Genomic DNA, 104315 nt, shown 5'->3' on the forward strand with positions numbered 1-104315 from the left:
TTGCTGGCCGGGGGCGGGATGGCCGAGGAGGTAGTTGTCGACGGACGGCATGTGTTGCCGGTTCCCGAAGGTTTGTCCCTGGCTGAGGCGGCAGCGTTGCCAGAAGTGTATGCAACCGTTTGGCTGAATTTGTTTCAATTGGCTGCGCTCAAGCCGGGTGAGAAAGTTCTGTTGCACGCCGGAGCAAGTGGAATCGGTTCAGCTGCCATTCAGCTGTGCAAGGCGTTTGGTAACCCGTGCTGGGTCAGCGTCGGCTCTGCCGAGCGTCTGGCTTACTGCGAAGCGCTGGGGGCGCAAGGTGGGGTCGTGCGCAACAGGGATCTGGACAGCTTGAGTGACCTGGGGCCGTTCGATGTGATTCTCGACCCGGTGGGCGGCAACTACGCCGCGCTGAATCTGAAACTGATGGCGCTCGATGGCCGTTGGGTGCTGATCGGCCTGATGGGCGGTCGTGAGGCGCAGCTGGATCTGGCGCAGGTGCTGGCCAAGCGTGTGCAACTGCTGGGTTCGACTTTGCGCAGTCGCGACGAGCAGTTCAAGGCGGATCTGTTCAGTGATCTCAGCCAGCATGTCTGGCCGCTGTTTGCCGAAGGGCGTTTGAGCCCGCAATTGGCCAAGACCTTCCCGATCAAGGACGCCGAAGCGGCGTTTGCGGAGTTGGCGACTAATAAGGTGTCGGGAAAGTTGGTGTTGGTAATCGACGAAAGCCTGAGCTGAAATCGGGTTGGCTGTCAAAAGATCGCAGCCTCGCTTCGCTCGACAGCTCCTACAGGTGTAAGTAATCCATTTGTAGGAGCTGTCGAGCGAAGCGAGGCTGCGATCTTTTGCTTTTACTTCCAGAGATGGATCGGCCAGCCGGATTTTTCGGCGTGTTCGAGCAGCACCGGATCCGGGTTCACCACATGCGGGAAATCCACCTTCAGCAGCAACGGCAAATCATTGCGTGAGTCGGAGTAGAAACTGGCGCCCTCGAGGTTTTCCTCTTCCGCATCCAGCCACTCCAGCAAACGCGTGATCTTGCCTTCGCGGTAGGTCAGCGTGCCAACGGTGTTGCCGCTATACACCCCGTGTGCAACTTCCAGCTCGATGCCGAGAATCTTGTCAATGCCCAAACGATCGGCAATCGGCCTCACCAGGTGCGTGCCCGACGCTGAAATCACCAAAATCCGGTCGCCAGCCTTGCGATGGGCCGCAATGGCTTTGGTGGCGTCACTGAAAATGATCGGCTCGATGAAGTCTTCCACCCAAGGCCCCACCAAATGGTCGACCTCTTCGGGTGTGCGCCCGATCATCGGCTCCAGACTGAAGGTCATGTACTCCTCCATCCGTAGTTTGCCGTGGCTGTAGGCGTCCATCAGTTCATTGTTCTGACGCATGAACGACTCGGGATCGACCCAACCCAGGCGGCCCATTTGCTCGCTCCAGAGGGTGGCGCAGTCGCCATGGATCAGGGTTTCGTCCAAATCAAAAATTGCCAGGGCCATCAGTGCGGTTCTCTCTTCAACATCAGCAAAGTCATCAGGCTACCTCACACAGAGCCGTCGGATCGATGGAAAGCGCCAGACGCTGACCATCGGGATGCAAATCGGCCGCCGAGCGGTTCAGCACATCCACCACCAATTCCACGCCCCGGGCTTCGACCCGGTAGCGAATCACGTTGCCCAACAGGCTATGGCTGCGGATTTGCGCGTCGAGTTCGCCGTTCAGGCTCAGCTCGATGGCTTCCGGGCGAATCGCGATGCGGTGGGTAATCGGTCGCTGCAGCAGCTTTGTGGCGCTGTCGGCGTCCAGCAGGTTGTAGTTGCCGATGAAACCTGCGGCAAAGAAGTCGATGGGCGCAGTGTAAAGGGTCTGGGCGTCACCGCTTTGTACGATCTTTCCCTGATTCATCAAGAAAATCCGGTCGGACATGGTCAGGGCTTCTTCCTGATCGTGAGTGACGAAGATCGTAGTCAAGCCGAGTTCGCGCTGGATTTGACGGATCTGTTCGCGCAAGTGCTTGCGAATCCGCGCATCCAGGGCCGACAGCGGTTCATCCAGCAACAACAGACGAGGCCGGGTCACCAACGAGCGGGCGAGGGCGACTCGTTGGCATTGGCCGCCGGACAGTTGATGCGGATAACGCGCGGCAAAGTCGTTGAGCTCCACCAGTTTCAGTACTTCGGCAACACGCTTGTGGCTATCGTCGGCATTGACCTTCTGCATGCGCAATCCAAAGGCGACGTTCTGTTCAACGGTCATGTTTGGAAACAGTGCGTAGCTCTGGAACACCATGCCGATCCCGCGCTTCTGCGGGCTCAACGGCACGAGGTCGACGCCATCGAGCAGGATTTTGCCGCCATCCACCGAGGTCAGTCCGGCGATGCAACGTAGCAGTGTGGACTTGCCGCAACCGGACGGGCCGAGGAGAGTGACGAACTCGCCCTTATGGATTTCACAGTTGATGTCGCTGAATACAGTGGTGCCTGAATAGTTTTTTTGCAGGTGTTGGACGCTGACATAGCTCATTCGCTTTTGTCCTTGTTCAAGATATTGGCAGCCCAGGTCAGAACCAGCACAAAGAAGAAGTAGGAAATCACCACCGCACTGGTGAAGTGGCCGCTGCTGTTGCGCATGTTGTTGAGGTAGACCTGCAGGGTTTCGTAGCGGGTGCCGACGAGGATGTTGGCGAACACGAACTCACCGAACAGGAACGAGAACGACAGCAGCAACGCCACCATCAAACCTTTGCGCAAGTTTGGCAGCACCACCAGGAACGCCGCTTGCCAGGTGCTGGCACCGAGCAGTTGGGCGGAGTCCATCAGGTCGCGCAGGTTGATCGCTTGCAGGTTGTTGGTGATTGCCCGGTACATGAACGGCAGCGCCACGGTGAAGTAGCAACCGATCAGAATCCACGGCGTCCCGACCATCGCGAACGGACCGGAACCGTAAAGCTGCAACAGACCCACCGACGACACCACCGGCGGCACCGCGAAGGGCAACAGGATCAGGATGTTCATCAGCGCATCGAGTTTCGGGAAGTGGTAATGCACCACAAACAGCAACGGCAGAATCAGCACCACCGACAGAATCAGCGCGCCGATGCAGACCAGCAGCGATTGGCCGAACGAATGGAGAAACCGCGGATCGCTCCACAGCTCCACGTACCATTTAACGGTGAAGCCGCTGGGCAAAATGGTCGCTGACCAACTGCTGGCGATCGAGTAGATCAGCGTCCCGAGCAACGGCAGCAACAGTATGGCAAACAACAAATACACCACCACCCGGTGGTAGATGCCGACGGGGCCCAGTTCAGCGCGAGACATGGTAGCTCCTCTTCAACAGCAGCTGATGCACGATGGTCACCAGGGTCATCAACGCCACCAGCACCACAGCCAGGGCACTGGCGAGGTTCGGGTCAAGGGAAATGTCGCCGGAAACCATCGCCGCAATGCGGATTGTCAGCACGTTGAAGTTGCCGGTGGTCAGGGCATATACCGTGGCGTACGCGCCCAGGGCGTTGGCCAGCAGGATCACAAAGGTACCGAGCAGCGCCGGGGTCAGCACTGGCAAACCGATGTACCGCCAGTACTGCCAGCCGTTGGCGCCGAGCAGCGCGGCGGATTCACGCCAGTCTTCGCGCAGGGCATCAAAGGCCGGGTAGAGCAGCAACACGCCGAGCGGAATCTGGAAGTAGGTGTAGAGAATGATCAGCCCGGTTTTCGAATACAGGTTGAAGTCCTGAATGATCCCGGCCTGCTTGAGCATGATGGTGAAGCTGCCATTGAAGCCCAGCAGAATGATGAACGCGAAGGCCAAAGGCACGCCGGCAAAGTTGCTGGTCATGTTGGCGAAGGCGTTGACGAAGTTGCGCAGTTTCGAGTCGACCCGGCGCAGGGAGTAGGCACCGAGCACCGCGATGATGATCCCGAACACGCTGGACCAGAAACTGATCTCGAGGCTGAACTGGATCGCTTGCAGATAGAACTTCGAATTGAAGATCCTGGTGAAGTTGGCGATGCCCCAGCCGAACTCTTCCGATTGCAGGCTGTTGATCATCACCCAGGACAGCGGGGCGATCTGGAACACGATAAAGAACAGTGCGAAAGGCACCAGGCACAAGGCTGCCAGCCATTTGCCGCGCGTCATGGTGTTCACTTGAGCAGCTCCCGGCACACAGGTTTGTCGTGGGCCACGCCCAGCAGTTCGCAGACGGTGCCGCAGATTTCAGTTTGTTTCGGTGCTGCGTTGGCATTGAAGCTGAAAGCGTCGCCGAGGACGAACAGCGGTACTTCGCGTTCTTCCTGCAGCAGGCCGTTGTGGGAGCGGTCGTTGTTCATGCCATGGTCGGCGGTCACCAGCACCTGATACCCGGCGTCGAGCCAGGTGTGCAGGTAGTCGGCCAGAATAATGTCGGCCGAGCGGGCGCTGTTGCGGTATTGCGGAGTGTCGAGGCCGTGCTTGTGCCCGGCGTCGTCGATGTTCATGGGGTGGACCAGTAAAAAGTTCGGCGCATGACGCAGACGCAGGTTTTCGGCGTCGGCGAACAGGTGCGAGTCCGGGTAGTGATCGCTCCAGTAGAAATGACCGTGCTGGATTGGCAGGTCCGGGGCGTCGGTGTGACGATCCCGCGCGGCCACAAACGGCGAACGGTTATACAACTCACTGACCCAGTGATAGGCCGCGGCCGCGGTTACAAGGCCGGCATCGCTGGCGTAGTGATAGATGCTGCGCTGGTTGGACAGGCGCGAGACGTTGTTGTGAACGATGCCACTGTCGATCGGCGTGACGCCGGTCAGGATGCACTCGTAAAGCGGTCGGGACAGGGCCGGCAGTTCGCACTCCAGTTTGTAGAGCGCCGCGCGTCCTGCGCCAACGTAAGCCTGCAGGTGCCCCATGGCGTGACGGGCGACCTCGTAATTGAGGCCGTCGAGCACGACAAGGATGACGTTGTGCTTCATAGGGCGATGACTCCGCAAACAGATGATTCAAGAACGCAACCAACCCCCTGTGGGAGCGGGCTTGCTCGCGAAGGCGTTGCAACAGTCACCACGGATGGTGAATGTTATGGCCCCTTCGCGAGCAAGCCCGCTCCCACATTGGATCTCCATCAGATCTCCAAATGGGATCTACCGCATTACTGCTTCATATTGACGATGACTTCTTCCTGCCACTTCTGAGGAAGGGCTTTGGAGGTCTTTTCCCATGCGTCGGCGTCTTTGATCGGCGTGACCTTTTTGTACTGCTCGTTAGGCAGCAACTGGGCCTGAACCTCAGGCGGCAGTGTCAGATGCTCGGCGCGGATCGGACGGGCGTTGCCGCGTGCCAGATTGGTCTGGCCGGCGTCGCTGAAGATGTATTCGCGGGCCAGTTTGGCGGCATTCGGGTGCTTGGCGTACTTGTTGATGATGGTGGTGTAACCGGAGATCACCGAGCCATCGGATGGAATCAGCACGGTGTAGTCATCCGGGTTGACCATTTTGGCCTTGTAGCTCAGACCGTTGAAGTCCCAGACCACGCCGACTTCGATTTCACCCTTTTCCATGGTGGCAATTGTCGGGTTGGCCATCGACAGGCGGCCTTGCTTGGCGATCTCGGAAAACAGATCCAGCGCCGGTTGGAGGTTTTTCTCATTGCCACCATTGGCAAGCGCGGCAGCCAGAACGCCATTGGCCGCTTGGGCCGCGGTACTTACATCACCGATGGAAACTTTGTATTTGCCGTCCTTGAGGTCAGCCCATTTGGTCGGAGCGTCGGAGCCGTGCAGCAACTTTTTGTTGACGATGAACGCGATGGTGCCGGTGTAGGCGAGCGCCCAGTTGCCGTCCTTATCCTTTGCCCAGCTCGGGATCTGATCCCAGGTGCTTGGCTTGTAAGGTTGTACAACGCCTTGTTTCACCGAGATCGGACCGAACGCGGCACCGACATCACCGATATCGGCAGTGGCGTTGTCTTTTTCAGCGGCGAACTTGGCGATTTCCTGGGCCGAGCTCATGTCGGTGTCAATGTGTTTCAGGCCGTAGTTCTTGGCCAGGTCATCCCAGGTGCCTTTCCAGTTGGCCCAGTTGTCGGGCATGCCGACGCTGTTGACCTCACCTTCCGCTTTCGCCGCGGCTTCCAGGGTTTTCAAATCGGTATCAGCCGCCATCGCGGCGGTGCACATGGCAATGGTCGAGCCTAACAGTGAGGCCAGGAAAAGCTGTTTCATCCGAAGCTCCTTTGGGCGTTTTCAACGCTGCGATTGCGGTTGTGTTGGTCTAGGTCAGCAATACCTGAGCCAATTTAGGCGCCCCTGATGACATTTTGATGTCGACGACTGGTCGGCCTATATTTTTTGAGCTGCAATGCTCAGGCTTCGGAGTAAGCGTAGACCATGGCTAATAGGCTGATATAAAAGGACTTGGCCGTGAAATTGCAGGCGTCTGGATCAACCGTTCGGCGGCTTTGTCATCTGTCAGTCATGTGCAGTGCCTAGGCTTGTCGGGAGTTGAGGGAACCGATTTGAATCGCGGTTCCGCCCCGAAACAGTGCTGGTCTAGTCCAGATAGGTAACGTTGATGCGCATCGAGACAACCAAAGCGGTGACAGCCATCGGGCAGGTTCTGCAGGAACAGCTCGACCATGGCCTGTTGGCGCCCGGGAGCAAACTGCCGGCCGAGCGCAAACTCAGTGAGTTGTTCGGGACCACGCGCATCACCGTGCGTGAAGCGTTGTTGCAGCTGGAAGCCCAGGGGCAGATCTATCGGGAGGAGCGCCGTGGCTGGTTCGTGTCGCCACCGCGCCTGGCCTACAACCTGATGCAGCGCAGTCACTTTCACGCGATGGTCAGTGCACAGGGGCGGGTGCCATCCACCGAGGTGATTTCAGCGCGGTTGCAACCGGCGTCGGCGTCGGTCTGTGCCTGGTTGCAGTTGCCGGCGTTGTCGAGCGTGATTCAGATTTGCCGGGCACGGCGGATTGATGAGCGGCTGGTGTTGTATGTGGAGCACTATTTGAATCCGCAGTTTTTTCCGGGGATTCTGGATTTCGATTTGAATCAGTCGATTACCGAACTGTATGCGCGGCATTACGATTTGCATTACGGGCGGGTGCGTTTCGAGATTGTGCCGACGGCGTTGTCGGTGGATGCGGCGGCGGCTTTACGGGTGTCGGTGGGGAGTCCGGGGTTGCGCATTGCTCGGGTCAATTACGATCAGCATGAGCGGTTGATCGATTGTGATCTGGAGTTTTGGCGGCACGACGCGATTCATGTCGGGGTTGATGTCGTCTGAACCTGGCCGCCACACACTGTGATTTTTTACGTTATCCGAAGCGGTAGATGTCCATGCCCAAGGCCCCCATGGTGAATCCCTTGTGGGCCACGCTGAAATGTCCTCCGGCGCCGCGGGCAAAATACAAAGGCAACAAATGTTCATCACTCGGATGGTTGCGCACGGCATTCGGTGCTTGCTGACGGTAATCGTGCAACGCGGTTTCGTCGTTGGCAGCGAGTTTTTCGATCATCCAGTCACGAAATGTCTGGGCCCAGGGTTCGACGCTTTCTGTGCCGGCGTGCCAGTCCAGTTCACGCAAGTTGTGGGTGATGCTCCCGGAACCGATCAGCAGCACGCCGTGTTCGCGCAGACTGGCCAGGGCATGACCGACTCGGGTCTGCAGGGCCGGGCCGCCGCGAGTGGGCAGCGAAACTTGCACCACGGGGATATCGGCTTGTGGATACATCAATGACAAGGGCACCCAGACACCATGGTCGAACGGCCGTTCGGCGTCGATGCGTGCAGGCAGGCCATCGCTCTTCAGCAGTTCGACAACCTCTGCGGCCAATTGTGGATTGCCGGGCGCCGGGTATTGCACGTCGAATAACGCCTGCGGAAAGCCGCCGAAGTCATGCCAGGTTTCAGGCTGGGGATTGCCGCTGACCAGCAACTCATTGCTTTCCCAATGTGCAGAAACAATTACGATGGCTTTGGGTTTCGGCAATTCTGCGGCCAGGCGAGCGAGGGCTGGCCCGCTGGCGCCCGGTTCCAGTGCCAACATGGGCGAGCCATGGGATATGTACAGGCTGGGGAACATGAATGAGCTCCTGAGGGGTAAGATGGCCTCATCTTCAGTCAGATCATTGATCTAAATCTAATATAAGTTTTAGGGTCTTTTGATCGAATTTTCGGGATTAATTATGCAGCCGGAGTTTTGGCACAAGCGGTGGACGTCGAATCAGATCGGCTTTCACCTGCCGGAAGTGAATCCATATCTGCAACGGTACTGGCCGCAGCTGGGCCTGGAAGAGGGCGCGCGCGTCCTGGTGCCGCTATGTGGCAAAAGCCTGGATCTGCTGTGGCTGGCGAAATGCGGTCACGAGGTGCTGGGCGTCGAGTTGTCGGAAAAAGCGGTGGAAGACTTTTTCCACGAGCATCAATTTGATCCGGACGTCAGCGACCAAGGCCCCTTCACCGTCTATCGGGCGGGCTCGATCGAGATCTGGTGTGGTGATTTCTTCGCGTTGACGGCCGGCGATGTCGCCGATTGCAGTGCGCTGTACGACCGCGCTGCGTTGATCGCCTTGCCACCGAAGATGCGCGAGCAATACGCCGAGCATCTGAAGCGGATTGTGCCGAAGGATTCGCTGGGGCTGCTGATTACCCTGGATTACGACCAGGCACAAATGGAGGGGCCGCCCTTTGCAGTGCTGGATGACGAAGTGCAACGGTTGTTCGGTGCGTCGTGGGAGTTGAAGACTCTGGAGGACCAGGACGTTCTGGGCGAAAGCTGGAAGTTCCTGGAAAACGGTGTTACGCGGCTTGAAGAGCGGGTTTATCGGGTTTCCAGCCGGTAAAAGGTGTTGTTTGTGCTGGCCCCTTCGCGAGCAAGCCCGCTCCCACATTGGAGAGCATTCCCCCTGTGGGAGCGGGCTTGCTCGCGAAGAGGCCCTGAAGCACACCGCAATAATCAGCAGACAAAAAAAGGCCCGCATCACTGCGGGCCTTTTCTTTTAGTGCGGGACCTATCAGCCCCGACGACGCAGTGCGTCGATGCGCTCTTCCAGCGGCGGGTGGCTCATGAACATGCGGGCGAACCCCTGTTTGATGCCACCGTTAATGCCGAAAGCCGTCAGGGTGTCCGGCATGTGCACCGGCAGCCCCTGTTCGGCACGCAGGCGTTGCAGGGCACCGATCATTGCGGCGGTACCGGCCAGGCGTGCACCGGCTTCGTCTGCACGGAATTCGCGTTTACGCGAGAACCACATGACGATGGCGCTGGCCAGAATGCCCAGAACCAGTTCGGCGAAGATGGTTGCCACGTAGTAGGCGATGCCCTGGCCTTCTTCGTTCTTGAAGATCACCTTGTCGACAAAGTTGCCGATGATCCGTGCGAAGAACATCACGAAGGTGTTCACCACGCCCTGGACCAATGCCAGGGTGACCATGTCGCCATTGGCGACGTGGCCGATTTCGTGGGCCAGAACGGCCTTCACTTCATCTGGCGAGAAACGCTCGAGCAGCCCTTGGCTGACCGCTACCAACGCGTCGTTCTTGTTCCAGCCGGTGGCAAAGGCGTTCGCCTCGTAGGCCGGGAAAATACCGACTTCGGGCATCTTGATCCCGGCTTCGCGGGATAATTGCTCGACGGTTTGCAGCAGCCATTGCTCGTGACGTGTGCGCGGCTGGCTGATGATTTGGGTGCTGGTGCTCATCTTCGCCATCCACTTGGAGATGAACAGCGAGAACAGCGAACCGGCGAAACCAAAGACCGCACAGAAAATCAGCAGCTGATTGAGGTTGAGATCAACCCCGTTGGCCGCCATGAACCCGTTGAAGCCGAAAAGGCTCAGGGTGATGCTGGCAATCAGCACGACCGCCAGGTTAGTGGCCAAAAACAGCAGGATGCGCATCATGGTTGTAGAAATCTCCTCATGCTAAAGATGTAGCGTACTGCGGGGTATATAAGGTGCTGACCCGGGCTATTCAACCGGGTGACTATTTCAAACTGTGTCCTACGGCAACAGTCTAGCTGTTTGAAGGGCATTTCCGACGTTGATGCGGGAAGCGTTTGTCAGGCAATTAGCGTCATAAGCCCCGCCATTGTTAGACGCGAGCACTCAACGGTCATCAGTCAGCGATTGAAGAAGCGATGTTCGGTAGGGCGCAAAGAAATGTTGCTGAATCAATCACCGTGCGACTTGCGCAAGCGTCGCACGGTGACAGGCAGGTTACTGGCGATAGGTCTTGAGGAAATTGCCGATACGTCCGATGGCCATGTCCAGGTCGTCCACGCGCGGCAGGGTCACCACACGGAAGTGGTCCGGCCATGGCCAGTTGAAGGCGGTGCCTTGAACCACCAGCAGCTTCTCCGACAGCAGCAGGTCGAGCACGAATTTCTCGTCGTTATGGATCGGGCAGACTTTCGGGTCGATCCGTGGGAACGCATACAGCGCGCCCATTGGCTTGACGCAGCTCACGCCGGGAATGTCGTTGAGCAGTTCCCAGGTGCGATTGCGCTGTTCCAACAGTCGTCCGTTGGGCAATACCAGATCATTGATGCTCTGGTAGCCGCCGAGGGCGGTCTGGATCGCATGCTGGCTCGGCACGTTGGCACACAGACGCATGTTGGCCAGCATGTCGATGCCTTCGATGTAGCTCTGGGCGTGGTGTTTCGGGCCGGAAATGGCGATCCAGCCGGAACGGAAACCCGCCACGCGATAAGACTTGGACAGACCGTTGAACGTCAGGCACAGCAGATCTGGCGCCAGGGAAGCCGTGCAGATGTGCACGGCATCGTCGTACAGAATCTTGTCGTAGATCTCGTCGGAAAAAACCACCAGGTTGTGCTGACGGGCCAGTTCCAGCATGCCCAGCAGGACTTCTTTCGAATACACCGCGCCCGTCGGGTTGTTCGGGTTGATGATCACCAGTGCTTTGGTGTTCGGGGTGATCTTGGCCTTGATGTCGGCCAGGTCCGGCCACCAGTTGGCCTGCTCGTCGCACAGGTAATGCACCGGGTTGCCGCCCGACAGGCTCACCGCGGCGGTCCACAGTGGGTAGTCCGGGGCCGGCACCAGCACTTCGTCGCCGTTGTTGAGCAAGGCCTGCATCGACATCACGATCAGCTCGGAAACGCCGTTGCCCAAATAGATGTCTTCAATGCCGACGCCTTCTACCTGCTTTTGCTGGTAGTACTGCATCACGGCCTTGCGGGCGCTGAACAGACCTTTGGAATCGCTGTAGCCCTGAGCAGTCGGCAGGTTGCGGATGACGTCCTGAAGGATTTCATCCGGCGCTTCGAAACCAAAAGGCGCCGGGTTGCCGATGTTCAGCTTGAGGATGCGATGGCCTTCCTCTTCCAGGCGTTTGGCGTGCTTGAGCACTGGGCCGCGAATGTCGTAGCAGACGTTGGCGAGCTTGTTCGATTTGCTGACCTGCATGGCGATGTGTTCCCGAAAATGAACGATCCAGGCGGCGTATGAACGACCGTGCTGGGAATCCTGCGTATTCACACAGGCCTGGCGCCTTGAGAGGCAGCACCCATAATCCGTTTGAATGCGCGTGGTCTGGCTGCCAGACTGGCGTTTGACGAGGCGCAATCATACGTGCCGCCCGATCCGTGGAAAAGGTACAGATCGGGCTTTTTCAGCTGCTGAGGTGTGATGATGGAAAAGTTGGAAAAAACCCTGGAAGAATGGCGGGCGATGCTCGATCCGGAGCAGTACAACGTTTGCCGCCTCAAAGGCACCGAACGGCCGTTCTCCGGCAAATACAACGACAGCAAGGTCGATGGCATTTACCACTGCATCTGCTGCAACGAGCCGCTGTTCGACTCCAAAACCAAATTCGACTCCGGCTGCGGCTGGCCGAGCTTCTATGCTCCGATCGGCGACAGCGCCATGGTCGAGATTCGTGACGTCAGCCACGGCATGATCCGCACCGAAGTGGTCTGTGCCAAATGCGATGCGCACCTGGGGCACGTGTTCCCGGACGGCCCGCCGCCGACCGGCCTGCGTTATTGCATCAACTCGGTGTGCCTGGACCTGGTACCCCGCGGGAAATAAACCAGAGGGCGATCCGATGATCGCCCTTCGGATATTTAAATTGCACACAATTCAATTGCTCGCTATGTTTGTCTTGTCTTCCCTCATTTAGAGTCCGAACCATGAGCGACAACCTGCTGAGCATCCCTTGCACCACCATCAAGGGTGAGCAAAAGACCCTGGCGGATTTCGCCGGCAAGGCCGTGTTGGTGGTCAATACCGCGAGCAAATGCGGCTTCACTCCGCAATACAAAGGCCTTGAAGAGTTGTGGCAGACCTACAAGGATCAAGGTCTGGTGGTGCTGGGTTTTCCGTGTAACCAGTTTGGCAAGCAAGAGCCGGGTAACGAAGGGGCGATTTCCGAGTTCTGCGAGTTGAACTTCGGCGTCAGTTTTCCGCTGTTCAAAAAGATTGAAGTCAATGGCGCCGGTGCCCATCCGCTGTTCGTTCAACTGAAAAAACGCGCGCCGGGTGTGCTGGGTTCCCAGGGCATCAAGTGGAACTTCACCAAGTTTCTGATCGGCAAGGATGGCCAGCTGGTCAAGCGCTTCGCCCCCGCGACCAAGCCGCAGGACCTGACCCGCGAGATCGAAGCCCTGCTCAAATGAACACCTTGTCAGTCGATTCCCTGAAGCTTGACAGCCAGCTGTGCTTCAAGCTGTACGCCGCTTCCCGGGCGGTGATCCGCGCCTACAAGCCGATGCTCGATCAGCTCGGCCTGACCTACCCGCAATACCTGGCGATGCTGGTGTTGTGGGAATGGCAGGAGGCAGCCCCGGAGCAGCCGACGGTCAAGGCGTTGGGCGAACGCCTGGCGCTGGATTCCGGCACGTTGACACCGTTGCTCAAACGTCTTGAGCAGCTGCAATTGGTTCAGCGTCAGCGCTCGGCGCGGGATGAACGTGAAGTGCATTTGAGCCTGTCGCCAACCGGCAAGGCCTTGCGCGATCAGGTCGGGCCGCTCAAGGCCCGTCTGTTATGCGACAGCGGTGTGGATCTGGATCGCCTGAATGATCTGCGCGATGGTCTTGATCATCTTTTGGGGCAAATCAAAGCGCTGTCGTAGTAGGGACCCACAAGTCCAGCAGGGCAGCCAACTCTTCCCGGCGGAAGGGTTTTGCCAGGTAATCGCTCATGCCTGCCGCACGACAGCGTTCGCGCTCTTCGGACATGGCGTTGGCGGTCAGGGCGACGATGGGCAGCTGTGGCCAGCGTCCGCTACGACGGATTTGCCGACTGGCCTCGTAGCCGTCCATCACCGGCATGTTGCAGTCCATCAGCACCAGATCGAATTCGCTCTGCTCCAGCTGATCCAGCGCCTCACCACCGTGACCGGCGACAATCACCTCGCAACCGAGTTTTCCGAGCATCCCCTTGGCCACCAGTTGGTTGACCGGATTGTCCTCCACCAGCAGCACGCGTCCGCGTCGTTGTGGGGAGAGGGCGTCGAGTCGGGCACCGTTGATCGTGTTGAGTTCCGGCTGCAGGGTTCGCCGTAGCGTCTGGTACAGCGCGTTGCGTGCCAGAGGCCGCGCCTGTTGCTGTAAGGGGGCGAGGGCAAGTGCTTGTTCGCTGGGCATGAAACTGCCATAAGCGGTGACCAGCAGAATGGGCGCTGTACACGAAGGACGCAGGCCAAACAGGCATTCGGGGCAATCGGTAATCAGTACATCCGGGTTCAGGCCCAGCAACGAGTCATCGAGGGAACGCTGCTCATAGTCGAGCCCCCAGCCGGGTAACACACTTTTCAACAGTTCTGCCAGACCGCTGCGGGCGGCGGTGATTGCGATGACCTTGCCCTGTAAAGAGGCCGGGGGAAGGGCGCGAGTGTGGCTGGGCAGCGGCAGATCCGCACAGAACTGGCTGCCGAAGCCTGCTTCCGAGCTGATGGTGAGGCGCCCTTGCATGGCTTCGCAGAGGTTGTAGGTCAGTGCCAGGCCCAACCCGGTCCCGCCGAATTGTCGGGTAATGCCGGCACCCGCCTGCGTGAATGGCTGGAAGATCTTGACCTGGGCGTCCTGGGCGATACCGATGCCGGTGTCGCAGACTTCGATTCTGACGCCGTCCTCGAACGTCGACAGGCGCACATCGACGCGACCGAAACGGGTGAACTTGAGGGCGTTGGACAAGAGGTTGCTGACGATCTGTCGGACCCGCGTCGGATCCCCAAGCACCAGGGCCGGAAAGTGCGGGTCGATCAGGCAGCTCAGCTCGACACTCGGCGCGGCGTTTTGCGATAGCAGGTTAGCGGTGTCCTCGATCAGCGAACCGAGGTCGAACGGAATATGTTCGAGCTCAAGTTGGCCGGCATCGAACTTCGACAAATCGAGAATATCGTTGAGCAGTTCCACCAGTACTTTGCCCGAGTCATGGGCGATGGACAGCTGTTGCTGTTGCTCGGCATTGAGCGGGCCGTCCAGGGAAAGCGCGATCATCCCCAGCAGGCCATTGAGCGGCGTGCGGATCTCGTGGCTCATGTTGGCCAGGAACACCGAGCGCGCTTCGGCCATGTCCAGGGCGGTTCTGCGGGCGACTTCCAGTTCCTGATTGGATTGGCTGAGCCGCGAGTTGATCGCCTTGAGCTCCGCTGTGCGGGCCGAGACGATGTTCTCCAGTTGCTCGAGGTAGTCGGTCAGGCGGTTTTCGGCGTTGCGTCGTTGCTGGATTTCGGTGGCGATGTTTTCGAATTGTTGATTGGCAACCTTGACCAGTACACCGATTTCATCGTTTTCATGGTCCGTCGGACACTCCAGCGACGTCGACTCCGTGCTGCGCGGGTCGCGACTGCTGAGTTCACGGATGACCCGCACCAACGGCTTGGTCAGCATCACATAGAACAGCGCCAGCAGGATGCCGGTCAGCAGCAGGCTGCGAGCGAAGCCGTTGAGCAGGGTCACCTCGGCCCGGCGCAGGAACCGGTTGCCGAATGAATAAGTGTCGACGTCCAGACGCAGGGTGCCGAGGGATTCGGTCGGCAAGTGATCCAGGTAGAGACGGTCTTCGAACTGCCGGTTGGCGCCGAACAGGAAGTCACTGATCACCCTGTAACCGCTTTGCACGCCCGGGCGTTTGACGCTGGCCAGCACGGTACTGTTGTTGTCGATCAACTGCGCGCCGATGATCGCAGGTGAGCGCAACAGGCCCAGGGTCAGTTCCTGAGCGAGTTCGGCGTCGATGTTGTAGGCGATGCGGGACGCGGGGTTGTGGCTGATTTCCAGCAAAGACAGGATTTCGCGGTTGATGGAGGCGTCTTCACTGGCATAATCGATGCCGATTTGCAGCAGACTGAGCAGCGTGCCCAGAATGAAACCGACCAGCACGGTAAGCCTGGCTTGCTTGTAGGACAGCCGGTTGGTGAACTTGATATCCATGGGGTGTCGAACCACTTCCGTTTCCCTTCGCTGCTCAAGCATAGTCGATCATGCATGGATACCGATGTTCTCGCGAGCCCTTGTGCAAAGGGATGAACCGGACACCGAACGCTGTGTTTTGTCGCTGTATCGCCATCATTACTGTGAACGTGCCCGAGGAGAAGACGTGGATTCCCGATTAAATGCTTTTCTTGAACGCGCCGATGCCGTTTTGGCCCGTATCGAACCGCTGCTGCCTGCCCCTCGGCAAGCTATCGACTGGAATCATTGCCTTGCCGCGCGCTGGCAACGCGAGGGGCGCAGCGGGTTTCTGTTGCCGCTGGAAGTCAGCCTCGACATGCGTTTGTCCGACCTGATCGGTGTCGACCGGCAACTGGAGCAACTGGGGCGAAATACCCAGCAGTTCCTCGATGGCATGCCGGCCAACCACGCGTTGCTCTGGGGCTCGCGCGGCACCGGCAAATCGTCGTTGATTCGTGCCTTGCTGGCCGAACACGCCAAGGCCGGATTGCGGCTGATCGAGATCGAACGCGATCACCTGGCGGACTTGCCCCGAGTGGTCGAGCAGATCGCCAAGCTGCCCCAGCGTTTCGTGCTGTTCTGCGATGACCTGTCATTCGAGTCGGGCGAGGGCGATTATCGCGTACTCAAAAGCGTGCTCGACGGCTCTCTCGAACAGGCCCCGGATAACGTTTTGCTGTACGCCACGTCCAACCGTCGCCACCTGGTGCCGGAAAAGGAAAGCGATAACGAAAACTGGAAACGCGTTGACGGCGAACTCCATCCCAGCGAGGCGGTGGAAGACAAGATTGCGCTGTCGGACCGTTTCGGATTGTGGCTGTCGTTCTATCCGTTTACTCAGGAACACTTTCTCAACGTCGTCGAACACTGGATCGGTCAACTCGCCGACAAGGCCGGCCTTGAGTGGCAGCGAGACGAAGCATTGGACATCCTCGCGGTGCGCTGGGCCACGGGCCGCGGTAATCGCAACGGACGTTGCGCGTATCAATTCGCTCGCTATTGGGTCGGGCTGAAGCTGTTGGAGCACAAGGCATGATCGATTTACAAAAGAGCGGCCAGGGCCTCGAAGGCTACGGCATGCTGTGGGCGCAATTGGAGTCACTGCTGGCGGACGAGCGGGATTTCATTGCCAACGCCGCGCAGTTCTCGGCGTTCCTTTATAACCAGCTCGATGACCTGAACTGGGCCGGGTTCTACCTCAATCGCAATGAAGAACTGGTGCTTGGCCCGTTTCAAGGGCAGATCGCCTGCGTGCGGATTCCGTTCGGTCGGGGTGTGTGCGGCGCGGCGGCGGCCACCTTGCAGACCCAGTTGGTCGAGGACGTGCATGCGTTCCCCGGTCACATCGCTTGCGACAGCGCGTCGAACAGCGAGCTGGTGGTGCCACTGGTCAAGGACGGTCGCCTGATCGGCGTGCTGGACCTCGATAGCCCGAAACTGGCGCGTTTTACCGCTGAAGATCAGGCCGGTATCGAGCAATTGGCGGCGATTTTTTTGCGCCTGACCGACTGCTGATCATGCCCTCAAGCCTGCCTTGACCAGCAGGCTTGCCGGATCAACCGCATCGATCTGTTGGGGATCGAGGAATCGATCGGCGTACTTCAAGTAGATTTGCGCGTTGATGAACAGCCCGAACAACTCAGGATCGATGTGGGCATCCCGGCACATGGTGGCCATGATGCCCAGCGCTTCGCTCAACGACTTGGCTTTCTTGTAGGGGCGATCGGCGGCGGTCAGTGCTTCGAAAATATCGGCAATCGCCATCATCCGCGCCGGCAGGCTCATTTCTTCGCGCTTCAACTGTTTGGGATATCCGGTGCCGTCCATTTTCTCGTGGTGCCCGCCGGCGATCTCCGCGACGTTGGTGAGGTGGCCGGGGAAGGGCAGATGGCTGAGCATCAGAATCGTCTGCACCATGTGGTGATTGATGATGTAGCGCTCCTCGCGGGTCAGGGTGCCTCGAGCAACGCTCAGGTTGTAGAGCTCGCCCCGGTTGTACTTGTAGCGCGGCACATCGAGCTTGAACCCCCACGGATTATCCTCCGGAATCAGTTCGTCTTCGGGCCGTTCGAACAGGTGCTCGGGTTTGTCCGCCAGCAATGGCTCGCTGACCGGCAGTGTCGGTGCCGGGGTCCGCGCCTGACGCCGGTTCTCTTCCCAGGAAACGCCCAGCCGGTCATCCAGGGTTCGGGTCCAGGTGCGTTGGGCGATGCTGCGCAGGCGTTGCAGGTCGGGTTCGGCCATCGCCTCGCCACCCAGGTTGCAGCGGGCAATGAACGCGAAATCATCGTCCAGCCCCGCCAGCGTGGCGTTGCGCAGTTCGGCCAGGTGTTGCTCGTCACCGCCCAGGGCCATGGCTTGCCAATAGCTGATCCAGGCATCGCGCTTGAGTACTTCGAATCGGGTGCGGATTTCGTGAATACGGTCGTTAAGGGTTTCCAGCTTCGTGGCTTTATCGACCACATATTCCGGAGTGGTGATCTTGCCGCAGTCGTGCAGCCAGGCGGCGATGTGCAGCGCTTCCCATTCATCGTCGGTGGGTTGATAGCCACTGAAGGCCGGGTCCTGGCTGGCAGCGGCGGCTTGGGCGAGCATCAGGGTCAGCGCCGGCACTCGCTGGCAGTGACCACCGGTATAAGGGCTTTTGGCGTCAATCGCACCCGCCAGCAGTTGAATGAAGGAATCCAGCAGTTGTTTTTGTTTGGCTTGCAGACGCTGGCTTTCAATACTCACGGCGGCCGCGCCGGACACCGCCTGGAGAAACGCGATGCGGTCCGGACGAAGTTTTTCCAGATCGCTCTGGTTGCCGGTGTCGGCCAACAGCAGGATCAGCAAGCCCACGGTTTCGTTATGGCGATTGTGCAGCCGAATGCCGATCAGATGAACGCGGGGACACTCCAGCGCAAGCAACACTTTCTGCAAATCCCCGGCCTGTTCAAAACCAAGCGTGGTGACGACGTTGTCGGCATTCGACAGCTGCTGTAGCCATGCAGGGCTTTGCGGAGCCTGGAGTTCGTGCCCTCGAAGATCAAATGACGGCAACGCCTGTGCGGTGCCGTTGACGACCAGACCATGGGGCTCCATGCGATCGCCATCACTTTCGCGCAGGTAGATCAGGCCGGCCTGGGCCTGGCCGATTTTCACGGTTTCAAACAACACCCGTTCCAGCAAGGGGGCGAAGCGGGTCTCGGCACTCAGGCTGTCGGTGATCTGGAAAAAACTCGCCAGGGTGTCTTTCATACGCGTCATCGACACGCTTAGTTGGTCGACTTCGAGCACGGGCGAGCGACGTGAGGCCGGAAAGTTAAAGTCGAAACTGCGAACCGCATCGGCCTCCCGCACCAGCGCGCGCAGGGGTTTGACCAGAACTCGCGAGGTCAGCCAGCCCAGCGGCAGGCACAGCAACAGCGTGGCCAGGGTAATCAGCGCGCCTTGCCAGCGCATGCGGTAGGCATCGACGAGTAACTCATCTTCCGGCACCAGCAGCGCCAGTTGCAGTCCCTGGGGGCCGCCCTCCTGCATGCGGCTGCGGGCAACGATCCACTGACGACCGGCGACATCCAGGCGATTACCTGCGGGGGGATTGTTGAGCAATGCGCCGAGGCCGGGGCTCAGGTCGGCGGCTTTGATCAGGCGGGCAGTCTGATCGTCGATGATCAGTTTGCTGCTGTCGGGATACGCGATGGCATTCCCTTGCGCATCGAACAGCACGATTTCGGTACTGGGCGTCACGACATGTTTGGCCAGGGTTGCGGAGAGTTCCGCCAGGGTCAGATCGGCACCCATGATGGCCTGTTCGCCACTGCGCCGGGCCAGGGTAGTGCCGACATTGTGGGTGGAGAAAAAGATGTAGGGTTCGGTAGTGATCTGATCGCTATCGCTGCGGGCGTTGGCATACCAGGCGCGGGTTCGCGGATCGTAGGTTTCGTCGGGGTTGTCCTGGCGGCTGATGAGGGTCAGATCCTGATCGAAAAACAATGATTGGGAGTGGACCTGACCGCTGTTGCCTGTTCGCTCAATGCTCCACACCTGATAAGCCGCAGTATCCGGTGCCTTGAGGAGCGTTTTCAGGTCGCGGGTTCGCAAGGGCCGAACCATGAAGAAATCACCGTTGCCATAGCCCAGATACAACGAGGCCAGGTTGGGGTTGTCCTTGAGCGACTGGCTGAAGGGTTTGAGCAGCGCCAGGCGTTGCTCCAGGTCAGGTGCCTGGGTCGCCGGGTATTCCGCCAGCAGGGTCAGCAGATGGCGAATCGGTTCATAAGTGGCGTGCAGGTCGAGACGCACGTCCTGCTCGATGCGGTTGAAGAGCTTTTCACTGCTGGAAAGAATGATCTGCGTGGTTTGCTGGTAGTTGAAAAGGCCCAGCACCACGCCAGTCAGCAACAGCAGGAAAGTGAACATCACGCTGATATGGACGTGCAGGGGAAACCGCCGTTGATCCGGGCGCAGTGGGCTGGGCATTGCAGGTCTCTCCATGATGGTTAACACACTGCTCAGCGTCCAAGCATAGTTAAGGCTCTGTCATTCTGCTTTTGTCGTTTTGGCCGATCTGTTGCTGCAATGCTTGCTCCAGTTCGAGCATGGCGCGCTCTATAGCCTTGCTGCAATCGGCCACTTCGTCGTGATGAAATACTTCATGGCAGGCCTTTTCCAGCGCCTCGCAGCTGTCGATCACCCGGGACGCCTGGACGATTCGGGCGGCGCCCTTGATTTTGTGGGCGACGTCGAGAAATGGCTGAGGTTCTTTGGAGGGGGACAGCGCCAGCAATTCTTGTCGGTCCAGACGGTTGCTGTTCAACAGTTCGGTTAACAGTCGCTGGTCCAATACCGGATCTGCGCCGGTCAAAAGACGCAGTCCTTGCAGGCTGAATGCCGGATCGCGGACGGTTGGCCTGATACCTTCAACCCACTGACTCAAGGCTGTCAGGGTAAGGGGCTTGAACAGGCAATCGTCCATCCCGGCTTGTTTGCAGCGTTGTATTTCTTCCGGTTGTGCGTTGGCGGTAAAACCCAGGACGGTACAGGGCGGGCGATGGGTTTTTTGTTCATGTCGGCGAATGGCGCGGGCCAGTTCGTATCCGTTCATGATCGGCATGTTGCAATCGACAATCACCAGATCGAACGGCTCGGCTTCCCATGCCTGAAATCCTGCCTGGCCATCCGGTGCGACGCTGAATCGGTGGCCCAGAAACTCCAGTTGCTGACACATGAGCAAGCGATTGGCGGGGTGATCGTCGACCACCAAAACATTCAAGGGGGGCGTCGTGGTGTGGATTTGCGCTTCAACAGTCTCTGGCTTCTGCTCGAGTGGCAGTGTTGCCAGGTGCAACGTCACCTCGACTTGAGTCCCGACACCCGGCTGGCTGCTCAATTGCAGGCTGCCGCCCATCATTTCGCACAGGCTGCGGCTGATTACCAGTCCAAGCCCCGCACCGCCTCTGGCTGACTGCCCGGAGTGATCGGCCTGGGCGAAAGGTTCGAACAGCCGCCGCTGATCCTGTTCGTTGATCCCTATGCCGCTGTCGTGAACCTGCAACAGCATCCGGACCCGCTCAGGCTCGGCGGTCGAGTGCAAGTCGACGATGATCCTGACTTGGCCTTGCTCCGTAAACTTGATGGCATTGCTGACCAGATTGGACAAGACCTGCTTGAACCGCATCGGGTCCAACAGGACATCAAACCCCGGATTGGCAGGGCGGAATTCCAGCAGCAACTGGAGGCTTTTCTGGCGCGCCAGTCCATCGAAGACCCGCACCACCGAGGCCACGATTTCACTTGGATTGACCCGTTCAGGGCTCATGCTCAAGCGTCCGGATTCAATCCGGGCAATGTCGAGAATGTCCCCGATCAGCTCCAGCAGGTCCTTCGCCGAGTTGTACGCCACATCGATGGCCGGGCGATCCGGGTGCTCATGATCGATGCGTTTCAGCGTGAGTTCGAGCATTCCGATGACCGCATTCATCGGGGTGCGGATCTCATGGCTCATGGTCGCCAGAAAAGTGGTTTTGGCTCGGTTGGCTTCATCGGCGCACTCTTTGGCATAGCGCAGATCATCGAACAGTTGCCGCCGTTCGCTGATGTCGATCCAGCCGCCGATGATGCCTTGCACTTCACCGCTCGAATCACGGTAGGGAAGAATCCAGTGGTAAATCGTCAGTCTGCGGCCGCCGATGTGCAACGCGCGATCGAGAATCAACGGTATCCCCTCGGCCATGACGCGCTGGTAATCGGCCTGATATTCCCGGGCTTCGAACGCATTGCTCATGTTTGCTTGCATGACGCCTTTGCCGATGACGTCTTCACGTTTTGCGCAGAAGGCTTCCAGGTAACTGTCGTTGCAGCTTTGCAGAAGTCCCTGACGATCTCGGACGTAGATGGGATGAGGCGTCCCGTTGACCAGTGATCGCATGAATTCGAATTGATCGTTCAACGCGCGCTCGGCCGCCTGACGCTGCTTTATCTGGCGACGCATGTAAGCGTTCCAGGCAACGGAAATCAGCAGCAGCACCCCGGCACCGATAACGATTTGGTAGAACAGTCGGTGATAGTTGCGCCAGGTACTTTGCGAGGACGCCGAATAGCCGCGCCAGCGGCTGTTGATGATGCCCAGTTCTTCCGGCGCAATACTCAGCAGCGCCTTGTTGAGGATGGCGTTCAGCTCTTTGGCTTCCCGGCCTGTGGCCAGGGAGAACGCGGCCTGCCGGGTACCGATGGTGGTACTGATTTGAAGGGTTTGCTCGAAGAGTTGCGATGAGATGAAGTAGCTGGCAATCACCAGTGAGTTCACCGCACCTTCTGCCTTGCCCTCGGCCAGCAACTCCACGGCGCTGAACGTGTCCGGGGTTTCAATCAGCCTGATCCGCGGGAACTCGCTGCGCAGGTAATCCACCAGGGGATTGCCTTGGGCGATTGCCAGGCGTTTGTCCCGCAACTGCAAAAGGCTTGTCGGGCTGTCGGCGGCTTTGCGAGTCAACAGGACAAAGGAGTTTTGCAGGTAGGGGCGGGTGAAGTTCAACGTCGTTTCACGTTGGGCGCTGGGGAGCAGGGCGGCGATCAAGTCGGCCTTATGGTCCCTGATCTGCTCGATCATCTCGTCATCGCTGCGGCTGCGATGGACGTCGAAGCGCAAACCGGTGCGCAATCTGATCAGCTCGAGCAAGTCCGCGGTAACCCCACGAAAGTTGCCATCACTGTCGAAAAACGTCAGCGGCGCAAAAGCCTCATTGACCACCACACGCACTACCGGGTGTTGCGCCAGCCAGCGTTCTTCGTTGTGGGTGAGCTGCAGTTTTTGATCGGTGAGCAGCATGTCACTGCCGGCACTCCAGCGCTTGGCAATGTTGTCTCGTTCGCTGGTGGGGATGGCCATCAGCATTGCGTTGATGATCCCGAGCAGTTGCGGGTTGTCCTTGTGCACGGCAAAGCTGAAACCATGGGCTTCGTGTTTGCCGAAGTTGGCCATGCGGATGTTGTTCAGATACCCCTTGTTGATCATGTAATGGGTAGAAATGGTGTCACCCAGAAAAACGTCAGCCTGGTCGAAGGCAACGGCATTGATCGCATTCTGGTAGGACGGAAAGGACGTGATGTTCGCCCCCGGATACATGGCCTTAACCTCCTCCAGCGGCAAATAGTGATACACCATGCTCAGCCGTAGACCGGTCAGGCCATCGGTCAAGGATCTGGTTTCTCCTTCGCGTGTCACCAGAACCGGCTGGTCTACGGCGTAGGGTGTGGAAAGTACGATGTCAGCGTTGTGAGCTTCGAATCCATTGGCGGTACCCAGCAAATCGATCTCGCCGTTTTCGAGTGCCTCGATCGCGTCCTCCCGGGACGCAAAGCGCAGAACCTTGATTGGCAAACCGGTTGTTTTGCCAAGGATACCCGCGTAATCGGCGGTAAAGCCTTCGTAGTCGTGACCACTGAGGGTCAGGTCGAAAGGGGGGTAGTCCGGGGCTGAAGTGCCAAGGATCAGTTCCCGTTTATTCTCGATCCATTGTCGTTGTGATTTATCCAGTTGGACTTCCTGGTGTCCGGCCATCGAGCGACTCATCAGGGTGTAGTTCTCGCTGACGGTCTGCGCAGCGGCCACTGAGGCGGTCAGGCATAAACCTGCGGCCATGAGTGTCAGATAATCCTTTATACGACTGGGCATCCTGTCTCTCACACTAACGCGTTACGTTTTGCCATATCGATGAGTTCAACCAGGGATTTGGCTTTGAGTTTCTGCATGAGGCGTTTTTTATAAGTGCTGACAGTCTTGTTGCTCAGAAACATGCCTTTGGCTATTTCCTTGTTGGTGCGGCCTTGGGCAAAGAGTTGCAATACCATCAGTTCCCGGTCATTGACTGATTTGAACAGTTCCAGGTCGGCGAAACGCGCGTCATCACCGCGAACAGGATTCAAAGCCTGGCTTGGGAAGTAGTTGTAACCTGACAATACCGCTTTTATAGCACTGACCAGTTCACTCAGGTCTTCCTGTTTGCACACATATCCCGATGCGCCGGATTGCATGCAGCGAATACCGAAAAGTGTCGGGCATTGTGCTGTTAACACCAATGTTTTCAGGCGGGTACTCATTGCGTTGAAACGGGCGAGAACTTCCAGCCCATCCAGTTTGGGAATACTGATGTCGAGAATGACCAGGTCAGGCATGCATTCGCGAACCATCTGCATGGCGTCGACCCCATTATCAGTTTCGCCGACGACTTTGTAACCTTCATGTTCAAGCAACATTCTGACGGCAAGGCGGATAACCGGGTGATCATCGACAATAAAAACGGAGTTCATAATCAAATCCCATGCGAGCTCAAATAAAGCGCGCACCTTAGCTCAGATAGTTGAGGCGACGCATGAGCTGACGGACCTGCAGCGGCAATATAGGAATAATCCTACAGCTGAAGAAGAATGGGACTACGTATCAACTAGGTTTTTTATGAAGAAGGGTGAAGATTGTTGATGATTAGTCGAGAGGCTGGAAGTATTTAATTATAAGTTGTGAGTGGTGTTTTGCCTGGATTTTTAGTGTGTTTGGTGTGCCATTTTTTACAATGAGGCCAAGGTCAACAAGTTTCTAAATTCGGATTGTTTCAGCGGTTTGATCAAGTATCCCAATAATGGCAGTCCGTGTTCGTTGGCCTTTTTTTCAAGTTTATCCAGTTCAGCGGATGTCAGGCTACTTAACAGTATGGCCTGTCTAATCATCCCCCGGTGGCTGGCGAATTCGACCAGATCAAGACCGCAGAGGTCGGGCAGACATTGATCGCACAAAAGAATATCAAATGGTTGTACAGCCTTGAGCATTTGTTGCAAGGCGCCATCGGCACTGTCGGTGGTGGTCAGTTGGGTGAAACCGTAACTCTCAAGCAAGTATTGAGTCGCCCGGAGTTGGAAGGGGTGATCTTCCACCAGCAAGATGCGCAGATCGTCTTTGAACATAGGAGTATTCACGCTTCTTCTGTCGAGCTGAAGGAAGCGAGATTATTTCGTGAAGTTACCGAATAATCGATCAGTTAGCTCAGCGCATGTTGTAGGGGAATTCGGCGAACGTTGAGTGCACTTGGATTTTGAGAGGCAAATCAACCATTGCAGGCGGCAATGGTTGATCACCCAGGTCTCATCAGTGGCTCGAACGACCGGTCATCTCCAGCGCCATTTCGCTTGCATAGCTGTCGGTCATGCCGGCGATGAAATCAATCATCCGTAGAAACGAGGCGTGCAATGAGCCGTGAGGATCGGGCGCATTGTTACCCAGCAGGTCGAGGACTCGGCGACTCTTGAAGGACGGCGTTCGACCGTTGTGCTGTTCCAGTGCCGCGCCGCAGAAGGCGTTGAGCAGGATTTCCAGCGTGGTGTAGGCGCCGATTTCATGCAGGGTCTTGCGCTTGTCCTGGAAGATTTTCTTCCGCGCCATGTCCTTGGCATTCAGGACGCAACGCTTGGCAGGGCCGTGCATGTGCTCCACCAGATCACCGGGCAGCGTGCCGGCCAGCAACGCGTCCTGTTGCTCGACAAAGGCCCGGGCTGCGGCGTTGGTCAGGTGTTCAATGGCTTTGCCTCGCAGGATCGCCAGTTTGCGCCGGCGCGAATCCTGTGGACCGAGCTGGCGATAGGTTTCCGGCAGATCGTCACCCACAAGGTCCAGCAACAGGGACTCGACCTCGGCGTACTCCAGCAACTCCATTTCCAGACCGTCTTCCAGATCGATCAGCGCGTAGCAGATGTCATCGGCAGCCTCCATCAGATACACCAGCGGATGGCGCGCCCAACGCTGTTCCTCGAGTTGCGGCAGGCCGAGTTTATGGGCGATTTGTTCCAGAAGCGGCAATTCGCTCTGATAGCAGCCGAACTTGTGTTTTTTGTAGCCCAGAGAATCCGCGTGTTTTGCCGTCCATGGGTACTTCAGATAAGTACCCAGCGTGGCGTAGGTCAGCCGGGTGCCGCCGTCGAACTGGTGATATTCCAGCTGGGTGAGTACCCGGAAGCCTTGGGCATTGCCTTCGAAATTGAGGAAGTCATTGCGTTCGACTTCGCTCATTGCATCCAGCCAGCCACGGCCGGCGGCTTGCTGGAACCAGTGGCGAATCGCGTCTTCGCCGGAATGGCCGAAGGGTGGATTGCCGATGTCATGGGCCAGGCAAGCCGATTGCACCACCATGCCCAGGTCGCTGGGCTCGCACCAGTCAGGCAGGGCGCTGCGGATGGTTTCGCCGACGCGCATGCCCAGCGAACGGCCGACGCAGCTGACTTCCAGCGAGTGGGTCAGGCGCGTGTGGATATGATCGTTGCTGGTGACCGGATGGACCTGGGTCTTACGCCCGAGACGGCGAAACGCGCCCGAGAAAATGATCCGGTCGTGGTCTTTGTGAAAAGGGCTGCGGCCGAGTTCTTCCGGGCTGTGCAGAGGCTTTCCGAGGCGTTCGCGGGTAAGCAGGGTTTGCCAATCCAAGGCGGGTTCTCTCCGTCAGGTGTTTGATTGCTTAAGCTTCCGGGTTCGCGTCCGGACCTGCAAGCGGAACTACAGCCCGGCGGCGTCGATATCGATGAGCAGCAGTCGCTCGCCGTTGTCGAAAAATTGCCCTGCGGTGAGGCAATACTGGTTGCTGGTGGCATCGCGGTAAGTATTGGAGAGCGTCAGTCTTCGCTCATCCCAGCCTTCGGCAAGCAGATGATAGAAGTAGGGACGCCATGACCAGTTGTGGCCCAGGTAGCGATTGTCGGCCTCCCAACCGTTGTTGCGCCACTCAAGGTTGGGCGTCAGCTGCGTGCCGTGGCGGTCGCATTGGTAGAAGCGCAGCAGCCAGGGAAATGCATCCAGTTGTGGCAAGGCGCTGAGCGGCGCGCGGGCCTGAGCCCATGCTTGCAGGATGGTCATCAGCTCGCTGAGTTGCTGGCGCATGATCATCAGGCGACCGCGCTCGTCCAGCTTCTGCTGGACATAGCGCTGACGCAGTTGCGCGAAGCGCTCGACAAAGGCGTCCGAGGCAAAGAAACCGGCTTGTGCCCGGGCGAACAGAAAACCCTGAACGTAGCGCGAACCGCACTCCAGGGCAAAACTCAGTTGAGCCTCGGTTTCCACCCCTTCGGCGATGATCCAGCAACCGGTTTTCTCCGCCATTTGCGCCAGAGCCTTGACCACGTCGCTGCTCGGTCCACCTAACGCAGCGGCCTGGAACAAGCGCATGTCGAGTTTGAGGATGTCCGGTTGCAGCGCGAGTACGCGATCAAGCTGAGAGTATCCGGCACCGAAATCATCGATGGCGATCCGCGCGCCGGCCTGTCGGTAGCGCGCCACGACGTCGGTCAGGCGCTGAATATCGCCCCCCAATTCGGTGATCTCGAAGACAATGCGTTGTGGATCGACGTTGTGCCTGATCAATTGCTTGAGGCTCGGTAGAGCCTGGTCCTGTCGCAAGCGGTTGATCCAGCGTGGCGATATGTTCAGGCTCAGAAACCAGTCCGAGGGCGCTTCATGCAGACGGCTCAGCGCGTTATCGCGGATCTGGCGATCCAGACGACGCAGCGCGATGGCGGGCGTTCGCGGGTCGGCGAACAGTGGCCCCACCGAGGTCATTTGACCGTCGGCCTGGAGCAATCTTCCCAGTGCCTCGACGCCAGCGATACGGCCGGTGGCGGTATCGATGAAGGGTTGAAAACAGGCGAGCGGTTGCCCGTCGATCACGAGGCCTCCTTGGTCAGGTCTTGTTATTGGATAAAACCTGTTCACCGGGTAGGCACGCAGGATTGAACCCCTCGATAAAGAGATTCAATCCCGATGTTGCAAGAATGCAGCCAGATAACGGCCTTAGTGGTTACGCGAAGAGCCTTGCATGACCAGCTTGATCAATGGCCCCAGCGTGGTGCCCAGACGAACCAGTCGAGTCAGGCTGCTGACGCCACCGCTCTTGGCGCCCTTGCCCGTCAGAAAGCCCAGCAAGGTGACGGCGGCCACGCCCCAGAGTGGAGCGTGTTTGATGCCGAAGCCATCCTGCAGGTTTTGCGTCATCCCGCGCACACGCTGCAAGGGTTGCAGCAGTTGCGCGGATTCATGGCGGATTTCCTGACGATGCATTTCCATGCGCAGGCGGATCAGCGCCTTACGCATTTCGGTGCGCGAGCTGTTGTGAGGCAGTTCAGGCAGGTTCATGGCAGCAGGCGCTCCCGATCGTTGGCCAACTCTTCCAGGGTGCCGTGGAAGGGCGACGATTCATCGAAAATCGCCGCTCTCAAGCGCATCGCACAGAAAATGGCCGCAAGGGTGTAGAAAACACAGAGCCCGATGATGGCCGCCAGTCGATAGGTGTCCCAAAACAGGATCAACACCAGCGTCGACAACCCCACCAGCAACAGCAAGGCAAAAACCAGCGTCAGGCCTGCGAATAGCAACAGGCTTACCGTGCGGGCTTTTTGCTCCTGCAATTCGATGCCGAACAGTTCGACATGGCTATGCAGCAGTCCAAGAAAAGCGGCACCCAGGCGCCGCGGTGAGGAGCTTGGGCCCGTCGCGGACGAGCCGGATTCGCCGATCGCCATATCAGCGCCGAGTAGCCAGCAAGCCAAGCAGGAAACCCACGCCGGCCGCGATCCCGACCGATTGCCATGGGTTGGCCTGGACATAGTCTTCGGTGGCGGTAACGGCGGCCTGGCTGCGTTCGCGCAGGGAGTCTTCGGTCAGTTTCAAGGTTTCGCGCGCACGCAGCAGACTGTCGTGGATTTGCTCGCGCAGTTCATCAGCCTGATCGCCGGCCAGCGTTGCGGTGTGTTCCAGCAACCGTTCGGTGTCGCTGACCAGAGTCTGAAAATCGTTCATCAGGATTTCTTGAGCAGTCTTTGCCTTGATGCTGGCCATGGGTGGATCTCCGTAAGTGACTTCTGAAACGTTCGAGTATGAGCCTTGCGCGAAGGTTCAGTACAAATGACTGGTACAACTTTTGCTACGTCGTGGTGCGTCTGCCTGCGCCGTTGCGCTGTTGCTGGGCAGGATTCGAGCAAAACCTTATCTCAAATAATGAAAACTCGCGCAAAGGTTCCAACCTTGTGCGCCAAAGTGGCTCATCGGGATCAATCTGCTGATCCCGGCAAGTCGCAACTTGGTGCATGAATTGTCTGCGCGAACTGCTTTGGTGCTTTTTTAGCCTTCAGGTCTGCCAACCCCATGGAAAATCTGCAAAGCGCTGTGGACAGTCTGGTCCATAGCTCCAATACGTTGTTCATTCTGATCGGCGCGGTCATGGTGCTGGCGATGCACGCCGGTTTCGCCTTTCTTGAAGTCGGCACGGTTCGACAAAAGAACCAGGTCAACGCCTTGTCGAAGATCCTCAGCGATTTCGCCATTTCGACCCTGGCCTACTTCTTTATAGGCTATTGGATTTCCTATGGGGTGACCTTCATGCAACCGGCGGCTGTGATCAATGCGGATCATGGCTATGGGCTGGTGAAGTTTTTCTTCCTGCTGACCTTTGCTGCGGCGATACCCGCGATCATTTCCGGCGGCATCGCCGAGCGTGCCCGCTTCGTTCCGCAGTTGTGCGCAACGGCACTGATCGTGGCGTTCATCTATCCGTTCTTCGAGGGCATGATCTGGAACGGCAACTTTGGCTTGCAAGCCTGGTTGCTGGAGCGCTTTGGCGCCAGCTTCCATGATTTCGCCGGCTCGGTGGTGGTCCACGCCATGGGTGGTTGGCTGGCTCTGGCGGCGGTGTTGTTGCTCGGGCCGCGCAATGGTCGTTATCGCGAAGGGCGATTGGTGGCGTTCGCGCCCTCGAGCATTCCCTTTTTGGCGTTGGGGTCGTGGATCCTGATCGTTGGCTGGTTCGGTTTCAACGTGATGAGCGCGCAAACCCTGCAAGGTGTCAGCGGACTGGTGGCGGTGAACTCGCTGATGGCCATGGTCGGCGGTACCGTGGCGGCGCTGATCGTCGGGCGCAATGACCCGGGTTTTCTGCATAACGGCCCGCTGGCCGGACTGGTGGCGATCTGTGCCGGTTCCGATCTGATGCACCCGGTGGGCGCGCTGATCACGGGCGTCATCGCCGGCGCATTGTTTGTCTGGTGCTTCACTGCGGCTCAAGTCAAATGGCGCATCGACGATGTGTTGGGCGTTTGGCCGTTGCATGGTTTGTGCGGCGTCTGGGGCGGGATCGCCTGCGGCATCTTCGGCCAGAGCGCATTGGGTGGGCTGGGCGGCGTGAGTCTGATCAGCCAGTTGATCGGCACCGCGCTGGGGGTGGTCGTGGCGCTGGCCGGTGGCTTTGCCGTGTATGGCGCGATCAAGGCGTTCCATGGTCTGCGCCTGAGTCAGGAAGAAGAGTATTACGGCGCGGACTTGTCGGTGCACAAGATCGGCGCCGTCAGTCAGGACTAGGTCTCTTCGTCGTCAGCGCCTGGATAGAAACCGTGCAGCAGGCGATAGCGGTCGTGCCGAATCTGGTCGGCCCGCTCCTGTACCTGATACGCGGGTAATCCCAGCATGATCAGCGCGTGGGAGGCGAGCATCAGGCTCGACTCCAGCAGTTCGGGCACGACTTCGCTGGCGCCGGCTGCCTTCAACTCGGCCAGTTGGCTGTCGTCGCGCGTGCGCACCAGAATCGGCACGGTCGCGTTGAGTCGCCGCGCTTCCTTGAGGATCAGCAATGCGATGTCACTCTGATCCACGGCGATCACCAGCAGCCTGGCGCGCTCCAGCCCTATCGCGACCAGCAGTTCACCGCGGCGTGAGTCGCCATAATGCACGCAGGTTTCACCGACGGCGGCTTCCTGGACACGCACCGGATCAGTATCCAGTGCGATGTAGGGTTGCTGCGCGTTGCGTAGCGCGCGTCCGATTGACTGACCTACACGACCGTAGCCACATATAACGACATGGTTGTGTAACCCGGCATTGAGCGCGCTGATTTCTTCAAGTTTTGCTTCTTCGTTGGGTTTGCGGTGCAGGCGTGTGGCGATGTGGGGGGCGGCGCGCAGCAACAACGGCGTGACGAGCATCGAACAGAAGGTCGCCGCCAGCAGCAGGCCGCCAAAATCAGCGGGCATCAATTTGTTCTGCTGCATCTGTGCCATCAGTGCAAAGCAGAACTCGCCGCCCTGGGCCAATGCCAGGCCGCTGCGCCAGGCGGTTTCGCCATCGCTGCCACGCCATTTGACCAGCAGCGCAACGACGCTGCCCTTGAGCAGCAACAACCCCAGGGTCAGGCCGAGAATAAGCAGGCCGTGGCTGGCGAACAACTGCAAGTCGATCAGCATGCCGATACTGACGAAGAACAGCCCGAGCAGAATGTCGCGGAACGGACGGATGTCGGCCTCGATCTGATGCCGGTAATGGCTTTCCCCCAGCAGCATGCCGGCGAGAAATGCACCCAGGGCAGGGGAGAGACCGAGCAGGTGCGTCAGCCACGCCGTCAGCAGAACAATCACCAGCGCCAGTAGCACGAACAGTTCCGGGGAACGGGCAGCCGCCACTTCATGGAACAGCCGCGGCAGCAACCAGCGACTGGCCAGCAGCAGGCCGACGAACAATACGACGGTTTTACCCAGCGTCAGTGGCAGCGCCCAATACCAGGCCTGATCGCTGCTGCCAGCGAACACGGGCACCAGGGTCAGCAGCAACACAGCCACGACGTCCTGGAACAGCAATACGGCAATGGCATTCTGGCCGTGACTGCTGAAAATCTCGCCGAGACTGCTCAGCTCTTTACTGACAATGGCCGTGGAAGACAGCGACAGGCCGGCGCCGAGTAACAGCGCAGGCGTGATCGACACGCCGAGCAGCATCAGCAAACCACCTAGCAGCATCCCGGAACACAGCACCTGCAGACTGCCAAGCCCGAACACCACTCGGCGCAACACGAGCATTTTCGACAGGGAGAACTCCAGACCAAGGGAGAACAGCAGAAACACCACGCCCAACTCGGCGAGGTCCGGCAGTTCTTCGCTTTCATTCACCCAGTTGAATGCAGTTGGCCCGACGATCAGCCCCACGCACAAGTAGCCCAGCACCGGTGGCAATCGCAGGCGCTGGAACAGTGCAATCACCACCAGGGAGGAGGCGAGGATGATCAACAGGTTAGCGAACACAAAAAACTCCGGTGGTGGGCGCTGGCAATTCAAGCGTAGAGGCAAATAGTCTGTGAGCATCGCGCAAAGGATATTGAAAGCGACTGATGTGCGTCAGCGTATTGCCGCGATCCATTGCGGTTATGGCCCAAGGGTAGAGTATTCAATGGCTCGACGGCTTTTCGGGGCGGGCCTAGAATGATGACTTAATTTTTTCGGTTGAGCGCTCATGCTTCCTGAATGTCAGCTGTTCGGCACCCTTGGGTGTCATCTCTGTGAAGTCGCCGAAGCCATGCTGATGGAATTTGTCGAGCGCGGTCTGCTGGTGGAACTGGTGGATATTGCGGACGACGAAACATGGTTCGAAGCTTACAGTCTGCGTATTCCGATATTACGGCGGGTCGATACTGGCGCTGAGTTGGGCTGGCCGTTCAGTGCCGATCAGGTAGTGGCGTTCCTGCGTTAAGCGGTTGCTGCGGTGGCGTTGTTCCGGCTGTCGAACTTTGCGATGGATCCCCTTGGCTTTACCGGTACTGATCGGATACTGTATGCGCATACAGTTATTCGTGATGCCTGCCTTGTACCTCTGGTTTTCGGGTTTGGGCAGGCGGTCCGGGCGTAAGAGGGATGAATCGTGGTCAATGTCGAACAATTGAAGAACAGCGTGAACCGGATGTCGGCAGACGTGGTGCGCGAGGCAGTCCTCGAATTGCGTCTGGATGGCTTGGTGACAGAAGGAAAAACTCCCTTCAATAAACTGCATTTCAATACCTGTTTCGCCGAAATCGAAGCCTTGTTCCAGCGCGCGGGTTATCACCGGCAGCTGGATGTCGTGGGCTATCAGGGCTTGTTGTATGCGCTTTATGATCCTGGTCGCTGGGAGGCAGTCGATGTGCTGCGCTGGCTCAAGGAGTTCACCGAAGCGGCAGCGCGCGCGCAGATACCGGCATGAGGATTCTCTTCTAGGTTCGTTCCGGCCGCTGTTGGATAATGCCGCCCTGTATTGAGGGTTAGAACTTTCGTATGTCCACTTCAACTTTTTCTGCTGCACACAACCAGGCCAGCACGCTCTACTTGCCGCCTGGTCCGTGGCAGACCGTACTCGATTGTCTGTGCGAACACTTCAGCGCCATCGGTCGTGAACAATGGCTGGACAGAATCGCTCGCGGTCGTGTCCTCGACGGTCACGGAATGCCGATCGCCCTTGATCTGCCTTACAAGGAAGGCTTGCGGATTCATTATTTCCGTGAGGTGCCGGACGAAAAGCCGATCCCGGTGGTTGAGTCGATTCTGTACGCGGATGAGCATCTGGTCGTGGCGGACAAGCCGCATTTTCTGCCAGTGACTCCGGCGGGTGAATACGTGGAGCAGACCCTGTTGCGACGACTGATCCGTCGACTCGATAACCCGCATCTGGTGCCTTTGCATCGCATTGACCGGCATACGGCGGGGCTGGTGCTGTTTTCCGCCAACCCTCAGAGCCGTTCTGCCTATCAGTCGTTGTTTCCTACGCGGCAAATCGAAAAGCGCTACGAGGCAATTGCCCGAGCGTTGCCCGAACTCTCATTTCCATTGGTCCATAAGAGCCGGCTCATTGATGGCGAGCCTTTTTTCCGCATGCAGGAAGGTCCGGGCGTCAGCAATACCGAGACGGCTGTCGAAGTCAGGGAGAAGAACGGTGATCTCTGGCGTTATGCGCTTTACCCGGTGACTGGCAAGAAGCATCAGTTACGGGTGCACATGACAGCCTTGGGCGCCAGCATCTGCAACGACCCGTTTTATCCGCAGGTACTCAAGGATGTTGAGGATGACTATGCCAATCCTTTGAAACTGCTCGCTCAGGGGCTACGGTTTGTGGACCCGGTCACCGGCCAGGAAAGAGCATTCGAAAGCACCATCACCCTGCAGTGGTGATCACGAAGTTCAGCGAGTCTGTTGATCTTCAGCCACGAAAAAGCCCGCATAAAGCGGGCTTTTCCATATCCGGTTGTTACCGCAAAAATTACAGCTCTTTAACGGTACGAACCTGATCCTTGTTGATGCGGGTCTGCTTGCCATCCAGTTGTTCGAATTCGTAGAAACCCGAATCCTTATCGTACTTTGGCGCGTCGACAGCCTGGATTTCTCGACCGTCATTCAAGGTGATCACTGTAGGCGATGCGCAACCGGCGAGGGTAGCGAGACCCAGTGCGAGCATGAAAGTGGCGAGGGGCCGTTGAGTCATGAGTGTGTCTCCGAATATGAATTCTTTTGGTTACCGAGCTTGAGACGTGTACAGCGAGCGCAAGTTCCTTCTCCTGTCAGTCTGACACAGTGTTGTGGACACTTAATAGTTCTGGTGTGTTGAGGTTGGCCAGGCGTGGGTCATTGTCGGGGCATTGCAGGGCGGTAGCGCCCAGTTTGCGCATCAGGCGACCCGGGCTGCGTTCGCCGTCGTTCCAGGCACTGTCGAAATCGGCCGAGAGTGCCACGGGGATGATGCACAGCAGAGGCTCCCAATGTTCGCCATGGCGCAGCATCAGCGGTTGGTCCGGGTGCTGGCTGGCGGCGTCGCGCATGCTATTGAGCAGCGCGGCGTCGATGCGTGGTACGTCACACGGCAGTACCAGCAGATGCGTATGGCGGGCGGCCTTCAGGCCTGCGCGAATACCGGCCAGGGGGCCAGGAAAGTCGCCTTCATCGTCATGAACCAGCTGGTCGGCGTAGGGCGCGTACTTTTCCAGGTTTCTGTTGCAGGAGATGATCAGGTCATCGCTCAGTGAACGGGTCTTGCGGTGCAAGTGGGCAATCAATGGCTCGCCGTGCCATTCCAGCAGCCCTTTGTCCTGACCGCCCATGCGTTGGCCACGACCACCTGCCAGGAGCAGAATGGAACAGGGCGGCAAATGTGTATTCGAGGTCATGGCAGGTCTCCATGGGGGCGGCGAAAAAATGAGGCGCTGTGATATAACACCGGGCTGTTTCTCCTACAACTGGATGAGCCTATGAAAGCCAAGGCTGATGTACCTTTCGCACCGCTCAACATCGCGGTGCTGACGGTCAGCGATACCCGTACCCTGGAAACCGATACCTCCGGCCAGGTCTTCGTCGACGGTTTGAGTGCTGCCGGGCATAACCTGGCGGCCCGGGTTCTACTCAAAGATGATCTCTACAAAATTCGCGCGCAAGTCGCCAACTGGATTGCCGACGATGTCGTGCAGGTGGTGCTGATCACTGGCGGTACCGGTTTTACGGGACGCGACAGCACCCCGGAAGCGGTAAGTTGCCTGCTCGACAAACAGGTCGACGGTTTTGGTGAGCTGTTCAGGCAGATATCGGTGGCGGATATTGGCACCTCTACCGTTCAGTCCCGTGCCTTGGCCGGCCTGGCTAATGGCACGCTGGTCTGCTGCCTGCCAGGTTCGACAAATGCCGTACGCACCGGTTGGGATGGCATTCTTGCCGAGCAACTGGATTCGCGGCACCGCCCGTGCAATTTCGTCGCTCATCTCAAACAGGCGGCACCCTGTGAATCCCGCGGGTAAGCCAGGCAAGACTGGCAGTCTGATGGCTGTCGAGGTGGCACTGGCACGCTTGCTGGCAATGGCCGAAGCTTCACCGATTTGTGAGCGTGAACGCTTGCCATTGGCGCAGGTTCAGGGTCGGGTGCTGGCCGATGACCTGGTCTCGACACTTGATCTGCCACCGTGGCCCAACAGTGCCATGGACGGCTATGCCTTGCGCGTGGCCGACTGGACTGGAGAGCCATTGGTGGTCAGCCAGAAGATTTTTGCCGGTCTGGCTCCGGAGCCCTTGAAGCCTGGTACCTGTGCACGAATCTTCACCGGTGCGCCAGTGCCCGCCGGTGCAGATTGCGTCGAGATGCAGGAAAACACCGAGGTTCAGGCAGATGAGCGAGTACGTTTCACCGAAACCATGACCCCGGGACAAAACATTCGTCCTCAAGGCCAGGAAGCTACTGTCGGTGAATTGATTCTGCCCGCCGGCACGCGCCTCGGGCCGATCGAACAGGGGTTGGCTGCATCGCTGGGATGCGCAGAGCTGAACGTGATTCGCAAGGTTCGCGTTGCTGTTCTGTCCACCGGGGATGAACTGATTGAACCGGGTCAGGCTCTGGGGCCGGGGCAGATCTACAACAGCAATCGAGTGTTGTTGTGCAGTTGGCTGCAGCGCCTGGGCTGTGAGGTGATCGATGCCGGAATTCTTCCGGATGATTTAGCGGCCACCCGCACTCAACTGGGTGAATTGAAAGATGTCGATCTGATCCTTTCCACCGGTGGTGTCTCGGTGGGAGAGGCTGACTTTCTGGGCATTGCCTTGCGTGAAGAGGGCGAGTTGACGTTGTGGAAACTCGCCATCAAACCCGGCAAACCGCTGACATTCGGGCATTTTCGCGGCGTACCTGTGATTGGTTTGCCTGGCAATCCGGCTTCAACGCTGGTGACCTTTGCTTTGTTGGCAAGGCCCTATCTCTTGCGCCGACAGGGTGTAAAAGAGGTTGAGCCCCTGAAGTTTCAGGTGCCTGCAGGGTTTGCATGGCCAAAAGCAGGCAATCGACGCGAGTACTTGCGCGGACGTCTGGAGAATGGCCGGGCGATTATCTACAGGAATCAGAGTTCTGGTGTACTGCGTAGCGCTGCCTGGGCTGATGGTCTGGTTGAGGTGCTGGAGGATCGCACGCTGATCGAAGGTGACTATGTGAGCTTCATCCCGCTGAGCGAAGTCCTGAGCTGACTCCTGCCGCTGGCTTGCTACGCAAACCCGGTTGATCGAACCGGGTTTTGCGTTCATGGCTTACCCTTGGTGAGCCAGGAGTGTCACGAGCTGGTCGAAACGGCTATTGGCGATCCAGGCCAGCACCCCGATGACGACGGCTGTTCCAATAGCCGAATAGGCAAGCCTGTGTTTTATGGATTTGACGTCACTACGGACTTCATCCATGTCTCGTCGGATGTATTTGAGGTGTGTCTCCAATTCAACGACGCGAGATTCCATAGCAGCTTCTCCAATGGGCTTTGCGCTGTTTTTGAACTCAGCTTGATGATTGGCGAGTTTTTCTGCGAACGGTACGACCGGAATGACCGGTGACCTGATCTCTTGGCTTTGCATGGCACGTCCTTGTGTAGTTCCTGCTGATGTTTGATAACCGCAGGCGCCAAGGTGTACCAATCGCATGGGTCGGTCAATTGAGCCGATTCCTCACTTCTTGTAAGAAAAAACTCCGCCTTGTAGGACGCTATAGGGCTCGACTTCAAATAATTTAAATTCTTGCGACTTTTGTGCGGTGCGACGAGGTCAACATCTCCCATACGGATTCAATCATGGGAGTGACCACTAATGAGCGAACGCAAGGCGCTGTTGATTCTGCATGGCAAGCAAGCGCTCAACGAGGCGGTTCGTTCGGCCGTTGCGGACAAGCGCAAACAGGGTTGGGAGCTGGCCGTTCGAGTAACCTGGGAGGCGGGTGACGCACAGCGTCTGGTAGATGAAGCGCTGGCGGCAGGCTACACGCAGATCATCGCCGGTGGCGGTGACGGTACCTTGCGTGATATTGCCGAAGCCTTGGCGGCGCATTCGACACAGGCCAGTCTGGTACTGATGCCCTTGGGGACCGCCAATGATTTTGCGCGTGCCGCCGGCGTTCCTCTGGAGCCCGCGCAGGCGCTGGAACTTCTCGACGCTGCGCCGAGCGCCATTGATCTGGGGGAGGTCGACGGGCAGGTGTTCCTGAATATGGCCACGGGCGGTTTTGGCAGTCAGGTCACGGCAAACACCTCGGAGGACTTGAAAAAAATCCTCGGGGGCGCGGCTTACCTGTTCACCGGTTTATCGCGCTTCAGTGAGTTGCACGCAGCCTATGGCGAGTTGCAGGGGCCTGATTTCCAGTGGAGTGGCGAGCTGTTGGCATTGGGCATCGGCAATGGCCGACAGGCCGGCGGTGGGCATGTGTTGTGTCCACAAGCGCTTGCTGACGACGGTCTGCTGGACATCAGTATTCTGCCTGCGCCGCAGGAAGTCGTCGGCACCTTGAAAACCCTGCTGGCGGATGGCTTCGGCATCGACAACATGTTTGTGCGAGTCCGGTTGCCATGGGTCGAAATCAAGGTCTCGGAAGGCCTCTACATCAACCTCGATGGCGAACCTCTGGAAGGTGACAACTTGCGTTTCTCGGCACGTCCAGCGGCACTGCGCGTGCATTTGCCTGAAAACTCGCCGCTGCTGGGCTCATCGCAATCGATCAATCATCCAGGCTAATGATCTGCTCGCGAACGGCGAACAGCACCAGGCCCGCCACATCGTAGATCTGCAAGCGCTTCATGATCTGCGAACGGTGGGTTTCAACGGTCTTGATGCTGAGGCCCAGGCCATTGGCAATTTCCCGGGTGGATTTTCCGCGAACGATCAGCCGAAGGATTTCCAGCTGACGCGCCGTCAAGTTGTGCGAGTCGGCAAGTTCCGGCTGGTTTTTCTGCGTTCGGGTCAGGGCCTGGTTGATGACGGTGTGGGCGATGGCCGGGCTCAGGTAGCGTTCGTTGTTACGCAAGGCATCCAGGGCATGTTCGAGCTCGGTGGCCGTTGTGTCCTTGAGCAGGTAGCCATGTGCACCGGATTCCAGTGCCTGCATGATGAGTGCTGGATCAGTGTGCATCGACAGGATCAGCACCTTGCTCTGCGGGCGTACTCGCTTGAGTCGTTGCAAGGCGTCAAGGCCACTGGTTTCCTTCATGGAAATATCCAGCAGGATGATGTCGGGGGACAGTTGCTCGACCATCTCGAGCAACTGCGAGCCGTCATTGGCCTCACCGATTACCGCGTAGCCGGGAATATCCAGCACCAGAGCGCGCACGCCTGCTCTGATAAGCGAGTGGTCATCCACCAGAAGTAAGTTACAAGTCAACGCATAACCTTATTCGTACTGGCCCGTTCGAGCGCACGAGGCGCCCAGGGGAAGAGTGCTTCGATTTGAGTACCTTTGCCCGGTTCGCTGGTCACGCTCAGTGTGCCTCCCAGCTGATTGATCCGTTCCGACATCCCCGCCATTCCACGTTGCCCCTCACGACCTGGATCGGTCGCTGGTGCGAATCCCAGGCCATCGTCACTGATCAACAGTGTCAGGCCCTGAGGTTGACGTTGCAGGCGGACCAACAGATTTTTCGCTTCGGCATGGCGCAATATATTGGTCACCGCTTCCTGGGTGATTCGAAAGGCGGCCAGCGTCATTTCCTCCGGTATACCGGCCAAACGCTGATGGCATTCCAGGCTCCAGTGCACCGGCGTGTTGGCCAGCGTCTTGAGTAAATGCGCCCGCAGACTGGCTTCCAGCCCGAGACTGGTCAGCTGCCTCGGATTGAGAATGGCCGATACGTCTCGCACTTTGGCCAGGGTTTCTTCCAGCGTGTCGCAGAGTACCGAACACTGGCCTTGAAGTTCTTCGGGCATTCGGCGTTTGAGCCAGTCGCTTTGAAGTTTTGCCGCGGTCAGCAATTGGCCGATGTCGTCATGCAGTTCCCGACTGAGCCGGCGACGTTCGTTTTCCTGAACCTCCAACAGCCGGTCAGCCAACTCCTGGGGTTGAAACTTTATCGACTTGCGCGAAAGACAATACTGCACCCAGACGCAGGCCAATGCGGCGAAATTGAGTACCAGCAGACTCAGCGGCAGGCGAGTGGACAGGCTATAAATCAGCAGGCAGCCAAGGGCCGAGCAGGTACACAACACAAGCGTGACCAGGCGGGCGTTTTTTCGGGAGAGTGGCTTTAGGGTGATCGACTTGAGGCTGGCGTACATAGCGGATGGAGCCAATGGATGTTCGCTGCGGGAAGACCGGTCATCGTGGATGACGGGTCTCTGTCTGGAGTCACTCTGCCATTAATTGACGTCAACTAATGGGCGGCATAATACCACTTAAGATACCGTTGGTCGCGTTTGGTATATAGGTCTGCCGAGTCAGGGAATAAGCGTTTATGGACAGCAGTTCCATAATGGAAAAAGGCGGGTGGCAAGAATGGTTTATTTGTTTTCGAGTTGTTCGTTAGCAGGCATGGAATATTCAATTGCGACATGGGCCCGCTAAAGTTAGAGGGGTAGTCATGGCAATAAAAATTCGCAGCACGGCATGGAGGCCCGATAATTCAGGCTTGCCGACCTGCAAAGGAAACGAGTGTGAACGGTTTGGAATTAGCGGGGGGCTGAAACTGACTGTGTCCGACCTGAAAGGCGAAGGCTTCGATCAGGGATGTCTGTTCGCTGTCATCAAGGCTGAGTTGGCCGGTCTTCTGATCGATAAGCTCGAGTTGCCAGGCGATCAACGTCAGGCAGTCTTTCAGCGCACTCAGGGCCTGGTCGTGTAAATCCATGTGATTCTGGGCATGGCTCAGCAAACCATGGATATGCAACGAAAACTCCGAAACGGCTGCCAGAGCGAGGGCATCAGCCTTGTTGGCCAGTTTGAGCAGGGTGCTAAGCATGCAGTCGATGGCATCCTTGTCATTGCTGATCAGTTGCAAATGACTCAGGCATTCCTCGGTTTTAACCAGGAGTGTCTCTGCTTCGACGAGAAACTCAGGGAGCCGGTGAGCCCATTCTTTACGATCGTTCGGCATGTTTATCTCCACAACGTCATGTCAAATGCGGGAATGTCGTGTGTGTCGACGGGGACGATCAGAGTCCCCGCATTGCCATGCCGTCGTGAGATCGCGCGCCGGCCTGACTGGCTGCAGGCTGGGGAACTCGATAGGGTGGATGGCCACTTACCTGCGATCGCACACAAAAGCCTGACTCCGTTCATGCAATGAGAATGGCGTCACATTAATGGCTATTGGATATTGCGAATATCAGGTTGGACCTGATTGTTACTAGGGGAATCCCTTACACGGGGGAACCAACCGAACGAAACGAGGTCTCGCGGCAGGCAATGGGGCAGATGAAATCGTCTGGCCAGTAAAGCATGATGTTAATGTGACATCAATGTTTGGTCGTGGCATTTTACACGGGGGTCAAGGTCCGGCGAAAACAGCCGATAACCCCCTTTAGTGAATTCATCAGAACAAGCCCAGGAGTCATTGATGGCCGGCATTCTCGACACGGTAGACCAACGCACGCAACTGGTGGGTGAGAATCGCCTGGAAATTCTCATGTTCCGGCTGGCCGGACGTCAATTGTTCGCGATCAACGTGTTCAAAGTGCAGGAAGTGCTGCAACTGCCGAAGCTGACTCTGATGCCCCAACGTCATCCGTTTGTCTGCGGTGTGGTTAATTTGCGTGGCCAGACCCTGCCGGTGATCGACCTGTCCCAGGCCATCGGCATGCGTCCGCTGGTGCCAAGCCCGACCAGTACGATCATCGTTACCGAGTACAACCGTTCGGTGCAGGCGTTCCTGGTCGGTGGCGTGGACCGTATCGTCAACATGAACTGGGAAGCCATTCTGCCGCCACCGGCCAGCGCCGGTCGCCAGCATTACCTGACGGCCATCAGCAAGGTCGACGATCAGTTGGTGGAAATCATCGACGTCGAAAAAGTCCTGGCGGAAATCGTCCCGTACAACGCCAAGGTATCGCGCGACAAACTCGACGATCCGGTTCTGGAACGTGCCCGTGGCCGTGAAGTGCTGCTGGTGGACGACTCGAACGTGGCCCTGTCGCAATTGCGCGACACCCTGGGTCAGTTGGGCGTGAAGATGCACATCGCCAGCGATGGCTTGAAGGCACTGAACATGCTCAAGGCCTGGGCCGATACCGGTGTGAACATGACCGACAAACTGCTGATGATCTTCACCGACGCAGAAATGCCGGAAATGGACGGCTATCGCCTGACCACGGAAATCCGCAACGACCCACGTTTGCGAGGCCTCTACGTGGTTCTGCATACCTCGTTGTCCGGCAGCTTCAACGACTCGATGGTGAAGAAGGTCGGCTGCGACAACTTCCTCTCAAAATTCCAGCCGGACAAACTCGTCGATGTGGTGCGCCAGCGCTTGATGCTCGATGAAGTGCCTGCCTGATAACGGTGCAAGAGGCTGGCCTGAAGTCAGCCTTTGATTCGGCGATCAAGCTCGTATAGGGTGGCGTTTTTGCCCACCAGGGAGCTGGCCATGTTGCGTCTGAGCGCGCTTTATCGTTATCCGTTGAAATCCGGCAAGGGCGAGATCCTGCAGAAGGTCAGCCTCGACAAGCTGGGCCTGGACGGTGATCGACGCTGGATGCTGGTGGACGAGGCCAGCGGGCGCTTTCTGACTCAACGTGCAGTGGCGCAGATGAGTCAGCTGTCGGCGTTGTGGAATGCCGACGGTGGCTTGACCCTCAGTGCGCCGGGCCGCTCACCGATCGAAATCGCCTTGCCTGCCAGCGACGCGGAACTGCGTGGCGTGACCATCTGGCGCGACACACTGCGTGTACCGGATGCCGGTGACGAGGCGGGTGCCTGGGTCAGTGAATTCATTGGCAAACCGACTCGCCTGGTACAAGTCCCTCTTGATCGCGCACGGACCACCCAGGCCGGCTACGGCAAGGATGACGATCAGGTGGCCTTTGCCGATGGCTTTCCGCTGTTGCTGATCGGACAGGCATCGTTGGAAGACTTGTCGCAAAAAGTCGGCCGCCCGCTGGAAATGCTGCGCTTTCGGCCCAACCTGGTGATCGAGGGCAGCGAGGCGTATGCCGAAGATGGCTGGACGCGCATTCGCATCGGCGATGTCGAGTTCCGCGTGGTCAAGTCGTGTTCACGCTGCATTCTGACCACCATCGACCCGCAAACCGGCGAGCGCAGCGATGATCGCGAGCCTCTGGCCACGTTGCAGAAATACCGTGCCGAGGCCGATGGCGCGATGTTCGGACAGAACCTGGTCAACGACAGCAATGGTCAACTTGAGGTCGGTATGCCGGTGACCGTCCTGGAATAAGACCATCTGAATGACTGCCCTTGAATAAAAAATGCCCGTATCCAAGGACACGGGCATTTTTTTGTCGCTGTGAAACCCAGGGGTTTAGCCGCGGTATTCGCACAGGTAAGCGGTGTCGACGGCCACTTTCAGCTGGAACTTGCTGTTGGCGGGTACGTTGAACTGGCTGCCGGCGGCGAAGGTTTCCCAGTCGCTGCTGTCCGGCAGTTTGACGGTCAGGGCGCCGGACACCACGTGCATGATTTCACGCTGGCTGGTGCCGAATTCGTATTCGCCCGGTGCCATGACGCCGAGGGTCGCAGGACCTTCATCGGTGCCAAAGGCGATCGACTTGACGGTGCCGTCGAAGTACTCGTTGACTTTAAACATGGGCGATTCCTCGAAAAGGGCTGAAAAGGGCTGGCCAGTATGCACAAGGCCCATGCCGGCGTCACCTCTCTAAGACGGAAGAACCAGTGGCAATAATCGTGCGGTATTGCGCGCATCTTCCAGCGCCCGATGTTGTTGGCCACTGAACTGCATGCCCGCCAGTTGCAGCGCGCCGTTAAGCCCCAGCGGCCGTTCCAGCCGACGAGCCTTGGCAAAGCGCTGTTTGAGGTTCATGTGCGGCACCCGGCTCAGGGCGCTGTCGAGTTGCAGGCGCTCCCACTCCTGAACCAACTGTTTGCGATCGTAATCGCCCCAACTGACCCAGCCTTCGAGGCGCGAGTGATGCTGGCCGAGCCAGTGTTCGAACGACGCCCAGACCTCACTCAGAGGCTGCGCGGCATCGATGTTGGCCTGGGTGATGCGGGTCAGTTGCCGGCAAAACGGCGTCAGCAAGGGCCGACGCAGCGGCCGGACGAAACGCTGGAAAGCATCCAGTTCGCGTCCCTTGCGGTCCACCAGGGTGGCGCCGATTTCGATGATTTCCATTTCCGTTACTGGCCAACCACCCTCATCGGTGGTGGCTTCTAGATCAATGACCAGCCAGTGAGGCATCGCAGGGTTCCTGGTATCCGCGTCCTGATAGGGCTTGAGCGTAGCCAAACCCGGCGGATCCGCCTAGCGGCTTATTCGACCTCCAACAAAATCTGACGATTTTTCACCTGATCGCCCACCCTGACCTGCAAGCGTTTGAGCACGCCGTCGATGCCCGACTTGAGCGGATGCTCCATTTTCATGGCTTCCAGCACGACCAACAACTGGCCTTTACTGACCGGGCTGCCCTCAGTCACCAGCACATCGACGATCGCCCCGTCCATCGGAGCCTTGAGTGTGCCGGTGCTGACGCTGGCCTGGCTATTGACCACGGCCTGCGTCCGGTCCATCAGCCGCACACTGCCGGGACGGGTGAACAGCCAGAGTTGCCCTGCCTCAAGACGGTAAGCATGACGTCGCCGGATACCGTTGATTTCCAGGCTGGCCCAGCGTCCGTCGCACTGGATAACCTTCAATTCAAAGGGCGTTGTCGCGACTTGAATCCGATACGGTTCACCCGACACAGCGTTCAATTCCACCGGCCAATCCTGATCCTCAAGACCGATTCGATAGTGCAACGGCACGCTGGCGTTGTTGCGCCAACCGGCCAGTGGCGCGTGATGAACCTGCGCCGAGGCCTGATAGAACAGCGCAGCCGCGATGGCCAGTTCTTCGGCGCTCGGCACATACGCATGCAGGCAGGGATGCTCGGCAAAGTGAGTCTGGATGAACCCGGTACTGAACTCGCCACTGATGAACTGTGGGTGTTCGAGCAGGCTGGCGAGCAAGCGCTGATTGCTCTGTACGCCAAGCAGCACGCTGTCCTGCACCGCCCGCAGCAACTGGCGCCGGGTTTCTTCGCGGGTGGCGCCGTGGGCGATGATCTTGCCCAGCATCGGGTCATAAAACGGGCTGATTGTCTGGCCTTCGATCAGGCCATGATCGATCCGCACGCCGCGTTGCAACGCAGGCTCCCAGGCGGTGATGCGGCCGGTTTGTGGGAGAAAACCGTGTGCCGGATCTTCGGCGTACAAACGGACTTCCATGGCATGGCCGCTGAGCTGAACCTGCTCCTGTCGCAACGGCAGAGGCAGCCCTTCGGCGACGTGTAACTGCCAGGCCACCAGATCGAGGCCGGTGATCAATTCGGTCACCGGGTGCTCCACCTGGAGTCGGGTGTTCATCTCCAGGAAGTAAAACTGCCCACGCGCATCCAGCAGGAACTCGACGGTGCCAGCGCCGACGTAATTCACTGCGCGGCCCGCCTTGAGCGCCGCTTCGCCCATGGCCTGACGCAACTCGGCTGTCATCACCGGGCAGGGCGCTTCTTCGATGACTTTTTGATGGCGACGCTGGATCGAGCAGTCGCGCTCGCCAAGGTAGATCAGGTTGCCGTGCCGGTCGCCGAACAGTTGAACTTCGACGTGACGCGGGTCGATCAGCGCTTGCTCGAGAATCAGTTCGTCACTGCCAAACCCATGCAGCGCTTCGGAGCGGGCGGTGCGCAGTTGCGCGAGCAAATCATTGGCCTCGTGCACCAGGCGCATGCCACGTCCGCCACCGCCGGCACTGGCCTTGATCATCAGTGGATAGCCGATGCGTGCGGCTTCGCGGCTCAGGGTTGCGTCGTCCTGTTCTTTGCCCTGATAACCCTTGATGCACGGCACACCGGCTTCGAGCATGGCGAGTTTCGACAGGCGTTTGCTGCCCATCAGTTCGATGGCTTCGGGGCTGGGGCCGATGAAGGTGATGCCGGCATCCTGGCAGGCGCGGGCGAAGTCGGCGTTTTCCGAGAGGAAGCCGTAGCCCGGATGGATCGCGTCAGCGCCGGTGCGCCGGGCGGCGTCGAGAATGGCCGGGATATTCAGATAGGACTGCTGCACCGGGGCCGGGCCGATGTTCACGGCTTCGTCGGCCATCTGCACATGCAGGGCATCGGCGTCGGCATCGCTGAAGATTGCGACCGTGCGATAACCCAGGGCCTGGGCGGTGCGCTGGATGCGGCAGGCGATTTCACCGCGGTTGGCGATCAGGATTTTTCTGAGTCCGGGCATGGGTCTTCTCTGAAGTTTTGCGGTGGATGTGATGGCCTCTTCGCGAGCAAGCCCGCTCCCACAGGGGAATGCATTTCAAATGTGGGAGCGGGCTTGCTCGCGAAGCTTTTAAGGTGCCCACCCCGGTTTGCGTTTTTGTACGAAGGCCATGGTCCCCTCAATACCTTCAGCCCCGGTCACCGCCTCGCTGAACCAGTCGGCCGCTTCATCCAGCAACGCATTCGATGGCTGTCCGGCACTCGCCAGCAACAGCTTTTTGGTCGTCGCATTCGCCTCCGGCGCGCAGCACAACACGTGGGCCAGAATTTCATCGAGACGCTCGGCCAACGCTTGCGCGTCATGCTCGACAAAATGCACCAATCCCATGCGCCGTGCGTGTGTGCCATCGAAACGTGCCGCGGTCAGCGCCAGTCGGCGAGTCTGGGTCAGGCCGATGCGCTGCACCACGAACGGCGCGATTTGCGCTGGTAGCAGACCGAGGCTGGTTTCCGGCAGACCAAATTGCGCCTGGTGATCGGCCAAGGAGACGTCGCTGACGCAGGCCAGGCCAAAACCACCGCCGAGCACCGCGCCTTGCAGTACCGTGATCACCACTTGTGGTGCGTGTTGCACCTCTTGCAGCAGCGCACCAAACGCTCGATTCAAGTCGCGATAAGCGCTCGGGCCTTGAGCGCGTGCGTTGGCCATGTCCTTGATGTCACCTCCGGCGCAAAAATGCCCGCCGGCACCACCGATCACCAAGGCACGAATCTCACGGTCATCGCGCACGGCCAACAGCACGGCACGCAGTTCCGCGACCATCAACAGGCTCATGGCATTGCGGCTTTCCGGGCGGTTGAGGGTGATGTGCAGAACGCCGTTGTGCGATTCCAGCAACAAGGTCTGGCAAACCGGCAGGGTACTCATTTCTTTTTCCCCGGCAGGATGCCCATGAGTTTGCAGATGATCCCCAGCATGATCTCGTCGGCACCGCCGCCGATCGACACCAGCCGCACGTCACGGTACGCGCGGGCCACCGGGTTGTCCCACATGAAGCCCATGCCGCCCCAGTATTGCAGGCAGCTGTCGCTGACCTCACGGCCCAGTCGTCCGGCCTTGAGTTTGGCCATCGACGCCAGACGCGTGACGTCCTGGCCTTTGATGTACTGCTCGGTGGCCTGATAGACCAGCGCCCGCAGGCATTCGATTTCGGTTTGCAGTTCGGCCAGGCGGAAGTGGATGACCTGATTGTCGATCAGCGCATTGCCGAAGGTTTTACGTTCCTTGCAGTACTCGATGGTGCTGTCGATGCAGTACTCCAGGCCCTTGATCATGTTCGCCGCGCCGAACAGCCGTTCCTCCTGGAACTGCAGCATCTGCATCATGAACCCCGCGCCTTCATGGCCGATGCGGTTGCGTTGCGGCACGCGCACGTTGTCGAAAAACACCTGGGCGGTTTCCGAACTGAGCATGCCGAGCTTGTCCAGGTGCGAGCTGAGGCTGATGCCGGCGGTGCTCATCGGCACCATGATCAGCGACTTGTTGATGTGCGGTTTGTCGTCCGAGGTGTTGGCCAGCAGGCAGATGAAATCCGCGCTCGGCGAGTTGGTAATCCACATCTTGCTGCCGTTGATCACGTAGTCGTCGCCGTCCTTGCGGGCGGTGGTTTTCAAACCGGCCACATCGGAACCGGCGCCGACTTCGGAAACGCCGATGCAGCCGACCTGCTCGCCAGTGATCGCCGGCCGCAGGAATTCTTCACGCAGTTCATCGGAGCCGAAACGCGCCAGGGCCGGGGTGCACATGTCGGTCTGTACGCCAATGGACATCGGAATGCCGCCGCAGTGGATGGTGCCGAACTCTTCAGCCGCGACGATCGAGTAGCTGTAATCGAGCCCCATGCCGCCAAACTTTTCCGGTTTGGAAATCCCCAGCAGGCCGAGGTCACCGGCCTTGCGGAAGATCTCGTGGATCGGAAAGCGTCCGGCCTTTTCCCATTCATCGACGTGAGGATTGATCTCGTGATCGACGAATTGGCGGACGGTGCGGCGCAGTGCTTCGTGTTCCTGGGTGAAGATCATTTTTATTGTTCTCCTTATCGCCCTTAGAAGCGGGCTACACCAAAACTGTTGGATTGCAGCGGCCGCACTTCGGCCTCATGACAGATATCCAGCAAGTACCCGAGCAAGGTCCGGGTATCCCGGGGATCAATCACCCCGTCGTCCCACAAACTGGCGCTGCCATAGAGCGCGGTGGACTGGCTGTCGAGTTTCTGCGCGGTGACCTGTTCCAGCATGTCGAGCATTTTCGGGTCGGGCACCAGACCGTCCTTGGCCTGTTTGGCCTCGGTGACGATTCGCAGCACTTTGCCGGCCTGGGCGCCGCCCATCACCGCCGTGCGGCTGTTGGGCCAGGCGAAAATGAAGCGCGGATCGAGGCCGCGGCCGCACATCGCGTAGTTGCCGGCGCCGTAGGAGCCACCGACGACGATGGTCAGTTTAGGCACGCGGGCATTGGCCACCGCTTGAATCATTTTCGCGCCGTGTTTGATCACGCCTTGCTGCTCCGACTCGGTGCCGACCATGAACCCGGTGGTGTTGTGAAAAAACAGCAGCGGCGTCTGGCTCTGGTCGCAGAGCTGAATGAACTGCGCCGCCTTGCTTGCGCCTTTGGGCGTGATGGGGCCGTTGTTGCCGATGAACCCACAGGCTCGGCCTTGAATCTGCAAATGGCCGCAGACGGTTTGCTGATCGAACTCACCCTTGAATTCTAGAAAGTTCGAGCCATCGGCAATCCGCGCGATGATTTCGCGTACGTCATAGGGCTTTTTTGGGTCATCAGGAATCAGCCCGAGCAACTCGTCGATGGGGTAGAGCGGTTCTTCCCACCGACGTTCGGGTACCCAGGGCAGCTGATCATTCCACGGCAACAGGCTGACAATCTCGCGCACCTGGCGCACGCCATCGGCATCGTTCTCGGCCAGGTATTCCGCGGTACCGGCGATTTGCGCATGCATCTCGGCGCCGCCCAGTGCTTCATCGGTGGCGACTTCCCCGGTGGCAGCCTTGAGCAACGGCGGACCGGCCAGAAACAGCTTGGCCTTGCCACGCACCACCACCACGTAATCCGACAACCCTGGCTGATAGGCGCCGCCCGCCGTGGCCGAGCCATGGACCACGGTGATTTGCGGCAGGCCCATGGCCGACATCCGCGCCTGATTGGCAAAGCTGCGGGCACCTTCGACGAAAATCTCCGCCGCGTAATTGAGGTTGGCGCCACCGCTTTCGGCCAGGGTAATGACCGGCAGTTTGTTCTCCATGGCGATCTGTTGCAGGCGCAGGGATTTTTTCAAACCGCTGGGGGAAATGGTCCCGCCCTTGATCGCACTGTTGTTCGCCACCACCAGCGCCCGCACGCCGGACACGTAGCCGATCCCGGCGATCAACCCGCCGCCTGCGGAGCTGCCATCCTTGTCGTCATGCAGTTTGTAGCCGGCCAGGCTGGCCAGTTCGAGGAACGGTGCGCCGGGGTCCAGCAGCAGATTGAGGCGTTCCCTGGGCAACAATTGGCCGCGCTTGTCGAACCTGGGTTTGGCTTCGGCTGCCTTGTTCAGCAGGTTCTGCTCGAGCTGACGGACGTGTTCGATGCCGACCAGCATCGCCGCACGATTGCGCGCGAACTGTTCGCAGAACGGGTCCGCTTGCGACTGAATCACCGGCATGGCTTATTCCTTATCCTTGAGGACGTCCGGCAAGTAGGCGCGATGGAAACCGTTATACGACTCGCTGATCTGCGCCTTGTGTATCGGCCAGGCGCGCCCGCCCAGGCTGGCGGCACCGTCGATGCGCAAGGTGCTGCCACTGACAAACGCTGCGGCCGGGCTGAGCAGGAAAACGATCGCGGCGCTGACTTCCGATTCGGTGCCGATGCGTTTCAGTGGAACGTGCTCACGCAAGGTCGGGATCACCGCTTTGAACGCGCCTTCGTAGGTGTCCATGCCACTGGACGCGATCCAGCCCGGTGCCACGGCGTTGACCCGCACCCCGGCATAACCCCATTCGAACGCGGCGGTCTTGGTGAGGTTGTCCATGCCTGAACGCGCCGCGCCCGAGTGGCCCATGCCGGGCATGCCGCCCCACATGTCGGCGAGCATGTTGACGATGGCGCCGCCGTGCGTGCTCATGGACTGGTTGAACACTTCCCGGGCCATCAGGAAGCCGCCCATCAGGTTGGTGCGCAACACCGTATCGAAGCCTTTTTGATTGATCGACGCCAGCGGCGACGGGTACTGCCCGCCGGCGTTATTGACCAGGCCGTGAATCGGTCCGTGCTTGCGGATTAATTCGCTGACTACATGCTTGACCGCTTCTTCCTCACGAATATCGCAGACCATCCAGTCAGCCTTGCCGCCATCTTCGGTAATCTCGGCCACGACGTTTTTCAGCTTGTCGGCTTTGCGCCCGAGCAGCAGCACATGGGCGCCGAGGGCCGCCAGTTCGTGAGCGGTGCAACGGCCGATGCCGCTGCCGCCACCGGTGACGATGATGTTTTGGCCTGCAAACAAATCGGCTTTGAAAATCGAATCGTAAGCCATGGCGACAGTCCTCTAGTTGACCTGGTCGGCGATGCGCTGAGGCACCGGTATCTGAATTTCCAGCAGTTGCTGGGCGAAGGCTTTGCCTTGCGGGTCGATCCGCAGGCTGGCCACGCCACCGCCTCCCAAGGCGTTCTCCAGCAGAAAATTAAGGCTGTGGGTGCCCGGCAGGTACCAGCGTTCGACACGTCCGTGGATCGGGTCGAGGACATGACTCATCCAGTCGACGATCACTTCCGGCGTCAAGGCTTCGGCAATCCACGGCAGGTACTCCGGCTCGCGGGCCATGACGCCGATGTTGCTGTGGTTGCCCTTGTCACCGGAGCGCGCCACGGCAAGTTTGACCAGGGCCACGCTGGCATCGGCCCGGTCTGAGGGTTTCGGTGGGGCGCACGCCACGGGCAGGTCGGCGGTGTCGAGCACATCAACGGCGGGCAGGGCGCAAGGGTGGCGCTGGCCCTTGAGATCAATTTCCAGCGTGCAGGCGGTTTTGTCGATAAGGAACGAGAACAGCCGGATCAGCGGATACACCGTCGGCCGTCCACCGACAATCCCGGTCAGTCCCGGCGCCATGCCGGTGGCGGCCTGGGCGATCTCCCGGGAGAACACAATCAACGCCTGTTTACCCGGATGGCGCACCGCAAGTTTGATCACCACTTCGCGGCTGTCCTGGCGCTGACCGTGGGGGCCGTAAGTGGCCTCGCTGCCGAGCAGTTCGATGTTCACTTCGCTGTAGGGGGGCCAACCGCGCTGGCTGAAGATTTCCGACGTCTTGTTGATGATCGCTTCGCTGACTCGACGCGCCTTGTCGACCGCATCGATCCCGGCGATCAGGCAACTGGCGGTGCAGCGGAAACCGTCTGGGTACGTTGCGCTGACCTTGTACTGATCGGTCGGCGGCAAGCCTTTTGCGCCGTGCACCCGAACCGCGTTTTTGCCTTGTTGCACGAGTTTGACTTCAGTGAAATCGCAGACCACGTCCGGCAGCAGATACGCCTGCGGGTTACCGATTTCATACAGCATCTGCTCGCCGACCGTCAGTGGGGTGACTAGCCCGCCGGAGCCTTCGGGTTTGCTGACGATGAACTGGCTGTCGGCGCTGACTTCGACGATGGGGAAGCCGATGTGCTCGTAGTCGGGCACCTCGCGCCAATCGGTGAAGTTGCCGCCGGTGCATTGGGCGCCGCATTCGATGATGTGCCCGGCCAATGCGGCCTGGGCGAGTTTGTCGTAGTCGTGCCACGACCAGCCGAACTCATGCACCAGCGCGGCACTGACCACGGCGCTGTCGACCACGCGCCCGGTGATGACGATGTCGGCACCCAGACGCAGGGCTTCGACGATGCCGGGTGCGCCGAGGTAGGCGTTGGTCGAGACGCACATCGGCGGCAAGGGTGCACCGCTGAACATTTCATGGATACCGCCGCTGCTCAGCTGTTTGAGCTGCGGCTGCAGGTCATCACCCAGCAGCACGGCGATTTTCAGCGCCACTCCGGCCTTGTCGCAGGCCGCTTGCAGGGCGGCGGCGCAGGCTTGCGGGTTAACCCCGCCGGCGTTGCTGATGACGCGGATTTTCTGTTCGGCGAGTTGACCCAACAGCGGGCTGAGGACTTCGATGAAGTCGCTGGCGTAACCGGCCTGGGGATCTTTCATCCGCGCGCCGGCCATGATCGACATCGTAATTTCGGCCAGATAATCGAAGACCAGAAAATCCAGACGCCCGCCTTCGACCAGTTGCGCGGCGGCGGTCGAGGTGTCGCCCCAGAAGGCGCTGGCGCAACCGATGCGGATTGTTTTTGGCACAGTCAACTCCATAACCACCCCCGACAGAAGTGCATCGAGACTACCAAGCAAGCGCTTGGTTTGTAAACGGCTGAAATATCTTCTGCCCGAGCGCTTGCTTGGTCGCTCCGGCCAGCTTAAATTGCCCGCGCAACCCCGCAGTTTTAGCGGCGAGCGGCGTATTTGATTGATCGACTGTAGGAGAGAACGGGTGGACGAGCAAAAAGCCCTGAGGGTGATGCGCGAATTGGTCGACAGCGGCCAATTGACCGACCCGGACAGTGCCCGCGGCAAACTGCTGCAAGTGGCGGCCCACCTGTTCCGTAACAAAGGTTACGAACGCACCACCGTGCGCGATCTGGCCGGCGCCGTGGGGATTCAGTCAGGCAGCATTTTTCATCACTTCAAAAGCAAGGACGAGATCCTGCGGGCGGTGATGGAAGAAACCATTCGCTACAACACTGCGTTGATGCGTGCAGCCCTGGCAGAAGCCGGCAGTGTGCGCGAGCGGGTACTGGCGCTGATTCGTTGTGAGTTGCAGTCGATCATGGGCGGCAGCGGCGAGGCCATGGCGGTGTTGGTGTATGAATGGCGCTCGCTGTCTGCAGACGGGCAGGCGCAGGTGCTGGCGCTGCGTGATATTTATGAAGACCTCTGGCTGCAAGTGTTGGGTGAAGCCAAGGATGCCGGTTTTATCCGCGGCGATGTGTTCATTACACGTCGTTTCCTGACCGGAGCGTTGTCCTGGACTACCACCTGGTTTCGCGCCGGCGGCAGCATGAGCCTCGATCAATTGGCCGATGAGGCATTGATTCTCGTGCTGGAAGAAAAGCAGTAGTTTTGTTTTGAATCAGAAGGAAACTGGCTAAGTCGCCGAAACCGCCTAGCTTGAATGCATTGAAGCGTATTTTTTTGGGAGTGGGATGTTTTGATGTCTTCGCCAATTCGGACGGCTTCGCGGCTTTTGCTGGCGACGCTTGCGGTGTTATGTATGGTTCCATCCCAGGCTGCACAGCAGGTGCGGGTCGGTGCCGCACATTTTCCCCCCTATACCGTGCGCCCGGAGTCCGGTGCCGACACCGGTTTGCTGCCGCAACTGGTCGAGGCGCTCAATGCCTTGCAGAACGACTATCAGTTCGAGCTGGTGCCCACTTCCATTCCTCGACGTTTCAACGACTTCAAGGAAGGCCGGGTTGATATGGCGATTTTCGAGAACCCGGACTGGGGCTGGAAGGACATCCCGCATACCCTCGTCGACATGGGCCTGGAAGATGCAGAAATCTTTGTTGCGCAGAAGAAACCCGATCGCGATGAGAATTACTTCAAGGACCTGACAGGCAAACGCCTGGCGCTGTACAGCGGCTATCACTACGAGTTTGCCAATTTCAATGCCGATCCCAAGTATCTGGCCGACACCTACAAGGCCACGTTGACCTATTCCCATGACAGCAACTTGCTGATGGTGCTGCGCGCACGAGCGGACATTGCCTTGGTAACACGTTCCTACCTGAGCGATTACCTGCTGCGTAACGAGAAAGTCGGCGAGCAATTGTTGGTTTCCCAACGCATCGATCAGGTCTATCACCATTACGCGCTGATCCGCCCTCAGGCGCCGATTACTGGCGAAGCATTCGGCAGGTTGCTGCAAGACCTGCGAGATAATGGCCAGATGCTGAAGATTTTCGATCCCTATAAAATTGCCCTGGTGCCGGTGCGCAAACCCTGATTCATGCCACGGGACGCGTATTTACCGACTTCTCTTAAATTTCCCGCACTGGCTCACGTCACCTCGTTGAACTGTCGACGATTAACGTGAGCCCGACCCATGTCCACTCTGAATGACCTGACTGCCCTGGCCTTGCCGACAGGAAGCCGTCTTGTAGCTGATGAAACCGAAAGCCGCCTGTCTCTCAGCCTTGAAGGGCAGTCGCTGATTCAGTTGCAGCTGACTCGCGAGCCCGAGTTGCATGTGCAGGTAGAGGAACGCTTTGGCCATCCCGTCGGTCAGGCAGTCTGGGCGGCCTGTTATTGGCTGTTTGCCCGTGACCCAGCCTGCCAGCGCCTGACCTGGCAACTCGATGAAGCCCCCACCGAAGCATCGCTCAGCGGGTTGCTGATCCCTACCGAAATCGTCGGCCAGTATCGTTGCGAGCGAACGCTGTTCTGGCAGTTGCCTCAGCCTTGGCTGGGCGCGTCACTGACATCGGGTTATCCGCAGCAAATGGTCATCAGTGGCGGCAAGCGTCATCCGCTGCGCCCGGTGAAACCGCGTGGTGAAGTCTATCGGCGTTTTGATGCACGCCTCGGTGCCTGGATTTCCCTGCGCACGGTGGACATTGACCTGGACCTGGCGCGTTTCAATCGTTGGCAGAACAGCCCGCGTGTGGCGAGTTTCTGGCAGGAGGAGGGCAGCCTTGAACAGCATCACGAGTACCTGAGCAAACTTGAAGCCGATCCCCACACCCTGACGCTGATCGGTTGTTTCGATGATCAGCCGTTTGCCTACTTTGAAGCGTATTGGGCCAAGGAAGATCGCATCGCGCCATTCTATGACACCGGCGATTACGACCGCGGTATTCACATGCTGGTGGGTGAAGAAAATCACCGCGGCCCGCACAAGGTGGCGAGCTGGTTATCGGCGTTGACGCATTACCTGTTTCTCGACGATCCACGCACTCAGCGAGTGGTTGCCGAGCCTCGCGCCGACAACGCGAAAATGATCGGGCATATGCAGAACCAGGGTTACCACTGCGAAAAAGCGTTCGACTTCCCGCACAAACGCGCGGCGTTGATGGTGTTGGGGCGTGAGCGGTTTTTTGATCGGTGTGCATTGGCGTGATGCATACGGCTCAAGGTCTGTTTCAGTCTTGAGTCAGCCTTCGCGAGCAAGCCCGCTCCCACATTGGATCTTCTGTGAACACAAGCTTTGTGAACACTGGAGATCCAATGTGGGAGCGGGCTTGCTCGCGAAGGGGGCGACGCGAATCTCAGATCTTAGCGACGGGCAAAGGTATCCACACGACTGCCCGACACCTTGCGGCAGTGCACCAGCGCATCGCGAATCATGAAGTTCACCAGGGTCGGTGAGACTCCTAGCTCCTTGGCGATGTCCTTTTGCGGCACGCCGTGCAGGCGATACATCTCGAAGGCGTAGCGGGTGCGGCTGGGCAGCTCGGTCAGCGCGTCGGCGATGTGTTCCAGCGTCGAGAAGTTGATGTGCGAGGTTTCCGGCGAAGCGCCTTGAATCACCACGTTCAGGCCTTCCTCTTCAGGGCCCGAATACTTCTGCTCCAGCGCCTGTTTGCGGTAGTGATCGATCGCCAGGTTGCGCACGATCTGGAACAGGTAGCTGAGTTGAGCCTTGAACGAGGACGTGATCTGCGGCGCGGTTTGCAGCCGGAAGAACGCATCTTGCACCACGTCTTCAGCACGCGACCGGCAACCGGTAATGCGGGCTGCAATCTTGACCAGAATCAGTCGATTGTCGACGAAGGCCTGAAGTAGCGGTGAATCGCACCTGCTTGTGGATACTTGTTCCGTCATGGAAATCACCTTGCTGCCAATAGGTTCGTGGGACGGCTCGCGGGGGCTGAGCCGTCCAACACATCGAGCGACAAATTATTCTGAATGATAATGATTGTCAAATGAGAAAGAGAACTAATGCTCCGCGAAGGTGCAGAGTGAGAACTGCGACACGCTGCCGCACCGCAGTCCCATTGGCGATCAAGCCTTCCGACTAATTATTTAAAGACGTCAACCGTTCTCATTGGTGAATGGTTCCGGCTAGCCGCTGCAGCCAAAACAGCATTCCCAAGCCTTGCGCGGTCGGCGAAGACCGCGCCCTGCACGCCCCCGAAGGGGCGTGACGTCAGAAAACCGATTTCACTTTGCAAGCCGAATTCAGGCAGGAAACCTCATGACCGACGCGTTCGAACTCCCCAGCACACTGGTCCAAGCCCTTCAGCGCCAAGCGGCCCTGACGCCGGACCGGGTGGCCTTGCGTTTTCTTGCCGAAACCCAGGATCAGGCTGTGGTGCTCAGTTATCGCGAGCTGGATCAGCGGGCGCGGACCATTGCTGGCGCGTTGCAGGCCGAGGCTGCGTTTGGCGATCGAGCGGTGCTGCTGTTTCCCAGCGGCCCGGATTACGTCGCGGCGTTCTTCGGCTGCCTGTACGCCGGTGTGATCGCGGTGCCGGCCTATCCGCCGGAGTCGGCGCGTCGTCATCACCAGGATCGTCTGCTGTCGATCATCAGCGATGCCGAACCGCGTCTGCTGCTGACCAGCGCCGCTCTGCGCGATGCGTTGCAGCAAATAGAGGGCGCGCCGTCGTTGCTGTGTGTCGATACGCTCGACAGTGCGTTGGCCGAACGCTGGGTGGCGCCGGACCTTGCAGACGACCACATCGCGTTCCTGCAATACACCTCCGGTTCCACCGCGCTGCCTAAAGGGGTGCAAGTCAGCCACGGCAACCTGGTGGCGAATGAGCTGCTGATTCGCCACGGCTTCGGCATTGATTTGAACCCCGACGATGTGATCGTCAGCTGGTTGCCGCTGTACCACGACATGGGGCTGATCGGCGGTCTGTTGCAGCCGATTTTCAGCGGTGTGCCGTGCGTGTTGATGTCGCCGGCGTATTTCCTTGGCCGGCCGTTGCGCTGGCTGGAAGCGATCAGCGAGTACGGCGGCACCATCAGTGGCGGGCCGGATTTTGCCTATCGGTTGTGCAGTGAGCGGGTCAGTGAATCGGCCCTGGAACGCCTCGACCTGAGCGGCTGGCGCGTGGCGTATTCCGGTTCCGAACCGATTCGCCTCGATACGCTGGATCGCTTCGCCGAGAAGTTCGCGGCCTGCGGTTTCACCCAAGACAGTTTCATGGCGTCCTACGGGTTGGCCGAAGCGACGCTGTTCGTGGCCGGCAGCCCTCGCGGCCAGGGCATTGGCAACCTGCGCGTGGACGATCAAGCCTTGGCACAAAACCGTGCCGAGCCAGGCGAGGGCAGCGCGATCATGAGTTGCGGCATCAGTCAGCCGAATCACGCGGTGCTGATTGTCGATCCGATTGCGCTCAACGAGTTGGCTGACAATGCGGTCGGCGAAGTCTGGGCCGCCGGGCCAAGCATCGCCCACGGCTACTGGCGTAACCCCGAAGCCAGCGCCAAAACCTTCGTTCAGCACGCTGGCCGTACGTGGCTGCGTACCGGCGACCTGGGTTTTATGCGCGGCGGTGAACTGTTCATCACAGGGCGCCTGAAAGACATGTTGATCGTCCGTGGCCACAACCTTTATCCGCAGGACATCGAGCAAACCATCGAACGCGAAGTGGAGGTGGTGCGCAAAGGTCGTGTGGCCGCTTTTGCCGTGAACATCGAGGGTCAGGAAGGCATTGGCATTGCGGCGGAAATCAGCCGCAGCGTGCAAAAGATCCTCCCGCCTGACGCCCTGATCAAAGCCATCCGCCAAGCCGTGGCCGAGGCGTATCAGGAGGCGCCAAGCGTGGTGGTGTTGCTCAATCCGGGCGCGTTGCCCAAGACCTCCAGCGGCAAACTGCAACGCTCGGCATGCCGCAATCGTCTGGCGGACGGCAGCCTCGACAGCTATTCGCTGTTCCCGTCGGCAGACATCGAAAGCAAATCCGCGACTGAATCAGGTTCCGAACTGCAAACCCTGATCGGCCAGATCTGGTGCGAGCAACTGGAGGTCAAACAGATCAGCGCCGACGATCACTTCTTCCTGCTGGGCGGCAACTCCATCGCCGCCACTCAGGTGGTCGCACGTCTGCGAGAAACACTCGGTCTGGAGCTGAACCTGCGCCTGTTGTTTGAAGCGCCGACCCTCGGCGCGTTTGCCGCCGCAGTCGCTCAGCAACAACAGGACGGCGGACTCGCCCAAGGCGCGATCACTTCGTTGTCGCGCACCGAAGCCATGCCGCAATCGCTTGCGCAAAACCGCCTGTGGATCACCTGGCAACTCGACCCGCAGAGCAGCGCCTACAACATTCCCGGCGCCTTGCGCCTGCGCGGCGAACTGGATGAAGACGCCTTGCGCGCCAGTTTCCAACAGCTGATCGAACGCCATGAGTCCCTGCGTACGCGGTTCTTCGAACGTGATGGTGTGGCGCTGCAACAGGTCGATGTAGCGAGTGAGTTCAACCTGCAACTGATCGATATCAGCGACCTGCCGGTGGCCGAGCGTGAAGTCCGTGCGCAGCAAATCCGTGAGGACGAAGCCCGTACTCAATTCGATCTGGAGAAAGGCCCGCTGCTGTGGGTGACCCTGGTACGCCTCGATGATGATGACCATCAACTGTTGGTGACGATGCACCACATCATCGCCGACGGCTGGTCGCTGAACGTGCTGATCGACGAGTTCTCGCGCCTGTATGCCGCCGCGTCCCAAGGACAAACAGCGACGCTGGCAGCATTGCCCACGCAATACGCCGACTACGGCAGCTGGCAGCGTCAATGGTTGGCGCAAGGGGAGGGCGAGCGTCAGCTGGCTTACTGGAAAGCGCAATTGGGCGATGAGCATCCGACCCTGAGCCTGGCCACTGATCATCCGCGCTCGGCGCAACACCTTCACAGCGCCGCGCGCCACACCGTACGGTTGGGCGCGACCCTGAGCGATGCGATTCGCCAGACCGCCCAAGCCCATGAATCCACTTCGTTCATGCTGTTGCTCGCCGCGTTCCAGAGCCTGCTGCACCGCTACAGCGGCCAACGCGACATCCGCATCGGCGTGCCCAACTCCAACCGTCCGCGCCTGGAAACCCAAGGTCTGATCGGCTTCTTCATCAACACTCAGGTGCTGCGCGCCAAGTTGGATTCACAACTGCCATTCGTTGAGCTGCTGGCGCAAACCCGTCGGGCAGCGTTGGACGCACTAGCGCATCAGGATCTGCCGTTCGAACAATTGCTCGAAGCCTTCCCGCAAGCCCGTGAACAAGGTTTGTTCCAGGTCATGTTCAACCACCAGCAACGGGATTTGAGCGCACTGCGTCGCCTGTCTGGGCTGCTGGCCGAAGAGCTGCCTTGGCATAGCCGCGAAGCCAAGTTCGACCTGCAGCTGCACAGCGAGGAAGGCAGAAATGGTCGCCTGAGCCTTTCTTTCGACTACGCCAGCGAACTGTTCGACGTGGCGACTATCGAGCGTCTGGCCGAGCATTTCAGCAACCTGCTGCGAGCCATTTGCGAACAACCGAAAACCGCCATCGGTGATCTGCATTTGCTCACCCAGTCCGAGCACGATCAGCAAACATCGTGGAGCGCCGCACCGTGTACGCCGGCCAGCGTTTGGCTGCCGGAATTGCTCAACGAACAGGCTCGCCTGACCTCTGAGCGCACCGCGCTGATGTGGGACGGTGGCGCCATGGACTTCGCCGAACTGCACACCCAATCCAATCGCCTGGCCCATTACCTGCGCGATAAAGGCGTCGGCCCGGATGTCTGCGTGGCCATTGCTGCCGAGCGTTCGCCGCAGTTGCTGATCGGCCTGCTGGCGATCATCAAGGCCGGTGGCGCCTACGTGCCGCTGGACCCTGATTACCCGGCCGAACGCCTGGCCTACATGCTCAGCGACAGCGGCGTTGAATTGCTGCTGACCCAAACTCAATTGCTTGAGCGCTTGCCGGCCACCGATGGCGTCAGCGTGATCGCCATGGACGCCTTGCATCTGGAGAGCTGGCCGAGCCACGCACCGGGCCTGCACCTGCACGGCGACAACCTGGCGTACGTGATTTATACCTCCGGCTCCACCGGCCAGCCGAAGGGCGTCGGCAACACCCACGCAGCCCTCGCCGAGCGCCTGCAATGGATGCAGAACACCTATCGTTTGAACGACACCGACGTGCTGATGCAAAAGGCGCCGATCAGTTTTGACGTGTCGGTGTGGGAGTGCTTCTGGCCACTGATTACCGGATGCCGTCTGCTGCTCGCCGGGCCGGGCGAACATCGCGATCCGCACCGCATCGCGCAACTGGTTCAGCAATTCGGCGTGACCACGTTGCACTTCGTACCGCCGCTGCTTTCGTTGTTCATCGACGAACCGCTGACTGCCGAGTGCACCAGCCTGCGCCGCGTATTCTCCGGCGGCGAAGCCTTACCCGCCGAACTGCGCAACCGCGTGCTGGAACACCTGCCAGCCGTGCAATTGCACAACCGCTACGGCCCGACCGAAACCGCGATCAACGTCACCCATTGGCACTGCACAACGGCCGATGGCGAATGCTCGCCGATTGGTCGTCCGCTGGGCAATGTGCTGTGCCGCGTGCTCGATGAGTCACTCAATCCCGTGCCGGCTGGTGTGCCGGGTGAACTGTGCATCAGCGGTATCGGTCTGGCCCGTGGCTATTTGGGTCGTCCGGGTCTGACCGCTGAACGCTTCGTCGTCGATCCGCTGGGAGAGCAGGGCGCGCGTTTGTACCGCACCGGTGACCGTGCACGCTGGACCGCCGATGGCGTGATCGAATACCTCGGCCGTCTCGATCAGCAGGTCAAACTGCGTGGCTTCCGCGTTGAACCGGAAGAAATCGAAGCACGATTGCTGGCTCAAGACGGCGTCGCTCAAGCCGTGGTGCTGGTGTGCGAAACGGCGGCCGGTGGGCAGTTGATCGGTTACTACACCGCAACCGATTCCACAGAAGATGTTGATGCTCAAACTGTCCGTCTGAAAACCGCGCTGGCCGCCGAGTTGCCGGAATACATGGTTCCATCGCAACTCATGCGCCTGGACGAAATGCCCCTGAGCCCCAGTGGCAAACTCGACCGTCGAGCCTTGCCGGAGCCACAGTGGCAGGTGCGTAAGCACGTCGAGCCGGTCACTGCCCTCGAGCAACAAATCGCCGGCATCTGGCGCGAAGTGCTGGGCCAAACACAGATCGGCCTGCGTGACGATTTCTTCGCCCTCGGCGGCCATTCCTTGCTGGCCACGCAAATCATTTCCCGCACCCGTCAGGCCTGCGACGTTGAGTTGCCGCTGCGCGCGCTGTTCGAAAACAGTGAACTGGGCGCGTTTGCCGAACAGGTTCAACTGATCCAGGCCAGCGGCAAAACCAACCAGCAGCCGCCGATCGAGAAAGTCGATCGCAGCCAACCGGTGCCGTTGTCCTATTCCCAGCAGCGCATGTGGTTCCTCTGGCAGATGGAACCGGACAGCCCGGCCTACAACGTCGGCGGCATGGCGCGGCTGCGCGGGGTGCTCGATGTCGGGCGCTTCGAAGCCGCGCTGCAAGCACTGATCATGCGTCATGAAACCCTGCGCACCACGTTCCCGAGCCTCGACGGTGTGGCCCGGCAACAGGTTCGACCGGACACCGGGATGCGCATGGACTGGAAGGACTTCACCTCGCTGGATGCCGATGGTCGTGAGTGGGCGGTGCAGCAACTGGCCGACGACGAGGCGCATACACCCTTCGATCTGGAAACCGGACCGCTGCTGCGCGCCTGCATGGTCAAGACCGCCGAGCAGGAACACTACTTGGTGCTGACCCTGCACCACATCGTCACCGAAGGCTGGGCGATGGACATCTTCGCCCGGGAACTGAGCGCGCTTTACGAGGCCTTTGTCGATGACCGCGAATCGCCGCTGGAGCCGCTGCCGGTGCAATATCTGGATTACAGCGTCTGGCAGCGCCAGTGGCTGGAGTCCGGCGAACGTCAGCGCCAACTCGACTACTGGACCGCGCAACTGGGCCGCGAACATCCGCTGCTGGAATTGCCGGGCGACCGTCCGCGTCCTCCCGTGCAAAGCCATCAGGGCGAACTGTTCCGTTTCGACCTGAGCGATGATCTTGCCGCGCGCGTTCGTGCCTTCAACGCACAAAACGGTCTGACCCTGTTCATGACCATGACCGCCGCGCTGGCCGTGCTGCTTTACCGCTACAGCGGCCAGACCGACCTGCGCATCGGCGCGCCGGTGGCCAACCGGATTCGTCCGGAAAGCGAAGGGCTGATCGGTGCGTTCCTCAATACTCAGGTGTTGCGTTGCCAGCTTGACGGGCAGATGTCCGTCGGCGAGTTGTTCGAGCAGGTTCGCCATACCGTGATCGAAGGCCAGTCCCATCAGGACCTGCCGTTCGATCATCTGGTGGAGGCGTTGCAGCCACCGCGCAGCGCCGCTTACAACCCGTTGTTCCAGGTGATGTGCAACGTGCAACGCTGGGAATTCCAGCAGAGCCGCACACTCGCCGGCATGACCGTCGAATACCTGGCCAACGATGCCCGCGCAACCAAGTTCGACCTCAACCTGGAAGTCACCGACCTCGACCATCGCCTGGGTTGCTGCCTGACCTACAGCACCGATCTGTTCGATGAACCACGTATCGCTCGGATGGCCGGGCATTGGCGCAACCTGCTGGAATCGCTGCTGGCCGATCCGCAGCAGCGCCTCAGTGAGCTGCCGCTGCTGGAAGCCACCGAACAACAAAACCTGCTCGACAGCCTCGGCGTCGAGCCGGGCGAGCATCGTCTCGACCAGTGCATTCATCACCTGTTCAGCGAGCAGGCGCTGGCCCGTAAAGACGCACCGGCACTGACCTTCGCCGGGCAAACCCTGAGCTACGCCGAACTCGACAGCCGCGCCAATCGCCTGGCCTGGATGCTCCGCGAGCGGGGCGTCGGGCCGCAGGTTCGGGTCGGTCTGGCACTTGAGCGTTCGCTGGATATGGTCGTCGGCTTGTTGGCGATCCTCAAGGCGGGCGGCGCCTACGTGCCGCTGGATCCGGAATACCCGCTGGACCGTTTGCACTACATGATCGAAGACAGCGGCATTGGTTTGTTGCTCAGCGATGCGGTGATGTTCAAGGCGCTCGGTGAATTGCCATCGACCATTGCGCGTTGGTGTCTGGAAGAAGACGTGGCTGAACTGGCCAACTACCCGGCCACCGAGCTGCCGTTTATCAGCCTGCCGCAACATCAGGCGTACCTGATTTACACCTCGGGCTCCACCGGTAAGCCGAAAGGCGTGGTGGTGTCCCACGGTGAAATCGCTATGCATTGCCAAGCGGTCATTGAACGTTTCGGCATGCGCCCGGACGATTGCGAACTGCACTTCTATTCCATCAACTTCGACGCCGCGACCGAGCGTTTGCTGGTGCCGTTGTTGAGTGGTGCTCAGGTTGTGTTGCGAGCGCAGGGCCAGTGGGACGCGGAAGAAATCTGCGGGCTGATTCGCCGTCACAACATCAACATTCTCGGCTTCACCCCGAGCTACGGCAGCCAATTGGCGCAGTGGCTGGCGACTCAGGGCGAAATCCTGCCGGTGCGCATGTGCATCACCGGCGGTGAAGCGCTGACTGGCGAGCATCTGGCGCGGATTCGCGCGGCATTCAAGCCGAGCCTGTTTTTCAACGCCTACGGCCCGACCGAAACCGTGGTCATGCCTCTGGCCAGTCTGGCGCCCGAGCAATTGGAAGAAGGCCTCGGCAGCGTGCCGATCGGCAGTGTGATTGGCGCTCGCGTGGCGTACATCCTCGATGCCGATCTGGCGCTGGTGCCGCAAGGCGCGACCGGTGAGTTGTACGTCGGCGGTGCTGGTCTGGCGCAGGGTTATCACCAGCGTCCGGGGATGACGGCCGAACGTTTTGTGGCTGATCCGTTCGCCACCAATGGCGGGCGTCTGTACCGCACCGGCGATCTGGTGCGCCAACGCGCCGACGGTCTGGTGGAATACCTCGGACGCATTGACCATCAAGTGAAAATTCGTGGTTTCCGCATTGAGCTGGGCGAAATCGAAACCCGGCTGCTGGAGCATGAATCGATCCGTGAAGCCGTGGTGCTGGCGCTGGATGCCCCGAGCGGCAAACAACTGGTCGGCTATCTGGTGACTGAAGTCGCCGAGCAAGACAAAGCGCAACAACACACACTGCGTGAAGCGTTGAAGGCGCACCTCAAATCCCAGTTGCCGGATTACATGGTGCCAACGCATTTGATCCTGCTGGCCAGCATGCCGCTGACCGCCAACGGCAAACTCGACCGCCGCGCGTTGCCGGCGCCGGACCCGGAGCTGAACCGTCAGCAATACGTGGCACCGAGCAACGAGCTTGAACTGACGCTGGCTGCCATCTGGTGCGAAGTGCTGAACGTTCTGCAGGTCGGCCTCAATGACAACTTCTTCGAACTGGGCGGCGATTCGATTCTGTCGATCCAGGTGGTCAGCCGTGCGCGGCAGCAGGGCATTCACTTCAGCCCGCGTGACCTGTTCCAGCACCAGACCGTGCAGACCCTGGCCGCCGTGGCGACCCGCACCGAGCAGATCACCGCCGAACAAGGTTTGCTGACCGGCGAATCGCGTCTGACGCCGATCCAGCACTGGTTCTTCGACACCGACATCCCCCAGCGCCAACACTGGAACCAGGCGTTGCTGCTGGAACCGACTGTGGCATTGGAACCTCATCGTCTGGAGCAAGCGCTGCTGGCAGTGATCGAGCAGCACGACGCCTTACGTTTGCGCTTCTCTGAAATTGCAGGCCAATGGCAAGCCGAGCACCAGGCGGTTTCCGACACGCCGGTGCTGTGGCAAGTGCGCGTTTCGTCCATGGACAAATGCACGGCACTGTTCGCCGATGCCCAGCGCAGCCTCGACCTTGAGGAAGGGCCGCTGATGCGCGCGCTGCTGGTCGATGGTCCTGAGGAGCAACAGCGACTGTTTATCGGCATTCACCACTTGGTCGTGGATGGGGTTTCGTGGCGGGTGTTGCTGGACGATTTGCAAACGGTGTATCGCCAACTGGACGCGGGGCAGTCGGCAAAACTGCCGGCGAAAACCAGTGCCTTCAAGGACTGGGCCGCACGCTTGCAGGCGTATGCCGGCAGTGAATCCTTGCGTGAGGAATTGAGTTGGTGGCAGTCTCAACTGGCCGGTGAAAGCGCCGATTTGCCGTGTGATCGCCCCGAGGGTGGCCGGCAGAATGGTCATGCGCAAACCGTCAGCGTGCGCCTCGATGTCGAGCGTACTCGCCAACTGCTGCAACAGGCACCGAGTGCCTATCGCACCCAGGTCAACGACTTGCTGCTGACCGCATTGGCCCGCGTGCTGTGCCGCTGGAGCGGTCACGAATCGGCGCTGATTCAACTCGAAGGCCACGGCCGTGAAACGCTGTTCGACGAGATCGACCTGACCCGCACCGTCGGCTGGTTCACCAGCGCTTATCCGCTGCGGCTGATGCCAGCGGACGGGCAGGGCGCCTCGATCAAGGCGATCAAGGAACAACTGCGCGCGGTGCCACACAAAGGTCTGGGTTATGGCGTGTTGCGTTATCTCGCCGATGACTCGAGCCGGCAGGCCATGGCTGCCTTGCCGGTGGCGCCGATCACCTTTAACTACCTCGGTCAATTCGACCAGAGCTTTGGCGCAGACGCATTGTTCCGTCCTCTCGATGAAGCGGTCGGCGCGGCCCATGATCCTCGCGCGCCGCTGCCCAATGAGCTGAGCGTCGACAGTCAGGTCTATGGCGGTGAGCTGGTGCTGCGTTGGACCTTCAGCGCCGAACGCCACGATCTGCAGACCATCACTGAGTTGGCAGATGCCTACCTCGGCGAATTGCAGAGTCTGATCGAACATTGCCTGCGCGACGATGCGGGCGGCCTGACGCCGTCGGACTTCCCGTTGGCGAAACTGACCCAGCCGCAACTCGACGCGCTGCCAATCCCGGCAGCTGCCATCGAAGACGTCTACCCGCTGACCCCGATGCAGGAAGGCATGCTGCTGCACACCTTGCTGGAACCGGGCACCGGCCTCTACTACATGCAGGATCGCTACCGCATCAACAGCGAACTGGATCCGCAGCGTTTCGCTCAGGCCTGGCAAGCGGTGATCGCCCGCCACGAAGCCCTGCGCGCGTCGTTTTGCTGGAACGTCGGCGAAGACATGCTGCAAGTTATCCACAAGCCGGGCAGCACGCCAATCGAGTACCTGGACTGGACGGCAATCGTCGAAACCGAGCAGGAGCCGAAGTTGCAGGCGCTGCTGAAAAGCGAGCGCGAGGCCGGGTTCGATCTGCTCAATCAGGCACCGTTCCACCTGCGCCTGATCAAGGTCGGCGCGGCGCACTACTGGTTCATGATGAGCAACCACCACATCCTCATCGATGCCTGGTGCCGTTCGCTACTGATGAACGATTTCTTCGAAATCTACACCGCCCTCGGCGAAGGTCGGGAAGCGCAGCTGGCCATGCCACCGCGTTATCGCGACTACATCGGCTGGTTGCAACGCCAGAACCTGGCCGAGGCGCGGCAGTGGTGGAAAGCCAACCTGCAAGGCTTCGAGCGGACCACGCCGATTCCGAGCGACCGGCCGTTCCTGCGTGAACATGCCGGCGAAAGCGGCGGCATGATCGTCGGCGACCGCTACACACGGCTCGATGCCCGTGACGGTGCGCAACTGCGCGAACTGGCTCAGGCCCATCAGCTGACCATCAACACCTTTGCCCAAGCGGCATGGGCACTGGTGTTGCGCCGTTTGAGCGGCGATCGCGACGTGCTGTTCGGCGTCACAGTGGCCGGGCGTCCGGTGGACATGCCGGAGATGCAGCGCACCGTCGGGCTGTTCATCAACAGCATCGCGCTGCGGGTGAAAATGCCGGAAGACGATCAGCGTTGCAGCGTTCGTCAATGGTTGAGCGGTTTGCTCGACAGCAACATGCAACTGCGCGAGTACGAATACCTGCCGCTGGTGAGCATTCAGGAAAACAGCGAGCTGCCCAAGGGCCAACCGTTGTTCGACAGCCTGTTTGTGTTCGAAAACGCCCCGGTGGAAGTCTCTGTGCTGGACCGTGCGCAAAGCCTCAACGCGACCTCGGATTCTGGCCGAACCCACACCAACTTCCCGCTGACGGCGGTCTGCTATCCGGGCGATGACCTGGGCTTGCACCTGTCTTACGACCAGCGATATTTCGATGAGTCCACCGTCGAGCGCATGCTCGGCGAGTTCAAGCGGTTGCTGCTGGCACTGGTCGAAGGTTTCCACGGCGACATGGCCGATCTGCCGCTGCTGGGTCTTGATGAGCAATACTTCCTGATTCACGACTGCAACCAGAGCGAACACGATTACCCGCTGGAGCAGAGTTATGTCTCATTGTTTGAAGCGCAGGTTGCCGAGCATCCACAGCGCATTGCCGCCAGTTGCCTGGAGCAGCAGCACAGCTACCTTGAGCTGAATGAGCGCAGTAACCGTCTCGGTCACGCCTTGATCGCCGCTGGCGTGAGGCTGGATCAACCGGTGGCGTTGCTGGCTGAACGTAACCTCGATCTGCTGGGCATGATCATCGGCAGCTTCAAGGCTGGCGCGGGTTATTTGCCGCTGGACCCGGGGCTGCCGAGTCAGCGTCTGAGCCGGATCATCGACCTGAGCCGCACGCCGTTGCTGGTCTGCACTCAGGCCTGCCGCGAGCAAGCGCTGGCGCTGCTGGACGAGTTCGGTTGCGCCAACCGGCCGAAGTTGTTGGTCTGGGAAGAGGTGCAGGCGAGCGATGTTTCGGTTGCCAACCCGGGCATCTACAGCGGCCCGGACAACCTCGCCTACGTGATCTACACCTCGGGTTCGACTGGCCTGCCGAAAGGCGTGATGGTCGAACAGCGCGGCATGCTCAACAACCAGTTGAGCAAGGTGCCATACCTGAACTTGAGCGATGCCGATGTGATCGCTCAGACCGCCTCGCAAAGTTTCGACATTTCGGTCTGGCAGTTCCTCGCCGCACCGCTGTTCGGCGCTCGGGTGGACATCGTGCCGAACACCATCGCCCATGATCCGCAAGGGTTGCTGGCGCATGTGTCGACCCAGGGCATTACCGTGCTGGAAAGCGTGCCGTCGCTGATTCAGGGCATGCTCGTCCAGGAACGCATGAGCCTCGACGGTCTGCGCTGGATGCTGCCGACCGGTGAGGCAATGCCGCCGGAGCTGGCGCACCAGTGGCTGCTGCGCTACCCGGAGATCGGGTTGGTGAATGCTTACGGTCCAGCGGAATGCTCGGATGACGTGGCGTTCTTCCGCGTTGACATGGCGTCAACCCGTGGCAGTTATCTGCCGATCGGCACGCCGACCGACAACAATCGCTTGTACCTGCTTGATGGCGCGCTGGAACTGGTGCCGCTGGGTGCGGTGGGCGAGTTGTGTGTCGCCGGCACCGGGGTCGGGCGCGGTTATGTGAGCGATCCGTTGCGCACCGCTCAAGTGTTTGTCCCGAACCCGTTTGGTGAGCCGGGTGACCGTCTGTATCGCACCGGCGACCTGGCCCGTCGTCGCAGTGACGGCGTGCTGGAATACGTCGGGCGGATCGACCATCAAGTGAAGATTCGTGGTTACCGCATTGAGCTGGGTGAAATCGAAGCGCGTCTGCATGAGCAACCGGAAGTCCGCGAAGCGGCGGTCGGTGTACAGGAAGGCGTGAACGGCAAACATCTGGTCGGCTATTTGGTGGCGACTGATGCTTTGATCAATCCAACCGAGCGGCTGGAGCGCATCAAACAACGCCTGCGCGCTGAATTGCCGGAATACATGGTGCCGCTGCATTGGTTGTGGCTCGATCGGATGCCGCTGAATGCCAACGGAAAGTTGGATCGCAAGGCGTTGCCGGCGCTTGAGATCGGCCAGTTGCAGAGTCAGGACTATCAGGCGCCGCGCAATGAACTGGAGCAGACGCTGGCGGATATCTGGGCCGAGGTGCTGAAGGTCGAGAAGGTGGGGATTCGCGACAACTTCTTCGAGCTGGGCGGGCATTCGCTGCTGGCGACGCAAATCGCTTCGCGGGTACAGAAAGCCCTGCAACGTGATGTACCGCTGCGGGCGATGTTTGAATGCAGCACGGTGGCGGAATTGGCCGAATACATCGACGGATTGGCGGCGAGTGATATCACCGAGGAGAAGGTGGATCGCCTTAATGACCTGATGGCGGAGTTGGAAGGGCTTTGATTCTATAGCGTCTGTTCTGGCCCCTTCGCGAGCAAGCCCGCCCCCACATTTGATCTGTGTACGCAGGACTAATGTGGGAGCGGGCTTGCTCGCGAAAGGGCCGGTACAGACACTGCAAGGTTGACTGTGGAACGACACCGGCACAGTCTGCCTGCTCCATTTTTTGCGAGAGGAGACAGTCAATGCCCTTCGTTACGGTTGATGGACAACCCCTTCACTACCTTGATCAAGGCAGCGGTCCTGCCGTTCTGCTGGCCGGCAGTTATCTGTGGGACCAGACCATGTGGGCGCCGCAGATCGCCGCCCTGTCGCAGCAATACCGGGTGATCGCTCTCGACCTCTGGGGCCACGGTGAATCCGGGCGGATGCCTGAATGCACACAGTCGCTGGATGACATTGCGCGCCAGGCACTGGCCCTGCTCGATCATCTGGACATCGACCGTGTCACGCTGGTCGGTCTCTCGGTCGGCGGCATGTGGGGCGTGCGTCTGGCGTTGTCGGCGCCGCAGCGGATCAATGGTCTGGTGCTGATGGACACCTACGTCGGCGTCGAGCCGGAACCGACTCGCCAGTACTATTTCTCTCTGTTCAAACAGATCGAAGACACCGGCGTGATTGCTCCGCAGCTGCTCGATATCGTCGTGCCGATCTTCTTCCGCCCAGGCATCGATCCACAGTCGGCGTTGTATCAGGATTTCCGCGCAAAACTGGCCGCACTGCCGCCGGAGCGTCTGCGCGAAAGCATCGTGCCGATGGGGCGGATTACGTTTGGGCGGGATGATCTGTTGCCGCGACTGGGCGAGTTGAATCCTGAAACTACGCTGCTGATGTGTGGTGACCAGGACAAACCGCGGCCGCCGTCGGAGACGAAGGAGATGGCCGAGTTAATCGGTTGCCCGTATCTGCTGGTGCCGGAGGCCGGGCATATCTCCAATCTGGAAAATTCTGAGTTTGTTACTGAGGCCTTGGTTATGTTCCTGGCAGACAGGGCTTCGTGTAGCGCTTGATAAAAAATATTGTTAAAACGTCACCAAAACCTTTGGTATGAGTATCCTGTAGGAGTTGCTGAAGGTTCGGGCGGTGTTCGGACTATTTATTGATCTATGGCTGGGCGAGTGCAGCGTTACGACAATGAATTTTTCCAGCGCCATTCAGTATGGTCAGTATTAATTCCCAAGCCTTTGAATTTTTCTTCAACGTACTTTAAACATGCACCGCCATCAGGCATGTAATGCCCAGACGCGTCATTTACCAATCCTATGACATCACGAATGCCCCAGCCGTCCTGAATGTTATCCAGTCTGAATTCGCCAGCACATATAACTGGTCGGCCACTGCCCAGTTGGCTGTGCCTGACATAGTCGTTACGTACTTCGTGCTTCCAGAGTTTGTAGATAATCGAACCTTCGGGAGTGTAGACCCATGTGTAACTGTCATGGGAACCGTTGGCGTTCAGGATTTCGGTCTGTCGACTTTTCAAACGTTCACCCACCAATTTGCCGTCGATCATTCCAACAAGTTGGCCTACGCCATCGATTTTTGATGGGTCATAAGTTCGCCACGACCGAAGGTCGCCGATCCACGGCAACCAGCGAACGGGGTAGGTCTGCGTGTTCACATCTATGGGGCGGTAGTCCGTGTTGAGCCACTCGGACCATGATATTTGTCCGCCCCATACTTGTTGTAAATGAACGGAGGAGTTGGAGAGCCATTGGTGAATTTTCTTAAAAGACTTATTGGTGAAAATACGGTTGGCGGTCAGTACCAATGATTCCAGCTCCCAATCATCACTGGCGATCGGATGCTCGACTGGAAGTTGGTGTAGCGAAATATTTTTCAGTTCGCTGATGTGAACGCTTTGCTTGCCGAAGAAGCGAGGAATATCTATATCAACAGTAATTTTCTGGCCGACTCTGGGGGCGTCACAAAATAATTGCATGTTTCCATTGTGACCCATGCTTATATAGATTTTGTCGTCGGTGCCCGCCCATGATTTATTCTGAATGGTTGCCGATATGCTGAGCTCTGTAATATTGGAGCTGCGTTCGAAGTTACGTAGGTGGTCTGTGAGGGTGTTCATTTTTTAGTGTCCTTTCTGGGTGTTAAAGTCCTTTGTTTTCAGAAAGATAAATGATTGTTTCATTGGTGTCTCGTCGGGGGTGCTACGGGATGTTAAAGTTGCAGCGAAGACGATTGGGGAAATAACTGCCCCCTGCTTGAGCGGCCAGCGGGCAGGATGATTACTCGGTTATAAGTTGGTATGTTATGTGCGTGGCCCGAGAATTTGCACTAATTTGTCCGGCGACGGCGCGCCTTGCTGTTGTTGCAGCTCGCCCTTGTCGTCCATGTAGAAAATCGCCGGGGTGGCCTGCAGCTCCAGGTCTTCCATCAACTGCATGTTGGCCGCCAGTTTCGCCTGAATCTCCGGGGGCACGTTTTTCAGGGCTTTTAGCGAGCTGTTCTTGCCTGACTTTTCATGGTTTTCCAGCGCTTTCTGCGGATCCTTGGCGGCCAGCAGTGCAGCCGATTTCCCCGGACTGTCTTCGCGAATGATGCCGACCATGATGTGCCGCAACTGCACCTTGCCCACCTTGACCCATGGCCGTGCCTGTTCCCAGAACACGTTGCAATAAGGGCAGTTCGGATCGCTGAACAGGTACACGATCCGCGGCGCATCTTTCTTCCCGTCGCCGATCCAGTTGCTGGCTTCCATCTTGCCCCAGACTTCCTTGGCCATCGGTGCGTAAACCAGCTTCTGCAACGGCGCGCTGCTCAGGTCGTTGCCGTCGGCGTCGTACAGATTGCCGAGCAGCACATGCTTGCCATCCGGGGTCAGGTACAACGCCATGCCACGGTTCTGGTACTGCGCCGCATAACCGCGCAAGCCGTCGGGTGCGTCGAATTGGCCGACGATTTTTGCGCCCTTGGCTTCGATTTTCTTGATCGCTTCGGGCAATTCTTCGGCGGCCTGCACCGACGGTAGATGCAGCAGGGCGGCGCCCAGGGTCAACGTCAGCAGGTGGCGGAGGCGGGGCATGGCAATTTCCTTGAAGAGGTGGCCGGTACGGCAGGATTCGGGGTGTCGAAGTTTTCCAGGGCGCGGGCCAGGCTGGCTTCCGACAGCTCACCCAGATGGCTGCCCAGCAGGCGACCGTCGGGGCTATAGAACAGCGTAGTCGGCAACGCCATGGAGCCGACGGCCTGACCCAATCGGCCACTGCCGTCGAACAGTACGTTGGACAGGCTCAGGCCCTGGGTTTCCAGAAAAGTACTGACGCTTTGCATGCTTTCAGCCTGATTGACGAACAGGAACGTCAAGTCCGGGCGGTGTTGCTGGGCGTTTTCCAGAACCGGCATTTCCCGACGGCACGGCGGACACCAGGTGGCCCAGAGATTGATCACCAATGGGCCGCCCTTGTAATCGGCCAGTTGCACGGCTTCACCGGCGGCATTGCGCAGGGTGATTTCCGGCAGGCGTGTGCCTTGTTCGTAAATCGTCAGGGAGAAGGTCGCCAGCAGCCAGAACGCCAGACCGCTGGCCACGCCAAAGCCCAACGGGCGGCGCAAGCCCGGGCGACGCCAGCCTCGATACAACGCGGCCAGCAGCAGCACGATCACACCGGGCCAGGCGAGGAAACCGCTGTCGCGCAGGTCGATGATCTGCCAGGGGTCATCGCGATAATGGGCCCAGTAAACGGCCACGAAACTGACCCGGGCGGCAAGCATGCCCAGCAGGAACAGGCTGAACAGCACCGACTCCGGATTCTCGCCGCCGCGCTTGGCCACCCGCCAGCCGACGAAAGTCGCCAGCGCCAGGGCACTGATCAGCAGCAGGTGATTGAGCGCGATGGCAAAAGTGCCGAGGGTAAAGGTCAGCATTAACGGGCGTCTCGGGTGGTGGTCCAGCGTTGCAGGAAAGTGTCGGCATCGACTTCGCCGGTGATGCGCTGGCTGCGACGCTCGATGCCGTCGGCGCCGATCCACAGCAGGCTCGGTGGCCCCGGCACTTTATAACGGCCGAGCAGTTCGCGGCTGGCGGCATTGTCGGCGGTGACGTCCAGCCGTAGCAAGCGCACATCGCTCAAGGCTTGCAGTACGTGGGCTTTGCCGAACACCTGTTTTTCCATGACCTTGCACGACACGCACCAGTCGGCGTAGTAGTCCAGCAGCACCCATTGGCCCTGAGTCTGTGCCGCGTCGAGCTCCCGTTGCAGAGCTGCCGGGTCCTTGATCGTGGTGAATGCGTCGTGGCCGACCGGGTTTGCGGCGCTGCTCGAGTTTGAAGCGCTGTAGACCTGCAAAGGCTTCACCAAGTCATCACTGCCACCGGCAGCACCGATTAGCAGCAGGCTGCCCCACACACCCAGCAATAGTGAGCTGGCGCCGAACACATGGGCGACGCGACTGAAACCTTCCGACTGCTTCCAGGCGCTGTACGCGGCAATCAGCAGCAACGCACCGCACAAACCAATCCACAGTGATTCATCCAGCACCGGGCGCAGCATCAACAACGCGGTGGCGAGGAACAGGAAGCCGAATATGCCCTTAAGCAGGTTCATCCAGGCGCCGGGTTTGGGCAGGAATCGATTGCCGACGGTGACCAACAACAGCAGCGGCACACCGATGCCGATGCCCATGGTGAACAGAATCAGCCCGCCATGCAGCGCATTGCCGCTTTGAGCGATGTAGAGCAAGGCGCCCGCCAGCGGGGCAGTCATGCACGGACCCACCAGCAAACCGGACAAGGCCCCCAACACACCGGCGCCGAACAGGCTGCCGCCGCGCTGATTGCGCGAGACGTTTTCCAATCGATCACGCACGGCCACCGGCAGTTGCAACTCGAAGAAACCGAACATCGGCAACGCCAGCAACACAAACACAGCCGCGAAACTGCCCAGCAACCAAGGGTTCTGCAACAACGCCTGCAGATTCGCCCCGAGCAGCGCGGCCAGCACGCCCATCGCCGCATACACCAGCGCCATGCTCACGACGTAACTGGTGGCCAAGGCGAAGCCGCGCTTGGGCGTGGCGCCACTGCCGACGATCAAACCGGCGAGAATCGGCAGCATGGGCAACGAGCAAGGGGTGAAAGCGAGTAATAGGCCCAAGCCAAAGAACACCAGCAAGCTCCAGCCCAAACCGCGCTGTTGCAATCCGCTGGCCAAGGCTTGATCCGGCGCCTCGTTTGTCGCAGAAGTGGCCGCGTTGCCGCCCAGATCCACGACCTGCGTTTGCGGCGGGTAACACAACCCTGCATCGGCACAGCCCTGGAAGCCCACTTTGATTTGACCCGTGGCACCTGCCGGGATCTTCAGTTCCAGACCCTGACGATAGACCTGCTGTTCGCCGAAGAACTCATCGCTGTGCGCTTCGCCTTCAGGTAGTACTGGATGGTGCTCAGCGGGCAAGCCATCGAATTTCAGGCGTTTCTGATAAAGGTAATAACCGTCGGCGATCTGCCAATAGAGCTGGGTTTCACCGGACTCAAGGCGTTCGGAAGTGAAAACGAATGCCTTTTCCACGGGCAAAAATTCGGGTTTGGTCGCGAACGGATCAGTCCCTGCCTGGGCCGCACCCGAGATCAAGAGAACAAAAAATAAAAACAGTCGACGCATGGGTAAGCCTTAGCCCTGTGCAAGTGAGGTGCAGAATGGGAGGCGGCGATTAACCGATGATTAACCACAGTGGTCTTGTGGCAATGGCGCTTGCGGCATAATGTCCGCTTAATCGGCCACCGGCCTAATCACCTTTTTTCAACAGGTCTCACCATGCACGTACTGGTTTGCGAAGACGACGAGTTGATCGCCAGCGGCATTGTCGCCGGCCTCACCGCTCAGGGCCTGACGGTAGAACATGTCGCCACCGCATCGTCTGCCCGGGCGATGCTCAAGGTCGCCGAGTTCGATGTGATGGTGCTCGACCTCGGTCTGCCCGATGAGGACGGTTTGAAGCTGCTGCAGCAGTTGCGGCACAGCGGTCTGGAAATCCCGGTGTTGATCCTCACCGCCCGGGATTCAGTCACCGACCGTGTTGATGGCTTGCAGGCTGGCGCTGACGATTACTTGCTCAAGCCTTTCGACCTGCGCGAACTGGCCGCGCGCCTGCACACCTTGTTGCGACGAGTGGCGGGGCGCAGCGTCAACCTGATCGAACATGGCCGTCTGACTTACGACCCAAGCAGTCGCGAAACCATGCTCGGCGGCCAGCCGGTGGACCTTTCCCGTCGTGAGCAGTCGCTGTTGCAGGCCTTGCTGCATAATCGGGGACGGGTGCTGTCCACCGAGCAACTGAAAGACAGCGTTTATGGTTTTAACGATGAGCTGGAAAGCAACGCTCTCAATGTGCATATCCATCACCTGCGGCGCAAACTCGGCAATGGCATTGTCGAGACGGTGCGCGGTCTGGGCTATCGCCTGGGGCCGGCCGATGGCGCAGAGGAATTGAAAAAGTGATGAGCCTGCGTTTGCGCCTGAGCCTGACACTCGGCGCCGCTTTTGCCCTGATCTGGGCCTTGGCTGCGGCCTGGATGCTCAGCGACCTGCGCAATCAGATGATGTTTTCCCTCGACCAGCGGCTTGTAGCGTCGGCACGCATGGTCGCCGGCCTGATGGAGCAATTGCCGCCATTGCCGAGCAAAGGCGAGGGTACCCATTTCAGCGCTGAACAACTGAACCTCCCCGGCGGCATGGCCTGCCAGGTCAGTTCATTGCGCGGCGAAATCCTCGCCCGCAGTCACACCGATCCGCAACAAACCCTGGAAGCCGAGAAAATGGGCTTCCACGACCAGATGATCGACGGTGCACCGTGGCGCAGTTTCACCCTGGCCCGCGGCGACGTGCGTATCACCACCGCCGACCGGCAGATCGAGCGTGAGGCCTTGAACATGTCGATCCTGCTGGCGGCTTCGGTGCCGGTGGGCGTGGCCTTGCTCGGTTGCCTGTGCCTGCTTTGGCTGGGAATCGGCCAGGGGCTGGCACCACTCAACCGCATGCGCGATGCCTTGATGCGCCGCAGCGCCGACTCTCTGGAACCGCTGCAGATCCAGCCGCTGCCCAGCGAACTGCAACCGTTGCTGGACACCCAGAATCAGCTGTTCCAACGGATTGGCAAGACCATCGAGCGGGAACGCCGTCTGACCGGTGACGCCGCCCACGAGCTGCGCAGCCCGCTGACGGCGATCAAGACCCACCTGCAAGTGGCGCGCATGACCGACGGCGCGGCCCGGGATCAATCCCTGGCCCGGGCCGAAGAGGGCGCCGATCGCCTGCACCGAACCCTTGAACAACTGCTGTTGCTGGCGCGGGTCGAGGGCAGTCTGTCGTTCGATGACGGCGTGCAATGCAGCGCCGAGCAGGTGGCGAAACTGGCGATTCAGGACGCCGCCAGCGGGGATCGTCAGCGGATCAAGCTGCAGATGCCGAGCAAATTCTCCGCTGCACCGGTGCAAATGCCAGCAGTTTTGTCGATTGCGGCGTTGCGCAACCTGTTGGACAACGCCCTGCGTCATACCCCTGGCGAAGGAGCGGTGGAGCTGAGCCTGGAAACCACTGGCAGTTGCGTGCGCTTTTTGGTCCGCGACCACGGCCCGGGGATTGCGGAAGACGATCTGCAACACCTGACCCAACGCTTCTGGCGCAACGGCCAGAGCACCGGCTGCGGCCTGGGTCTGGCGATTGTTCAGGCAATCGTCCAGCGCTGCGGCTGTACGTTGCATTTCGACAGCCAACCTGATGGGTTGCGGGTTGAGTTGACCATGCCCTTGCAACCAATCTAACAACCACAACCGATCCCTGTAGGAGGTTCTGTGTTGCACATCAAATGTAACTCCTCTCCATTGGCATTCTAGCCGTCACCAGCGCTATCGTCCCCGGCAGCTTTTTCTCAATGGATTGAGGTAACAGCGCCATGGATGCACCCCTGTACATTTGCAAGGCAACCCCCGCCGACGCCGGCATCATCAGCCGGATCGTCGAGCGATCCATCCGCGTGGGTTGCGCGCTCGATCATCGCAACGATCCGCTCACCGTCGCCACCTGGACCCACAACAAAACCATCGAACACGTGCAGCCGTGGCTGACCGACGAGCGGTTGTACCTGAACATCGCCCTGTTGCAGGACAAACCGGTCGGCGTCGCGATGGCCGCAATTAGCGGCAAGGTCGCGTTTTGTTACGTGCAACCGGAATGGTTTCGTCGCGGGGCCGGGCAAGCGCTGGTGCGCGACCTCGAAGGCTGGTTGACCGATCAGGGGTTGCGCCAGGCACGACTCAACAGTACCCGCACCAGTGAAGCGTTTTACCGTCATCTGGGTTACCGGCCTTGCGCCGAAACCTTCGCCGTAGCCGGGCTCCACGCGATTCCCATGCACAAAGCGCTGCCACCCCCTTCATAGAAAGCTGATCGAGGGTCTAAATCCTCGGCGCCCTGATGCGTTTCCAGAACAGGAAAACCTTATTGAGGGGTCGAGAGATGTCAGTCGCTACCAGCCTTATGGAAGATCAGTCGGCCCGGATCACTCCGGCGCCGACCGAGACGCTTTATCAGTTCAACGAATCGCCGCTGCTGACCCGTCAGAACCAGCAGGAATCGAATGCCCGCAGCTACCCGCGACGCATTCCCCTGGCCCTCAAACGGGCCAAGGGCATTTATGTCGAAGACGTCGAAGGCCGCCGTTTCATCGACTGCCTGGCCGGTGCAGGGACGTTGGCCCTTGGGCACAACCATCCGGTGGTGATCGAAGCGATCCAGCAAGTGCTGACGGATGAATTGCCGTTGCACACCCTCGACCTGACCACCCCGGTCAAGGATCAGTTCGTTCAGGACCTGTTTGGTCTGCTGCCGCCGGCATTGGCCGCTGAAGCCAAGATCCAGTTCTGTGGCCCGACCGGCACCGACGCGGTGGAAGCCGCGCTGAAACTGGTGCGCACCGCCACCGGGCGCAGCACCGTGTTGTCGTTCCAGGGCGGTTATCACGGCATGAGCCAGGGCGCGCTGAGCCTGATGGGCAGTCTGGGGCCGAAAAAACCCTTGGGTGCCTTGCTCAGCAGCGGCGTGCAGTTCATGCCGTATCCCTACGATTACCGCTGTCCGTTCGGGCTCGGCGGCGCGCAAGGCGTGCAGGTCAACCTGAATTACCTGGAAAACCTGCTCAATGATCCCGAGGGTGGCGTGCAATTGCCAGCCGCGGTGATCGTTGAAGTGGTGCAGGGCGAGGGTGGGGTGATCCCGGCCGATCTCGACTGGCTGCGCGGCCTGCGGCGGATTACCGAAAAGGCCGGCGTGGCGCTGATCGTCGACGAGATTCAGAGCGGTTTTGCCCGCACCGGTAAGATGTTCGCCTTCGAACACGCCGGGATCATCCCGGATGTGGTGGTCATGTCCAAAGCCATCGGCGGCAGTTTGCCACTGGCAGTGGTGGTTTACCGTGACTGGCTCGACACCTGGCTGCCGGGCGCCCATGCCGGGACCTTCCGTGGCAATCAAATGGCGATGGCCGCAGGTTCTGCGGTGATGCGTTACCTGACCGAACACAAGGTCTGCGAGCACGCTGCCGCCATGGGCGAACGCTTGAGCGAACACCTGCGCATCCTGCAACGGGACTTCCCGCAACTGGGTGATATTCGCGGTCGTGGCTTGATGCTGGGTGTTGAGCTGGTCGATCCAACGGGCGAGCCGGATGCCTTGGGGCATCCACCGATCTTCGGTCGTCTGGCGCCGCTGGTGCAGCGTGAATGCCTCAAGCGCGGCTTGATTCTTGAACTGGGCGGCCGTCATGGCGGCGTGGTGCGTTTCCTGCCGCCGCTGGTGATCACTGCCGCAGAAATCGATCGGGTAGCCGAGATTTTCGGCCGGGCCATGGCTGCTGCCACCGCCAGCCTCTAAATTTTTCAGCCTCTGACACGTTCCTTCTACATGACGGCTGCGCACGCAGTGCAGCCCCCCCTACAGCGATGGAGAAACACCATGACTTCAGTATTCGACCGCGAGGACATCCTCTTTCAGGTCGTGGTCAACCACGAAGAGCAGTACTCGATCTGGCCCGACTACAAAGCCGTGCCAGCAGGCTGGCGCACCGTGGGCAAAAGCGGCCTGAAAAAGGAATGCCTGGCTTACATCGAAGAAACCTGGACTGACATGCGTCCGCTGAGCTTGCGCCAGAAAATGGAAGAACAGGCAGCTGTCGCTCACTGAGTCACAGCGCAAAAATAAGCCCGCTGAACCGATATTGGTCAGCGGGCTTTTTATTGGTGTTGATCTTAGGCCGATGGCTTGCCGCTCAACCCCTTGATCAGCAAATCCACATTCCCTTCCAGCTCAGCCACCGGATCCGCCGCATCCACACTCAACACCACCAACCGACTCCCGGCCTCGGCAATCACCGCTTTCACCGCCTCCGACGGCTGTCGATGATGAAACACCACCGCCACCTCATTGTCCTTGAGCGTCTCGCCCAATTGTTTGAGCGCTTCAGGTGTCCACTCGGCATCCGGCCGCGCATCGAGGCCAATCAGCTCCAGATTGAGGCCGCCAATCAGATAGCCAAAGTGATCACTCAGGCTCATCACGCTGAGGTTGTCGGCACTGGCCAGCCGCGCTTCGCTGTCGGCGCTGAACTTGAGCAAGCGCTGTTTGAGCGCCGCCAGGTTAGCCTCGATCTTCGGCTTGGCCTCGGGCGCCAGACGCACCAGGTCCGCCGCCATCACGTCCGCCATCCGCCCCATATTGTTGCTGGAAAACCACGGCTGACTGTTCAACCCATCAACCTTGTTGCCAGGCTGCACGGCGATGCCGGGCAGGGCGCCGTCCACCGGGCGGGCGGCGTCGACCTCGACGATGCGGATGTTGCTACGCCGGGAAATCGGGTATAGCGGATCATCCGCCCACAGCGAACGCAGACCAATCACCGCATCGGCGTCGGTCGCCAGTTTGGCCAGCGCCGGAGCGCCACGACCTGTGAAGTACGCGGTCTGCCGGCTACCGGGCAGGTTCGCCGGCGCGGCACGTTCAAGGTTGACGTCGGTGCCTTTGAGCAAGACTTCGCCCAGACCATAAGTGATCGGCAAGGACGCCAGCACGCGCAGCGGTTTGGCGCTGTCAGCTGCAAAGGTTGTGTTGACCAGTCCGCACAGGGCTGCGGCCAGGGTCAGTTGACGCAGAGAGAAGGACATTTATCCGAGATTCCCTTTCAGGCTGGGGACAACGCCACGCGCAATGGCGGCGAGAGCGAAGGCGATACCGGCCACCAGAATGATCGCGGCGCCGGACGGGATAGGCAGGTCGAATACAATCGGCGCGAGAATCCCGCACAGCGTGCTGACCGTGGCGATCAGCACCGAACACCAGAAGAAGCCCTTCAGCGACTGACTCAGCAATCGCGCCGCCGCTGCCGGAATCACCAACAGGGCACCGACCAGAATCGCGCCGATGACTTTCACCGCCGCCACGGTGATCAGGGTCACCAGAATCACAAACAGATAATCCAGCGTCTTCACCGCCACACCACGGACCGCCGCCAGTTGCGGATTGAAACTGGCCAGCATGATGCGGTTGTACAGCGGCAAGGCCAGCGCCATGACCAGCGAACCGACGATGGCCAACACCAGCAGGTCATTGCCGTTGACGGTCAGTACCGAACCGAACAACACGTTTTCGAGGATGTGCACGTTGATCTTGCCCGCCAGAATCAGCAGCAGACTGGCACCCAGCGCCAACGACACCGACAGAAACACACCGATCAACGTATCCGGCGCCAGACCCGTGCGGTTGCGCAGGTAGTTCAGCAAAACGCCGAACAACAAGCAGTAGCCGAACAGGCTGCCGTAAGGCCCGGTGTACGGTTCGCCCAGCAGAATGCCGATGGCCACGCCGGTCAGCGCCGCGTGGCCCACCGCTTCGGAGAAAAACGCGAAACGCTTGACCACCACCAACGTACCCAAACCGCCCAGCACCGGGCCGATCAGCAAACCGGCGAGCAACGCATTGACCACAAATCCATAGGCCAGCGCCTCAGGCAGATAACCTGACGAGGCCCAACCCTGGACCATCAAACGAAAGGCTTCGTAACTCATCAGGCAGCGCTCCGTGGATGGGTCGAGAACAGGGTCAGCAGGCGTTCCGGGGTCAGCGCCTGTTTCGGCGTGGCATCGAACAGCACCCGGCGATTGAGCCCGGTGACGCGATCCGCCAGACGACCCACGGCTTCCAGATGATGCTCGATCCACAGCACGGTGATGCCGCTCTGGCGCCAGTCGCCAAGCAGCCGTTCGAACACCTGAATTCCCGCCTCATCCAAAGCTGACATCGGTTCATCCAACACCAGCAACTGCGGCGCCGGAATCAACCCTTGAGCCAGCAACACACGCTGACGCTCACCGCCGGACAACGCGCCCATGCGCCGCTTGCGTTTGTCCTGCATGCCGACCCGTTCCAGGGCTTCGCCAATCGCTGCGGCGTAGTGCTTGCTCAAACCGAGAAACGCCGGACGCCGCTGGCACATCGCGGCCATGAAATCGTCGACGGTCATCGGCAAACCCCGATCGAATTCCAGGGCTTGAGGCACGTAGCCGATGGTTCCGGGTGGGCCGGGCCATTGCAGACTCAGGCGACCCTGATGCGGCATCTGCCCGAGCAAGGTCTTGATCAGCGAACTCTTGCCGCCACCGTTGGGACCGACCAGCGCATGCACGCTGCCGGGCTGGACCTGAAAAGTGACGTTGTCGAGGATCGTCGTGCGGCCGAGGGTCAGGCTGACCTCCGCAAAATCCAAGGTCGGCCCCGAAACCTGTGGGAGCGGGCTTGCTCGCGAAAGCGGTGGGTCAGTCAACGTTGAGGTCGACTGACACTCCCTCTTCGCGAGCAAGCCCGCTCCCACAGGGGATTCGCTGATGGTTTCTTTAGCGGTCATTTGCCGGACTCCTGAATCGCCCGGACCACGGTGTTGAGGTTGCCGGTCATTTCCTTTTCATACTTGTCGGCGGTGTACTCACCATAGGAAATGTGCGACAGCGGGTACAGCTTCACCCCGGATTCACGCTGAATGGTCTCGACGTAGGTGGACGGGAAATCCATCTCCGAGAAGATCACTTTCACGTCCAGTTCCCGCAGTTGATCGATGGTCTTTTTCAGCTGGCTCGGGCTCGGTTCGATGCCGTGGGCCGGTTCGACTACGGCCGTCACTTCCAGGCCGAATTCACGCAGCAAATAGTCGTACGCCGCGTGAACCGTGGCCACTCGCAGTTCGGCGTTCGGTGCCTGGGTCAGTTTCGCCAGGGCATCAGCGCGCATCTGCCGCAGGCGTTTGCCGTAGGCGCGGGCGTTCTGGGTGTAGGTCTTGGCATTGGCCGGGTCGAGCTTGCCCAGTTCCCGGGCGATGTTGTTGACCTGGGCAATCGAGGCGCTGATCGACAGGAACGTGTGCGGGTTTACGACCTTGCCGGCGCCACGAGCGGCGACGCCGGTAGCGGCCAGCAACGGCACGTTTTCGTTGGCTTCGATCACTGGGACGTTTGGGGTTTCGCTGGCGGCGATCATGCGGTCGGCGAAGTCGTCATGGCCGACACCGTTCAGCACGACCACGTCCAGACCGCTGATGCGCTTGATGTCTTCGGCGCGCGGCTCGTAGGCATGCGGGTTGAAACCGGCCGGAATCAGCGGCACCACCTCGGCCTTGTCACCGACGATGTTCGCCACGTAACTGTAATAAGGGTGCAGGGTGATGCCGATGCGCAGGCGCTTGGCCTCGTCAGCACTGGCCAGCGGGGTCAGCAGACAAGCCAGTAAGCCGACCAACATCAGGCGCAAGAAAGAATGTTGAGATGAAATAGGCATGGGAAAGCGGTCTTCTCTCGGGTGAAGGCGAGGGTTCAGTGCCGGTGCTGGCGGGTCACGCCGGCATCGAATTGCGCGACGATCTGCTGCCAGCCGGCGCTTTCCAGCGCGGCGTCGGTGAGGTTGGTCGGGGCCGCGAGGGCGTTGCCGCGGTTGAGCCAGACGTCCGGCGCATCGTCGTCAGCGGTCAAACGCATCAGAAACGAACCCGCCACGGTGGGCGTCTGGCTCTGGCCGAAGTAAGCCTTGGCGTCGAGCAATTGCCAGGCATGACCGCCACGGCTGACGGAACTGGCGTCCTGGGCGAACGGTGCAAAACCTTCATCGGCGAGGGCGGCGGGGGCGGGTAGCGCCTGTTGCTCCTGACGCAGCAGATGAATTTCGTCGAGCGTCACCCGCAGGTCGGCGTAGATGCCTTGCTCGGACGCGCTCAAGTCACGGCGGGCATCCAGTTGATGGCTGCCAACGCTGCTGACTTCCTGAGACTCACCGCGCCACGCGACCACCGAGCCGGCAACCGCGAGGATCATCAGGCACAACAGCAGCACGTAAAGGGTTTCATGGCCGGCACCGGCCGGGCGGACGATTTGCGTAGTCGGCGTACTCATGGGGCTTCGATGTCGGCTTGGTCGATCTCGACGACGTGACCGGGACCTGCGTCGAACAGCACGTAGAACTCGGCGCCGGGCTTCTTGAAGGTCAGGGTTGAATCGGCGCCGAGCTTGCCCGGCACCAGGATGGTTTCGTCGTAACCGATCACGTCCAGGGTCACCCCCGGCGCGCCGCTGCCGTCGGAGAAACCGCCGGTGCATTTGATCTGCTCGGCGTCGATGGCTTTGCATTCGCACATCGGGTTGTGGGCCAGGGCGCTGGCGCTGAAACCGGCGCAGAGCACCAGCAGCGTGGCGCTTAGAGGACGTAGAACGTTGATCATGGTTTACCTCCTTGTTGGTTCAGCCAGGCGAGGGTGGCCGGGGATGCCTGGCTCAGGGGGACGGAGGCCTGATGCATGGCGCCATCCCAGCCTTCCATGGTGATCCACAGTTCGGCGTCGGCTTTGGTCTTCTCGGGGATCGGCAACATCGCGCCCATGCGGTACGGCGTGCCGAAGAAAATCACCCCGGCAGCGCGCAGGCTGCGCGGTTTGCCAATGCGCAGGTACGTCGCCTTGACCTGATCGCGGCAGGCGTCACACAGCGCCGCGTTGAAGCTTTTCATATGGCCGGCCGGACCATCGAGCGTCGGTGCTTCGTTGCGCAACTCGGCCAGACGCAGGCTCCAGGGGCCCACCTGAACCTCACCGATCTCCCGCTCGCCCAGGCCGGTGTCACCGCGAAACAGCGCAGCGTCGGCGAAATACTTGGGCATAAAACCCAGCGGCACCAGCAACAGCAGAACGTTGATGTGGAAGCGCCATTTGTGCCAGAAACGGCTCAGTTTTGAAGCCGGTTTATCAGCGATGAACAGGCTCATTGGCTGACCTCCGTGGTTTCACGGTTGTTGGCCGCAGCGGTCTGACTGCGCGGGCGTTTATGGCTGCGCTTGAAGGCGTTGGCCGTGGCCAGGGCGGTGCGCTTGGTCCAGATCAACAGGCCGCTGAGGACCATCATGCTGAGGATCAGACCGAAGAAGAACCAGATCAGCTTGATCCAGATGCCGCCGAAATCCCCGGTGTGCAGAGGACGCATGGATTCGGTCACCAGCTCCAGGCCGGAACGGTCCGACAACAGGCGGGTGGCGGCGATGTCGCCGGTGTACGGGTTGATATCGGCGGTCTGGAACATCAGCGGATACCAACTGCGTCCGCCCACCGAGAGGTAGCTATAGGCATTGGCGGGCAGGCTGACGAAGCTGTCGTCCAGTCCGGGAATACGTTCCTTGGCTTCGCGGATTGCTGTTTCCAGGCTGATCATCGGCGCCGGCGAACCGTCGGCAGTCAGCGGGACACTTTCACGCGGAACCACGGCAGCCACCGGCGCGGTAGAAATCGAAATCTGGTTATCGAACATGAACGCCTGAATCAGAAACCAGGTGCTGGTGATGGAAATCACCGCGATAAACCAGATCGACCAGATGCCGCTGAGGCGGTGAAAGTCGCCCCAAAAAATTCGTGCACCGTGACGAATGCGCAACGTCGGGCGCAAGAAACCTTTCCAGAAACGCTTGTAGACCACCAGCCCGGTGACCAACGAAGCCAGCAGCGGCAAGCTCAGGAGTGACACCAGGTACCAGCCCCAGCTGTAACCGTTGGTGAACGGCACCAGCCACCAGCCATGCAGGGCGCGGGTAAACGCCTTGAAATTGAATTGCGGGGCAGTGCCCTGAATCACGCCGCTGTAGGGATTGACGTAAACCGTCACGGAGCGACCGTCGGGATAGGTGACGTCCACATCGAGGGCGAAGTGCGATTCATCGGGTCGGCTGATGGCCTCAACCAGAGTGTTGGGCTCAGCCTTCTTGATGGCGGCGATGATCTGGTCATAACTGAGCAGCGGCGCATCGTCCGAAGGTTGGCTGGCGCGCATTTGCGGGTTGGCCAGCCAGACGATTTCCTGGCTGACCACCGCCAGGGTGCCGGTCACGCAGACGATCAGTACGAAAAACCAGATCGGCAATGCCAGCCAGCTATGGACCAGAAACCAGAGTTTTGAACGGGATTTCTTCGACATGATTAAAGGTCTTGTTTCGATGAGCGGGCCTCTGCTGCGGGCTTCCCAGCGATGAGGTCCATGAAAGGCCAGGCCGTGGCTTTTGCCTACGCGGGCCGACTGCATCTAAATAAGACGGATGAGCATCGAAAATCCCGAAGGGGGATATGAAAGAAAATGTTTCGTGTTCCGGTAAGCACATAACCCTGTGGGAGCGGGCTTGCTCGCGAAGGCGTCGTGTCAATCGACATCAGTTTGACTGACACACCGCTTTCGCGAGCAAGTCGAATCGTCGCACCGCCGCTCCCACAGTGGATCGGTGTTGAACATTAATTCTGCGTACACAGCCGATCCCCTGTGGGAACGATCATTGGGTTCAACCCTGGCTGAACATCTCCTTCGCCCGCTGCTCGATCTGCTCCTGAGTCAGATCTTCCTTGCGCGTGGCCAGAAACCACAGATGCCCGTAGGGATCCTTCAAGGTCCCCGAGCGGTCGCCATAAAACTGATCCTTGACCTCGGACACCACTGTGCCGCCAGCCGCAATCGCCTGTTTATAAGACTTGTCCACATCATTCACATACAGATGCAGCCCCACGGACGGCGACTTGTCCGGATTGCTCAATGGACCCTGATCGCAAGGCGTGCCGAGCATGATTGGGCAATCGCCGATGCGCAGTTCGGCGTGGCCGATGCCGCCATCGGGCATGGACAGGCGCATGACTTCGGTGGCGCCAAAGGCTTTCTTGTAGAACTCGATGGCTTCGGCCGCTTTTTGAATGCCCAGATACGGGGTGATGCTGTGATAACCCTCTGGAATGGGTTTGACGCTCATGGCTGTTCTCCCTGTTTTTGTTGTCAGTCGAGAAAGATCCTGTGCCGTTTTCCGGCCGAGTAACTATAGGTCAGCCTCTTTTCTGCAACCGAGTGTCCGACGAGCAGCAGTGCCACTGTTCAGCCATCAACAGCGAAGCAGCAGATTGCTCTTGCTCGTTATCTTGAGGTCGCGAAAGTACCGCTGAACTCCCCGAAAACATTGGCTCGGACGGTCAGGCACAGAAGCTGCAATGCCCTCTGGTAAACATTGGTACCGAGAGACTTGTATGCCTGAATCTGCCGTTTATCCGATCAACCCGCCGGCCGCCCATCGGATCGCCAACGAAGCCGAAGCCTTGCGCGTCGCCGAACGCATTGCCGCGGTGTTGCTGGAGCAAGACGCCGAGCGCGATCGCACCCGCCAAGTGCCCGCCGAGATCGTCGATCTGTATTCCAACAGCGGCTTGTGGGGCATCAGCGTGCCGAAAGAGTTCGGCGGCGCGCAGGTGTCCTATGCGGTGCTGGCGCAGGTCATTGCGATCATCTCGGCGGCCGATCCGTCCCTGGGGCAAATCCCGCAAAATCACTATTGCCTGCTAGAAGACATTCGCTTGCAAGGCACACCTGAACAGCAAGCGCACTTCTTCGGTCTGGCGCTGCAAGGTCACCGCTTTGCCAATGCCTTGTCGGAAACCGGCGGCAAGAACGTGCAGGACATTCAGGCGACCCTCCGCCGTTTCGGTGACGGCCATGTGATCAACGGCCGCAAGGGTTGTTGCACCGGTTCGCTCTACGCCCACTGGCTGGCGGTGCTGGCGCTGGATGAAGAGCAGAAGGGCCAGTTGGCCTTCGTCGAGCGTGGCACCAAAGGGTTGGTGATCGTCGACGACTGGGACAGCATCGGTCAGCGCACCACCTCCAGCGGCACGGTGCTGGCTGAGGACCTGCACGTCTCGGCGTTCAATCTGTTCCCGACGTATCGCTCTTATGAAACACCCACCCTGGCAGGACCGTTCGCGCAGTTGACCACCGCCGCCATTGACGCCGGCATCGCCCGCGCGGCCCTGCGCGACACCATCACATTCGTTCAGCAATTCGCCCGGCCGTGGATCGATGCGGGTGTGGAAAAGGCCAGCGAAGATCCGCTGACCATCATTCAGGTCGGCGGCCTGGAGATTCGTCTGGAAGCGGCCGAAGCCTTGCTGGAACGCGCCGGTTGGGCGCTGGATGCCGCACGTTCGGCACCTGATGAAGACAACGTCGCGCAAGCTTCATTGGCCGTCGCCAAAGCCAAAGTGCTGACCACCGAAATCGCCATCGAGGCCAGCAACAAACTCTTCGAACTCGGCGGCACCCGCTCGACCCTGAGGAAACACAACTTCGACCGCCACTGGCGCAACGCCCGGGTCCATACCCTGCACGACCCAGTGCGCTGGAAGTACCACGTGGTCGGCAACTGGTTGCTCAATGGCGTCAAACCACCGCGCCACGACTGGTCGTGACCATGGCTGAGTGGCTGAAAAATATCTATTGGGCCGACATTGCCCAAGCCTGCCTCGACACCCTGAGCATGCTCGGTGCCGCCCTCGGTTTTACCGTGCTGCTGGGCCTGCCGCTGGGTGTGGTGCTGTTCCTCACCGGCAAGCGCCAATTGCATGAAGCGGTCGGTGTTTATCGGGTGCTGTCGGTGATCGTGAACATGCTGCGTTCGCTGCCGTTCATCATTTTGCTGATCGTGCTGATTCCCCTGACCACGTTGTTGGTCGGCACTTCACTTGGTGTGCCGGGGACTATCCCGCCGCTGGTCGTCGGTTGCACGCCGTTCTTCGCGCGCCTGGTTGAAACTGCCTTGCGCGAAGTCGATCGCGGGGTCGTGGAAGCGACTCAGGCCATGGGCGCCAACACGTGGCAGATCATCCGCCATACCTTGTTGCCCGAAGCACGGGGAGGGTTGCTGGCGGCGGTCACGGTGACCGCGATTGTGCTGGTGGATTACACGGCAATGGCCGGGGTGATCGGTGGCGGCGGTCTTGGCGACCTGGCGATCCGCTACGGCTATCAGCGTTTTCAGACCGACGTAATGGTGGTCACCGTGGTGCTTCTGCTGATCCTGGTCCAGGCCCTGCAAATGACCGGCGACCGACTGGTGGCGCGCTACAGCCGACGATAAAAACTCGATCTAACCCTTAAAAATCGGCCCAACGTCCACCCCACGACGGCCACTCAATCTGCCTAGGAGCACAGCATGAAAAAGACCCTGGCCATTCTGGCTGCCGTCCTGTCGTTCAACGCTCACGCCAACGAAAAACTCATCGTCGGCGCCACTCCGGTGCCGCACGCGGAAATCCTTGAATTCGTCAAACCGACCCTGGCCAAGGAAGGCGTGGACCTGGACATCAAGGTTTTCACCGACTTTATCCAGCCCAACCAGCAATTGGCCCTGAAGAACCTCGACGCCAACTATTACCAGTACCGGCCATTTCTCGATGACTTCAACAAAACCCGCCATACCGATCTGGTGCCGGTGGTCGGTGTGCACATCGAACCGTTTGGCGCGTACTCGACCAAAATCAAAAACATCGCCGAATTGAAGGATGGCGCCACGGTGTCGATCCCCAATGATCCGGTGAACACTGGTCGCGCGTTGGTTTTGTTACACGAAGCTGGCCTGATCAAACTCAAGGACCCGAGCAACACCCTGGCCACTCAGCGCGACATCATCGAAAACACCAAGCACCTGAAAATTCGTGAACTGGAAGGTGCGCTGCTGGCACGTTCGGTGAGCCAGGTGGACCTGGCGTTTGTCTTCGCCAACTACGCACTGGAAGCGGGGATTGATACCAACAGCGCGTTGATTGTCGAGAAGGGCAAGAGTCTGTACATCGAGTTTCTGGTCGCGCGTCCGGACAACATCAATGATCCAGGCTTGCAGAAACTGGCCAAGGCGTTGAATTCCGATGAGGTTCGGCAGTTCATTTTGACCCGCTACAAAGGACAGATTGCGCCAGGGTTCTAAGCGAATTAATTGTGGCGAGGGAGCTTGCTCCCGGTGGGCTGCGAAGCAGCCCAAAACCGGAAAATGCGGTGCTTCAGACAGACCGTGCGAGCCGGGTTTACGACTGCTGCGCAGCCGAGCGGGAGCAAGCTCCCTCGCCACAGGAGTGCGATCAACTCGACTCCAGCAGCTGCGCCCCCTGGAACGCAGCCATGACAACAAGCTGCACTGCAATCTGGTGGGTTAGATCGATAACTGCATGACACGCTCGCCCTGGAGATTTTCCGTGGGCCGGCGTTTGTTCACCGCCAGTTCGCCGATCTTGATCAGTCGCGTGCGCGTTACGTTGCGGCTCAGCCCCAGCAAAGCAGCGGTGTGCACCTGGTTGTAATGGCTGAATCGATAGGCCGCCCGCAGTAAAGCGTCTTCGACTTTCTCATGCAGCGCTCCAGCCTGTTCTTCGAAGAGCTTTTGAAAGGCCCGATCGAGCAGCGCTTCCGGTGAGTCGTCGACGTTGTTGTGGTAATCATCCTGACGCTCGATGCGCATGTTCGACAGGCGCAGGTCGTCGCGTTCGATCACGCCGTTTCGGCAGATCAGCAGGGTGTGGTGAATGACGTTTTCCAGCTCGCGGATGTTGCCCGGCCAGCTGTAGCTGCGCAGTTTCAGTTCGGCGTCTTTGCTGATGGTGATGGTGCCGTAGCCGAGACGCTGGCTGTAGGCTTCGACGAAGTGTCGGGTCAGCGGCAGGATGTCGCCGGGGCGGTCGCGCAGCGGGCTCAACTCCAGGCTGACCACGTCGAGGCGGTAGTACAAATCCTCACGGAAATGCCCGGCGTTGATGGCTTTCTCCAGTTGCACGTTGGTCGCGGCCAGCACCCGCACGTTGATGGGGATGCTCTTGCGCGAACCCAGTCGCACCACTTCGCGCTCCTGCAACACTCGCAACAACTTGACCTGAATCGCCATCGGCAAATCGCCGATTTCATCGAGGAACAACGTGCCGCCGTCGGCCTCTTCGAACCATCCGGCCTTGGCGCTCAACGCACCGGTAAAGGCGCCTTTTTCATGGCCGAACAACTCGGCCTCCACCAGGGATTCGGAGAACGCGCCGCAGTTCACCGCCACGAATGGCCGGTTGCGCCGGGCGCTGAGGTTGTGGATATGCCGCGCCACCAGCTCCTTGCCGGTGCCGGTTTCGCCGATGATCAGCACGCTGGCTTCACTCGGTGCGACTTGTTGAATGTGGGCGAGCAAGGCCTGGGATTTAGGGTCTTCGAACACCTGCGCCGTGGCACGAATTGAGGTGGCCAGGGCGGGCGAGGGCGGTAAGGTCAGCAGTTGCATGGGCAGGCTCCATGAGTAGAAGGCTATGAATAGAAAGTCGGAATCGGCAGGGACTGGTTGAGCGCCCAGTCACCGAGTTCATGGAGTTTGTAATCCACCGGGTCGTGCAGTGTTTGCGTGCGCAAGTTACGCCAGTGGCGATCCAGTCGCAGTGACGCATGGGTTGAACGGGCGCCGGTCACTTCGAACAACCGGCTACAGAGTTCCAGACCGTTGCGGGTGGCAGCGACCTTGGCCGTGGCGATGGCGTTAGCCAGGTGTCCACGTTCTTCGGCGCTGAGGTTCGGGCCTTTGGCCCAGGCCTTGTCGAGCAACCCGGCAGCGCGCTCCACCAGCAGTCGAACACTTTCGAGGGCGACCCAGAATTCGCCGTAGTGGCCGAGTACATAAGGATCCTGGCGCACATCCTGAGCACTGGATTTGTGCCACGGACGGGTCTCGGTGAGGGTGTATTGTCGCGCCTCTTCGAAGGCACCTTCGGCGATGCCGAGGAACATGTGGGTGAAGGTCAGCTGGGCAATCAACGGCCGCAGGCAGGCGAATGGCGTACTCAACGGACCCGGATCGAGGAGCAATTCCGACTCTTCGACCCGTACCCGTTCGAACGTCGCGCTACCGCTGTCGGTCTGGCGCTGGCCCATGTTGTTCCAGTCGTTATGCAAGGTGATGCCGCTGCGACCGCTGGGAATCGCGGCGATCAACAGCTTGCCGCCAGCGCTTTCATCCACCGCCGAGGCGATCAGCATTTCCGAATCGCTGGCGCCGGAGCAGAAACTTTTCTTGCCGGAAAACTCACGCCAGCCACCAAGGTTTTTCACCACGGTGCGGGTGTCCAGCGGATTGAGGGCGTTGCCCCAGAACCAGTTCTTGCGCGCGGTCTGTTCGAACCATGGCTGCCACTGCTCGGACCGGGCGAACAAGCGCACGGTGGCGAGCATCAGGTGATGGAAGCCGAAGACATGGGCAATCGAACTGTCGACCTTGGCGAACTCACGCACGATGCTCAGGGTGTCACTCCAGCTGGCGCCGTGGCCGCCGTATTGGGTGGGAATGCTTAACGCGAGCAGACCGCTGTGGCGCAAGGCATCACGTTCGGCTTTGGGCGTACCGCCACGTTCATCGCGCTCGACAGCGGTCAGGGCAAACTCGGCGGCCAACAGACGGGCGGTTTGCAAGGGGGACAACAGGGCGCTTTGTGGTTTGGCCGTCACGCAGATAATCCTTATTGAAATCGACACAGATCCCCTGTGGGAGCGGGCTTGCTCGCGAAGGCGTCCGTACCGTCAACATTGATGTTGAATGTTATGGCCTCTTCGCGAGCAAGCCCGCTCCCACAGGGATTGCCTGGTCAGGCCGTGGCTTTTGTAGGCAGCACATCATTGGCGATCATTTCGCCAAACGGCCCGGTGAGATTAGTGACGCCGCGCCCCGCAAGGCTGGCATACGGCTCAGGCAATAGCGGGAATACCAGTTCGGCAAAACGATAAGCCTCTTCGAGGTGCGGATAGCCGGAGAAGATGAAGCTCTCGATCCCCAGGTCCGCGTACTCCTTGATTCGCGCCGCCACTTGCTGCGGATCGCCCACCAACGCCGTCCCGGCACCGCCACGCACCAGACCGACACCGGCCCAGAGGTTGGGGGATATTTCCAGGTTGTCACGACGCCCGTCATGCAGCGCGGCCATGCGCCGCTGACCTTCGGAATCGAAACGCGAGAACGACTTCTGCGCGGCCGCGATGGTCTCGTCGCTGATGTGCTCGATGAGTTTATCCGCGGCTTTCCAAGCCTCTTCGGCGGTCTCGCGAACGATCACGTGCAAGCGAATCCCGAACTTCACCGTGCGACCGTTTCGCGTGGCACGCTCACGCACATCGGCCAGTTTTTCCGCCACGGCGGCGGGTGGTTCGCCCCAGGTCAGGTAGACATCAACCTGCTCGGCGGCCAGTTCATGGGCGGCTTCGGAAGAGCCTCCGAAGTACAGCGGTGGATAGGGTTTCTGCACCGGCGGATACAGCGCCTTGGCGTTCTGCACTTGCAGGTGTTTGCCTTCGAAATCCACCGATTCGCCTTGCAGCACCCGACGCCAGATTTTCAGGAATTCGTCGGTCACTTCGTAGCGTTCGCTGTGATCGAGGAAGATGCCGTCGCCACGGTTTTCATCCGGGTCACCGCCGGTGACCACGTTGATCAGCAAGCGGCCATTGGACAGTCGATCCAGTGTTGCGGCCATGCGCGCCGAGACCGTCGGCGAGATGATCCCCGGCCGAATCGCCACCAGGTAACGCAGGCGTTCGGTCAGCGGCACCAGTGCCGAAGCAATCACCCACGAATCCTCGCAGGAGCGCCCGGTGGGAATCAGTACACCGTGGTAGCCGAGGCTGTCGGCCGCCTGAGCCACTTGTTTCAGGTAGTTGAGTGTCACCGGGCGAGCGCCCTGAGTGGTGCCCAGGTAATGGCCGTCGCCGTGAGTCGGCAGAAACCAGAAAACATCCATGAAGAAATCCTTAAGCGATTTTCAGCAGATTTTTTGGGTGCACGCCAAACAACGGCGCGGCGCGTTCTGCAGCAAGACGAATGCGGGCCTTCAAGGGCTCACTGGTTATTTGGTAATTGGAGAAGTCGGCTTCGGTGGCGTAGACGCCAATTGGCAAGGTCAATGCCTGGAAGAAACTGAACAGCGGCCGCAACTGGTGATCGAGGACCAGCGCATGGCGTTCGCTGCCACCGGTGGCGGCCAGCAATACCGGCGTGTCGATCAGCGCGTTGAGGTCGATCAGGTCGAACAGATGCTTGAGCAATCCAGGGTAGGAACCGCGATAAACCGGCGCGGCGACGATCAGCAGGTCGGCGTTCTCGATCGCTTTCAGCTCGGCTTCGATCTCGGCGCTCAACTCCTGACGGGACAGCGCGGCACCCAACGGTCGGGCGATGTCACCCAGTTCAATCAGCTTGCTTTCAATCGGCAATTGCTCGGCCAGTTGCGCCAACAGCGCCTGGGTCAGCACCAACGTGCGGGACGGACGCCAGGTACCGCCGGAGAGGGCAACGACTTTCAATGGGCGCGACATGATCAGTTCCTTTTTAAACAGTTGCTCAGGGAGCAGTGAGTAGTCACTGACAGAGAGCAAGAGCTGTACCAATCCCTCGGAGCCCCGATTTACGGGGCTTTCAGCGCGTTGGCCGGGAGACACTGTACGAATGGCAGAGCTGTTTGTTGAATGACTGTTGCGTGGCAAACAGTTGCTTGGGCAACAGTGCGTGAAGCGATAACAGTTGTTATAAAGGCTCAGTGTTATTCCGTAAAATACCATAAATTAATATTTATAGATCGTTTGGAGATATAAGGCGGTCTACTTGAGCGGCATTAGGCAAAGTCGATAGCCACTATCGAGAGCGTTGATTTCTGCTGATCGGATGCCCGGCGTAGCCTGTGTTCATTGCCCGAACCCAGATACACCAGGACGCTCACCATGAAACCTCTAATCGCTACTTTCTTGTTGCTTGCGGTCTCCGTGCTCGCCGGATGTGCCAGCCATGTTTCCCCGGAATTACGGCCCTACACCGCTGAAGAAACCAAGGAACTGGCACTTGAGGCGTTGAATCGTCGCGGACTGTCTTTCGACGAATACCACGCGAAAAAAGCCGAATTGCTTGGCCAGCCGCAAAAGTCGTTCAGTTTCGACAAACAAGGCGAGATGAACGCCGAACGTGCTGTACAGCTTCACGGTCGTCCTAGCTGATCGAAAACTGTACCGCTCGAAGTTTCACGCAACTGTCCGTGGGTTTCCCTGAAGTCCTGCGATAGGGTCAACACCTGACTGACCCCAATGGACTGCCACCCATGACGCTCTCGCTCGATCTGCTGCTGGGCTTCGCCCTGTTTGCGCTTGTCACTTCGATTACTCCCGGCCCCAATAACACCATGTTGCTGGCATCGGGCGTGAACTTCGGCTTTAACCGCACCATCCCGCACATGCTTGGCATCACCTGCGGCTTCTTCGTACTCGTCGTGGCGGTAGGTTTCGGCTTGGGCGCAGTGTTTCAAACCTATCCATTGCTCTACAGCGTGCTGCGTTATGTTGGCGCGGCGTATTTGTTGTATCTGGCGTGGAAAATCGCCCATTCGGGACCGGTTTCCGAGAGTGAAAAGGGCGATAGCAAGCCGATCAGCTATTTGGGCGCCGCAGCGTTCCAGTGGGTCAATCCCAAGGCCTGGATTATGGCCATCGGTGCCATCAGCACCTACACGCCAATGCAGGGTTATTTCACCAACGTGATCGTGATTGCGGCCGTGTTCGCCTTGATCAACCTGCCGAGCGTCAGCGTCTGGGCAGGCTGTGGCACGTTGTTGCGCAACGTGCTGAAAGATCGTCGCTGGTTGCGTCTGTTCAACTGGGGCATGGCCTTGCTGCTGGTGGCTTCGCTGTATCCGTTGTTACTCGAAAGCTTTAGCTGACGCATTGCTTCAACCGGTCGCCCGATGCCTGTTAAGCTCGACTTCAGGAGCGTTCCTACGCACTTTTAAATGAAGTTGTTCTTCTTTAACGGCCTCCGATCAGGTATTTCTAACGCTCTGAACGATCGGCGCAGCTCACGAGGCTGCGCTTTGACGTTTCAGTGACGAGCCTCCTGATCCCGGAACATGCTCTGCGAGTCTTCTATGAATAAACGTCCTCTGTATTTCGACTACGCCGCCACCACGCCGGTGGATGAGCGAGTCATCAAAGTCATGGTCGAGTGTCTGGGCTTTACCGGCAACTTCGGCAATCCGGCGTCCAGCTCCCATGCGTTCGGTCAACAGGCCCGGCAATCGGTCGAGCAGGCGCGGCGTCAGGTCGCCGAACTGGTCGGCGCCCAGGCGGACCAGATCGTCTGGACCTCGGGCGCCACTGAATCCAACAATCTCGCGCTCAAGGGCGTGGCCCAGGCTCGCGGCGTTTCTGGCGGCCACATCATCACCAGCCAGATCGAACACAAAGCGATTCTCGACACCGCAAAGCAGTTGCAGGACGCCGGTGTTGCGGTGACTTACCTGGTGCCTGACGCCGAGGGTCTGATTACCCCGCAAGCGGTCAGCGAAGCGATGCGCGAAGACACCTTTCTGGTGTCGCTGATGCTGGTCAACAACGAGCTGGGCACGGTCAACGACATCTCGGCCATCGGCGAAATCGTACGTGCTCGCGATGCGTTGTTCCATGTCGACGCGGCTCAAGGTGCAGGCAAAGTGGCGATCGATCTGGCCCGGTTGCCAGTGGATCTGATGTCATTTTCCGCCCACAAGATTTACGGCCCCAAAGGCATCGGCGCACTGTACGTCGGGCCGCGCGCGCAGCAGCGTTTGCAGGCGCAGATTCACGGCGGCGGTCACGAGGGCGGTTTGCGTTCCGGCACCCTGGCGACTCACCAAATCGCTGGCATGGGTGTGGCGTTCTCGTTGGCGGCCGCCTCGTTCGATGAAGAGAAAGCCACGATCGTCCGGTTGCGTGAGCGCTTGCTCGAACAGCTGCTGAGTATTCCCGGCGTTCGCCTCAATGGCAGTCCGACCCAGCGCATCCCTCATACCTTGAGCCTGACCTTTAGCGAAGGCGAGTTCAATTCCGCGGCCTTGAGCACCTCGATCGCATTTTCCGCGACCTCGGCCTGCAACTCCGCCAGCAATGCGCCCTCCCATGTGCTGCTGGCCCTGGGGCATGACGCCCGCTCGGCGAGTCGCACCATTCGCTTGAGTCTCGGCCGGTTCACCACCGAGCAAGACATCGACCAAGCGGTACACCTGATTAAAGCGGCCTGCGCCAGTGCTCCGGCATTTTGGCAATAAGGTCTGAAAGTGCCGGCGTTGATCGGCACTCAACAATAATGATGAAGTGATTAGCAGGAGACATGATGAGTACGCAGCCTTCGACCAATGGATCGGTGCCCCAACGCCTGGCGCAAACCCGCGAACTGATGAGCCGGGAGGGCATTCATGCTCTGCTGGTGCCGTCGGCCGACCCACATCTTTCTGAATACCTGCCGGGTTACTGGCAAGGGCGGCAATGGTTGTCGGGCTTCCATGGCTCGGTCGGCACGCTGATCGTTACGCCGGACTTTGCCGGTGTCTGGGCCGATAGCCGTTATTGGGAACAAGCGACCAAGGAACTCAAGGGCAGCGGCATCGAACTGGTCAAGCTGCAACCGGGTCAGCCCGGCCCGCTGGACTGGCTGGCCGAGCAAACCCCTGAAGGCGGCGTCGTCGCGGTAGATGGTGCGGTAATGGCCGTGGCTTCTGCGCGTACGTTGGGCGGCAAGCTCGAAGAACGCGGCGCACGTCTGCGCACTGACATCGATGTGTTGAGCGAAGTCTGGAGCGACCGTCCGACGCTGCCGAATGAACCGATCTATCAACACCTGCCGCCTCAGGCGACGGTCAGCCGCGGCGAGAAACTGGCCAGGCTGCGTGAGGTTTTGAAAGATCGCGGTGCCGACTGGCATTTCATCGCCACCCTCGATGACATCGCTTGGCTGTTCAACTTGCGCGGCGGTGACGTGTCGTTCAACCCGGTGTTTGTTTCCTTTGCCTTGATCAGCCAGCAGCAGGCGACCCTGTTCGTGGCACTGAGCAAGGTCGATGCCGAGCTGCGCGCAATCCTCGAACAAGACGGCGTGACCCTACGCGATTACAGCGAAGTAGCCGCCGCCTTGCGCGCCGTACCGAGCGGGGCGAGCCTGCAAGTCGATCCGGCACGCGTCACTGCCGGCTTGCTGGATAACCTGGATAGCGGTGTGAAGCTGGTCGAAGGCCTGAATCCGACGACGTTGGCCAAATCGCAGAAAAGCCTGGCCGATGCCGAGCACATTCGTCAGGCCATGGAGCAGGACGGCGCGGCGCTGTGCGAATTCTTCACCTGGCTAGACACTGCGTTGGGCCGTGAGCGCATCACCGAACTGACCATCGACGAACACCTGACGGCCGCGCGTACTCGACGTCCGGGTTATGTGTCGCTGAGCTTCAACACCATTGCCGCGTTCAACGCCAATGGCGCAATGCCGCACTACCACGCCACCGAAGAAGAACACGCGGTGATCGAAGGCGACGGTCTGTTGCTGATCGACTCCGGCGGCCAGTACCTGGGCGGCACCACTGACATCACGCGGATGGTGCCGGTCGGTACGCCGACTGATGAGCAGAAGCGCGATTGCACGCGGGTGCTCAAAGGCGTGATTGCGTTGTCCCGTGCGCAATTCCCTCGTGGCATTCTCTCGCCGTTGCTCGATTCGATTGCCCGCGCGCCGATCTGGGCTGAAAGCGTTGACTACGGTCACGGCACCGGTCACGGCGTCGGCTACTTCCTCAACGTGCACGAAGGCCCGCAGGTCATCGCCTATCAGGCCGCCGCGGCACCGCAAACCGCGATGCAGCCGGGCATGATCACGTCCATCGAACCAGGCACTTACCGTCCGGGCCGCTGGGGTGTGCGGATCGAGAACCTGGTGTTGAACCGCGAGGCGGGCAAAAGCGAATTCGGTGAATTCCTGAAATTCGAAACCCTGACCTTGTGCCCGATCGACACTCGCTGCCTGGAACCGTCGCTGCTGACTGACGACGAAAAGCAGTGGTTCAACGCCTACCACGCCGAGGTGCGCCAGCGCTTGAGCCCGTTGCTCGACGGCGCAGCCCTTGAGTGGTTGAACACTCGGACTGCGGCTATTTGATCGGTTGGAGTTCAGGCGCTTCTTCGAGCGCCTGGCTCATGTAGTCGACAAAGGCTTTGACCCTGGCGGATTGGCGACGATTCGCCGGGGACACGGCATGAATCGGCAGCGACTGCGCGCTGTATTCCAGCAGAATCGCGGTCACACGTCCCGCCTTCAAGTCCTCGCTGAATAGCCAAACCGGCGACAGTGAAATCCCCAATCCCCCCACAACCATCTCGCGAATCGCCTCGGAGTTGTTACTTTGTGCGTTGCCCTTGATTCGCACTTCGTGACGCTGGGCCTCTCTCTCGTAAACCCATAGGTTCTGACTGTTCAGCAGGTTGAACTGCAGGCAGTTGTGCTCGCTCAGTGCTTGCGGTGTTTGCGGCCGGCCGTGTTGCGCAAGGTAGTCGGGCGCTGCGACGGTCACTCGGTGGGTGGTGCCGATGTGGCGGGCAATCAATCCGCTGTCGTTCAACTCGCCGATCCTGAACGTGACGTCCAGTCCTTCACTGACCAGGTCCTGATTTTGATCGCTCAGTTGCAGATCAATCTGCACCTGAGGATGTTTTTTGAGGAATGCCGGCAGTCGCGGAGCAATCTGCAAGCGCCCGAAGCTCACGGAAGATCCGATTTTCAGGTTTCCGGCAACAGCTTCGCGGCCGGAGTGAAAACTGTGCTCTGCGGCGTCAACGGCCGCCAGAATTTGTCGACATTCGGCGTAGTACCGCTGGCCTTCGTCTGTCAGGGACAGTTGTCGGGTGCTGCGGGAAATCAACTTTCCACCCAGCTCAGTTTCCAGTGCTCGCAGCACTTTGCTGATGGTCGGCTGGCTGGTCTGCAATTCCCGGGCGACGGCAGAAAAGCTGCCACGTTCGACAACGCGGACGAAGATCGCCATTGCATTGAGTTTGTCCACGGGGTTTCTCATTGATGCCAAATGGGCATGGTCACTATAGCTATATAGCGTCTTATCGGCATGAGTGAGTGAGAGGAAGATTTATCCCACAGCCACCTCTGACGGGAAATTGCGAAATGACTGACTCACTTGAAATGCGCGCTCTGATTGTTGATTCGGCCAACGGGCCTTTACGCTTGGCTTCCATTCAACGGCCTGTGCCTGGAGCCGGTCAGGTGTTGGTCAGGATCAAGGCCAGTGGGGTGAACCCTCTGGATGGAAAGATTCGGTCGGGTCAGGCTGCTCATGCACGTCAACCGTTGCCGGCGGTGTTGGGGATGGATCTGGCGGGAACAGTGGCGGCATTGGGGGAAGGCGTCAGTGGATGGCTGCCGGGTGATGAGGTCTATGCGATGGCCACCGGCATTGGCGGTGCGCAGGGTTCACTGGCGGAGTACGCCGTCGTCGATGCACGCCTGCTGGCGCGCAAGCCAGGCAATCTGAGCATGCGCGGGGCGGCAGGGTTGCCGTTGGTACTGATCACAGCGTGGGAAGGATTGGTGGATCGTGCGCGGGTGCGGGCGGGGCAAAAAGTGCTGATTCACGGTGGTGCGGGTGGTGTCGGGCATGTGGCTGTGCAAATTGCCCGGGCTTTCGGTGCTGACGTGTTTGCCACCGGGTCGGCCAGGCAGCAGGCGATCATTGAAGGGTTCGGTGCGACGTTTATTGATTACCGCAAATCTTCGGTTGAGGAGTATGTGGCTGAGCACACGGCGGGGGAGGGCTTCGATATTGTCTACGACACGCTGGGCGGTGTGACGCTGGACGCTTCATTCAAGGCTGCTCGGGTCTACGAGGGGCATGTGGTGAGTTGTCTCGGATGGGGGACGCACAGTCTTGCGCCGCTCTCGTTTCGTGGGGCGACGTATTCCGGAGTGTTTACCTTGTTGCCGTTGCTGACTGGCAAGGGTCGCGAGCATCACGGGGAGATACTTCGGGAGGCGGCGCAGTTGATCGAGGCGGGTCAGTTGAAACCGTTGCTCGACCCTCGGCAGTTTACCCTGCAAACCGCCGAGGCCGCCCATGAGCTGCTCGTTTCGGGAGCTGCGCAGGGGCGGTTGGTTGTCGAGATTTAACTCAGGGCTTCAAGGACGAAGTCCAGGCGATCCTGGCCGAAGAACAGCTGATTATCGACAAACATGCTTGGGGCACCGAATACGCCCCGTTGCACCGCTTTCTCTGTGTTGTTCTTGAGAGTGGCTTTGACTTCCTCGTCGGCGGTCAGGGCCAGCACCTCATTTGGATCGAAACTGTTCTGTGTCAGTACTGAGGCGACGGTCGCCAGGTCATCGAGGCTGCGGCCTTCAACCCAGAGGGCGTGAAACAGGCAATCGATGAACGCGAGAAAGCGTTCGGGATGGCGCAATTGCATGCCGGTGACAGCACGCATCAACATCAGGGTGTTGATAGGAAAGTGGGGATTGAACTTCAGTGGCACGCCATAGCGCTTGGCATAGCGGTCCAGGTCTTGAAACATGTAGCGGCCCTTGGCAGGGATGGTCGCGGGGGAGGCGTTACCAGTGGCTTTGAAGACGCCACCCAGCAGGATGGGTATGTAGATCAACTGGCTGTCGGTCCGCTCGCAGATCTTCGGTAGTTGGGTATAGGCCAGGTAGGTGGCGGGGCTGCCGAGGTCGAAGTAGAACTCCACGGTTTTGCTCATGGTCGGTGCGCTCTGTTTATTATTGTGGGGGAGGGCTTACCAGCGTTCGCTCCAGGGGCGCAGGTCCAGCTCGAAGGTCCATGCGTCACGGGGCTGGCTGTGCAGGTACCAATAGTTCTCGGCAATGTGCTCTGGATTGAGAATGCCGTCCTGGTCCTTGGTCGCGTACTTTTCGGGGAAACTCTCGCGGATAAAATCGGTATCGATGGCACCGTCGACTACAACATGGGCGACGTGAATGTTCATCGGCCCCAGTTCACGCGCCATGCTTTGCGCCAGGGCACGAATCCCGTGCTTGGCGCCGGCGAACGCCGCAAATCCTGAGGCCCCACGCAGGCCAGCGGTAGCACCGGTGAACAAAATAGTCCCGCGTTGACGCTTGGCCATGCGCTTGGCCACTTCACGAGCGTTGAGAAATCCTGAGAAGCAGGCCATTTCCCAGATCTTGAAATATTTGCGCGCGGTTTCTTCAAGAATGCTGCAAGGCACATTGGCGCCGATGTTGAAGACGAACGCTTCGATTGGGCCAATCTGGCTTTCGATCTGCTCAACTAACGCAATCACGTCCTCTTCCTTGCGTGCATCGCAGGCAAACCCGTGGGCTTCACCGCCATCGGCCTTGATGGCGTCCACCAACGGCTGGAGTTTGTCCGCGCTGCGGCGGGTGACACACGCCACAAATCCCTCCTGCGCAAAGCGTTTTGCAATTGCGCCGCCGGTGGCATCCCCGGCACCTACAACCAGTACGACCTTCTTGTTATTCATGGGTAGTTCCCTTTGCTAAACGATCGTTAACTAAACGAACGTTATGCTACGATTCGGCAAGCGTCAAGGCGATCAATCCTGAGGGCAAGGCAATGCGTTACTCGGTCAATCACAAACTGGAAACCAAAGAGAAGCTACTTGAAAGCAGTGCGGTGTCGGCCAAGAAGTCTGGTTTTTCAACGGTGGGTGTCGACGGTTTGATGAAGGCGATCGGTTTGAGTGGCGGGGCTTTCTACAGTCACTTTTCGTCGAAGGATGAGCTGTTCGCTTCAATCGTCGAGCGTGAGCTGTCTCAAAGCCTGGAGCGTTTAGGGGCGGACCAGAATCCTGAGAAGCTCCAGCGCTGCCTGAAACACTATCTGAGCATGGCTCATGTCGAGCACCCGGAATCCGGTTGTGCTTTGCCGGCGTTGGGGGCTGAGATTGCACGTTCAGACGTGATGATTCGCCAGCAGGCGGAGAACTGGATTTGTCGGCTTCAAAAGAGTTGGGCGCAGGTTCTGGAAAGCGACAGCCTGGCATGGGCGATTCTGTCGCAATGTATCGGTGCGTTGGTCATTGCGCGAATGCTGGCCACGCCAGACATCCAGCGCGCGGTACTGAAGTCCAGTTACGATGAGATTGGCCGTCAGATCGCAGGTCCACGAACCTGACAAGACGGCATCAATCTATTTGCAGATGACGATCATGCTGCGACTGGTATAGCCGGCAGGGTTGAGGCCGAACGGGTAATCGCCTGGTTCTTCCACAGCGTCCCCTGACTTGGCGATGACCTTGTAACCTTTGGGAGCGCACGAGTTGGCAGCGCTGGTGTAGCACTTGTCCCAGGATGACGAGAGCCCGGAACAGTTGATATGCAGCCCTCTCTTGCCGTGTTTTATCTGGGTTTTCGATGTCGCCGCGCAGCCCGCAACCGCAAGTACGGCGATCAGTATCAAAATTCGTTTCATTACTGTCCTTATAGCGTCCCCGGATCTTTGCGCCCGGGTCTGGCTGCATTCGCTTTCGCTTGAAGCGTTCTGATGTCCCTATCTGAAAAATCCATGTCTGACACTGGGTTACGGGTCTAAACATGGCCTAATTGCGCGGCAAATACCAGACCCTCGTCAAATCCTGTCTCAATCTGCAGCGACAGCAGGCTTGGCTGCACTCCCCATGGTCATGGTCGCGCCTATGGAAGCCAGAATGATGCACAGGATGGCCATCCATTGTGACAGTGAGAGGTACTCATGGAGAAACAACAGGCCTGACAGGGCGCCGATCGCAGGTTCAATACTCATCAACGTGCCGAAGGTCCGGGTAGGGATTCGGGTGAGGGCGACCATCTCCAGCGTGTAGGGCACGGCGGTGGACAGAATGGCGACAGCGATGGCCACGGGGATAAGTGAAGGAGTGAGCAGCGCGGCGCCAGCATGGACGATGCCGATAGGGGCTACAAAAAGTGCCGCAATCATCACACCCAGTGCCGCGGTCTGCACGCCATTGTCGGCGCCGGCCTTTTGGCCGAACAGAATGTACAGCGCCCAGCAGACACCTGCGCCCAGTGCGTAACCGGCGCCTACCAGATCGATCCCCGCGGTCGTTTCTCCCATAGGTATTAACAGCAGCAAGCCGACGGCTGCCAGGGCGATCCACAAAAAGTCGATCGCGCGACGTGAGGCGTAGATGGCTACCGCCAGTGGGCCGGTGAACTCCAGCGCAACCGCGATACCGAGGGGGACGGTTTGCAAGGACATATAGAAGAGGAAGTTCATGCCGCCCAACGCCATTCCGTAGACGATGACGGTGCGCAGGGATTTTGCGGTGAGCTTCGCTCGCCAAGGGCGCAGTATCAACATCATGATCACACTGGCGAAGATCAGCCGCAGGGTGGTGGTCCCTTGCGCGCCGATAATGGGGAACATGCTTTTAGCCAGGGAGGCTCCCGACTGGATTGATGCCATGGCTATCAATAGCAGGCCAACCGAAAACAGGGTCGAGGCAAGGCTGCGAGGTTGGTCATTCATGGCGTGGCATCGTCCAAGTAGGAAGCGAGAGTGTTATTGGGCAATATACTGCGCATTCATGGCGGGCGCGTCTATATATAAGCAGCGATTTTGAGCATCCTTATAGAAAAGCGTAATTAAGGGTTGACGACAGATTCTGGAAGTCTATAATTCGCCCCACTTCCGGCGCGGCCGAAACGGAAAACTCCTTGGTAAACAATGAGTTACGCAGTTTTCGACAGCGAGTTGCTTCAGGTCATCGAAGCCCAGAAGGAGTTGAAAGAGTGAGGTTGTTTGACTCTTTTAACGATTCGATCTTCTCGGTCGAAAGCGGAGAAAAAGAGGTGTTGACAGCAGCGAGTAACGCTGTAGAATTCGCCTCCCGCTAACGAGAGATCGGAAGCGCAAGTGGTTGAAGTTGCAAAGGAAACTTTGAAAACTTCGAAAAATAACCGCTTGACAGCAACAGAGGCTGCTGTAGAATGCGCGCCTCGGTTGAGACGAAAGATCTTAACCAACCGCTCTTT

93 protein-coding genes and 1 pseudogene are annotated in these 104315 nt (G+C 59.3%); 36 read left to right on the top strand and 58 right to left on the bottom strand.

Going from position 1 to position 104315, the window contains the following annotated elements; translation table 11 throughout:
- On the top strand, positions 1-717 hold a 717-nt coding region (locus KGB23_RS15355), incomplete at its 5' end, for a zinc-binding dehydrogenase (protein ID WP_223431691.1).
- 113 nt (positions 718-830) lie between these two features.
- Here the strand turns inward: KGB23_RS15355 and KGB23_RS15360 are convergent.
- From KGB23_RS15360 to KGB23_RS15385, 6 genes are all read right to left on the bottom strand, one after another.
- The gene (locus tag KGB23_RS15360; protein WP_223431692.1) at positions 831-1484 is read right to left on the bottom strand and encodes an HAD family hydrolase; all 654 of its coding nucleotides are present in this window, start codon (positions 1482-1484) and stop codon (positions 831-833) included.
- A gap of 34 nt (positions 1485-1518) precedes the next feature.
- Positions 1519-2508 carry an ABC transporter ATP-binding protein gene (locus tag KGB23_RS15365; RefSeq protein WP_223431693.1) on the bottom strand — a complete coding sequence of 330 codons (990 nt, stop codon included), beginning with the start codon at positions 2506-2508 and terminating at the stop codon, positions 1519-1521.
- Complete coding sequence (locus KGB23_RS15370; protein WP_223431694.1) at positions 2505-3305, bottom strand: ABC transporter permease; 801 nt, start codon at positions 3303-3305, stop codon at positions 2505-2507. The genes KGB23_RS15365 and KGB23_RS15370 overlap by 4 nt, the downstream gene beginning before the upstream one ends.
- A complete protein-coding gene (locus KGB23_RS15375; protein ID WP_162247448.1) occupies positions 3292-4128 on the bottom strand; it encodes an ABC transporter permease in 837 nt (278 codons plus the stop codon). Before KGB23_RS15375 ends, KGB23_RS15370 begins: the two co-directional genes overlap by 14 nt.
- A 5-nt stretch (positions 4129-4133) precedes the next feature.
- Entirely contained in the window at positions 4134-4940 is an 807-nt protein-coding gene (locus KGB23_RS15380) for an alkaline phosphatase family protein (protein ID WP_223431695.1), read from the bottom strand.
- Between the two features lie 176 nt (positions 4941-5116).
- Positions 5117-6187, bottom strand: coding sequence for an ABC transporter substrate-binding protein (locus KGB23_RS15385; protein WP_046049149.1), 1071 nt, complete (start codon positions 6185-6187; stop codon positions 5117-5119).
- A 349-nt stretch (positions 6188-6536) separates the two neighbouring features.
- On the opposite strand from KGB23_RS15385, the gene KGB23_RS15390 reads away from it, so the two are divergent.
- Positions 6537-7250 carry a UTRA domain-containing protein gene (locus KGB23_RS15390; RefSeq protein ID WP_223431696.1) on the top strand — a complete coding sequence of 238 codons (714 nt, stop codon included), beginning with the start codon at positions 6537-6539 and terminating at the stop codon, positions 7248-7250.
- A 31-nt stretch (positions 7251-7281) separates the two neighbouring features.
- On the opposite strand, the gene KGB23_RS15395 is transcribed toward KGB23_RS15390, so the two are convergent.
- Positions 7282-8049: a DODA-type extradiol aromatic ring-opening family dioxygenase gene (locus KGB23_RS15395; RefSeq protein ID WP_223431697.1), complete on the bottom strand. Its 768-nt coding sequence runs from the start codon at positions 8047-8049 to the stop codon at positions 7282-7284.
- A gap of 103 nt (positions 8050-8152) precedes the next feature.
- Here KGB23_RS15395 and KGB23_RS15400 point away from each other — a divergent pair, with 103 nt between their 5' ends.
- Complete coding sequence (locus KGB23_RS15400; RefSeq protein ID WP_223431698.1) at positions 8153-8809, top strand: thiopurine S-methyltransferase; 657 nt, start codon at positions 8153-8155, stop codon at positions 8807-8809.
- Between the two features lie 171 nt (positions 8810-8980).
- Here KGB23_RS15400 and htpX read toward each other — a convergent pair whose 3' ends face one another.
- Together htpX and KGB23_RS15410 are read right to left on the bottom strand one after the other, a co-directional pair.
- Entirely contained in the window at positions 8981-9868 is an 888-nt protein-coding gene (gene htpX / locus KGB23_RS15405) for a protease HtpX (RefSeq protein WP_008145865.1), read from the bottom strand.
- Between the two features lie 315 nt (positions 9869-10183).
- On the bottom strand, positions 10184-11395 hold the full coding sequence (locus KGB23_RS15410) for a pyridoxal phosphate-dependent aminotransferase (protein ID WP_046049239.1): 1212 nt from the start codon (positions 11393-11395) through the stop codon (positions 10184-10186).
- A gap of 225 nt (positions 11396-11620) precedes the next feature.
- On the opposite strand from KGB23_RS15410, the gene msrB reads away from it, so the two are divergent.
- From msrB to KGB23_RS15425, 3 genes are all read left to right on the top strand, one after another.
- On the top strand, positions 11621-12019 hold the full coding sequence (gene msrB, locus KGB23_RS15415; RefSeq protein WP_223431699.1) for a peptide-methionine (R)-S-oxide reductase MsrB: 399 nt from the start codon (positions 11621-11623) through the stop codon (positions 12017-12019).
- Positions 12020-12120: 101 nt separating this feature from the next.
- Entirely contained in the window at positions 12121-12606 is a 486-nt protein-coding gene (locus KGB23_RS15420) for a glutathione peroxidase (protein ID WP_008002671.1), read from the top strand.
- A complete protein-coding gene (locus tag KGB23_RS15425) occupies positions 12603-13064 on the top strand; it encodes a MarR family winged helix-turn-helix transcriptional regulator (protein ID WP_008145868.1) in 462 nt (153 codons plus the stop codon). Before KGB23_RS15420 ends, KGB23_RS15425 begins: the two co-directional genes overlap by 4 nt.
- Here KGB23_RS15425 and KGB23_RS15430 read toward each other — a convergent pair.
- Complete coding sequence (locus KGB23_RS15430) at positions 13048-15369, bottom strand: response regulator (RefSeq protein ID WP_223431700.1); 2322 nt, start codon at positions 15367-15369, stop codon at positions 13048-13050. The two genes, KGB23_RS15425 and KGB23_RS15430, sit on opposite strands and share 17 nt — an antisense overlap.
- Positions 15370-15535: 166 nt before the next feature.
- Between KGB23_RS15430 and KGB23_RS15435 the strand changes: the two genes are divergently transcribed.
- Entirely contained in the window at positions 15536-16426 is an 891-nt protein-coding gene (locus KGB23_RS15435) for an ATP-binding protein (RefSeq protein WP_223431701.1), read from the top strand.
- A complete protein-coding gene (locus tag KGB23_RS15440; protein WP_046054403.1) occupies positions 16423-16905 on the top strand; it encodes a GAF domain-containing protein in 483 nt (160 codons plus the stop codon). Before KGB23_RS15435 ends, KGB23_RS15440 begins: the two co-directional genes overlap by 4 nt.
- Here KGB23_RS15440 and KGB23_RS15445 read toward each other — a convergent pair whose 3' ends face one another.
- The 9 genes from KGB23_RS15445 to KGB23_RS15485 form a co-directional block, all read right to left on the bottom strand.
- Positions 16906-19854, bottom strand: a complete 2949-nt coding sequence (locus KGB23_RS15445) for an HD domain-containing phosphohydrolase (protein ID WP_223431702.1) — start codon at positions 19852-19854, stop codon at positions 16906-16908. It lies immediately after the preceding gene.
- Between the two features lie 49 nt (positions 19855-19903).
- Positions 19904-23548, bottom strand: a complete 3645-nt coding sequence (locus KGB23_RS15450) for a transporter substrate-binding domain-containing protein (RefSeq protein WP_223431703.1) — start codon at positions 23546-23548, stop codon at positions 19904-19906.
- Between the two features lie 8 nt (positions 23549-23556).
- On the bottom strand, positions 23557-24183 hold the full coding sequence (locus KGB23_RS15455; protein WP_150656985.1) for a response regulator transcription factor: 627 nt from the start codon (positions 24181-24183) through the stop codon (positions 23557-23559).
- A gap of 255 nt (positions 24184-24438) precedes the next feature.
- Complete coding sequence (locus tag KGB23_RS15460) at positions 24439-24831, bottom strand: response regulator (protein WP_223431704.1); 393 nt, start codon at positions 24829-24831, stop codon at positions 24439-24441.
- Positions 24832-25012: 181 nt separating this feature from the next.
- The gene (locus KGB23_RS15465; RefSeq protein ID WP_150656983.1) at positions 25013-26341 is read right to left on the bottom strand and encodes a deoxyguanosinetriphosphate triphosphohydrolase; all 1329 of its coding nucleotides are present in this window, start codon (positions 26339-26341) and stop codon (positions 25013-25015) included.
- 69 nt (positions 26342-26410) lie between these two features.
- Entirely contained in the window at positions 26411-27574 is a 1164-nt protein-coding gene (locus KGB23_RS15470) for an EAL domain-containing protein (protein ID WP_223431705.1), read from the bottom strand.
- A 123-nt stretch (positions 27575-27697) separates the two neighbouring features.
- Positions 27698-28039 (bottom strand): hypothetical protein, encoded by a 342-nt coding sequence (locus tag KGB23_RS15475; RefSeq protein WP_150656981.1) that lies wholly within the window; start codon positions 28037-28039, stop codon positions 27698-27700.
- On the bottom strand, positions 28036-28425 hold the full coding sequence (locus tag KGB23_RS15480; RefSeq protein ID WP_223431706.1) for a phage holin family protein: 390 nt from the start codon (positions 28423-28425) through the stop codon (positions 28036-28038). Before KGB23_RS15480 ends, KGB23_RS15475 begins: the two co-directional genes overlap by 4 nt.
- A gap of 1 nt (position 28426) precedes the next feature.
- Entirely contained in the window at positions 28427-28741 is a 315-nt protein-coding gene (locus KGB23_RS15485; protein WP_150656980.1) for a YqjD family protein, read from the bottom strand.
- A gap of 306 nt (positions 28742-29047) precedes the next feature.
- Here KGB23_RS15485 and KGB23_RS15490 point away from each other — a divergent pair, with 306 nt between their 5' ends.
- Positions 29048-30256: an ammonium transporter gene (locus KGB23_RS15490; protein WP_056742431.1), complete on the top strand. Its 1209-nt coding sequence runs from the start codon at positions 29048-29050 to the stop codon at positions 30254-30256.
- Here the strand turns inward: KGB23_RS15490 and KGB23_RS15495 are convergent.
- Positions 30253-31965: a cation:proton antiporter gene (locus tag KGB23_RS15495; RefSeq protein ID WP_223431707.1), complete on the bottom strand. Its 1713-nt coding sequence runs from the start codon at positions 31963-31965 to the stop codon at positions 30253-30255. The genes KGB23_RS15490 and KGB23_RS15495 overlap by 4 nt on opposite strands.
- 208 nt (positions 31966-32173) lie before the next feature.
- On the opposite strand from KGB23_RS15495, the gene KGB23_RS15500 reads away from it, so the two are divergent.
- The 3 genes from KGB23_RS15500 (at position 32174) to KGB23_RS15510 (ending at position 33858) form a co-directional block, all read left to right on the top strand.
- Positions 32174-32410 (top strand): glutaredoxin family protein, encoded by a 237-nt coding sequence (locus tag KGB23_RS15500; RefSeq protein WP_046049177.1) that lies wholly within the window; start codon positions 32174-32176, stop codon positions 32408-32410.
- A gap of 168 nt (positions 32411-32578) precedes the next feature.
- The gene (locus KGB23_RS15505; protein WP_046049178.1) at positions 32579-32896 is read left to right on the top strand and encodes a hypothetical protein; all 318 of its coding nucleotides are present in this window, start codon (positions 32579-32581) and stop codon (positions 32894-32896) included.
- A 71-nt stretch (positions 32897-32967) separates the two neighbouring features.
- On the top strand, positions 32968-33858 hold the full coding sequence (locus KGB23_RS15510; RefSeq protein ID WP_223431708.1) for a pseudouridine synthase: 891 nt from the start codon (positions 32968-32970) through the stop codon (positions 33856-33858).
- Between the two features lie 88 nt (positions 33859-33946).
- On the opposite strand, the gene KGB23_RS15515 is transcribed toward KGB23_RS15510, so the two are convergent.
- Positions 33947-34168, bottom strand: a complete 222-nt coding sequence (locus KGB23_RS15515; RefSeq protein WP_150656976.1) for a YgdI/YgdR family lipoprotein — start codon at positions 34166-34168, stop codon at positions 33947-33949.
- Between the two features lie 76 nt (positions 34169-34244).
- Positions 34245-34847, bottom strand: a complete 603-nt coding sequence (gene mobA, locus KGB23_RS15520) for a molybdenum cofactor guanylyltransferase MobA (RefSeq protein ID WP_223431709.1) — start codon at positions 34845-34847, stop codon at positions 34245-34247.
- An 81-nt stretch (positions 34848-34928) separates the two neighbouring features.
- Between mobA and moaB the strand changes: the two genes are divergently transcribed.
- Both moaB and glp read left to right on the top strand, forming a co-directional pair.
- Complete coding sequence (gene moaB / locus KGB23_RS15525; RefSeq protein ID WP_046049182.1) at positions 34929-35468, top strand: molybdenum cofactor biosynthesis protein B; 540 nt, start codon at positions 34929-34931, stop codon at positions 35466-35468.
- On the top strand, positions 35452-36678 hold the full coding sequence (gene glp, locus KGB23_RS15530; protein ID WP_223431710.1) for a gephyrin-like molybdotransferase Glp: 1227 nt from the start codon (positions 35452-35454) through the stop codon (positions 36676-36678). Before moaB ends, glp begins: the two co-directional genes overlap by 17 nt.
- A 60-nt stretch (positions 36679-36738) precedes the next feature.
- Here glp and KGB23_RS15535 read toward each other — a convergent pair whose 3' ends face one another.
- Positions 36739-37053, bottom strand: coding sequence for a hypothetical protein (locus KGB23_RS15535; protein WP_223431711.1), 315 nt, complete (start codon positions 37051-37053; stop codon positions 36739-36741).
- Between the two features lie 228 nt (positions 37054-37281).
- On the opposite strand from KGB23_RS15535, the gene yegS reads away from it, so the two are divergent.
- On the top strand, positions 37282-38199 hold the full coding sequence (yegS, locus tag KGB23_RS15540; RefSeq protein WP_223431712.1) for a lipid kinase YegS: 918 nt from the start codon (positions 37282-37284) through the stop codon (positions 38197-38199).
- Here the strand turns inward: yegS and KGB23_RS15545 are convergent.
- The 3 genes from KGB23_RS15545 to KGB23_RS15555 form a co-directional block, all read right to left on the bottom strand.
- Positions 38183-38842 (bottom strand): response regulator transcription factor, encoded by a 660-nt coding sequence (locus KGB23_RS15545; RefSeq protein ID WP_150656971.1) that lies wholly within the window; start codon positions 38840-38842, stop codon positions 38183-38185. The genes yegS and KGB23_RS15545 overlap by 17 nt on opposite strands.
- Positions 38839-39732 (bottom strand): sensor histidine kinase, encoded by an 894-nt coding sequence (locus tag KGB23_RS15550; RefSeq protein ID WP_150657244.1) that lies wholly within the window; start codon positions 39730-39732, stop codon positions 38839-38841. Before KGB23_RS15550 ends, KGB23_RS15545 begins: the two co-directional genes overlap by 4 nt.
- Positions 39733-40076: 344 nt before the next feature.
- Positions 40077-40547, bottom strand: a complete 471-nt coding sequence (locus KGB23_RS15555; RefSeq protein WP_150656970.1) for a hypothetical protein — start codon at positions 40545-40547, stop codon at positions 40077-40079.
- 462 nt (positions 40548-41009) lie between these two features.
- On the opposite strand from KGB23_RS15555, the gene KGB23_RS15560 reads away from it, so the two are divergent.
- Positions 41010-41945, top strand: coding sequence for a chemotaxis protein CheV (locus KGB23_RS15560; protein WP_046049189.1), 936 nt, complete (start codon positions 41010-41012; stop codon positions 41943-41945).
- A 90-nt stretch (positions 41946-42035) separates the two neighbouring features.
- Entirely contained in the window at positions 42036-42842 is an 807-nt protein-coding gene (locus KGB23_RS15565) for an MOSC domain-containing protein (RefSeq protein WP_223431713.1), read from the top strand.
- Positions 42843-42926: 84 nt separating this feature from the next.
- On the opposite strand, the gene KGB23_RS15570 is transcribed toward KGB23_RS15565, so the two are convergent.
- The 8 genes from KGB23_RS15570 to KGB23_RS15605 all read right to left on the bottom strand — a co-directional run bounded on the left by KGB23_RS15570 (position 42927) and on the right by KGB23_RS15605 (position 52232).
- Positions 42927-43211 carry a pyrimidine/purine nucleoside phosphorylase gene (locus KGB23_RS15570; protein WP_223431714.1) on the bottom strand — a complete coding sequence of 95 codons (285 nt, stop codon included), beginning with the start codon at positions 43209-43211 and terminating at the stop codon, positions 42927-42929.
- A 69-nt stretch (positions 43212-43280) separates the two neighbouring features.
- On the bottom strand, positions 43281-43823 hold the full coding sequence (locus KGB23_RS15575; RefSeq protein ID WP_149629232.1) for an exonuclease domain-containing protein: 543 nt from the start codon (positions 43821-43823) through the stop codon (positions 43281-43283).
- 71 nt (positions 43824-43894) lie between these two features.
- The gene (locus tag KGB23_RS15580; RefSeq protein WP_223431715.1) at positions 43895-45856 is read right to left on the bottom strand and encodes an acetyl/propionyl/methylcrotonyl-CoA carboxylase subunit alpha; all 1962 of its coding nucleotides are present in this window, start codon (positions 45854-45856) and stop codon (positions 43895-43897) included.
- Positions 45857-45964: 108 nt separating this feature from the next.
- Positions 45965-46762 (bottom strand): enoyl-CoA hydratase/isomerase family protein, encoded by a 798-nt coding sequence (locus tag KGB23_RS15585; RefSeq protein ID WP_223431716.1) that lies wholly within the window; start codon positions 46760-46762, stop codon positions 45965-45967.
- Positions 46759-47916, bottom strand: a complete 1158-nt coding sequence (gene atuD, locus KGB23_RS15590; protein WP_223431717.1) for a citronellyl-CoA dehydrogenase — start codon at positions 47914-47916, stop codon at positions 46759-46761. Before atuD ends, KGB23_RS15585 begins: the two co-directional genes overlap by 4 nt.
- Before the next feature lie 23 nt (positions 47917-47939).
- A complete protein-coding gene (gene atuC, locus KGB23_RS15595; RefSeq protein ID WP_223431718.1) occupies positions 47940-49556 on the bottom strand; it encodes a geranyl-CoA carboxylase subunit beta in 1617 nt (538 codons plus the stop codon).
- A gap of 3 nt (positions 49557-49559) precedes the next feature.
- On the bottom strand, positions 49560-50429 hold the full coding sequence (locus KGB23_RS15600) for an SDR family oxidoreductase (protein WP_150656964.1): 870 nt from the start codon (positions 50427-50429) through the stop codon (positions 49560-49562).
- Between the two features lie 12 nt (positions 50430-50441).
- Complete coding sequence (locus KGB23_RS15605; RefSeq protein ID WP_223431719.1) at positions 50442-52232, bottom strand: acyclic terpene utilization AtuA family protein; 1791 nt, start codon at positions 52230-52232, stop codon at positions 50442-50444.
- A gap of 190 nt (positions 52233-52422) precedes the next feature.
- On the opposite strand from KGB23_RS15605, the gene KGB23_RS15610 reads away from it, so the two are divergent.
- The 3 genes from KGB23_RS15610 (at position 52423) to KGB23_RS15620 (ending at position 55050) form a co-directional block, all read left to right on the top strand.
- Positions 52423-53049, top strand: a complete 627-nt coding sequence (locus KGB23_RS15610) for a TetR/AcrR family transcriptional regulator (protein ID WP_223431720.1) — start codon at positions 52423-52425, stop codon at positions 53047-53049.
- A 93-nt stretch (positions 53050-53142) separates the two neighbouring features.
- Positions 53143-53937, top strand: coding sequence for a substrate-binding periplasmic protein (locus KGB23_RS15615; RefSeq protein ID WP_223431721.1), 795 nt, complete (start codon positions 53143-53145; stop codon positions 53935-53937).
- A gap of 99 nt (positions 53938-54036) precedes the next feature.
- A complete protein-coding gene (locus KGB23_RS15620; RefSeq protein ID WP_223431722.1) occupies positions 54037-55050 on the top strand; it encodes a GNAT family N-acetyltransferase in 1014 nt (337 codons plus the stop codon).
- Positions 55051-55205: 155 nt separating this feature from the next.
- On the opposite strand, the gene KGB23_RS15625 is transcribed toward KGB23_RS15620, so the two are convergent.
- The gene (locus KGB23_RS15625; RefSeq protein WP_223431723.1) at positions 55206-55754 is read right to left on the bottom strand and encodes an RNA polymerase factor sigma-70; all 549 of its coding nucleotides are present in this window, start codon (positions 55752-55754) and stop codon (positions 55206-55208) included.
- Between the two features lie 373 nt (positions 55755-56127).
- Here KGB23_RS15625 and KGB23_RS15630 point away from each other — a divergent pair, with 373 nt between their 5' ends.
- Together KGB23_RS15630 and KGB23_RS15635 are read left to right on the top strand one after the other, a co-directional pair.
- Complete coding sequence (locus KGB23_RS15630) at positions 56128-69111, top strand: non-ribosomal peptide synthetase (protein ID WP_223431724.1); 12984 nt, start codon at positions 56128-56130, stop codon at positions 69109-69111.
- Between the two features lie 182 nt (positions 69112-69293).
- Positions 69294-70118: an alpha/beta fold hydrolase gene (locus KGB23_RS15635; protein ID WP_223431725.1), complete on the top strand. Its 825-nt coding sequence runs from the start codon at positions 69294-69296 to the stop codon at positions 70116-70118.
- A gap of 116 nt (positions 70119-70234) precedes the next feature.
- Here KGB23_RS15635 and KGB23_RS15640 read toward each other — a convergent pair whose 3' ends face one another.
- The 4 genes from KGB23_RS15640 to dsbD all read right to left on the bottom strand — a co-directional run bounded on the left by KGB23_RS15640 (position 70235) and on the right by dsbD (position 74726).
- Positions 70235-71191 (bottom strand): hypothetical protein, encoded by a 957-nt coding sequence (locus KGB23_RS15640; RefSeq protein ID WP_223431726.1) that lies wholly within the window; start codon positions 71189-71191, stop codon positions 70235-70237.
- Between the two features lie 183 nt (positions 71192-71374).
- Positions 71375-72148 (bottom strand): thiol:disulfide interchange protein DsbG, encoded by a 774-nt coding sequence (dsbG, locus tag KGB23_RS15645; protein WP_223431727.1) that lies wholly within the window; start codon positions 72146-72148, stop codon positions 71375-71377.
- Positions 72124-72990 (bottom strand): TlpA disulfide reductase family protein, encoded by an 867-nt coding sequence (locus tag KGB23_RS15650; RefSeq protein WP_223431728.1) that lies wholly within the window; start codon positions 72988-72990, stop codon positions 72124-72126. Before KGB23_RS15650 ends, dsbG begins: the two co-directional genes overlap by 25 nt.
- Positions 72990-74726 carry a protein-disulfide reductase DsbD gene (gene dsbD, locus KGB23_RS15655; RefSeq protein ID WP_223431729.1) on the bottom strand — a complete coding sequence of 579 codons (1737 nt, stop codon included), beginning with the start codon at positions 74724-74726 and terminating at the stop codon, positions 72990-72992. Before dsbD ends, KGB23_RS15650 begins: the two co-directional genes overlap by 1 nt.
- A 153-nt stretch (positions 74727-74879) precedes the next feature.
- Here dsbD and KGB23_RS15660 point away from each other — a divergent pair, with 153 nt between their 5' ends.
- The 5 genes from KGB23_RS15660 (at position 74880) to KGB23_RS15680 (ending at position 79301) form a co-directional block, all read left to right on the top strand.
- Positions 74880-75563: a response regulator gene (locus KGB23_RS15660; protein WP_074878741.1), complete on the top strand. Its 684-nt coding sequence runs from the start codon at positions 74880-74882 to the stop codon at positions 75561-75563.
- A complete protein-coding gene (locus tag KGB23_RS15665) occupies positions 75560-76885 on the top strand; it encodes an ATP-binding protein (RefSeq protein WP_223431730.1) in 1326 nt (441 codons plus the stop codon). Before KGB23_RS15660 ends, KGB23_RS15665 begins: the two co-directional genes overlap by 4 nt.
- A 131-nt stretch (positions 76886-77016) precedes the next feature.
- Complete coding sequence (locus KGB23_RS15670) at positions 77017-77502, top strand: GNAT family N-acetyltransferase (RefSeq protein ID WP_223431731.1); 486 nt, start codon at positions 77017-77019, stop codon at positions 77500-77502.
- Between the two features lie 77 nt (positions 77503-77579).
- Positions 77580-78992: an aspartate aminotransferase family protein gene (locus tag KGB23_RS15675; RefSeq protein ID WP_223431732.1), complete on the top strand. Its 1413-nt coding sequence runs from the start codon at positions 77580-77582 to the stop codon at positions 78990-78992.
- Positions 78993-79073: 81 nt separating this feature from the next.
- Positions 79074-79301: an MbtH family protein gene (locus tag KGB23_RS15680; RefSeq protein WP_008152757.1), complete on the top strand. Its 228-nt coding sequence runs from the start codon at positions 79074-79076 to the stop codon at positions 79299-79301.
- Positions 79302-79366: 65 nt separating this feature from the next.
- On the opposite strand, the gene KGB23_RS15685 is transcribed toward KGB23_RS15680, so the two are convergent.
- From KGB23_RS15685 to KGB23_RS15725, 9 genes are all read right to left on the bottom strand, one after another.
- Positions 79367-80278 (bottom strand): metal ABC transporter substrate-binding protein, encoded by a 912-nt coding sequence (locus KGB23_RS15685; protein WP_223431733.1) that lies wholly within the window; start codon positions 80276-80278, stop codon positions 79367-79369.
- A complete protein-coding gene (locus KGB23_RS15690) occupies positions 80279-81178 on the bottom strand; it encodes a metal ABC transporter permease (protein WP_223431734.1) in 900 nt (299 codons plus the stop codon).
- Entirely contained in the window at positions 81178-82014 is an 837-nt protein-coding gene (locus tag KGB23_RS15695) for a metal ABC transporter ATP-binding protein (protein WP_223431735.1), read from the bottom strand. The genes KGB23_RS15690 and KGB23_RS15695 overlap by 1 nt, the downstream gene beginning before the upstream one ends.
- Entirely contained in the window at positions 82011-82937 is a 927-nt protein-coding gene (locus KGB23_RS15700; protein WP_223431736.1) for a metal ABC transporter substrate-binding protein, read from the bottom strand. Before KGB23_RS15700 ends, KGB23_RS15695 begins: the two co-directional genes overlap by 4 nt.
- Positions 82938-82972: 35 nt before the next feature.
- The gene (locus KGB23_RS15705) at positions 82973-83545 is read right to left on the bottom strand and encodes a DUF6162 family protein (RefSeq protein ID WP_223431737.1); all 573 of its coding nucleotides are present in this window, start codon (positions 83543-83545) and stop codon (positions 82973-82975) included.
- Complete coding sequence (locus KGB23_RS15710; RefSeq protein ID WP_223431738.1) at positions 83542-83871, bottom strand: hypothetical protein; 330 nt, start codon at positions 83869-83871, stop codon at positions 83542-83544. The genes KGB23_RS15705 and KGB23_RS15710 overlap by 4 nt, the downstream gene beginning before the upstream one ends.
- Positions 83868-84410 (bottom strand): thiamine pyrophosphate-binding protein, encoded by a 543-nt coding sequence (locus KGB23_RS15715; protein WP_223431739.1) that lies wholly within the window; start codon positions 84408-84410, stop codon positions 83868-83870. Before KGB23_RS15715 ends, KGB23_RS15710 begins: the two co-directional genes overlap by 4 nt.
- The gene (locus tag KGB23_RS15720) at positions 84407-85606 is read right to left on the bottom strand and encodes a PepSY-associated TM helix domain-containing protein (protein ID WP_223431740.1); all 1200 of its coding nucleotides are present in this window, start codon (positions 85604-85606) and stop codon (positions 84407-84409) included. The genes KGB23_RS15715 and KGB23_RS15720 overlap by 4 nt, the downstream gene beginning before the upstream one ends.
- A 355-nt stretch (positions 85607-85961) precedes the next feature.
- Positions 85962-86420, bottom strand: coding sequence for a VOC family protein (locus KGB23_RS15725; protein ID WP_223431741.1), 459 nt, complete (start codon positions 86418-86420; stop codon positions 85962-85964).
- 268 nt (positions 86421-86688) lie between these two features.
- On the opposite strand from KGB23_RS15725, the gene KGB23_RS15730 reads away from it, so the two are divergent.
- From KGB23_RS15730 to KGB23_RS15740, 3 genes are all read left to right on the top strand, one after another.
- Positions 86689-87903 carry an SfnB family sulfur acquisition oxidoreductase gene (locus tag KGB23_RS15730; RefSeq protein WP_223431742.1) on the top strand — a complete coding sequence of 405 codons (1215 nt, stop codon included), beginning with the start codon at positions 86689-86691 and terminating at the stop codon, positions 87901-87903.
- Positions 87904-87905: 2 nt separating this feature from the next.
- Positions 87906-88571: a methionine ABC transporter permease gene (locus KGB23_RS15735; RefSeq protein WP_033059210.1), complete on the top strand. Its 666-nt coding sequence runs from the start codon at positions 87906-87908 to the stop codon at positions 88569-88571.
- 75 nt (positions 88572-88646) lie between these two features.
- Positions 88647-89417: a MetQ/NlpA family ABC transporter substrate-binding protein gene (locus KGB23_RS15740; protein ID WP_223431743.1), complete on the top strand. Its 771-nt coding sequence runs from the start codon at positions 88647-88649 to the stop codon at positions 89415-89417.
- Between the two features lie 222 nt (positions 89418-89639).
- On the opposite strand, the gene KGB23_RS15745 is transcribed toward KGB23_RS15740, so the two are convergent.
- The 4 genes from KGB23_RS15745 to msuE all read right to left on the bottom strand — a co-directional run bounded on the left by KGB23_RS15745 (position 89640) and on the right by msuE (position 93811).
- Positions 89640-90743: a sigma-54 interaction domain-containing protein gene (locus KGB23_RS15745; RefSeq protein WP_223431744.1), complete on the bottom strand. Its 1104-nt coding sequence runs from the start codon at positions 90741-90743 to the stop codon at positions 89640-89642.
- A 23-nt stretch (positions 90744-90766) separates the two neighbouring features.
- Positions 90767-91954 carry an acyl-CoA dehydrogenase family protein gene (locus tag KGB23_RS15750; RefSeq protein ID WP_223431745.1) on the bottom strand — a complete coding sequence of 396 codons (1188 nt, stop codon included), beginning with the start codon at positions 91952-91954 and terminating at the stop codon, positions 90767-90769.
- Between the two features lie 137 nt (positions 91955-92091).
- Positions 92092-93237 carry an FMNH2-dependent alkanesulfonate monooxygenase gene (gene ssuD, locus KGB23_RS15755; protein WP_223431746.1) on the bottom strand — a complete coding sequence of 382 codons (1146 nt, stop codon included), beginning with the start codon at positions 93235-93237 and terminating at the stop codon, positions 92092-92094.
- A 10-nt stretch (positions 93238-93247) separates the two neighbouring features.
- Positions 93248-93811, bottom strand: coding sequence for an FMN reductase (msuE, locus tag KGB23_RS15760; protein ID WP_223431747.1), 564 nt, complete (start codon positions 93809-93811; stop codon positions 93248-93250).
- A gap of 402 nt (positions 93812-94213) precedes the next feature.
- Between msuE and KGB23_RS15765 the strand changes: the two genes are divergently transcribed.
- The 4 genes from KGB23_RS15765 (at position 94214) to KGB23_RS15780 (ending at position 98435) form a co-directional block, all read left to right on the top strand.
- On the top strand, positions 94214-94483 hold the full coding sequence (locus tag KGB23_RS15765; RefSeq protein WP_033059223.1) for a lipoprotein: 270 nt from the start codon (positions 94214-94216) through the stop codon (positions 94481-94483).
- A gap of 101 nt (positions 94484-94584) precedes the next feature.
- Positions 94585-95199, top strand: coding sequence for a LysE family translocator (locus tag KGB23_RS15770; protein WP_223431748.1), 615 nt, complete (start codon positions 94585-94587; stop codon positions 95197-95199).
- 204 nt (positions 95200-95403) lie between these two features.
- Positions 95404-96561 carry a cysteine desulfurase family protein gene (locus tag KGB23_RS15775; protein WP_223431749.1) on the top strand — a complete coding sequence of 386 codons (1158 nt, stop codon included), beginning with the start codon at positions 95404-95406 and terminating at the stop codon, positions 96559-96561.
- 65 nt (positions 96562-96626) lie between these two features.
- Entirely contained in the window at positions 96627-98435 is a 1809-nt protein-coding gene (locus tag KGB23_RS15780; RefSeq protein WP_223431750.1) for an aminopeptidase P family protein, read from the top strand.
- Here the strand turns inward: KGB23_RS15780 and KGB23_RS15785 are convergent.
- Positions 98428-99348, bottom strand: a complete 921-nt coding sequence (locus KGB23_RS15785) for a LysR family transcriptional regulator (protein WP_223431751.1) — start codon at positions 99346-99348, stop codon at positions 98428-98430. The genes KGB23_RS15780 and KGB23_RS15785 overlap by 8 nt on opposite strands.
- Before the next feature lie 104 nt (positions 99349-99452).
- Here KGB23_RS15785 and KGB23_RS15790 point away from each other — a divergent pair, with 104 nt between their 5' ends.
- Positions 99453-100451, top strand: coding sequence for a zinc-dependent alcohol dehydrogenase family protein (locus KGB23_RS15790; RefSeq protein ID WP_223431752.1), 999 nt, complete (start codon positions 99453-99455; stop codon positions 100449-100451).
- Here KGB23_RS15790 and KGB23_RS15795 read toward each other — a convergent pair.
- Positions 100448-101038, bottom strand: coding sequence for a 2-hydroxychromene-2-carboxylate isomerase (locus tag KGB23_RS15795; RefSeq protein WP_223431753.1), 591 nt, complete (start codon positions 101036-101038; stop codon positions 100448-100450). The genes KGB23_RS15790 and KGB23_RS15795 overlap by 4 nt on opposite strands.
- Positions 101039-101074: 36 nt before the next feature.
- Entirely contained in the window at positions 101075-101803 is a 729-nt protein-coding gene (locus KGB23_RS15800) for an SDR family oxidoreductase (protein ID WP_102616716.1), read from the bottom strand.
- Between the two features lie 92 nt (positions 101804-101895).
- Here KGB23_RS15800 and KGB23_RS15805 point away from each other — a divergent pair, with 92 nt between their 5' ends.
- Entirely contained in the window at positions 101896-102456 is a 561-nt protein-coding gene (locus KGB23_RS15805) for a TetR/AcrR family transcriptional regulator (protein ID WP_223431754.1), read from the top strand.
- A gap of 15 nt (positions 102457-102471) precedes the next feature.
- On the opposite strand, the gene KGB23_RS15810 is transcribed toward KGB23_RS15805, so the two are convergent.
- The 3 genes and pseudogenes from KGB23_RS15810 to KGB23_RS15820 all read right to left on the bottom strand — a co-directional run.
- Positions 102472-102753: a hypothetical protein gene (locus KGB23_RS15810; RefSeq protein WP_149420568.1), complete on the bottom strand. Its 282-nt coding sequence runs from the start codon at positions 102751-102753 to the stop codon at positions 102472-102474.
- A 168-nt stretch (positions 102754-102921) separates the two neighbouring features.
- Entirely contained in the window at positions 102922-103809 is an 888-nt protein-coding gene (gene rhtA, locus KGB23_RS15815; protein ID WP_056742334.1) for a threonine/homoserine exporter RhtA, read from the bottom strand.
- Between the two features lie 230 nt (positions 103810-104039).
- Positions 104040-104315: pseudogene (locus tag KGB23_RS15820) on the bottom strand (hypothetical protein); the annotation flags it as partial.

Origin of the sequence: Pseudomonas sp. GL-B-26, assembly GCF_019947405.1 — a bacterium.
Lineage (GTDB): Bacteria > Pseudomonadota > Gammaproteobacteria > Pseudomonadales > Pseudomonadaceae > Aquipseudomonas.

Excerpts from the sequence above, each read along its gene's own strand:
- KGB23_RS15705 (WP_223431737.1), bottom strand. The coding sequence starts at position 83,545 with ATGAGTACGCCGACTACGCAAATCGTCCGCCCGGCCGGTGCCGGCCAT.
- KGB23_RS15775 (WP_223431749.1), top strand. The coding sequence starts at position 95,404 with ATGAATAAACGTCCTCTGTATTTCGACTACGCCGCCACCACGCCGGTG.
- mobA (WP_223431709.1), bottom strand. The coding sequence starts at position 34,847 with ATGACCTCGAATACACATTTGCCGCCCTGTTCCATTCTGCTCCTGGCA.
- KGB23_RS15565 (WP_223431713.1), top strand. The coding sequence starts at position 42,036 with ATGTTGCGTCTGAGCGCGCTTTATCGTTATCCGTTGAAATCCGGCAAG.
- atuD (WP_223431717.1), bottom strand. The coding sequence starts at position 47,916 with ATGATCTTCACCCAGGAACACGAAGCACTGCGCCGCACCGTCCGCCAA.
- KGB23_RS15445 (WP_223431702.1), bottom strand. The coding sequence starts at position 19,854 with ATGCCCAGCCCACTGCGCCCGGATCAACGGCGGTTTCCCCTGCACGTC.
- KGB23_RS15710 (WP_223431738.1), bottom strand. The coding sequence starts at position 83,871 with ATGATCAACGTTCTACGTCCTCTAAGCGCCACGCTGCTGGTGCTCTGC.
- KGB23_RS15500 (WP_046049177.1), top strand. The coding sequence starts at position 32,174 with ATGCTTCCTGAATGTCAGCTGTTCGGCACCCTTGGGTGTCATCTCTGT.
- KGB23_RS15365 (WP_223431693.1), bottom strand. The coding sequence starts at position 2,508 with ATGAGCTATGTCAGCGTCCAACACCTGCAAAAAAACTATTCAGGCACC.
- KGB23_RS15480 (WP_223431706.1), bottom strand. The coding sequence starts at position 28,425 with ATGGCGATCGGCGAATCCGGCTCGTCCGCGACGGGCCCAAGCTCCTCA.
- msuE (WP_223431747.1), bottom strand. The coding sequence starts at position 93,811 with ATGTCGCGCCCATTGAAAGTCGTTGCCCTCTCCGGCGGTACCTGGCGT.
- KGB23_RS15360 (WP_223431692.1), bottom strand. The coding sequence starts at position 1,484 with ATGGCCCTGGCAATTTTTGATTTGGACGAAACCCTGATCCATGGCGAC.
- KGB23_RS15745 (WP_223431744.1), bottom strand. The coding sequence starts at position 90,743 with ATGCAACTGCTGACCTTACCGCCCTCGCCCGCCCTGGCCACCTCAATT.
- KGB23_RS15585 (WP_223431716.1), bottom strand. The coding sequence starts at position 46,762 with ATGAGTACCCTGCCGGTTTGCCAGACCTTGTTGCTGGAATCGCACAAC.
- KGB23_RS15810 (WP_149420568.1), bottom strand. The coding sequence starts at position 102,753 with ATGAAACGAATTTTGATACTGATCGCCGTACTTGCGGTTGCGGGCTGC.
- KGB23_RS15375 (WP_162247448.1), bottom strand. The coding sequence starts at position 4,128 with ATGACGCGCGGCAAATGGCTGGCAGCCTTGTGCCTGGTGCCTTTCGCA.
- KGB23_RS15685 (WP_223431733.1), bottom strand. The coding sequence starts at position 80,278 with ATGTCCTTCTCTCTGCGTCAACTGACCCTGGCCGCAGCCCTGTGCGGA.
- KGB23_RS15390 (WP_223431696.1), top strand. The coding sequence starts at position 6,537 with ATGCGCATCGAGACAACCAAAGCGGTGACAGCCATCGGGCAGGTTCTG.
- KGB23_RS15640 (WP_223431726.1), bottom strand. The coding sequence starts at position 71,191 with ATGAACACCCTCACAGACCACCTACGTAACTTCGAACGCAGCTCCAAT.
- yegS (WP_223431712.1), top strand. The coding sequence starts at position 37,282 with ATGAGCGAACGCAAGGCGCTGTTGATTCTGCATGGCAAGCAAGCGCTC.
- KGB23_RS15660 (WP_074878741.1), top strand. The coding sequence starts at position 74,880 with ATGCACGTACTGGTTTGCGAAGACGACGAGTTGATCGCCAGCGGCATT.
- KGB23_RS15805 (WP_223431754.1), top strand. The coding sequence starts at position 101,896 with ATGCGTTACTCGGTCAATCACAAACTGGAAACCAAAGAGAAGCTACTT.
- KGB23_RS15700 (WP_223431736.1), bottom strand. The coding sequence starts at position 82,937 with ATGCCTATTTCATCTCAACATTCTTTCTTGCGCCTGATGTTGGTCGGC.
- KGB23_RS15725 (WP_223431741.1), bottom strand. The coding sequence starts at position 86,420 with ATGAGCGTCAAACCCATTCCAGAGGGTTATCACAGCATCACCCCGTAT.
- KGB23_RS15785 (WP_223431751.1), bottom strand. The coding sequence starts at position 99,348 with ATGAGAAACCCCGTGGACAAACTCAATGCAATGGCGATCTTCGTCCGC.
- KGB23_RS15600 (WP_150656964.1), bottom strand. The coding sequence starts at position 50,429 with ATGGCTTACGATTCGATTTTCAAAGCCGATTTGTTTGCAGGCCAAAAC.
- KGB23_RS15770 (WP_223431748.1), top strand. The coding sequence starts at position 94,585 with ATGACGCTCTCGCTCGATCTGCTGCTGGGCTTCGCCCTGTTTGCGCTT.
- KGB23_RS15400 (WP_223431698.1), top strand. The coding sequence starts at position 8,153 with ATGCAGCCGGAGTTTTGGCACAAGCGGTGGACGTCGAATCAGATCGGC.
- moaB (WP_046049182.1), top strand. The coding sequence starts at position 34,929 with ATGAAAGCCAAGGCTGATGTACCTTTCGCACCGCTCAACATCGCGGTG.
- KGB23_RS15450 (WP_223431703.1), bottom strand. The coding sequence starts at position 23,548 with ATGCCCAGTCGTATAAAGGATTATCTGACACTCATGGCCGCAGGTTTA.
- KGB23_RS15630 (WP_223431724.1), top strand. The coding sequence starts at position 56,128 with ATGACCGACGCGTTCGAACTCCCCAGCACACTGGTCCAAGCCCTTCAG.
- KGB23_RS15380 (WP_223431695.1), bottom strand. The coding sequence starts at position 4,940 with ATGAAGCACAACGTCATCCTTGTCGTGCTCGACGGCCTCAATTACGAG.
- KGB23_RS15485 (WP_150656980.1), bottom strand. The coding sequence starts at position 28,741 with ATGGCCAGCATCAAGGCAAAGACTGCTCAAGAAATCCTGATGAACGAT.
- KGB23_RS15555 (WP_150656970.1), bottom strand. The coding sequence starts at position 40,547 with ATGCCGAACGATCGTAAAGAATGGGCTCACCGGCTCCCTGAGTTTCTC.
- KGB23_RS15370 (WP_223431694.1), bottom strand. The coding sequence starts at position 3,305 with ATGTCTCGCGCTGAACTGGGCCCCGTCGGCATCTACCACCGGGTGGTG.
- KGB23_RS15790 (WP_223431752.1), top strand. The coding sequence starts at position 99,453 with ATGACTGACTCACTTGAAATGCGCGCTCTGATTGTTGATTCGGCCAAC.
- KGB23_RS15730 (WP_223431742.1), top strand. The coding sequence starts at position 86,689 with ATGCCTGAATCTGCCGTTTATCCGATCAACCCGCCGGCCGCCCATCGG.
- KGB23_RS15800 (WP_102616716.1), bottom strand. The coding sequence starts at position 101,803 with ATGAATAACAAGAAGGTCGTACTGGTTGTAGGTGCCGGGGATGCCACC.
- ssuD (WP_223431746.1), bottom strand. The coding sequence starts at position 93,237 with ATGGATGTTTTCTGGTTTCTGCCGACTCACGGCGACGGCCATTACCTG.
- KGB23_RS15420 (WP_008002671.1), top strand. The coding sequence starts at position 12,121 with ATGAGCGACAACCTGCTGAGCATCCCTTGCACCACCATCAAGGGTGAG.
- KGB23_RS15620 (WP_223431722.1), top strand. The coding sequence starts at position 54,037 with ATGTCCACTCTGAATGACCTGACTGCCCTGGCCTTGCCGACAGGAAGC.
- KGB23_RS15735 (WP_033059210.1), top strand. The coding sequence starts at position 87,906 with ATGGCTGAGTGGCTGAAAAATATCTATTGGGCCGACATTGCCCAAGCC.
- KGB23_RS15625 (WP_223431723.1), bottom strand. The coding sequence starts at position 55,754 with ATGACGGAACAAGTATCCACAAGCAGGTGCGATTCACCGCTACTTCAG.
- KGB23_RS15460 (WP_223431704.1), bottom strand. The coding sequence starts at position 24,831 with ATGTTCAAAGACGATCTGCGCATCTTGCTGGTGGAAGATCACCCCTTC.
- KGB23_RS15425 (WP_008145868.1), top strand. The coding sequence starts at position 12,603 with ATGAACACCTTGTCAGTCGATTCCCTGAAGCTTGACAGCCAGCTGTGC.
- KGB23_RS15385 (WP_046049149.1), bottom strand. The coding sequence starts at position 6,187 with ATGAAACAGCTTTTCCTGGCCTCACTGTTAGGCTCGACCATTGCCATG.
- KGB23_RS15560 (WP_046049189.1), top strand. The coding sequence starts at position 41,010 with ATGGCCGGCATTCTCGACACGGTAGACCAACGCACGCAACTGGTGGGT.
- KGB23_RS15580 (WP_223431715.1), bottom strand. The coding sequence starts at position 45,856 with ATGCCCGGACTCAGAAAAATCCTGATCGCCAACCGCGGTGAAATCGCC.
- KGB23_RS15550 (WP_150657244.1), bottom strand. The coding sequence starts at position 39,732 with ATGTACGCCAGCCTCAAGTCGATCACCCTAAAGCCACTCTCCCGAAAA.
- dsbG (WP_223431727.1), bottom strand. The coding sequence starts at position 72,148 with ATGCCCCGCCTCCGCCACCTGCTGACGTTGACCCTGGGCGCCGCCCTG.
- KGB23_RS15410 (WP_046049239.1), bottom strand. The coding sequence starts at position 11,395 with ATGCAGGTCAGCAAATCGAACAAGCTCGCCAACGTCTGCTACGACATT.
- msrB (WP_223431699.1), top strand. The coding sequence starts at position 11,621 with ATGGAAAAGTTGGAAAAAACCCTGGAAGAATGGCGGGCGATGCTCGAT.
- atuC (WP_223431718.1), bottom strand. The coding sequence starts at position 49,556 with ATGCCGGTGATTCAGTCGCAAGCGGACCCGTTCTGCGAACAGTTCGCG.
- KGB23_RS15675 (WP_223431732.1), top strand. The coding sequence starts at position 77,580 with ATGTCAGTCGCTACCAGCCTTATGGAAGATCAGTCGGCCCGGATCACT.
- KGB23_RS15535 (WP_223431711.1), bottom strand. The coding sequence starts at position 37,053 with ATGCAAAGCCAAGAGATCAGGTCACCGGTCATTCCGGTCGTACCGTTC.
- KGB23_RS15440 (WP_046054403.1), top strand. The coding sequence starts at position 16,423 with ATGATCGATTTACAAAAGAGCGGCCAGGGCCTCGAAGGCTACGGCATG.
- KGB23_RS15635 (WP_223431725.1), top strand. The coding sequence starts at position 69,294 with ATGCCCTTCGTTACGGTTGATGGACAACCCCTTCACTACCTTGATCAA.
- KGB23_RS15455 (WP_150656985.1), bottom strand. The coding sequence starts at position 24,183 with ATGAACTCCGTTTTTATTGTCGATGATCACCCGGTTATCCGCCTTGCC.
- KGB23_RS15720 (WP_223431740.1), bottom strand. The coding sequence starts at position 85,606 with ATGTCGAAGAAATCCCGTTCAAAACTCTGGTTTCTGGTCCATAGCTGG.
- KGB23_RS15575 (WP_149629232.1), bottom strand. The coding sequence starts at position 43,823 with ATGCCTCACTGGCTGGTCATTGATCTAGAAGCCACCACCGATGAGGGT.
- KGB23_RS15510 (WP_223431708.1), top strand. The coding sequence starts at position 32,968 with ATGTCCACTTCAACTTTTTCTGCTGCACACAACCAGGCCAGCACGCTC.
- KGB23_RS15490 (WP_056742431.1), top strand. The coding sequence starts at position 29,048 with ATGGAAAATCTGCAAAGCGCTGTGGACAGTCTGGTCCATAGCTCCAAT.
- KGB23_RS15795 (WP_223431753.1), bottom strand. The coding sequence starts at position 101,038 with ATGAGCAAAACCGTGGAGTTCTACTTCGACCTCGGCAGCCCCGCCACC.
- KGB23_RS15515 (WP_150656976.1), bottom strand. The coding sequence starts at position 34,168 with ATGACTCAACGGCCCCTCGCCACTTTCATGCTCGCACTGGGTCTCGCT.
- KGB23_RS15695 (WP_223431735.1), bottom strand. The coding sequence starts at position 82,014 with ATGACCGCTAAAGAAACCATCAGCGAATCCCCTGTGGGAGCGGGCTTG.
- htpX (WP_008145865.1), bottom strand. The coding sequence starts at position 9,868 with ATGATGCGCATCCTGCTGTTTTTGGCCACTAACCTGGCGGTCGTGCTG.
- KGB23_RS15680 (WP_008152757.1), top strand. The coding sequence starts at position 79,074 with ATGACTTCAGTATTCGACCGCGAGGACATCCTCTTTCAGGTCGTGGTC.
- rhtA (WP_056742334.1), bottom strand. The coding sequence starts at position 103,809 with ATGAATGACCAACCTCGCAGCCTTGCCTCGACCCTGTTTTCGGTTGGC.
- dsbD (WP_223431729.1), bottom strand. The coding sequence starts at position 74,726 with ATGCGTCGACTGTTTTTATTTTTTGTTCTCTTGATCTCGGGTGCGGCC.
- KGB23_RS15670 (WP_223431731.1), top strand. The coding sequence starts at position 77,017 with ATGGATGCACCCCTGTACATTTGCAAGGCAACCCCCGCCGACGCCGGC.
- KGB23_RS15765 (WP_033059223.1), top strand. The coding sequence starts at position 94,214 with ATGAAACCTCTAATCGCTACTTTCTTGTTGCTTGCGGTCTCCGTGCTC.
- KGB23_RS15650 (WP_223431728.1), bottom strand. The coding sequence starts at position 72,990 with ATGCTGACCTTTACCCTCGGCACTTTTGCCATCGCGCTCAATCACCTG.
- KGB23_RS15430 (WP_223431700.1), bottom strand. The coding sequence starts at position 15,369 with ATGGATATCAAGTTCACCAACCGGCTGTCCTACAAGCAAGCCAGGCTT.
- KGB23_RS15780 (WP_223431750.1), top strand. The coding sequence starts at position 96,627 with ATGAGTACGCAGCCTTCGACCAATGGATCGGTGCCCCAACGCCTGGCG.
- KGB23_RS15715 (WP_223431739.1), bottom strand. The coding sequence starts at position 84,410 with ATGAGCCTGTTCATCGCTGATAAACCGGCTTCAAAACTGAGCCGTTTC.
- KGB23_RS15475 (WP_150656981.1), bottom strand. The coding sequence starts at position 28,039 with ATGAACCTGCCTGAACTGCCTCACAACAGCTCGCGCACCGAAATGCGT.
- KGB23_RS15740 (WP_223431743.1), top strand. The coding sequence starts at position 88,647 with ATGAAAAAGACCCTGGCCATTCTGGCTGCCGTCCTGTCGTTCAACGCT.
- KGB23_RS15395 (WP_223431697.1), bottom strand. The coding sequence starts at position 8,049 with ATGTTCCCCAGCCTGTACATATCCCATGGCTCGCCCATGTTGGCACTG.
- KGB23_RS15690 (WP_223431734.1), bottom strand. The coding sequence starts at position 81,178 with ATGAGTTACGAAGCCTTTCGTTTGATGGTCCAGGGTTGGGCCTCGTCA.
- KGB23_RS15570 (WP_223431714.1), bottom strand. The coding sequence starts at position 43,211 with ATGTTTAAAGTCAACGAGTACTTCGACGGCACCGTCAAGTCGATCGCC.
- KGB23_RS15615 (WP_223431721.1), top strand. The coding sequence starts at position 53,143 with ATGTCTTCGCCAATTCGGACGGCTTCGCGGCTTTTGCTGGCGACGCTT.